Origin of the sequence: Amycolatopsis sp. WAC 04197 (genome assembly GCF_003947475.1) — a bacterium.
Lineage (GTDB): Bacteria > Actinomycetota > Actinomycetes > Mycobacteriales > Pseudonocardiaceae > Amycolatopsis > Amycolatopsis japonica.
On sequence record NZ_QHJK01000010.1, the window covers coordinates 56,388 to 170,418 of the forward strand.

At 69.3% G+C, this 114,031-nt stretch carries 107 protein-coding genes (2 of these 107 only partly in view); 43 read left to right on the top strand and 64 right to left on the bottom strand.

Features of this window, described 5'->3' with window-relative positions; translation table 11 throughout:
- The 9 genes from trmD to DMC64_RS32830 all read right to left on the bottom strand — a co-directional run.
- Positions 1–530, bottom strand: the 5' portion of a protein-coding gene (gene trmD, locus DMC64_RS32790) for a tRNA (guanosine(37)-N1)-methyltransferase TrmD (RefSeq protein ID WP_125736665.1). 235 nt of this gene lie to the left of the window's left edge; 530 of the gene's 765 nt are visible here — the first part of the coding sequence; its start codon is at positions 528–530; its stop codon lies beyond the left edge, outside the window.
- Positions 530–1,042 carry a ribosome maturation factor RimM gene (gene rimM / locus DMC64_RS32795; protein WP_037342315.1) on the bottom strand — a complete coding sequence of 171 codons (513 nt, stop codon included), beginning with the start codon at positions 1,040–1,042 and terminating at the stop codon, positions 530–532. The genes trmD and rimM overlap by 1 nt, the downstream gene beginning before the upstream one ends.
- Positions 1,043–1,058: 16 nt before the next feature.
- The gene (locus DMC64_RS32800) at positions 1,059–1,298 is read right to left on the bottom strand and encodes an RNA-binding protein (protein ID WP_003103110.1); all 240 of its coding nucleotides are present in this window, start codon (positions 1,296–1,298) and stop codon (positions 1,059–1,061) included.
- Positions 1,295–1,741: a 30S ribosomal protein S16 gene (gene rpsP / locus DMC64_RS32805; RefSeq protein ID WP_037342314.1), complete on the bottom strand. Its 447-nt coding sequence runs from the start codon at positions 1,739–1,741 to the stop codon at positions 1,295–1,297. The genes DMC64_RS32800 and rpsP overlap by 4 nt, the downstream gene beginning before the upstream one ends.
- A gap of 171 nt (positions 1,742–1,912) precedes the next feature.
- Positions 1,913–2,731, bottom strand: coding sequence for a CPBP family intramembrane glutamic endopeptidase (locus DMC64_RS32810; protein ID WP_038509862.1), 819 nt, complete (start codon positions 2,729–2,731; stop codon positions 1,913–1,915).
- 57 nt (positions 2,732–2,788) lie between these two features.
- On the bottom strand, positions 2,789–3,538 hold the full coding sequence (locus tag DMC64_RS32815) for a CPBP family intramembrane glutamic endopeptidase (RefSeq protein ID WP_081975901.1): 750 nt from the start codon (positions 3,536–3,538) through the stop codon (positions 2,789–2,791).
- 45 nt (positions 3,539–3,583) lie between these two features.
- Positions 3,584–4,657: an amidohydrolase family protein gene (locus tag DMC64_RS32820; protein WP_125736666.1), complete on the bottom strand. Its 1,074-nt coding sequence runs from the start codon at positions 4,655–4,657 to the stop codon at positions 3,584–3,586.
- A gap of 3 nt (positions 4,658–4,660) precedes the next feature.
- Positions 4,661–6,196 carry a signal recognition particle protein gene (gene ffh, locus DMC64_RS32825; RefSeq protein WP_007032900.1) on the bottom strand — a complete coding sequence of 512 codons (1,536 nt, stop codon included), beginning with the start codon at positions 6,194–6,196 and terminating at the stop codon, positions 4,661–4,663.
- 117 nt (positions 6,197–6,313) lie between these two features.
- Entirely contained in the window at positions 6,314–7,201 is an 888-nt protein-coding gene (locus DMC64_RS32830; protein WP_233629896.1) for a hypothetical protein, read from the bottom strand.
- A gap of 211 nt (positions 7,202–7,412) precedes the next feature.
- Between DMC64_RS32830 and DMC64_RS32835 the strand changes: the two genes are divergently transcribed.
- From DMC64_RS32835 to DMC64_RS32850, 4 genes are read left to right on the top strand one after another with little or no spacing between them, the layout of a single operon-like run.
- Positions 7,413–9,758: a HAMP domain-containing protein gene (locus tag DMC64_RS32835; RefSeq protein WP_125736667.1), complete on the top strand. Its 2,346-nt coding sequence runs from the start codon at positions 7,413–7,415 to the stop codon at positions 9,756–9,758.
- Positions 9,755–10,936 carry a poly-gamma-glutamate synthase PgsB gene (gene pgsB, locus DMC64_RS32840; RefSeq protein ID WP_037342309.1) on the top strand — a complete coding sequence of 394 codons (1,182 nt, stop codon included), beginning with the start codon at positions 9,755–9,757 and terminating at the stop codon, positions 10,934–10,936. Before DMC64_RS32835 ends, pgsB begins: the two co-directional genes overlap by 4 nt.
- On the top strand, positions 10,936–11,418 hold the full coding sequence (locus DMC64_RS32845) for a poly-gamma-glutamate biosynthesis protein PgsC/CapC (protein ID WP_037342308.1): 483 nt from the start codon (positions 10,936–10,938) through the stop codon (positions 11,416–11,418). Before pgsB ends, DMC64_RS32845 begins: the two co-directional genes overlap by 1 nt.
- An 8-nt stretch (positions 11,419–11,426) precedes the next feature.
- Positions 11,427–12,431 carry a C40 family peptidase gene (locus tag DMC64_RS32850; RefSeq protein WP_125736668.1) on the top strand — a complete coding sequence of 335 codons (1,005 nt, stop codon included), beginning with the start codon at positions 11,427–11,429 and terminating at the stop codon, positions 12,429–12,431.
- Between the two features lie 246 nt (positions 12,432–12,677).
- Here DMC64_RS32850 and DMC64_RS32855 read toward each other — a convergent pair whose 3' ends face one another.
- The 5 genes from DMC64_RS32855 to DMC64_RS32875 form a co-directional block, all read right to left on the bottom strand.
- Positions 12,678–13,517 (bottom strand): Ku protein, encoded by an 840-nt coding sequence (locus DMC64_RS32855; RefSeq protein ID WP_037342306.1) that lies wholly within the window; start codon positions 13,515–13,517, stop codon positions 12,678–12,680.
- 50 nt (positions 13,518–13,567) lie between these two features.
- A complete protein-coding gene (locus DMC64_RS32860) occupies positions 13,568–13,939 on the bottom strand; it encodes a hypothetical protein (RefSeq protein ID WP_037342305.1) in 372 nt (123 codons plus the stop codon).
- An 86-nt stretch (positions 13,940–14,025) separates the two neighbouring features.
- Complete coding sequence (locus tag DMC64_RS32865; protein WP_125736669.1) at positions 14,026–16,341, bottom strand: [protein-PII] uridylyltransferase; 2,316 nt, start codon at positions 16,339–16,341, stop codon at positions 14,026–14,028.
- A 9-nt stretch (positions 16,342–16,350) separates the two neighbouring features.
- Positions 16,351–16,689 carry a P-II family nitrogen regulator gene (locus DMC64_RS32870; protein WP_038509839.1) on the bottom strand — a complete coding sequence of 113 codons (339 nt, stop codon included), beginning with the start codon at positions 16,687–16,689 and terminating at the stop codon, positions 16,351–16,353.
- A complete protein-coding gene (locus DMC64_RS32875) occupies positions 16,686–18,080 on the bottom strand; it encodes an ammonium transporter (protein ID WP_199755175.1) in 1,395 nt (464 codons plus the stop codon). Before DMC64_RS32875 ends, DMC64_RS32870 begins: the two co-directional genes overlap by 4 nt.
- 175 nt (positions 18,081–18,255) lie before the next feature.
- Here DMC64_RS32875 and DMC64_RS32880 point away from each other — a divergent pair, with 175 nt between their 5' ends.
- Positions 18,256–19,116 carry a putative RNA methyltransferase gene (locus DMC64_RS32880; RefSeq protein WP_125736670.1) on the top strand — a complete coding sequence of 287 codons (861 nt, stop codon included), beginning with the start codon at positions 18,256–18,258 and terminating at the stop codon, positions 19,114–19,116.
- Positions 19,116–19,730, top strand: a complete 615-nt coding sequence (locus tag DMC64_RS32885) for a (2Fe-2S)-binding protein (protein ID WP_125736671.1) — start codon at positions 19,116–19,118, stop codon at positions 19,728–19,730. Before DMC64_RS32880 ends, DMC64_RS32885 begins: the two co-directional genes overlap by 1 nt.
- 195 nt (positions 19,731–19,925) lie before the next feature.
- Here DMC64_RS32885 and DMC64_RS32890 read toward each other — a convergent pair whose 3' ends face one another.
- Positions 19,926–20,225 (bottom strand): helix-turn-helix transcriptional regulator, encoded by a 300-nt coding sequence (locus tag DMC64_RS32890; protein ID WP_228694901.1) that lies wholly within the window; start codon positions 20,223–20,225, stop codon positions 19,926–19,928.
- Positions 20,226–20,573: 348 nt separating this feature from the next.
- On the opposite strand from DMC64_RS32890, the gene DMC64_RS42775 reads away from it, so the two are divergent.
- From DMC64_RS42775 to DMC64_RS43040, 8 genes are read left to right on the top strand one after another with little or no spacing between them, the layout of a single operon-like run.
- The gene (locus DMC64_RS42775) at positions 20,574–21,389 is read left to right on the top strand and encodes a hypothetical protein (RefSeq protein ID WP_158634275.1); all 816 of its coding nucleotides are present in this window, start codon (positions 20,574–20,576) and stop codon (positions 21,387–21,389) included.
- Positions 21,373–22,716: a hypothetical protein gene (locus DMC64_RS32905; RefSeq protein ID WP_125736674.1), complete on the top strand. Its 1,344-nt coding sequence runs from the start codon at positions 21,373–21,375 to the stop codon at positions 22,714–22,716. The genes DMC64_RS42775 and DMC64_RS32905 overlap by 17 nt, the downstream gene beginning before the upstream one ends.
- On the top strand, positions 22,713–23,177 hold the full coding sequence (locus DMC64_RS32910) for a hypothetical protein (protein ID WP_125736675.1): 465 nt from the start codon (positions 22,713–22,715) through the stop codon (positions 23,175–23,177). The genes DMC64_RS32905 and DMC64_RS32910 overlap by 4 nt, the downstream gene beginning before the upstream one ends.
- Complete coding sequence (locus tag DMC64_RS32915) at positions 23,174–24,544, top strand: hypothetical protein (protein WP_037342625.1); 1,371 nt, start codon at positions 23,174–23,176, stop codon at positions 24,542–24,544. Before DMC64_RS32910 ends, DMC64_RS32915 begins: the two co-directional genes overlap by 4 nt.
- A gap of 24 nt (positions 24,545–24,568) precedes the next feature.
- A complete protein-coding gene (locus DMC64_RS32920) occupies positions 24,569–25,750 on the top strand; it encodes a hypothetical protein (RefSeq protein ID WP_037342298.1) in 1,182 nt (393 codons plus the stop codon).
- Between the two features lie 54 nt (positions 25,751–25,804).
- Positions 25,805–27,094 (top strand): O-acetylhomoserine aminocarboxypropyltransferase/cysteine synthase family protein, encoded by a 1,290-nt coding sequence (locus DMC64_RS32925; RefSeq protein WP_125736676.1) that lies wholly within the window; start codon positions 25,805–25,807, stop codon positions 27,092–27,094.
- Positions 27,091–27,567, top strand: a complete 477-nt coding sequence (locus DMC64_RS32930; protein WP_125736677.1) for a CoA-binding protein — start codon at positions 27,091–27,093, stop codon at positions 27,565–27,567. Before DMC64_RS32925 ends, DMC64_RS32930 begins: the two co-directional genes overlap by 4 nt.
- Positions 27,568–27,601: 34 nt before the next feature.
- On the top strand, positions 27,602–27,778 hold the full coding sequence (locus DMC64_RS43040; RefSeq protein WP_162836896.1) for a hypothetical protein: 177 nt from the start codon (positions 27,602–27,604) through the stop codon (positions 27,776–27,778).
- A gap of 68 nt (positions 27,779–27,846) precedes the next feature.
- On the opposite strand, the gene alc is transcribed toward DMC64_RS43040, so the two are convergent.
- Complete coding sequence (gene alc / locus DMC64_RS32935; RefSeq protein WP_125736678.1) at positions 27,847–28,863, bottom strand: allantoicase; 1,017 nt, start codon at positions 28,861–28,863, stop codon at positions 27,847–27,849.
- 1 nt (position 28,864) lies between these two features.
- Positions 28,865–30,193: an allantoinase AllB gene (gene allB / locus DMC64_RS32940; protein WP_037342294.1), complete on the bottom strand. Its 1,329-nt coding sequence runs from the start codon at positions 30,191–30,193 to the stop codon at positions 28,865–28,867.
- Between the two features lie 105 nt (positions 30,194–30,298).
- On the opposite strand from allB, the gene DMC64_RS32945 reads away from it, so the two are divergent.
- Genes DMC64_RS32945 through pucL form a run of 4 tightly spaced genes read left to right on the top strand, consistent with a single transcriptional unit; the run spans position 30,299 to position 32,524 of the window.
- Positions 30,299–30,775, top strand: coding sequence for a helix-turn-helix domain-containing protein (locus DMC64_RS32945; RefSeq protein ID WP_125736679.1), 477 nt, complete (start codon positions 30,299–30,301; stop codon positions 30,773–30,775).
- Between the two features lie 58 nt (positions 30,776–30,833).
- Positions 30,834–31,325 carry a 2-oxo-4-hydroxy-4-carboxy-5-ureidoimidazoline decarboxylase gene (gene uraD / locus DMC64_RS32950; RefSeq protein ID WP_016336255.1) on the top strand — a complete coding sequence of 164 codons (492 nt, stop codon included), beginning with the start codon at positions 30,834–30,836 and terminating at the stop codon, positions 31,323–31,325.
- Positions 31,322–31,639: a hydroxyisourate hydrolase gene (uraH, locus tag DMC64_RS32955; protein WP_125736680.1), complete on the top strand. Its 318-nt coding sequence runs from the start codon at positions 31,322–31,324 to the stop codon at positions 31,637–31,639. Before uraD ends, uraH begins: the two co-directional genes overlap by 4 nt.
- 6 nt (positions 31,640–31,645) lie before the next feature.
- A complete protein-coding gene (gene pucL, locus DMC64_RS32960; protein ID WP_125736681.1) occupies positions 31,646–32,524 on the top strand; it encodes a factor-independent urate hydroxylase in 879 nt (292 codons plus the stop codon).
- Here pucL and DMC64_RS32965 read toward each other — a convergent pair.
- Positions 32,521–34,026 carry an alpha/beta hydrolase gene (locus DMC64_RS32965; RefSeq protein ID WP_125736682.1) on the bottom strand — a complete coding sequence of 502 codons (1,506 nt, stop codon included), beginning with the start codon at positions 34,024–34,026 and terminating at the stop codon, positions 32,521–32,523. The two genes, pucL and DMC64_RS32965, sit on opposite strands and share 4 nt — an antisense overlap.
- A 139-nt stretch (positions 34,027–34,165) precedes the next feature.
- Here DMC64_RS32965 and DMC64_RS32970 point away from each other — a divergent pair, with 139 nt between their 5' ends.
- Both DMC64_RS32970 and DMC64_RS32975 read left to right on the top strand, forming a co-directional pair.
- Positions 34,166–34,750 carry a TetR/AcrR family transcriptional regulator gene (locus tag DMC64_RS32970; protein WP_233629897.1) on the top strand — a complete coding sequence of 195 codons (585 nt, stop codon included), beginning with the start codon at positions 34,166–34,168 and terminating at the stop codon, positions 34,748–34,750.
- Between the two features lie 102 nt (positions 34,751–34,852).
- Positions 34,853–35,542 (top strand): hypothetical protein, encoded by a 690-nt coding sequence (locus tag DMC64_RS32975; protein ID WP_125736683.1) that lies wholly within the window; start codon positions 34,853–34,855, stop codon positions 35,540–35,542.
- A gap of 59 nt (positions 35,543–35,601) precedes the next feature.
- Here DMC64_RS32975 and DMC64_RS32980 read toward each other — a convergent pair whose 3' ends face one another.
- The 7 genes from DMC64_RS32980 to DMC64_RS33010 are packed head-to-tail and all read right to left on the bottom strand — an operon-like array spanning position 35,602 to position 42,920.
- Entirely contained in the window at positions 35,602–35,973 is a 372-nt protein-coding gene (locus DMC64_RS32980) for a gamma-glutamylcyclotransferase (RefSeq protein ID WP_125736684.1), read from the bottom strand.
- A complete protein-coding gene (locus DMC64_RS32985; RefSeq protein WP_016336262.1) occupies positions 35,964–37,406 on the bottom strand; it encodes an NCS2 family permease in 1,443 nt (480 codons plus the stop codon). The genes DMC64_RS32980 and DMC64_RS32985 overlap by 10 nt, the downstream gene beginning before the upstream one ends.
- Positions 37,407–37,439: 33 nt before the next feature.
- Positions 37,440–37,934 carry a nucleoside deaminase gene (locus tag DMC64_RS32990; RefSeq protein WP_016336263.1) on the bottom strand — a complete coding sequence of 165 codons (495 nt, stop codon included), beginning with the start codon at positions 37,932–37,934 and terminating at the stop codon, positions 37,440–37,442.
- Between the two features lie 33 nt (positions 37,935–37,967).
- A complete protein-coding gene (gene pucD, locus DMC64_RS32995; protein WP_125736685.1) occupies positions 37,968–40,247 on the bottom strand; it encodes a xanthine dehydrogenase subunit D in 2,280 nt (759 codons plus the stop codon).
- Positions 40,244–41,593, bottom strand: coding sequence for an 8-oxoguanine deaminase (locus DMC64_RS33000; protein ID WP_125736686.1), 1,350 nt, complete (start codon positions 41,591–41,593; stop codon positions 40,244–40,246). The genes pucD and DMC64_RS33000 overlap by 4 nt, the downstream gene beginning before the upstream one ends.
- Positions 41,590–42,060 carry a (2Fe-2S)-binding protein gene (locus tag DMC64_RS33005; protein WP_125736687.1) on the bottom strand — a complete coding sequence of 157 codons (471 nt, stop codon included), beginning with the start codon at positions 42,058–42,060 and terminating at the stop codon, positions 41,590–41,592. Before DMC64_RS33005 ends, DMC64_RS33000 begins: the two co-directional genes overlap by 4 nt.
- Complete coding sequence (locus DMC64_RS33010) at positions 42,051–42,920, bottom strand: xanthine dehydrogenase family protein subunit M (RefSeq protein WP_125736688.1); 870 nt, start codon at positions 42,918–42,920, stop codon at positions 42,051–42,053. The genes DMC64_RS33005 and DMC64_RS33010 overlap by 10 nt, the downstream gene beginning before the upstream one ends.
- A gap of 136 nt (positions 42,921–43,056) precedes the next feature.
- Here DMC64_RS33010 and DMC64_RS33015 point away from each other — a divergent pair, with 136 nt between their 5' ends.
- The 5 genes from DMC64_RS33015 (at position 43,057) to DMC64_RS33035 (ending at position 47,585) form a co-directional block, all read left to right on the top strand.
- Positions 43,057–44,478, top strand: coding sequence for a PucR family transcriptional regulator (locus DMC64_RS33015; protein WP_125736689.1), 1,422 nt, complete (start codon positions 43,057–43,059; stop codon positions 44,476–44,478).
- A gap of 1 nt (position 44,479) precedes the next feature.
- Positions 44,480–44,962 carry a MarR family winged helix-turn-helix transcriptional regulator gene (locus DMC64_RS33020; RefSeq protein ID WP_125736690.1) on the top strand — a complete coding sequence of 161 codons (483 nt, stop codon included), beginning with the start codon at positions 44,480–44,482 and terminating at the stop codon, positions 44,960–44,962.
- Between the two features lie 36 nt (positions 44,963–44,998).
- Entirely contained in the window at positions 44,999–45,601 is a 603-nt protein-coding gene (locus tag DMC64_RS33025; protein ID WP_125736691.1) for a DsbA family protein, read from the top strand.
- Positions 45,602–45,610: 9 nt separating this feature from the next.
- A complete protein-coding gene (locus DMC64_RS33030; protein WP_125736692.1) occupies positions 45,611–46,090 on the top strand; it encodes an N-acetyltransferase in 480 nt (159 codons plus the stop codon).
- 241 nt (positions 46,091–46,331) lie between these two features.
- Positions 46,332–47,585 carry an HNH endonuclease signature motif containing protein gene (locus DMC64_RS33035; protein ID WP_125736693.1) on the top strand — a complete coding sequence of 418 codons (1,254 nt, stop codon included), beginning with the start codon at positions 46,332–46,334 and terminating at the stop codon, positions 47,583–47,585.
- A 181-nt stretch (positions 47,586–47,766) separates the two neighbouring features.
- Here the strand turns inward: DMC64_RS33035 and DMC64_RS33040 are convergent, their stop codons facing one another.
- Entirely contained in the window at positions 47,767–48,390 is a 624-nt protein-coding gene (locus DMC64_RS33040) for a TetR/AcrR family transcriptional regulator (RefSeq protein ID WP_125736694.1), read from the bottom strand.
- Between the two features lie 69 nt (positions 48,391–48,459).
- Here DMC64_RS33040 and DMC64_RS33045 point away from each other — a divergent pair, with 69 nt between their 5' ends.
- Positions 48,460–49,206, top strand: coding sequence for an ABC transporter ATP-binding protein (locus tag DMC64_RS33045; protein WP_125736695.1), 747 nt, complete (start codon positions 48,460–48,462; stop codon positions 49,204–49,206).
- On the opposite strand, the gene DMC64_RS33050 is transcribed toward DMC64_RS33045, so the two are convergent.
- Together DMC64_RS33050 and aceB are read right to left on the bottom strand one after the other, a co-directional pair.
- A complete protein-coding gene (locus tag DMC64_RS33050; protein WP_125736696.1) occupies positions 49,185–50,381 on the bottom strand; it encodes an aldolase/citrate lyase family protein in 1,197 nt (398 codons plus the stop codon). The two genes, DMC64_RS33045 and DMC64_RS33050, sit on opposite strands and share 22 nt — an antisense overlap.
- 4 nt (positions 50,382–50,385) lie before the next feature.
- Positions 50,386–51,963, bottom strand: coding sequence for a malate synthase A (aceB, locus tag DMC64_RS33055; protein ID WP_125736697.1), 1,578 nt, complete (start codon positions 51,961–51,963; stop codon positions 50,386–50,388).
- Between the two features lie 103 nt (positions 51,964–52,066).
- Between aceB and DMC64_RS33060 the strand changes: the two genes are divergently transcribed.
- Complete coding sequence (locus DMC64_RS33060; protein ID WP_125736698.1) at positions 52,067–52,843, top strand: IclR family transcriptional regulator; 777 nt, start codon at positions 52,067–52,069, stop codon at positions 52,841–52,843.
- Here the strand turns inward: DMC64_RS33060 and DMC64_RS33065 are convergent.
- Positions 52,833–53,564: a TetR/AcrR family transcriptional regulator gene (locus DMC64_RS33065; protein WP_125736699.1), complete on the bottom strand. Its 732-nt coding sequence runs from the start codon at positions 53,562–53,564 to the stop codon at positions 52,833–52,835. The two genes, DMC64_RS33060 and DMC64_RS33065, sit on opposite strands and share 11 nt — an antisense overlap.
- 110 nt (positions 53,565–53,674) lie before the next feature.
- Between DMC64_RS33065 and DMC64_RS33070 the strand changes: the two genes are divergently transcribed.
- On the top strand, positions 53,675–55,165 hold the full coding sequence (locus DMC64_RS33070; RefSeq protein ID WP_125736700.1) for an MFS transporter: 1,491 nt from the start codon (positions 53,675–53,677) through the stop codon (positions 55,163–55,165).
- Between the two features lie 63 nt (positions 55,166–55,228).
- On the opposite strand, the gene ftsY is transcribed toward DMC64_RS33070, so the two are convergent.
- Entirely contained in the window at positions 55,229–56,533 is a 1,305-nt protein-coding gene (gene ftsY / locus DMC64_RS33075; RefSeq protein ID WP_125736701.1) for a signal recognition particle-docking protein FtsY, read from the bottom strand.
- Positions 56,534–56,685: 152 nt separating this feature from the next.
- Here ftsY and DMC64_RS33080 point away from each other — a divergent pair, with 152 nt between their 5' ends.
- The 3 genes from DMC64_RS33080 to DMC64_RS33090 all read left to right on the top strand — a co-directional run bounded on the left by DMC64_RS33080 (position 56,686) and on the right by DMC64_RS33090 (position 60,081).
- The gene (locus DMC64_RS33080) at positions 56,686–57,894 is read left to right on the top strand and encodes an anhydro-N-acetylmuramic acid kinase (protein WP_125736702.1); all 1,209 of its coding nucleotides are present in this window, start codon (positions 56,686–56,688) and stop codon (positions 57,892–57,894) included.
- 9 nt (positions 57,895–57,903) lie between these two features.
- Positions 57,904–59,487 (top strand): sodium:solute symporter, encoded by a 1,584-nt coding sequence (locus DMC64_RS33085; protein WP_037342249.1) that lies wholly within the window; start codon positions 57,904–57,906, stop codon positions 59,485–59,487.
- Between the two features lie 90 nt (positions 59,488–59,577).
- Positions 59,578–60,081, top strand: a complete 504-nt coding sequence (locus tag DMC64_RS33090) for a DUF3455 domain-containing protein (RefSeq protein WP_125736703.1) — start codon at positions 59,578–59,580, stop codon at positions 60,079–60,081.
- 3 nt (positions 60,082–60,084) lie between these two features.
- Here DMC64_RS33090 and smc read toward each other — a convergent pair whose 3' ends face one another.
- The 9 genes from smc to kdpF form a co-directional block, all read right to left on the bottom strand.
- A complete protein-coding gene (gene smc / locus DMC64_RS33095) occupies positions 60,085–63,684 on the bottom strand; it encodes a chromosome segregation protein SMC (RefSeq protein WP_125736704.1) in 3,600 nt (1,199 codons plus the stop codon).
- An 88-nt stretch (positions 63,685–63,772) separates the two neighbouring features.
- A complete protein-coding gene (locus tag DMC64_RS33100; protein WP_043848306.1) occupies positions 63,773–64,060 on the bottom strand; it encodes an acylphosphatase in 288 nt (95 codons plus the stop codon).
- Between the two features lie 253 nt (positions 64,061–64,313).
- Positions 64,314–64,829 carry a hypothetical protein gene (locus DMC64_RS33105; RefSeq protein WP_125736705.1) on the bottom strand — a complete coding sequence of 172 codons (516 nt, stop codon included), beginning with the start codon at positions 64,827–64,829 and terminating at the stop codon, positions 64,314–64,316.
- Positions 64,830–65,013: 184 nt separating this feature from the next.
- Positions 65,014–65,715, bottom strand: coding sequence for a response regulator (locus tag DMC64_RS33110; RefSeq protein ID WP_037342241.1), 702 nt, complete (start codon positions 65,713–65,715; stop codon positions 65,014–65,016).
- Positions 65,712–68,297 (bottom strand): sensor histidine kinase KdpD, encoded by a 2,586-nt coding sequence (locus DMC64_RS33115; RefSeq protein ID WP_052120825.1) that lies wholly within the window; start codon positions 68,295–68,297, stop codon positions 65,712–65,714. Before DMC64_RS33115 ends, DMC64_RS33110 begins: the two co-directional genes overlap by 4 nt.
- Before the next feature lie 5 nt (positions 68,298–68,302).
- Positions 68,303–68,914 carry a potassium-transporting ATPase subunit C gene (locus tag DMC64_RS33120; protein WP_125736706.1) on the bottom strand — a complete coding sequence of 204 codons (612 nt, stop codon included), beginning with the start codon at positions 68,912–68,914 and terminating at the stop codon, positions 68,303–68,305.
- 4 nt (positions 68,915–68,918) lie between these two features.
- Positions 68,919–71,012 (bottom strand): potassium-transporting ATPase subunit KdpB, encoded by a 2,094-nt coding sequence (gene kdpB, locus DMC64_RS33125; protein ID WP_125736707.1) that lies wholly within the window; start codon positions 71,010–71,012, stop codon positions 68,919–68,921.
- Positions 71,009–72,670: a potassium-transporting ATPase subunit KdpA gene (gene kdpA, locus DMC64_RS33130; protein WP_125736708.1), complete on the bottom strand. Its 1,662-nt coding sequence runs from the start codon at positions 72,668–72,670 to the stop codon at positions 71,009–71,011. Before kdpA ends, kdpB begins: the two co-directional genes overlap by 4 nt.
- Entirely contained in the window at positions 72,670–72,771 is a 102-nt protein-coding gene (gene kdpF / locus DMC64_RS33135; protein WP_020630647.1) for a K(+)-transporting ATPase subunit F, read from the bottom strand. The genes kdpA and kdpF overlap by 1 nt, the downstream gene beginning before the upstream one ends.
- A 344-nt stretch (positions 72,772–73,115) precedes the next feature.
- Here kdpF and asnB point away from each other — a divergent pair, with 344 nt between their 5' ends.
- Positions 73,116–74,948, top strand: a complete 1,833-nt coding sequence (gene asnB / locus DMC64_RS33140) for an asparagine synthase (glutamine-hydrolyzing) (RefSeq protein ID WP_125736709.1) — start codon at positions 73,116–73,118, stop codon at positions 74,946–74,948.
- Between the two features lie 20 nt (positions 74,949–74,968).
- Here the strand turns inward: asnB and DMC64_RS33145 are convergent, their stop codons facing one another.
- From DMC64_RS33145 to DMC64_RS33160, 4 genes are read right to left on the bottom strand one after another with little or no spacing between them, the layout of a single operon-like run.
- Entirely contained in the window at positions 74,969–75,889 is a 921-nt protein-coding gene (locus DMC64_RS33145; RefSeq protein ID WP_125736710.1) for an ABC transporter permease subunit, read from the bottom strand.
- 14 nt (positions 75,890–75,903) lie between these two features.
- Positions 75,904–76,692, bottom strand: a complete 789-nt coding sequence (locus DMC64_RS33150; protein WP_125736711.1) for an ABC transporter permease — start codon at positions 76,690–76,692, stop codon at positions 75,904–75,906.
- Between the two features lie 9 nt (positions 76,693–76,701).
- Positions 76,702–77,565, bottom strand: a complete 864-nt coding sequence (locus tag DMC64_RS33155; RefSeq protein ID WP_037342231.1) for an ABC transporter ATP-binding protein — start codon at positions 77,563–77,565, stop codon at positions 76,702–76,704.
- Entirely contained in the window at positions 77,562–77,957 is a 396-nt protein-coding gene (locus DMC64_RS33160; RefSeq protein ID WP_016336295.1) for a GntR family transcriptional regulator, read from the bottom strand. The genes DMC64_RS33155 and DMC64_RS33160 overlap by 4 nt, the downstream gene beginning before the upstream one ends.
- 416 nt (positions 77,958–78,373) lie before the next feature.
- Here DMC64_RS33160 and DMC64_RS33165 point away from each other — a divergent pair, with 416 nt between their 5' ends.
- On the top strand, positions 78,374–81,352 hold the full coding sequence (locus DMC64_RS33165; RefSeq protein WP_125736712.1) for a BTAD domain-containing putative transcriptional regulator: 2,979 nt from the start codon (positions 78,374–78,376) through the stop codon (positions 81,350–81,352).
- Here the strand turns inward: DMC64_RS33165 and DMC64_RS33170 are convergent.
- From DMC64_RS33170 to DMC64_RS33180, 3 genes are all read right to left on the bottom strand, one after another.
- Entirely contained in the window at positions 81,349–81,792 is a 444-nt protein-coding gene (locus DMC64_RS33170) for a hypothetical protein (protein WP_125736713.1), read from the bottom strand. The two genes, DMC64_RS33165 and DMC64_RS33170, sit on opposite strands and share 4 nt — an antisense overlap.
- A gap of 592 nt (positions 81,793–82,384) precedes the next feature.
- Complete coding sequence (locus DMC64_RS33175) at positions 82,385–83,386, bottom strand: Gfo/Idh/MocA family oxidoreductase (RefSeq protein ID WP_125736714.1); 1,002 nt, start codon at positions 83,384–83,386, stop codon at positions 82,385–82,387.
- Between the two features lie 4 nt (positions 83,387–83,390).
- Complete coding sequence (locus DMC64_RS33180) at positions 83,391–84,395, bottom strand: LacI family DNA-binding transcriptional regulator (protein WP_037342226.1); 1,005 nt, start codon at positions 84,393–84,395, stop codon at positions 83,391–83,393.
- A gap of 102 nt (positions 84,396–84,497) precedes the next feature.
- On the opposite strand from DMC64_RS33180, the gene DMC64_RS33185 reads away from it, so the two are divergent.
- The 7 genes from DMC64_RS33185 to iolD all read left to right on the top strand — a co-directional run bounded on the left by DMC64_RS33185 (position 84,498) and on the right by iolD (position 92,049).
- On the top strand, positions 84,498–85,397 hold the full coding sequence (locus DMC64_RS33185) for a sugar phosphate isomerase/epimerase (protein WP_125736715.1): 900 nt from the start codon (positions 84,498–84,500) through the stop codon (positions 85,395–85,397).
- Positions 85,398–85,550: 153 nt separating this feature from the next.
- Entirely contained in the window at positions 85,551–86,579 is a 1,029-nt protein-coding gene (locus DMC64_RS33190) for a sugar ABC transporter substrate-binding protein (protein ID WP_233629898.1), read from the top strand.
- Positions 86,576–87,610 (top strand): ABC transporter permease, encoded by a 1,035-nt coding sequence (locus DMC64_RS33195; protein ID WP_037342222.1) that lies wholly within the window; start codon positions 86,576–86,578, stop codon positions 87,608–87,610. The genes DMC64_RS33190 and DMC64_RS33195 overlap by 4 nt, the downstream gene beginning before the upstream one ends.
- Positions 87,607–88,392, top strand: a complete 786-nt coding sequence (locus tag DMC64_RS33200; RefSeq protein ID WP_125736716.1) for an ATP-binding cassette domain-containing protein — start codon at positions 87,607–87,609, stop codon at positions 88,390–88,392. Before DMC64_RS33195 ends, DMC64_RS33200 begins: the two co-directional genes overlap by 4 nt.
- Entirely contained in the window at positions 88,389–89,321 is a 933-nt protein-coding gene (gene iolC / locus DMC64_RS33205) for a 5-dehydro-2-deoxygluconokinase (protein WP_125736717.1), read from the top strand. The genes DMC64_RS33200 and iolC overlap by 4 nt, the downstream gene beginning before the upstream one ends.
- On the top strand, positions 89,318–90,208 hold the full coding sequence (iolB, locus tag DMC64_RS33210) for a 5-deoxy-glucuronate isomerase (RefSeq protein ID WP_125736718.1): 891 nt from the start codon (positions 89,318–89,320) through the stop codon (positions 90,206–90,208). The genes iolC and iolB overlap by 4 nt, the downstream gene beginning before the upstream one ends.
- Complete coding sequence (gene iolD, locus DMC64_RS33215; protein WP_125736719.1) at positions 90,205–92,049, top strand: 3D-(3,5/4)-trihydroxycyclohexane-1,2-dione acylhydrolase (decyclizing); 1,845 nt, start codon at positions 90,205–90,207, stop codon at positions 92,047–92,049. The genes iolB and iolD overlap by 4 nt, the downstream gene beginning before the upstream one ends.
- A 4-nt stretch (positions 92,050–92,053) precedes the next feature.
- Here the strand turns inward: iolD and DMC64_RS33220 are convergent, their stop codons facing one another.
- The 4 genes from DMC64_RS33220 to DMC64_RS33235 all read right to left on the bottom strand — a co-directional run bounded on the left by DMC64_RS33220 (position 92,054) and on the right by DMC64_RS33235 (position 98,171).
- On the bottom strand, positions 92,054–92,920 hold the full coding sequence (locus DMC64_RS33220; protein WP_125736720.1) for an NAD(P)-dependent oxidoreductase: 867 nt from the start codon (positions 92,918–92,920) through the stop codon (positions 92,054–92,056).
- A gap of 98 nt (positions 92,921–93,018) precedes the next feature.
- On the bottom strand, positions 93,019–93,591 hold the full coding sequence (locus tag DMC64_RS33225; protein ID WP_233629899.1) for a TetR/AcrR family transcriptional regulator: 573 nt from the start codon (positions 93,589–93,591) through the stop codon (positions 93,019–93,021).
- A 44-nt stretch (positions 93,592–93,635) separates the two neighbouring features.
- Positions 93,636–94,382, bottom strand: coding sequence for an arylmalonate decarboxylase (locus DMC64_RS33230; RefSeq protein ID WP_125736722.1), 747 nt, complete (start codon positions 94,380–94,382; stop codon positions 93,636–93,638).
- A 12-nt stretch (positions 94,383–94,394) separates the two neighbouring features.
- Positions 94,395–98,171 (bottom strand): amino acid adenylation domain-containing protein, encoded by a 3,777-nt coding sequence (locus tag DMC64_RS33235; RefSeq protein WP_233629900.1) that lies wholly within the window; start codon positions 98,169–98,171, stop codon positions 94,395–94,397.
- A gap of 167 nt (positions 98,172–98,338) precedes the next feature.
- Between DMC64_RS33235 and DMC64_RS33240 the strand changes: the two genes are divergently transcribed.
- Entirely contained in the window at positions 98,339–99,205 is an 867-nt protein-coding gene (locus tag DMC64_RS33240; protein ID WP_125736724.1) for an alpha/beta fold hydrolase, read from the top strand.
- Here DMC64_RS33240 and DMC64_RS33245 read toward each other — a convergent pair.
- The 6 genes from DMC64_RS33245 to DMC64_RS33270 all read right to left on the bottom strand — a co-directional run bounded on the left by DMC64_RS33245 (position 99,174) and on the right by DMC64_RS33270 (position 105,933).
- Positions 99,174–100,232, bottom strand: a complete 1,059-nt coding sequence (locus DMC64_RS33245; RefSeq protein WP_125736725.1) for an NAD(P)-binding domain-containing protein — start codon at positions 100,230–100,232, stop codon at positions 99,174–99,176. The genes DMC64_RS33240 and DMC64_RS33245 overlap by 32 nt on opposite strands.
- 27 nt (positions 100,233–100,259) lie before the next feature.
- Positions 100,260–100,895, bottom strand: coding sequence for an SRPBCC domain-containing protein (locus tag DMC64_RS33250; RefSeq protein ID WP_038509714.1), 636 nt, complete (start codon positions 100,893–100,895; stop codon positions 100,260–100,262).
- A 22-nt stretch (positions 100,896–100,917) separates the two neighbouring features.
- A complete protein-coding gene (locus tag DMC64_RS33255) occupies positions 100,918–101,772 on the bottom strand; it encodes a xanthine dehydrogenase family protein subunit M (protein WP_125736726.1) in 855 nt (284 codons plus the stop codon).
- Positions 101,769–104,207: a xanthine dehydrogenase family protein molybdopterin-binding subunit gene (locus DMC64_RS33260; RefSeq protein WP_125736727.1), complete on the bottom strand. Its 2,439-nt coding sequence runs from the start codon at positions 104,205–104,207 to the stop codon at positions 101,769–101,771. The genes DMC64_RS33255 and DMC64_RS33260 overlap by 4 nt, the downstream gene beginning before the upstream one ends.
- The gene (locus tag DMC64_RS33265) at positions 104,207–104,737 is read right to left on the bottom strand and encodes a (2Fe-2S)-binding protein (protein ID WP_037342203.1); all 531 of its coding nucleotides are present in this window, start codon (positions 104,735–104,737) and stop codon (positions 104,207–104,209) included. The genes DMC64_RS33260 and DMC64_RS33265 overlap by 1 nt, the downstream gene beginning before the upstream one ends.
- A gap of 278 nt (positions 104,738–105,015) precedes the next feature.
- Entirely contained in the window at positions 105,016–105,933 is a 918-nt protein-coding gene (locus DMC64_RS33270) for a threonine/serine dehydratase (RefSeq protein ID WP_125736728.1), read from the bottom strand.
- 70 nt (positions 105,934–106,003) lie between these two features.
- On the opposite strand from DMC64_RS33270, the gene DMC64_RS33275 reads away from it, so the two are divergent.
- The gene (locus DMC64_RS33275; RefSeq protein WP_125736729.1) at positions 106,004–106,483 is read left to right on the top strand and encodes an Lrp/AsnC family transcriptional regulator; all 480 of its coding nucleotides are present in this window, start codon (positions 106,004–106,006) and stop codon (positions 106,481–106,483) included.
- Here the strand turns inward: DMC64_RS33275 and DMC64_RS33280 are convergent.
- The 4 genes from DMC64_RS33280 to DMC64_RS33295 form a co-directional block, all read right to left on the bottom strand.
- Complete coding sequence (locus tag DMC64_RS33280; protein WP_125736730.1) at positions 106,461–107,573, bottom strand: XdhC/CoxI family protein; 1,113 nt, start codon at positions 107,571–107,573, stop codon at positions 106,461–106,463. The genes DMC64_RS33275 and DMC64_RS33280 overlap by 23 nt on opposite strands.
- A complete protein-coding gene (locus tag DMC64_RS33285; protein ID WP_125736731.1) occupies positions 107,566–108,666 on the bottom strand; it encodes a VWA domain-containing protein in 1,101 nt (366 codons plus the stop codon). The genes DMC64_RS33280 and DMC64_RS33285 overlap by 8 nt, the downstream gene beginning before the upstream one ends.
- A gap of 81 nt (positions 108,667–108,747) precedes the next feature.
- Positions 108,748–109,995 (bottom strand): FAD-dependent oxidoreductase, encoded by a 1,248-nt coding sequence (locus DMC64_RS33290; RefSeq protein ID WP_370325285.1) that lies wholly within the window; start codon positions 109,993–109,995, stop codon positions 108,748–108,750.
- A 21-nt stretch (positions 109,996–110,016) separates the two neighbouring features.
- Positions 110,017–110,583, bottom strand: a complete 567-nt coding sequence (locus tag DMC64_RS33295) for a TetR/AcrR family transcriptional regulator (protein WP_038509694.1) — start codon at positions 110,581–110,583, stop codon at positions 110,017–110,019.
- A gap of 96 nt (positions 110,584–110,679) precedes the next feature.
- On the opposite strand from DMC64_RS33295, the gene DMC64_RS33300 reads away from it, so the two are divergent.
- Positions 110,680–111,699 (top strand): aldo/keto reductase, encoded by a 1,020-nt coding sequence (locus tag DMC64_RS33300; protein WP_125736888.1) that lies wholly within the window; start codon positions 110,680–110,682, stop codon positions 111,697–111,699.
- Between the two features lie 3 nt (positions 111,700–111,702).
- On the opposite strand, the gene DMC64_RS33305 is transcribed toward DMC64_RS33300, so the two are convergent.
- The 4 genes in view from DMC64_RS33305 to pcaC are tightly spaced (at most 32 nt apart) and all read right to left on the bottom strand, a layout consistent with a single transcriptional unit that may run on beyond the window.
- A complete protein-coding gene (locus DMC64_RS33305) occupies positions 111,703–112,575 on the bottom strand; it encodes a MoxR family ATPase (protein WP_038509692.1) in 873 nt (290 codons plus the stop codon).
- A 32-nt stretch (positions 112,576–112,607) separates the two neighbouring features.
- A complete protein-coding gene (locus tag DMC64_RS33310; protein ID WP_125736733.1) occupies positions 112,608–113,177 on the bottom strand; it encodes an NTP transferase domain-containing protein in 570 nt (189 codons plus the stop codon).
- Positions 113,170–113,976, bottom strand: coding sequence for an IclR family transcriptional regulator C-terminal domain-containing protein (locus DMC64_RS33315; RefSeq protein WP_125736734.1), 807 nt, complete (start codon positions 113,974–113,976; stop codon positions 113,170–113,172). The genes DMC64_RS33310 and DMC64_RS33315 overlap by 8 nt, the downstream gene beginning before the upstream one ends.
- A 9-nt stretch (positions 113,977–113,985) precedes the next feature.
- On the bottom strand, positions 113,986–114,031 hold the final stretch of the coding sequence (gene pcaC, locus DMC64_RS33320) for a 4-carboxymuconolactone decarboxylase (protein WP_125736735.1). Its footprint extends 359 nt past the window's final position; only the last 46 of its 405 coding nucleotides appear in the window; the start codon falls outside the window, past its right edge — the gene reads right to left on this strand; the stop codon is at positions 113,986–113,988.

Here is a 114,031-nt window from a genome sequence, read left to right on the forward strand (position 1 = left end):
TCGAGCAGCCCGTCGGAGAACGAGTCCTCCTCGGCGGAGCGGGAGTTGCCGAGCACCCCGGGCAGCAGCCGGACGACGGCCTCGACCATCACCAGCACCGCCGCCTCGCCGCCGACCAGCACGTAGTCGCCGATGGAGACCTCGTCGACGGGCATCCGCCGCGCGGCGTCGTCGATCACCCGCTGGTCGATGCCCTCGTAGCGGCCGCAGGCGAACACCAGGTGTTCCTCGGCGGCGTACTGGTGGGCCATGGCCTGGGTGAAGGGCCGTCCGGCGGGGGTCGGGACCACGAGGCGGGTGTTCTCGCCGCAGACCTCGTCCAGGGCGGGACCCCAGACCTGCGGTTTCATCACCATGCCGGGCCCGCCGCCGTACGGGGCGTCGTCGACGGCGCGGTGGACGTCGTGCGTCCAGTTCCGCAGGTCGTGGACGCCGACCTCGATGAGGCCGCGGTCGATCGCGCGCCCGAGCAACGCGGCGCGGAGCGGGTCGAGGTATTCGGGGAAGATCGTGACGACGTCGAGGCGCATCAGGCGTCCAGCAGGCCTTCCGGCGGGTCGAGGACCACGCGGCCGCCCGCGACGTCGACGGCCGGGACGATCGCCTTCACGAACGGCACCAGCACCTCGCGTCCGTCGTGCTCGATCGACAGCAGTTCGCCGGCGGGCGAATGCACGATTTCGAGCACCTTGCCGACGACGGTGCCGTCGGCCAGTTCGGCCCGCAGGCCTTCGAGTTCGTGGTCGTAGAACTCGTCGGGGTCTTCGGTCGGCGGCAGCGTCGAGGTGTCGGCGATCAGCAGCGCGCCGCGGAGGGTTTCCGCGACGTCCCTGGTCAGCACCTCTTCGAAACGCACCAGCAGCCGCCCGCTGTGTTCGCGGGCGGCTGCGATGGTGAGGTCTCTGCTGCTGCCGTCACGCAGCTTCGTCGTGACGGCCGAACCGACCGCGAACCGCTGTTCCGGCGAGTCCGTGCGCACGTCCACCGCGAGTTCCCCGCGGATTCCGTGCGCCTTGGCGATCCGGCCGACTACGACGTCCATCCCGTTCAGTCCTTGGTCAGCGATCGGTGTCGACGACGTCCACGCGGACGCCGCGGCCACCGATACCGCCCATGACGGTGCGCAGGGCGGTCGCGGTACGACCGCCCCGGCCGATCACCTTGCCGAGATCGTCGGGGTGCACGTGCACCTCGAGCGTGCGGCCACGGCGAGTGGTCAGCAGCTCGACCCGGACCTCGTCCGGGTTGTCGACGATCCCGCGCACCAGGTGCTCGAGGGAGTCAGCGAGGAAGCTCACGCCTCGGCCTTGTCACCCTCGGCGGCTTCGGCCTTCTCGGCCTCGGCCTTCTTCGGGGCGGACTTCTTCTTCGGCGTGGTGGCTTCGGCGGAGGCCGAGTCACCGGCGGCCGCGAGCGCGGCGTTGAACAGGTCCTGCTTCGACGGCTTCGGCTCGGCGACCTTCAGGGTGCCCTCGGCGCCCGGCAGGCCCTTGAACTTCTGCCAGTCACCGGTGATCTCGAGGATGCGCTGGACCGGCTCGGTCGGCTGGGCGCCGACGGACAGCCAGTGCTGGGCCCGCTCGGTGTCGACCTCGATGAAGCTCGGCTCTTCCTTGGGGTGGTACTTGCCGATCGTCTCGATGGCCTTGCCATCACGGCGGGTGCGCGCGTCGGCGACGATGATGCGGTAGTACGGCGCACGGATCTTGCCGAGACGCTGCAGCTTGATCTTGACGGCCACGGGTGTGGGTACTCCTCAGTTCTCTCTGATGCATGTGGAAGGCGCACGCCAGCCGAGTGGGGACACGGCTGCGCACACCCGAAGGGTGAGCTCGGGCGCGGTGAGAGGGTCCGGCCAAAGCAGGCAAGCGTACATTCTGCCAGACACGCTTTTTCCGGCGCTAACTGGCTGTCAGAACGCGGCTATCCCGAGCGAGGCGAGCAGGATCGTCACGGCCGGGAGGAAATTGTTCACCTGGTGGGCGACCACGCTGCCGAGCAGCCGCCCGGTGAACACCCTGGCCAGCCCAATCGGGATCGCGATCACCAGCAGCAACGTCGTGCGCAGCGGTTCGAGGTGGCTCGCCGCGAAAACCGCCGTGGAGACCAGGAACGCCGCGATCCTCCCCCAGCGTTCGGTGCGCCAGGTCAGCCGCTCCACCGCACCCCAGAGCAGGCCGCGGTAGATGATCTCCTCGCAGATCGGCCCGACCAGCCACAGGTAGATGAACATGACGACGGCGGCCGAGACCGACATCCGCCGGTCCTCGACGAGCGCGCTGATCGCCGAGGTCGCGTTCTCGTTGCCCACGACCTGCGTCCAGGCCCAAGCGGCGAGGGAAGTGAACCCGAGCCCGAGCACCCCGAGTTTGAGGCCGACCTTGACGTCGGCCCAGCTCCAGCCGATCCGCAGGTCGATGAACGGGCCGTTGCCCCGCAGCCGGGTGATCAGCAGCGCCACGCCCGCCGCGATCATCGTCGGCAGCATGGTGCCCAGCAGCACCATGCGCATCGGCAGGGGCTGACCGGGCTGGACGTCGCCGAGCAGGACGCTGATGAACGCCGCCGACGCCAGCAGGACGGCCTCCACCAGAAGGAAGGCCCCGAATCCCCAGCGATGCGGCGGTGGCGTGTCGGGCGCGGCCACCTCACCTCCGGCAATGACTTCTTCTGGGAGTTCGTCCGGCGGCGCCGCCTCGGGGATCGGCTCCCTGGGCTGAGATACGGTCACGCCGATCCTCCGGTGATCGTTCGGTTACTCAAAGACTCTAACCGCCTGGACCGGCGATCACCTCGCCGCGAAGAGCAATACAGCCGGTGGGAGGTTGTTGGCCGCGTGCGCGATCACGGACGCGCTCACCCGGCCCGACAGATAACGGGCCAGGCCGATGGCGATCCCCTGGCCGAACAACGCGATCGTGCGCGCGGCCTCCCCGTGCAACTGGGCGAACACCAGCGCGGTGACCAGCAGGATCACCCAGGAAGGCAGGCGATGGAAGCCCATGGCGTTCCACAGCGTGCCGCGGAAGAGCAGTTCTTCGGTGACCGGAGCGGCGAGGACGACGATGACCGCGGCCAGCACCAGCCAGATCGTGTCGCCTTCGGTGGTTCCCGACAGTTCGGTGATCGGTCCGGGCGAGACGTCGGAGAAGGTCCTGTCGTCGCTGTCGGTCCCGTAGACGGCCAGCAGGAGCAGGTTGAGGAGGTAGCCGGCGGCGAGCGCGGCGGCTCCGCAGGCGAGCCCGATCCGGACGTCGCGCCACGTGGGTTTGAGCCCGAAGTCCGTGCGAAGCCCCTGCCCCCAGACGTGTGAACCGACCACAGGGCCGAGTCCGAGCACGAGGGTCGGCAGGAACGCGAGGATCAGCAGCGGGCCGACGTCACGGAGTTCGAGCGGGTCGTAGCCGCCGAAGCGGCCCGACATCAGGAAGCTCATGACGAGCGTGACGAGGTGGTATCCGGCGATGCCCGCGAAGAACGCTACGAAACCCCAGTGCGCTCCGAGCACCAGACGCTCGCGAGCCTGCCCGTCGTCCACCACGCCTCCACGCTAGGTACCGCTCCGGTCACACGTGGAGTCGGGTCAGGCGTAGATCTTGCCACGCAGCACGATGTGGCTCGGATGGCGGAGCACCGCGAGATCCTCACGCGGATCGGACGGGTAAACGAGCAGGTCGGCCGAGGCGCCGTCGACGATTCCCGGCACGCCGAGCCAGTCGCGAGCCGCCCATGAAGCCGAAGCCAGCGCCTGCTCCGCGGACATGCCCGCCTTGTGCAATGCCTCGATCTCGTCGACGAGCCTGCCGTGCTCGACCATGCCGCCCGCGTCGCTTCCCGCGTACACCCGGACACCCGCCTCGATCGCCGTCGACACCATCTCCCCCACGCCGGCGTGCAGCGCCCGCATGTGGTCCGCGTACACCGGGTACTTGCCCGCCTTGTCCGCGATGCCGGGGAAGTTCTCGATGTTGATCAGGGTCGGCACGAGCGCGATACCGCGCTCGGCGAGGACGCCCAACTGGTCGGACGAGAGCTCCGTGCCGTGTTCGAGGCAGTCGATCCCCGCGTCGATGAGACCGGGCAACGCGGCTTGGCCGAACACGTGCGCCGTCACCTTGGCGCCCTCGGCGTGCGCGGCGGCGATGGCCTCGGCGAGGACGTCGTCGGGCCAGAGCGGCGCGAGATCGCCGATCCCCCGGTCGATCCAGTCGCCGACGAGCTTGACCCAGCCGTCGCCGTCACGGGCCTGTTCGGCGACCGCCTTCGGCAGCTCCGAAGGGTCCTCGAGTTCGATACCCAGGCCGGGGATGTAGCGCTTGCGCAGGGCGAGATGCCGTCCGGCGCGGATGATCCGCGGCAGGTCGGCCCGCTCCTGCAGCGGCCGGACGTCGATCGGCAGCCCGCAGTCGCGGATCAGCAGCGTCCCGGCGTCGCGATCGGTGATCGCCTGCTCGGCGGCCTCTTCGAGGGTGGTCGCGCCACCGACCCCGATACCGGGATGGCAATGCGCGTCGACCAGTCCGGGAACGAGAAAGCCTTCCCGGACAACGGTTTCCGCCCCGGCCACCGGTTCGGTCGTGATCCGGCCGCCGGTGACCCACAGCTCACGGTGCTCGCCGTCCGGCAGGACGACACCCGCCAGGTGCAGCGCCTCCACGGGCTACTTGTCCTTCGGCAGCTTGAACTTCTTCGGGTCGAACCCGGGTACGTCGTTCATGCCGCCGAGCTGCGAAAGGTCGGGCATCCCACCGGGCATCCCGCCGCCAGGGGGCAGCATCGGCATGCCGCCGGGGAAACCACCGCGGACCTTGGGCTGCGTCGGGCCGCGCCCCTTGCCCTTCTTCCCCTTCTTGCCCTTGCGGTTCTTGCTGCCGCCGCCTCCGCCGCCGAAGCCGAAGCGGCCCGCCATCTGCGCCATCATCTTGCGCGCTTCGAAGAACCGGTTGACCAGGTCGTTGACGTCGCGGACGGCGACACCGGACCCCTTCGAGATCCGCACGCGACGCGAGGCGTTGATGATCTTCGGGTCGGCCCGCTCGGCGGGGGTCATCCCGCGGATGATCGCCTGCAGCTTGTCGAGCTGCTTGTCGTCGACCTGCGCGAGCTGGTCCTTCATCTGACCGGCGCCGGGCAGCATGCCGAGCAGGTTGCCGATCGGGCCCATCTTGCGGACCGCGAGCATCTGCTCGAGGAAGTCTTCGAGGGTGAGCTGGCCGCTGCCGAGTTTGGCCGCGGTCTGCTCGGCCTTCTCCTGGTCGAAGTGCTGCTCGGCCTGCTCGATGAGGCTGAGCACGTCACCCATGCCGAGGATCCGGCTGGCCATCCGGTCCGGGTGGAAGAGGTCGAAGTCTTCGAGCTTCTCGCCGTTGGAGGCGAACAGGATCGGCTGGCCGGTGACCTGGCGGACCGAAAGCGCGGCACCACCGCGGGCGTCACCGTCGAGCTTGGTGAGCACGACACCGGTGAAGCCGACGCCGTCGCGGAACGCCTCGGCCGTGGTGACCGCGTCCTGACCGATCATCGCGTCGACGACGAACAGCGTCTCGTCCGGCGAAACGGCGTCGCGGATGTCCGCGGCCTGCTTCATCAGCTCTTCGTCGACGCCGAGACGGCCGGCGGTGTCGACGAGGACGATGTCGTGCTGGGCGCGCTTGGCCTCGTCGATGGCGCGGCGGGCGACGTCGACCGGGTCGCCGACGCCGTTCCCGGGCTCGGGCGCGAAGACCGCGACCCCGGCCCGCTCGCCGACGACCTGCAGCTGCGTGACCGCGTTGGGGCGCTGGAGGTCACACGCGACCAGCATCGGCGCGTGGCCCTGCTTCTTCAGCCACATCGCGAGCTTGCCCGCGAGCGTCGTCTTACCGGCACCCTGCAGACCCGCGAGCATGATGACCGTCGGCGGGTTCTTCGCGAACGTGAGCCGCCTGGTCTCGCCGCCGAGGATGGTGACGAGTTCCTCGTTGACGATCTTGATGACCTGCTGCGCCGGGTTCAGCGCGCCGTGCACCTCGGCGCCCTTGGCGCGCTCCTTGATCCGGGCGATGAAGTCCTTGACCACAGACAGCGCGACATCCGCCTCGAGCAGCGCGATCCGGATCTCGCGCGCGGTGGCGTCGATGTCGGCGTCGGAGAGCCTGCCCTTGCGAGACAGGGTCTGCAGGGCGGACGTGAGCCGATCGGAGAGGGTGTCGAACACGGGTGTGCACGCTCCAGCGGGGTCGTTGTGGCTCGCCGGTACGAACCGGCGGCTTCCCAGGGTAGTCGGTGTTCGGGGCGGGCGTTGACACGGTCGAGAAGACCCGATCGCGCGGGCTCAGGGTTCGCGGAGGTCGGCTTCGGCCAGAGCCTGGATCACGTTCGCGGGGGCGGCACTGGATTCGCGGACCGTACGGCTCATCTCGACGTGCAGGAAGACCATGCCGCCCTTCGCCGCCGCCTTGCCTTGAACGTTCTTCATCCCCTCCAGCGCTCCGCAGGACGATTCCCAAGCCCGGCAGACGGCGAGCCCAGCGCTGGCGAGCCGATCGGCGGCGCGCCGGGCGGATGGGCCGGCCACCGTCGCGCCGGACGAGAGCACGATGTCGTCGTCGGGCATGTTCTGGTCGTCGAAGCCGTGCAGCTGGACCTGCGGCAGACCTCGTCCGGCCAGGGTGGTGGCCACCACGTGGAAGACGGAGTCCACCTCGTGCGCGACGTCGGCGCGGCCATCGTCGGCCTTCCGGTGCGCGCCCGCGATCAGCAGCACCGCACCCGGCACCCGGCGGAAGTAGTCGAGGCCGAACGACTCCGTGCGGAGATCGGACGCGGGGTGCGGGACCTCGACCACCAGCGACGGCGGAGCCGACCTGTCGATCAAGTACATCCCCCAGGAGCGCTCGGTACCGGATTCGTTCATCACCAGCGTGTAGGGCCGCCCGTTCTTGCGGTCCACCCCGTCGCGCACCGCGAAACCGAGCTTTCCGAGGTCCGCCGCACCGGCGGGCGCGGCGTCCAGCACCGCGGCGAATCCGGCGGCGGCCGTGCGACGTTCTCCCGCCTCGGGCGACCGGTAGTCCTGCTCAGCGGAAAGCGACGACGTGAATCCCGCGACCAGCGAACTCAGGTCGGCCTCCAGGTCGAGAGGGGGTCGCGGTGACTCGTCGTCACCGAGGACCAGCACGAGGGTCAGCACCAAGGCCAGCGCGACGGCTACGCCGGTCACACTGAGCAACATTCGAGTTCGGCTGATCACCACCCGACTCTACTGATTAACCCGAACGGGTAGTCTGATCCGCGCTTTGCCGACATTGAAGCGGACTGTAACGTCCTCGCCGACACTTTTGATACCTCGCTGTAACCCGATCGGGAACACGTTCCGCTATAGGCCGACGTGAGCCGCGAGTCAGCCGATTGAATCGAAGGGCCAAAGGCCAGTGAAGCGGCAGAAGGACCAGCCCGACCCCGCGGCGCGCCTGCGCGACCAGATCCCGGAAGCGGGCTTCCCCCGCGGTGTCGGGGTCGCCTCCGTGACGACCTTCGTCCTGCTCCTGGTGATCACCGCCTTCACCGCCCTCTACCTGTCGACGGCCGGGCCGCTCTCGCTGCTCCGCGCGGACACGGACGGGCAGGTCCCGGACGAGGTCACCGCGGGCAGGCAGCGAGCGACCACCGCGCTCGCCCAGACGCTGGCCACCTCGGCCACCTCGGCGGCGGGTGACCTGCGCGTCGCCCTCGACTCCGGCGTGTTCGACGAGACCTCCGACAACGCGGTTCTCGCCCGCCTCGGCGAGACGTACCCCGACTGGCGCGGAATCGCCGTCTTCGACCCCGCCGCGAAGAGGGTCGTGGCCACCCATGGTGAGCCGGTGGCGGTCGAGAACCTCCGTGACGTCGACGTCACGAACCTCGTCGTCCGTCCGATCGCCCGGCCCGGCGACAGTCCGCTCGTCCTCACCGCGCTGCCGCTCACCGGCGCCCGCGCCGGCAGGCTCCTCGTCGTGTCGACCCCGCTGCGCGGTGTCTCGGCCGAGCTCGACAACGGCACCGTGCGGCAGATCCGGCTGGTCACCCCGGACGGCGCGTTGCTCTCGTCGTCCGGCGCCGACGTACCCGAAACCGACAGCGTCGCCCAGAGCCTGCTCACCCGCGCGGCGGCGGCCGCCGCAACGGGGGAATCAGGTGTGCTCACCGGCGACGCCGCGACGGATCCGGCCAAACCGGGCGAGCGGATCGCACCGGTCGTGTCCTATGCCCCGATCGTGTCGGACGGCACCACGGGAAGTCTCGGAATGTCGGCCGTCACCCTCAGCCGGTTCCCGGTCGAGCCGGTGCCGGTCCGCTGGCCGGGCCTGATTCCGGCCGCCGTCCTGCTGGTACTCGCCATCGCCGGGTTCGTGCTGCTGCGGCGCACCGTCGTGCGACCGGTCCTCCGCCTTCGTGCCGACGCGCTCGCGGTCGCGGCGGGCGAGCTCGGCAAGCCGGTGCGGCAATCCAGGATCCGCGAGGTGAACCGGCTGACCCGCGCGGTGGAGCGCTACCGGTCGAAACTCGCCAGGCGACGGCCCGGTGCCAAGGTGAAGCCGATCCTCTCCGCGCAGCTCGCCGTCGCGATGGTCACGCTCGCGCTGCTCGGCTGGTCGGTCGCCGTCGCCGCGACCCTCGGCCGCCAGCACGCCGCGGTCTCCCCCGCCGTGCTCAGCGAGTACGGCGGCCGCGTCACGCATTCGGCGGAAACCCTGCGTCGCAGCCTCGCCCAGGGTCTCGGCGATCTGCGCTCCGTCGCCCGGCTCGGGTCCACGGTGCGGCCTGACCGGCTCGACGGCATGCTCGGGGAGCTCGCCGAGAACGAAAGCCGGTTCCGCAGCGTCTACGTCGCCGACGTGGAAGGCAAGGTGCTGCACAGCGAGGGGCGCGAGTCGCTTCGCGATACGGGGAAGCTGCCCGAGGGTTCGGGTATCCGCCAGCACAACACCAGCGGCCGGGTGCCCGTGGTGTACGCCTTCGCGCAGTTGCCGGACTCGAAGAACGTCTTGGTCGCCGAGTACGACATACCGAGGATGGCGTCGGTGCTCGGCTCGGCCGGTGGCCGCGTCCGGGTGGTCGACGAGGGCAAGCGGACCATCGCCGACACCCAGGGTTACCTCGCCTTCTCCGAACTCACCGACTCCGTGCTGGTGAAGAACGTCGTCACCGCACAATCCGGCAAGGAGGCCCGTGAGAGCACCGATTCGTCCCTGGTCGTCGCGAGCCGCCTCGCCGACGAGGGCAGTGTCGCCGAGCTGAACTGGGTCGTGGTCGCCGACCAGCCGATCGGCGACCTGGGCGTCGCCGACAACACCGTGCGCTCGGGTGCCAGGGTCGCCGCGCTCCTCACGGCCGTCGTCGCCCTGATGTCGTTCGCCTGGCACCTGCTGGTCGTCGTCCTGCCGTTGCGGCGGGTGGCCGAAAGCGCCGTGCCGATCGCCAAGGGCGTCGGCATGGGCGCGGTGGTCTACCCCCAGCGCCAGGACGAGATCGGCACCATCGCTTCCTGTGTCGAGATCTGCCGTCAAGCGCTGACCGACGGCAAGGCCCGCCTCGGCGAGGTCCGCCGTCCGGTCGGCGCGGCGACCGACGAGACCAAACTGCTCCAGCGGATCGAGCCCGATCGTGAGCGGCCACGGCAGGCCCGGAGGCGCGAACCACAGCCGGGGAAACCCCGCGCGCCGCGGCCGGCCGAGCCGCAGGCACGGCGGCACCGTGAGCCCGAATTGGCGGAACGAGGCCGGAGCCGGCGATGACGTTCCTCTATTTCGTGCTCCTCACGGCCTCGGTCGCGATGCTCGCGGCGGGCGTCGCCGAACAGCGTCGCCACTATCGCAATCTGCACAGCATCCCGACCCGGGTACTGGTCAACGGCATCCGCGGGAAATCGTCGATCACGCGCCTCTGCGCGGGCGCGCTGCGGGGCGGCGGCCTCGTGACGACCGCGAAGACGACCGGCACGGCGGCCCGGTTCATCCACCCCGACGGCAGTGAGGAGCCGGTCTACCGCAAGTTCGGCATCGCCAACGTCGTCGAGCAGATCGGCATCGTCCGCCGTGCCGCCGCGTACCGGCCCGACGCGCTGGTGATCGAGTGCATGGCGGTGATGCCGGATCTCCAGGAGATCAACCAGAGCAAGCTGATCCGCTCCACCATCGGCGTGCTGTGCAACGTCCGGGAGGACCATCTCGCGGAGATGGGCCCGACGCTGGACGACGTGGCACGCTCGCTGAGCCGTTCGATGCCGGTCGGCGGGATCTGTCTCACCGCGGAGAAGGACCGGCTCGCGATCCTCCAGGAGGAGGCGGACAAACGGAACTGCCGCCTGATCGCCGTCGATCCGGAGAGCGTCACCGACGAGGAGATGCGCGGATTCGGCTGGATCACGTTCAAGGAGAACGTGGCGATCGCGCTGGCCGTCGCCGACCTGCTCAAGGTCAACCGGCGCCTGGCGCTGGAAGGGATGTGGGACGCACCGCCCGACCCCGGGGTGCTCCAGGTCCACCGCTACCGCGCGGGACGGCGGCTCGTGCGCTTCGCGAACGTCTTCGCCGCCAACGATCCCGAATCGACCCTGATGAACATCGACCAGCTCCGTGCGCAGGGGGCGATCGCCGATCCGCTGCACGTGATCATCAACTGCCGCCCCGACCGGGTCGAACGCAACGGCCAGATGGGCGCGCTGATCCCGCGGGTCGCACCGGAACGGGTGGTGCTGATCGGTGAGCCGACGCGCAGCGCCCGGATCGCGATCCCCGACGAGTGGCAGGACCGCGTCGTCGACCTCGGCGGCTCACGGCCGTCCGAAGAGCTGCTGCGCAAGATCATCGGAGGTATCGACCGGCACGCTTCGCTGATCGCCATCGGCAACATCCACGGTCAGGGCGAACTGCTCATCGACGAACTCGCGAAACTGGAAACGGCCGCCTCCTGATGCTCACCACTTCGCTCTCCCCCGAGGTCGCCACCATCGGGCTCGCCATCGGACTGCTGCTTTCCCTGGTCTGCTACCTGACCACGAATCTGTCCCCCGGCGGCATGATCACGCCCGGCTGGATCGCGCTGACCATCGTCGAGGACTTCCGGCGCGCGGCGATCATCGTGCTCATGACCGCACTGACCTATGCGGGCACCAAGATCCTGCAGCGGGTGGTGATCCTCTACGGCAAACGCCTGTTCGCCGCGGTGGTCCTGCTGGGGGTCGTCCTGCAGACCACCCTGCTGCTGGTCCTGCAGGCCGACTTCCCGCTGCTGTTCGTGCACCAGACGCTGGGCTTCGTGGTCCCCGGGCTGGTGGCCTACCAGCTGGTCCGGCAACCGCCGGCCGCGACCGTCCTCGCCACCGGGGGCGTGAGCCTCGCCAGTTACGCGATCCTGATCAGCGGGGTGCTGGTCGGGCTGGTTCCCACGTTGTGAGGACGTCGATGCGCAAAGCGATCCGGATCGGTGTGCTGGCCGCGGTGATCGGGGTGTCGGGCACCGCGGCGGTGTACGTCGCGAAGCAGGAGAAGCAGGACATCACCGCGGTGTCGGCTTCGGCGGTCCCGGATCGCGACGCCGCGATCGGCGGATACACCTACGAACGGCTCGAAAACCCCGCCAGGACCGTCGTCCGGGATTCTCTCGGCACTCAACTGGCGGCCCTCACCGACGGATCCCGCTCGGCCATGCTGACCGGTAAGAGCCGGACGTTCGCCGAACCGAAGTTCACCACGGCCACCGTCACCTCGTCCGCCTGGATCCGGTTCGCTCCCGAGCCGTGGAAAGCGGGCGCGGAGAACGAAGCGTGGTTCCGCGACTGGCTGCCCAAGGCCCTCGGAGACACGTCGCCGGACCTGCTGGCGATAGCCCTGCAATACACCGACGGTTTCGCTCCCCAGACATCCAAGAAGCTCCGTATAGCGGGCGACGCGGCCTTCGGTCCCGACAGCGCGGAAGGCCGCCTCGAAAAGTCGGACTTCTACGACTACCTCGGCATCGACTGGGATTTCCCCGACAAGCACGAGAAGGCGGAGCGGGCGCGGTTCGGCTCGCTCGACTGCTCCGGCTTCGTGCGCATGGTCTACGGCTACCGCGCGGGTTACCCGCTGCTCGGCGGCAACACGAAAGGGCCGGGGTTGCCGCGGCGTGCCTGGGCGATGTCGGAGCTCGGGCCGGGCACCCCGTTGATCGAGGACGCCAAGACGCAGGCCGTGGACTATTCGGCCCTCCAGCCCGGCGATCTGCTGTTCTTCAACCTGGAGCCGGCGCTCGGGCCCCGGGTGTCGCATACGGGCATCTATCTCGGTCTCGACAGTGACGGCAGGCGGCGGGTCCTGTCGAGCCGGAAGGTCGCGAACGGCCCGACCTTCGGCGACGCCGGCGGCACGTCGCTGATCGACGGCGAAGGCACCTACGCGAAGGCGTTCCGTGCGGCGAAGCGGCTCTAGCACGCAAACAGGGCTCCGGGACCGATCGCCCCTCGCAGACCGGTACCGGAGCCCCTACGGAAGGCTCGCCTCCCCGCGAGCCGACCGTAAGCACACTTGGCGAGCTTCGCGGGACTCGGTATCGCCGGACCCCCAGTACCAGGCGATTCGCTGCCCGCGCTCTCTCCGCGCGATGGCATAACCTTGCCCGGTCACCCTGGGGTCACGGCAGCGTGAAGACCCCCAACTCCCCCTGAGTAGATCTACTCAACTGGTCTTGGCCGACGACGAAGCCCGCTTCGCCCGCGTCCGCGCCTGGCGTGCCTTCTCCGCCGCTTCGTTGGCCTTCTCGACCGGGCCCTGCTGCAAGGCGGCCAGCAGCCGCGTCACACCTTCGGCCTGTTCGGCCGCGGTCGGCTGGAGGACGTCGTCGCCGTCCAGTTTGGCTTGGATGAGCGCTTCGAGCGCCTCACGGTAGCGATCGGTGTACCGGCCGGGCTCGAAATCCCGCGTGAGGTCTTCGATCAGCGAGACCGCGTTCCGCAGTTCTCCGCGCCGCAGATCGACGTCCTCGTGCAGGAACGGGAAGTCGGGCCGTCGGATCTCGTCGGGCCACAGCATCGTCTCGAGCAGGATCACCTGGTCCCGCACGCGCAGCGCGCCCAGCGTCTCGCGTTGCCGCAAGGTCACCTTGACGATCGCGATCCGCCCGGACTGCTGCAGCGCCTCGCTCAACAGCACGTACGGCTTGGTGCCCGCCGGCTCCGGTTCCAGGTAGTAGCTGCGCGCGAAGTACATCGGGTCGACCTGGTCGGCCGGGGTGAAGCCGACGACGTCCATCGACTGGGTGGTCGGCGCGAGCAGCGACGCGAAATCGCCGGCGGTCAGCAGGACGACGTCGCCGTTGGGGACGGGGTACCCCTTCGCGATCTCGGCCGCGGGCACCTCGGCGCCGTCGACCTCGCAGACCCACTTCACCCGCACCCGGCCGCCGTCCGGCTCGTGCACCTGGTGGAGGGGGATGTTGTGCTCCTCGGTCGCGCTGTACGCCTTCACCGGAATGGCGTAGGTCCCGAATCCGATCGTGCCTTTCCACACCGCGCGCATGGCCCACCTCCGCCTGGTCAGCGTATCCACGCGCCGAAGCGGCGGGACAGCTACAAACGGGTGTCAGGGGCTACCGAATCGCTCACACATTCGAATGACGGACGCGATTCGGCGAGTGCCTCGGCCGAACAGTCGACAGCGGTGGCCGCCGCACGGAGCACTTCGGCGACCACCTCGACGTCGACCGTCGGGGCGGTGGCCAGCGCGCCTTCGCCGCCCCCTTCGACCCGGCCCGCCATACCTTCGAGCGCGATGGCCAGCGCCTGCTGGCCCGCGACGAGGTGCCGGACCACACTGAGAAGCTCGGGCACGGTCGCGGCGGGACCGGACGCGGTGAGGGAGACGGCGAGGTCGTCCGCGCACGCGCGGAGATGGGAGGCGACGACGGTCGGCGGCAGCGTGACACGTTGCGGACCGGGCACGCGCTCACCCCCTCCGGCTCCTTCAGGTCTCGACCGCGCACATCCTGCCACCGCCACCTTCCGTGACCCGCACGACACCCCGAACGTCAGGAAGCCGCCGCCAGCAGCGCCGCTTCGACCTTCGACCGCCACGCCTGGTCGACCCGGCCACTACGCGGCGCGACGGCGAACGAGTCGACGACGGCACCGCCGAGCGTGGCCACCTTCGCCCACCGCACCTCGGCCTCGCACCGGCGCAACGCGCCCGCGACCCGGTACAGCAGCCCGATCCGGTTCGCGGCCCGCAGTTCGACGACGACCGTGTCGCGCCCGCTGGTCTCGTCGTCGAACCAGATCACCTTCGCCCCGGCCGGCGGCGTCTCCCCTCCGCCGTAGTCCCGTTCCTTCGCCGCGAGCCGCTGCGTGAGCGGCAGCGTCCCCGCCACCGCCCGCGCGAACTGCTCCCGCAGCAGTGTGACGTCGGGCAGCGAGCCGAACTTCGGTGACGCCGTGAAGACTCCCGCCCGTCCTCCGTCGTGCCCGCGCAGCACCGCCGCGTGGACTTCGAGCGAGTTCAGCGCGAGCACCCCGGCCGCGGGAGCCAGCAGTTCCGCGCGAGCGGGGACCGCCAGCACCACCGTCACCACCTTGCCGGCGGCGGTGATGCGCACCTCGCCGCGGCCGGACGCGACGGCTTCGGCGACGAGCTCCCGTTGTTCGGCGCCCATCGGCTCCGGCGGCACGAACCCCTTGCCGTGCAACGCTTCTTCGCAACCGGAAACCAGTTCGGCGAGCAGGCGCGCCTTCCAGTCCGTCCACACGCCCGGCCCGGTGGCCAGCGAATCGGCCGTCGTCAGGGCGTGCAGCAGTTCCAGCAGCACGAGGTTCTCGTCGAGGGTCTTCGTGACCCGCTGGATCGTGGCGGGATCGCTGATGTCGCGCCGCGTCGCGGTATGCGGCAGCAACAGGTGATGCCGCACCATCGCCGACACCAGCGCCGAATCGGCCGTCGACAACCCGAGCCGGGCCGCCACCTGCGCGCTGATCTTCGCGCCGAGTTCGGAATGGTCCGCGTCGCGGCCCTTGCCGATGTCGTGCAGCAACGCGCCGATCAACAGCAGATCCGGCCGCGAGACGGTGGTCGTCAGTTTCGACGCCTCGACCGCGGCCCGCACGAGATGCCGGTCGACGGTCCACGAATGCACCGGCGACCTCGGCGGGAGATCCCGCACCGCGCCCCATTCGGGGAACAGCCGCGCCCAAAGGCCCGTACGGTCCAGCGCCTCCACGGCGTCGACGAGTCCCTCGCCCGCGCCGAGCAGTTCCACCAGCGCCTTGAGGGCGTCGGCGGGCCACGGCGCACGCAGTTCGGGCGCGGTGTCGGCGAGCGCTCGCAAGGTGCCGTGCGCGATGGGCTTGCGGATCCGGGCCGACGCCGCGGCGACCCGCAGCAGCAGGGCCGGATCCTTGGCGGGCAAGGCGTCCCGCGCCAGCGCGACCTCGTTGCCGTGCAGGACGACACCCTCGTCGAGCGGCGTCCGCACCGGACGGCGGCCGAACCGTGCCTTCGGTGGCTCCACAGTGGACCGGAGCGCGACGTCGACCGCGTACGCGATCGTCCGCCCGGCGCCGGAAAGCTTGCGCGCCAACGTGAACCGATCGCCGAAGCCGAGTTCGCCCGCGACCGTCTCGGCTTCCGGCGCGCTGAGGATGTCCCGCTCCCGGCGCAGTTCGCGACGCAGTTCCGTCCGGACGTCGAGCAGCAGGCTCTTGGCCGCCAACAGTTCCTCGCCGGGCCTCGCCGTCAGCTGTGCCGCCGCCAGCGCTTCGAGGACGGCGAAGTCGCGAAGCCCGCCTCGGCCGTGCTTGAGATCCGGCTCGGCGGACTGTGCGATCTCACCGCTGCGGGCCCAGCGCTGACGGACCGCGTCCGACAGTTCGTCCATCCGTTTCCGGGCGGTCCGCCGCCACTGGTCCCGTGCCGCGGCGGCCAGCCTGGCGGTGATCTCCGCGTCTCCGGAGATGTGGCGGATGTCGAGCAGCCCCATCGCGGTCCGCAGATCCTCCGACGCCACCTTCAGCGCCTCACCCGGTGTGCGGACCGAGTGATCGAGGCCGATCTTGGCGTCCCACAACGGGTACCAGATCGCGTCCGCGATCTCGCCGACCCGCGAGTTCCCGTTGTGCAGCAACAACAGATCGAGATCGGAGAAGGGCACCAGTTCGCTGCGCCCCAGGCCGCCGACGGCGGCCAGCGCGACACCGGGTTCAGCGGTGTCGACGCCGGCCGCCGAAGCGCCCTTGCCCAACCAGAATTCGTAGAGGTCGACGCATGCCGCGCGCAACGCGGCCGCGCCCAACCTCCCGTGCCTGCCTTCGAGCAAACGCTCGGTGGCCTTGACCAGTTCACCCCCGTCGGCCATCGTGGGCGCCTATAGGGCGTCCGAGCCGCGCTCGCCGGTGCGTACCCGGATGACCGTCTCCACCGGTGTCACCCAGATCTTCCCGTCACCGATCTTGCCGGTGTGGGCCGCCGTGGTGATCGCGTCGAGGACCTTCTCGACGTTGGAGTCGTCGGTGACGACCTCGACCCGCAGCTTCGCCACGAAGTCCACGGAGTACTCGGCACCCCGGTAGACCTCGGTGTGGCCCTTCTGCCTGCCGTAGCCCTGTACCTCACTGACCGTCATGCCGAGCACGCCCAGCTGCTCCAGCGAGGAGCGGACGTCGTCGAGCGTGAACGGCTTGACGATCGCGGTGATCAGCTTCATGCCTTGCTCTCCTCGAGTTTCGTGGCCGCGGTTCCGGTGGACGTCCTGACCGGGATGGAGCTCGGCTGGCCGAGGCCGCCGCCCGAACCGGTGAAGTCGTACGCGCTCTCCGCGTGCTGGGCCTCATCGATACCACTGACCTCGTCCTCCGCGCTGACGCGGAATCCGCCGAGCTTCTTGATCACCCAGCCGATGACGAAGGTCAGCACGAACGAGTAGCCGAGGACCACGGCCGCCGCGAGCGCCTGCTTGCCCAGCTGGCCGAGGCCGCCGCCGTAGAAGAGGCCGTCGACGCCGAGCGAGTTGACGCTGGTGGTGCCGAAGAAGCCGATGAGCAGCGTGCCGACGAGACCACCCACGAGGTGGACGCCGACGACGTCGAGGGAGTCGTCGAAACCGAAGCGGAACTTGAGGCTGATCGCCAGGGCGCACAGGGCACCGGCGATGAGACCGATGGCGATGGCGCCCAGCGGGCTGACGAAACCCGCCGCCGGGGTGATCGCGACGAGACCCGCGACGGCACCGGAAGCGGCGCCGAGGGTGGTCGGCTTGCCGACCTTGATCTGCTCGATGATCAGCCAGCCGAGCACGGCGGCCGCGGTCGCGACGGTGGTGTTGGTGAAGGCGACGGCGGCGAGGTCGTTGGCGGCCAGCGACGAGCCGGCGTTGAAGCCGTACCAGCCGAACCACAGCAGCGCGGCACCCAGGAGCACGAACGGCACGTTGTGCGGGCGTCCGGTGCCCTTCGGCCAGCCCTTGCGCTTGCCGAGCACGATCGCGAGCGCGAGACCCGCCGCACCGGCGTTGATGTGGACCGCGGTACCGCCGGCGAAGTCGAGCGCCTTGAGCTGGTTGGCGATCCAGCCGCCGACGGAATCGGCGCTGATGAAGCCGTTGAACGAGAACACCCAGTGCGCGACCGGGAAGTACACGATGGTCACCCACACCGCGACGAACAGCGTCCAGCCCCAGAACTTGGCGCGGTCGGCGATGGCACCGGAGATCAGCGCGGGCGTGATGATCGCGAACATCAGCTGGAACATCACGAAGGCGAACAGCGGCAGCGCGTCCGCGCCGGGCCAGGCGACCTCGGGCGTGGTGCTGGTCGCGGCGGTCGCGAATCCGGCGAGTTTGCCGGAGATGGTCGAGAGACCCGCGAAGTCGAAGTTCCCGAGCAACCCGCCGCCCACGTCGTTGCCGAACGCCATCGTGAAGCCGTACAGCGTCCAGAGGACACCGACTACGGCGAGCGCGATGAAGTTCATCATCAACATGTTCAGAACGCTCTTCGCGCGGACCATGCCGCCGTAGAAGAACGCCAATCCCGGTGTCATGAGCATGACCAGCGCGGCGCTGATCAACACCCATGCGGTGTCTCCTGCGTTCAGCACAATCTTCCTCCCGTGCCTGGGGTGTACTGCGCAGGAATCTTTGGACCGGGGTGTTTCCTCGGGCGGCGATTCAGGTTTCACCCGCGTGAACTGTCGGTGCGGCGTTGTTACGGCCAGGTTTCCGCTGACCTGGTGCGTTCTGTCCGGTTGCGAAACCTCGTGGTCGAATAGGGCCATGAACGCGCGTGTATCCGGCCATGACCCTCTGCCACCGGCGATCGTCCGGTCGTTGCGGTGTTCGGTCTGCGGTGACCCGGTCGGGGTAACCGAGCGCACGGTGCGTTGCGATCGGGGCCACTCGTTCGACGTGGCGAAGCAGGGTTACGTCAACCTTCTGCATGCCCGCATCCCGGCGGGTACCGCGGACACGGCGCCGATGGTCGCGGCCCGGGTCGACCTCCTCTCGTCGGGTGTCTACCGGCCCCTCGCCGACGCCCTCGCGAAGGTGGCTTCGGAACACATCGAGAACGGGATGGTCATCGACGCCGGCGCGGGCACGGGCTACTACCTCGCGCACGTGCTCGACGCCGTTCCCGCCGCGTACGGACTGGCGCTCGACGTCTCCGCCGTCGCCCTGCGCCGGGCCGCTCGCGCGCACACGCGCGCGGGCGCGGCCGTGTGGAATCTCTGGGAGCCCTGGCCGGTGGCGGATTCGAGCGCGTCGCTGATCCTCAACGTCTTCGCACCGCGCAACGCCCCGCAGTTCCACCGCGTCCTGACGAAGGACGGGCTGCTGGTCGTCGCGACGCCGAACCCCGGCCACCTCCGGGAGCTGGGCGACCTGGTGATCTCCGTCGACGGCAGCAAGGACGCGCGGCTGGAGGACACCCTCGGCGAACGCTTCACCCGGGTGGACCGGCACGAGGTCACCCAGCAGGTGACGTTGACGCCCGGCCAGATCCGTCAGGTGGTGGAGATGGGCCCGAGCGCGCATCACCTCCACCGCGACGGTCGGCGTGAACGCCTCGACGCGATCACCGGATCGGTGGACGTCACCACTTCGTTCAGTGTCACGCTGTACCGGCCGGTGTCCTGATGGAGGCACCCGCGACACTGCTCGCCGACGCCGCCTGGGTCAGCGCCCGCATCGGCGGCGCCGCGAAGCTCTACGGCTGCTCACGGCCCGAAGTCCTCGGCACGATCTGGTGGTACTCGCTCTCCTCCGTCCTCGTCGCTCCTTCGGTGGAATCCCTCGTCCGCGGCGAACCCTTGGACCCGTCACTCGACGCCGTCACGATCGACCTCGTGCCGGACGGCCGTTTCACCGGCGCCCGGTCTTCCCGGACCCTCGACGGCGGTCTTGCCGAACTCGGTGCCGCGTTCGCCGGAACGCTGAGCACCGCGATCGGCACGATTTCGGCTGTCACCAAAGCGAATCCGCGCGCGCTGGGCGCGATCGCGACGGATTCCATCGGCAACCGCCTGCTGTGGACCGGCGACACCGAACGGGCGATCGCGCTGGCGGCACCGCTTGTGGCCGCGATCGGGCTCGGGATGCCGGAGCCTCGGTTCTCCCGGGTCGGACGGAACACCGTGGTGCGCCGTGCTTCCTGTTGCCTGATCTACGAAGCCGGCAATCCGAAGTGCACCAGTTGCCCCCGGCAGACCCCGGAAGAACGGGACCGGCGGCTTCGCGCCGCTCTCGGTTAGTGCGCGGTTTCTTTACGGGACAAGGCGAATGTCCGTGAGCAAAGACGTGACTCGCGTGATCAGGGACGTGACTCGCGTGATTGGAGCCGCACTCGGAGTGTTCCGCCGCTGATCACGCGAGTTACGCCTTCGATCACGTGAGTTCCGCCCTCGATCACGCGAGTGCGGCCGATCGGTACAGGTGGGAATCCCGCCTCATCCGGCGGCGAGATTCTCACCGGTCAACGCGGCCACCATCGCCGCCCGGCTGCCGACCCCCAGTTTGGTGAAGATCCGGCGCATATGCGCGGAAACCGTGTTCAGGCTGATTTCCAGTACGCCGGCGATCTGCTTGTTCGTATAGCCGCGGCCGACCATGCGCGCCACCTCGTGCTCGCGCGGGCTGAGCAGGTCGTGCGGTTCCGGCGCCACCGGAACGAGCAGGCATCTGACGCCGTGTTCGGTGACGTCGAGCAGCGGTTTCCGCTGCACGGCGCCCCCGTCGTTCAGTTCCATGACACGTCTGACGAGTGATCTCGCCAGCTTTCGTACGGTTTCGTCCTCCGTGACGACCGTCGCCCGCTGCCGCGCGAGATCGTGTAGCGACGACGCAGGAAATCCCATCACCGGGCTCGTGGACATAGACCGGCCTCCCCCCTCTAGGTCTCCCTCCTTCTCCAGCAAACCCCTCCGACAGGAAAAGCGCATCGTCGGTTTGTGTGACAAGTACGAACTAGTCGATTCATGTCACGCAAGAACGTGTGACTACCGGTGCCCCCGGGTGCGCGGGCAGTGTCGGGTGAGTGCTCACCGACGCACCGCGCCGGCGATCGCGGATTTTCACCGGAGCAGAGGAGAACGGTTATGAGCCGTGGCTATGCGGCAGTGGACGGCGAGCTGGAAGACGAGCTGAGCCGTGAACTCGAGGCCGAGTTCGAAAACGAACTCGAGGACGAACTGGAAGGCGAATTCGAGGACGAGGACGAGTTCGAAGACGAGCTCGGCGGCCTGGCCCGGGAGCTCGAAGACGAGCTGGAGGACGAGGTCTACGGCGAGTACGAGTACGAGGACGAAGACGAATTCGAGTCCGAGTTCGAAGCCGTCGTCCGCGAACTCGAGGACGAGTTCGAACTGGAATCCGAGGACGAGGACTTCACGCATCCGGCGCGGCGGGTCTATCCCGACGCCGAGATGATGGCGCAACTGGCCTTCCAGGCCGAGAACGCCGAGACCGAGGACGAGGCGGAGGCCTTCCTCGGCGCGCTCGCGCCGCTGGCGTTCCAGGCGGCGAAATGGGCGGCGCCGAAGATCATCAAACACGGTCCGCAGCTGATCCGCGGCGCGGTCAACCTCGGGCGCAAGCTGTGGCGGAACCCGGCGACCCGCCGTGCCGTCCGGCACATCCCGAAGATCATCGGCCGCACCGCACGCGACGTCGGGCGCCGGTACGCCGACGGCCGCCCGATCAACGCCCGGTACATCACGCGCAGGCTGGTCGGCCACACCGTGAACAGCGCGCAGAACGCGCCCGCGAACCGCCGGAGCCAGCAGCGGCGCCGCGGCCGTCCCCAGCAGCGCCGTCGCCGTCCCGCCGCCCGTGGCGGGCGCCGGACGCAGTCCCGGGGCCGGGCGGGCGCCGCCCGTCGTGGCAAGGCGCGCGGCCGTGCGCGCCGCCGCTGAGGCGCTACCCGCGGCATCCGGTGAATCGGCCTCGTCCACCGGGTTCCGGCGGGCGAGGCCGTCCGGGGACGACGAACTGACGGCTTGGGTGCTGTCCCAGGCCACCAACGTGGAACGGCATCTGGAGGCGCTGCGGCCCTTCCGCTGGTCGGAGTTCGGTGACCCGGCCACCGGCCCGAGCCGGGCGCATCTCGCGGCGGTCAACCGGACGATGGCGACCTTGCGGAAGCCGTTGTACTCCGCGACCCGTGCGGTTCGCCGTGCCGCGGACGAGGCGGTGGAACGGCCGGAACGCGCCGAACTCGCCCGGCTGCTGCGGGCGAAATCCCGGGCACAACGCTGGGTCAAGACCACCGAAGGGGTCTGGGACTTCTACCTCGATCTGTTCAACCAGCGGCAAGGCGCGTTCGCCCCGTGGCTGGTGGCGTGCGACCGGGTGGCACTCGACTGCTACCAGTACGCCTACCTCGGGATCGGGCGCTGGCGGTCGATCCCGACCCCGCCACCGTTCTGCTACCTGCGCACCGGATCCGGCCCGGCCACCTCGCGCCGCGGGATTCCCTTGCGGCGGCTGGGGAACCGGCTCAATCCCTTTCCGCTGATCCAGCTTCCGTACCACCGGCTGGTGAACCCGTGGACGCTCGGCGCGGTCCTGCACGAGGTGAGTCACAACCTGCAGAACGACCTCGGCATCGCCAGGGCGATCCCGCTGCAGGTGGCGGCGAGGCTCGTCGAAGCGGGGGTGCCGCGGGAGGTGACCGGCATCTGGGTCAGGTGGAACCGGGAGACGTTCGCCGATCTGTCCGCGCTGCTGCTGGGTGGCCCGGCGGTCGTCGGTTCGCTGTTCGACGTCATCGGGCGCACCGAACTCGAAACGACGGGATTCACCCCGCGCGCGGTGCACCCGGTGCCGTACCTCCGCGCGAAGATCTCGGTGGAGCTGTTGCGCCGCATGGGTTTCACCCGGCACGCGGAGGCGTATGCGGAGATGTGGCACAAGTTGTACCCGCGGGCGAAGCTGGTGAACGCGCCACCGGCGCTGCTGAGGACGGCGGACAAGGCGATCCCCGTGGTGGTGGACGCGATGTGCTTCACGTCGTTCCCCTCGCTGGGGCACCGTCCCCTGGCGAAGGTGCTGCGGTTCGAAGCCAAGGAACAGGCGATGATCGAAGAAGCCGCCGGCAGGCTGGCCGACGGGGTCTCCCCCGGCGTCGTGCCGGAACGGTTCCTGATCGGCGCGGTCCGGTTCGCGCTCGACGAACGGATGGCCCCGCCGAAACGGCTTTTCGGCTTCTTCATGGAAGAGCTCGGCAGGAGGGCGAGATGACGCTCGACACCGAATTCTCCCGGCTGGGCAAGGAAGTGAACCAGGTGGCCGCGTGCTGGCGGGCCTTGGAGATCAGCGTCGCCGAAGACCGGCCCGCCGGCGTCGGGCTGGCCGCGGCGGATCATCTCGCCGAGGTCGTCCTCGACGGCACCGGAGAGGTCGAGGCTGCCACACGCGCGACACAGGGCCCGGTGAGCGCGGAGTCGTTGCACACCACGGCGTCGTCGCTGCTGAACCTGCGGCGGCGGGTGGACGGGCACTGCCGTTCGCACCACGCGGTCTCCGGGCTGCTGCGCGCGGTACACGGACGGGAACAGGAATGGCGGGGCTGGGCGAAGAGCTTCCATGCCGGGGTGGACCAATGCTCCACCGCCTTGTCCTCGGCGGAGGACGTGATGGTGCGGTGCTGGCGTGAAGCAGTGGAACTGGCCGAATTCAAGGGATGTGGGGCGACCCGATGACGATCAACGACGACCGCGGCGCGACGTTGCCGCGCGCACAGGACATCGACAGCGCGTATCCGCTGTCGACCGGGCAGTACCCACCGCAGGCGGCGGCCCCCGGCAAACTCGCCGAACAGACGATCAGCGACATGCTCGGCTGGAAGTGGCGCGAAGGCGACACCAAAGGATTCGTGGCCGCGCTGACCGGCAGTTTCGAACTGAACGAGGTCCAAGGCCGCACCGAGGCGAAATGGACTCCGCGCGGATACGCGATCCAGGCCGATCTCGGCGCCGTCACCGGCGGTCAGGCCTCGCTCGCGGCGAGGGCCAGGAGCGCGGTCAAGGACTCGCTGGCACTGCTCGATTCGCTCCGTCCACTGAGGACGGACTCGGACCCCGAGAACGCGGAGGGTTTCCGCGCGCTCGTCCGGCACGACCTCGAACAGATCCGGCAGGAGCTGGAGAGCCCGTTGATCCGCGTGGCGCGGGTCGATCAGCTCTTCCTGCTGCTGCTCGGCAACGGCGGGCTCGCGGTCGGGGCCGGAGACCGTACGCAAGGACATCTCGGCCAGCTGCGGGACGAGCTCGGCCTGGTCTCGGGCAAGGTCAACACGATCGAGGAGGAACGGATCCAGACCTCCTTCATCACGCTGACGGATTGGGTGGTCTCGTTGTTCAGGGGCTGGCAGGACGCACGCGACAAGATCGACCCGTTCTCGCAGCCGGCCGGCGGCCAGCCGTTCTTCGGTCCCGCCGTGGTCGCGCTCTCCCGGCTGCTGTCCGCGACCGCGTCGCAGGTCGACGAGGTCGTCGCGATGCTGCGGTCGGTGTTCGTCCAGCAGGAGGACCTCGAAGTGCTCCGCGTCCCCGATCCGCAGGGCGGGACGATGTCGCTCGGCGGGCTGCTTCGCTGGATCCGCGAGTTCGCCACCTTCGAGGGCGGCAAGCTGATCGAGTCGGCGGGCAAGGAAGGTGTCGGCACGTCGTTCCTGCAGATCGCGAAACGGCTGCAGCGGATCGTGGCGAACCTTCCCCGGCAGAGCACCGGCGGTCCCAACGGCGACGTGCCGGGCAACTTCCGCGCCTCGCTTCCCCCGGGATTCTTCAGCTCCCGTGTGCAGCGGGCCATCGACGAACTCGACGACCATCTCCAGGAGGTCGTCCGGATCGCCGAGCCGATCGGGCGGGACGGCTCGCCGTCGTCGTCCGATCCGAATCCGCCCGCACCGCCCACCCCGCAGCTCACGCCGCCGCCCGGCCGGACGCCGACGGTGCCTTCGGTCGCCGAGCTCCGTGAGGGGCACGGCGCCGGAGAAGGCCAGACACCACCCGAGGCGGAGGAACCGCCGAAACCCCGGACCACGCGCAAGCGGCCCGGGCAGTAGCCGGACCCGTACGGGAGGAAGACGATGGGCACGGAAAAGGAATACCGGGAACTCTTCGACCGGGTCGCGGCCTTGCGCGGCCAGGTCGCCGGGAAGCTCGCGAACGAACTGGGCAGCGATCCGAAACTCGGCGACGCGGTCCTCAAACAACTGGACGACATGCTCACCGCCGTCGAGGCGGAACAGCGGGGCAAGCCGGGGCCGGCGGACGGCGGGATCGCGCAGCTCGTCGGGCTCGGCGACGGTTCGGCCGCGGACCTCGGCGCGACGGCGATGCCGCCGGGTGTCGACGCCTACGACGAGACCGTCGCCTCGGAACGGGTCATCGCGGTCGGCGATCTGTACTACCTGTACCAGCACGAACGGATCGGCGTGTTCCGCGTGGTGCAGAAGCTGCAGGAGCTGTTCCAGGGCGGCGCCATCCGGCTTTCGGACGGCCCCGGCGCGTTCGGGCTGTACCGGTTCGACCGGCGTGACGTCCTGCGCTACACCAGGCGGGACCGCGTCAGCGCGTACCGGCGCGTCCTCGGCTACGGCAAGGGGCTCGGCTCGGCGAACTCGCGGCCGAACACCGATTTCCACCAGCTGTTCACCCAGTTCAGCAACCAGGTCGCCCTGTTCTGGCGGGACAAGCGGATCTCCGACGTCGTCCGCGAACGCGCGTACGACCCGAGTTTCGGCAGTGTGGCGGTCGTCCGGCGCAGCGGTCTCGACCTGCGGAACAACCTGAAGTTCACCTCGTACGGTCACCTGAACGTCCTGCGGGTCGAAGTCATGCAACTGCTGACCGAGGCGTTCAAGATCCTCGGTTCGGAGGACGTGCTGGACCTGTTCGGCGCGGCCAACGCGTGGGACACCGTGGACGAGGTGCTGATCCGCTACTTCGACCAGCGGCTGGTGTCCTCGCCACGGCAGCGGATGGCGGTCACCGGACGTCAGGTGCTGCGGTGGCTCGCGGCGCCGCACATCCTCGAGACCACCCGGTCGGAATTCGAGGCGCTGCTGCTCGAAATCGCGGAGCCCGCCGAGGAGTGGTTGACCTCGGCCCAGTCCCTGCGGCTGGCCGACCGGACCAACTCGCGAGAGGTACTACCGGTGGATCGGCACCGGCCGGCCGGGGTCGCGGTGTCGCGTGAACCGCGTCCAGTCACCCCGCGCCGGAACGGACACCGTCCCGGCACCGTGATCACCCTGGACCGCAAGTAGCCACGTGCTGGGATCGATGGTCACGGAGTGGGACGCGAGGTAGCGTCGGGCGCGATGAGTGAACGCACCTGGGGCTTCCGCACCCGCGCCCTGCACGCGGGCGGGACGCCCGACCCGGCGACCGGCGCCCGCGCCGTGCCCATCTACCAGACCACGAGCTTCGTCTTCGAGGACGCGGCCGACGCGGCGAACCTGTTCGCGCTGCAGAAGTACGGCAACATCTACAGCCGCATCGGCAACCCGACGGTCGCGGCCTTCGAGGAACGCTTGGCCAGCCTCGAAGGCGCGATCGGCGGCGTCGCGACCAGCAGTGGTCAGGCGGCGGAGTTCCTGACGTTCTCCGCCCTCACCGAGGCAGGCGACCACATCGTCTCGGCGGGCGGGCTCTACGGCGGCACGGTCACGCAACTCACCGGGACGCTGCGCCGCTTCGGGGTCGAGACCACCTTCGTCAGCGGAGACCGCATCGAGGACTACGCGGCCGCCATCACCGATCGGACGAAGCTGATCTTCACCGAGGTCATCGGCAATCCGGGCGGCGGGATCGCCGACATCACCGGGCTGGCGGAGCTCGCGCACGCGCACGACATCCCGCTGGTCGTCGACGCGACCTTGGCGACGCCGTACCTGTGCCGACCGATCGAGCACGGCGCGGACATCGTGCTGCATTCGGCGACGAAGTTCCTCGGCGGGCACGGGACCACCCTGGGCGGGGTGGTCGTCGAGTCCGGGAAGTTCGACTGGGGCAACGGGAAGTTCCCGAGGATGACCGAGACCGTCGAGAGCTACGGCGGCCTGAAGTACTGGGAGAACTTCGGCGAGTACGCCTTCTGCACCCGGCTCCGCGCCGAGCAGTTGCGCGACATCGGTGCAGTCCTCTCGCCGCACTCGGCCTTCCTCCTGCTGCAAGGCGTCGAGACGCTGCCGCAGCGGATGGACGCCCACGTCGCCAACGCGCGAGCCGTCGCGGAGTACCTCGCGAACGACAGCCGGGTGGCTTGGGTGAACTACGCCGGCCTGCCGGATCACCCGCACCACGACCGCGCGAAGAAGTACCTGCCCGCCGGGCCGGGTGCCGTGTTCTCCTTCGGCGTCGACGGCGGCCGCGCGGCCGGGGAGACGTTCGTGAACTCGGTCGAGCTGCTGTCGCATCTGGCGAACGTCGGGGACGCGCGGACGCTGGTCATCCATCCGGCGTCCACCACCCATCAGCAGCTCTCCGAGGACCAGTTGCGTTCGGCCGGGGTGGGCCCGGACCTGATCCGCCTGTCGGTCGGGCTGGAGGACGTCGACGACATCCTGTGGGATCTCGATCAGGCGCTCGGCAAGGCGGTGGCGGGATGACCTACGACGTCGGCGCGGTCGAGCGGCGCCGCATCCTCTCGCGGACGAGGTCGGTGACCATCGTCGGTGCTTCGAACAATCCCGCGCGGCCGAGCTACTTCGTCGCGACGTACCTGCTTTCCTCCAGCAAGTACGAGGTCAACTTCGTGAACCCGCGGCTGGACGAACTCCTCGGACGGCCGGTGTACCCGTCGCTGGCCGACGTGCCCGGTGAGGCCGACCTGGTCAGCGTGTTCCGCAAGCACGACGACCTCCCCGGCGTGGCCGAGGAGGTCGTCGAGGCCGGAGCGCGCACGCTCTGGCTTCAGCTGGGCCTGTGGCACGAGCCCGTCGCCGACCTCGCCAAACAGGCGGGGCTGGACGTGGTGATGAACCGCTGCGTGAAGATCGAACACGCCCGGTTCGCCGGCGGGCTCCACCTCGCCGGGTTCAACACCGGCGTGATCAGCTCACGTCGCCAGTCCGCCCCCTGACCAGGGCCTGCCCGGCCCGTGAGAGGGTGGCGGCATGGCCAAACCGACGCCGCTGCAGCTCAGGAACATCGTCATGGCACTGCTCATGGCGGGTGCCCTGGTGTGGAACCTGTCCATCGGCGGCGCTTGGTGGCTCACCGCGATCTTCTCGGTCGGCATCGTCCTTTCGCTGTTCTCCGCGTACCTGAACCGGCCCGGCGCCCGTCCCTGACCCCGCATTTCGTCCTCTAAACGCGGTAGTTCTCGATGCCAACTACCGCATTCAGAGGACGAAATGCGTCAGGAGCGGGCGGCCTCGAAACGCGAAGTGACCTCAGCGCGGCCACGCTCCGAGAGCGCGCCGAAGAGACGTAGGCGCGCCATCCCGCCGTCTGGATAGATGTCGAGCCGGACTTCGGTCACCTCAGGTCCCGCGGCGAGGGCGAACCGGTGTCGCGTGTCCGGCTGCAACCGCGTTTTGGGCAGCAGCTCGACCCACTCACCGTCGCCGTCCCGGCCGCTCAGCGCGGCCCAGCCCGGCGCGTTGCCCTTCAGATTGCTGTTGTCGAACTCGGCGAACCGGATGACGCCCGCGCCGGCGAGACGCACCGTGACCCAGTCGTTCCCGTCGTCCCGGCGTCGGGCGGTCTCCCAGCCCTCGGCCTGATGCGCGGCGAGCCCCGGCGAGAAGAGGTTGTTGGGCGAGGAATAGAACATGTTGCTGCACCCGGTGACCACCGCGCCGTTCTCCAGCGCGGCGAGGTCGAGCGCGCCGAGGTCGAGCAGGCGCGGGTCCGGGATCGGCGTGCCGTGCACGCGCAGCCTGGCCACGCCGCCGTCCGGATGCATGGTCAGCCGGACGTGCGTGTAGCGCTTGCTCCCGCCGATCTCGAAGAAGTTCTCCGTGTGCCCAGCCGCCGCGCCACGTTTCACCAGCACGTCCCAGTCCGCTTCGGCCACTTCGGCCGCGCTGGGATAGCCGTCGACGGCGCACGCCTCGACCGAGACGAACGGCGGGTAGTTGCCCTTGAAGAACGCGGTGTCCACGATGACGCCGGTGATCGCGCCCGCCAGGCCGAGCCGGATCACCGCCTGGTCGTCGCCGGGTTCGCGGTGCCGCCGGGTCTCCCAGCCGTCGTAGACCTGGCCCTTGGGGCCGAAGGTCTCCGTCTGGTGCGCGGGCACCCAGGGATTGACCAGGTTCTCCTTCTCGGCGAACAACTCGTCCGTCGCCCACATCACGGTCCCGCCGAACTTGCGCGAGGCCAGGTCGGGCAGGGCTGTCCACTCAGGACGGTCGTTCACGGCATCCTCCATCTCAGCAATCACCCCGGGTCAGCAGAACGCCTGCCGGGTCTTCACCGGTGATCTCCTCGCCCCGCAACCACGTGCTCCGGACGACACCGGCCAGCGGCCGTCCGTGGTAGGCGCTGACCGGGTTGCGGTGCTTCAATTTCGCGACGTCGACGACGAAAGCCTCGTCGGGTGCGAACACGCTGAAGTCGGCGTCGTAGCCCGGCGCGAGATGCCCCTTGCGGCGCATCCCCGCCTGCGCGGCCGGATGTTCGGCCATCCAGCGGACGACGTCGGTGAGGGCGAACCCGCGTTGCCGCGCCTGGGTCCAGACGGCGGGCAGGCCGAGCTGCAAGCCGGCGATCCCGCCCCAGGCGAGCCCGAAATCGCCGCTGTCGAAGCGTTTCAGCTCCGGCGTGCACGGCGAATGGTCGGTCACCACGCAGTCGATGACGCCGTCCGCGAGCCCCTTCCACAGCAGTTCGCGGTTCCCGGCCTCGCGGATCGGCGGGCAGCATTTGAACTGCGTGGCGCCGTCGCCGATCTCCTCCGCGGTGAAACTCAGGTAGTGCGGGCAGGTCTCGGCGGTCAGCCGGACGCCGTCGCGCCGCGCGCTCTCGACCATCGGCAGCGCGTCCGAGGACGACAGGTGCAGGATGTGCGCGCGGACGCCGGTCTTCCTCGCCAGCTCGATCACCTGCGCGATCGCCACGTTCTCCGCGCCACGCGGCCGCGAATGCAGGAAGTCTTCGTATTTCTCGCCGTGCGGGTCCGGCGCGTGATCGATCGCGTCGGAGTCCTCCGCGTGCACGATGATCATGCCGTCGAAGGTCCGCAGTTCGGTCATCGCCTCTTCGAGCCCGCGCGCGTCCAGCGGCGGGAACTCGTCGACGCCGGAATGCAGCAGGAAGGACTTGAACCCGAAGACGCCCGCCTCGTGCAGGCCGCGCAGCTCCGCGAGATTGCCGGGGATCGCGCCGCCCCAGAACCCGACGTCGACGTGCACCTTGCCCTCGGCGGTCTTGCGCTTCACCTCCAGCGACGCGACGTCGACCGTCGGCGGCAGGCTGTTCAACGGCATGTCCACGATCGTGGTGACCCCGCCCGCCGCGGCCGCGCGGGTCGCCGAAGCGAACCCCTCCCATTCGGTGCGGCCCGGGTCGTTGACGTGCACGTGGGTATCGACCAGACCCGGCAGCAGCACGACGTCATCATCGAGTTCGAGTACCCGATCGCCGTCCAGATCGGCTCCGGCGGGCTCCACCGCGACGATGCGGCCACCGTCGACACCGATGGTCGCGGGTACCTCCCCGGCGGCCGTCACGGCTCGGGCGGCCTTGATCACCAAGTCCATCTAAAAGCCTCCAACTTCCACTGAGTGGAATCGAGGTTTCGCACTCCGACATTAACTCCGGCCACCCTGCTCGTCAACGAGCCCAAGCGGCGCTACCTTCGCTTCGTGCAGTTAGAAGCCGAGTTCACCAGCGAACCGTTCCACGGCGAGGGTCCGCCACCCGAACACGCCGTCAAAGCCCGCGACACCGCGGAGAACGCGGGCCTGTCCGCCGACTTCGGCCCGCTCGGCACCCTCGTCCGCGGCGACGCCGACGCCCTCCTTGACGCGCTTCCCGCCATCGCCAGGGCGGCTTTGGACGGTGGCGCCACGCGCGTCACCCTCCAGCTCCGGCAGGTCGGCGACGACACGACCGAGCCCGCGGTCGAACTGCACAGCGCCCTCGCCCGCCTCATCGGCGACGTCGAACGCGAGCTCGGCGGGAAACTCGACACCCTCGACCGCGCCGCCAAGCAGCGCGCGGTGCGGCTGCTCAAGGAACGCGGCGCGTTCGGCCTCCGCAAGTCGGTGTCGACCGTCGCGGAGGCACTGGGGGTCACGAGGTTCACGGTCTACAACTACCTCAACCGCGACCAAGACTGAAGGGCTGTTTCAACAAAATGTTGACGGCGGCGGAATCGTCGCCGTACCGTCAGTTCCCGTGCCGCTCACCATTCGAGAGTTCAACGAGGCTCCCGCACAGGACGTCCGGCCGGCGCTGACCGCCTGCCTCGACGTTCCGCGCTGGGTGGAAACCCTGCTGGCCAGGCGCCCGTACGCCGACCTCGCCGCGCTGCTCGCCGCGTCCGAGGCGCTCACCCCGTTGCGCCCCGAAGAGGTCCGGCGCGCCATGGCGGCCCATCCCCGGATCGGGGAGAAAGCCGGCGGCCAGAGCACCGAAGCGGGCTGGTCGCGCTCCGAACAGTCCGGTGTGGACGGTGACGCGGCGCGCGAGTTCGCCGCGGCCAACGCCGAATACGAAGCGACGTTCGGACACGTCTTCCTGGTCTGCGCGAGCGGCCGGAGTGGCGCCGAACTGCTGGAAAACCTGCGTTCGAGGCTTTCGAACGACCCCGGCAAGGAACTCGAAGTGGCCGGTCAAGAGCTGGCCAAGATCGCCGCGCTGCGGCTGGAGAAGGCGGTGACGGCATGAGCCTCGTGACCACGCACATCCTCGACACCGCCGCGGGACGGCCCGCCGCGGACGTCGGCGTACGGCTCGAAACCGGCGCGGGCGATCCCGTCGCCGAAGGCCGGACCGACGCCGACGGCCGGATCCGCGACCTCGGCCCGGACACCCTCGACCCCGGGGTGTACCGGCTGGTCTTCGACACCGGCGCCTACCTCGGCCCGGACTCCTTCTTCCCCGAAGTCACCTTGACCTTCCGCATCGCTGACGGGACCGAGCACCACCACGTGCCGTTGCTGCTGAGCCCGTTCGCCTATTCCACCTATCGAGGGAGCTGATCGCCCGTGGCCATCACCCTGGGCCCCAACCAGTACGGCAAGGCCGAAGTCCGGCTCGTCACCGTTCAGCGCGAAGGCACCGTCCACCACCTCAAAGACCTCACCGTTTCGACGTCGCTTCGCGGCGACCTCGCGGCGACACACCTCACCGGTGACAACGCCGACGTCGTCGCGACCGACACCCAGAAGAACACCGTCTACGCCTTCGCCAAGGAAGCCCCGGTCGGCGAGATCGAGGACTTCGCGCTGCGGCTCGGACGCCATTTCGTCGGCTCGTTCGAGCACATCACCGGCGCCCGGATCCTGATCGACGAACACGGCTGGAACCGCATCTCGGGCCACGATCACGCGTTCTCCCAGGCGGGCAGCGAAAAGCGGACGACCGCCGTGACCGTCCAGGGTGACCAGGCCTCGGTGGTGTCCGGTTTGGACGATCTCGTGGTGCTCAAGTCGACCGGTTCGGAGTTCCACGGCTTCCCGCGCGACGAGTACACGACGCTGGCCGAGACGAACGACCGCATCCTCGCCACCGCCGTGACCGCGCGCTGGCGCTACCAGGGCGACGGCATCGACTGGGCCACGAGCCACGCGGAGGTCCGGCGGATCCTGCTGGAGACCTTCGCGGACAAACACAGCCTCTCCCTGCAGCAGACGCTGTACGCCATGGGAGAGGCTGTGCTCAAGGAACGCGAAGAGGTCGCCGAAGTCCGGCTCTCACTGCCGAACAAGCACCACTTCCTGGTGGACCTGTCACCCTTCGGGCTGAAGAACGACAACGAGGTCTTCTACGCCGCCGACCGCCCGTACGGCCTGATCGAGGGGGTCGTCCTCCGCGACGACGCCGAGGACGCCGGTCTGGCCTGGCACACCCTCGCCGCCTTCTAGGGCACCGGCAGCGGCATACCGGGGACGCTCTGGTCGGCGGGGACCACCCCGTCGACCAGGTAGGCGTCCACGATCTCGTCCACCTTGGGGTTCCCGTCCGCGTAGAGCCCGTGGTCGCCCTCACCGGCCACGGTCAGCATGCGCGAGTTCGCGAACCCCGCGTGCGCCTTCCGGGCGCCCTCGATCGCCGTGGCCGGGTCGTGCTCGGAGTGCACGATCAGCACCGGCGGGACGCCCTTGCCGTCCAGCTTCGGCAGCGGACGCGGTTCCTTGTCCCAGAACAGGCAGACCGAGGCGCTCAGCGTGCCACCGCCCGCCAGGAGCAGACCACGATCCAGGTTCCGCTGCGAAGCGCGGATCAGCGACTCGCGGGTGCCGATGAACCGTCCCTCACCACAAAGGGTGTTCCAGAAGGTGGCGTCCTGCGCGTCGGGCTGGTCACCCGCGGCCTCGACGGCGGCCTTGGCCTCGGCCTTCGCCCCCGGGTTCTCCATCGCGTCCCGGACCTTGACCAGCAGTTCGGCCAGCGCCGGGAACGTCGCCTTCTTGTAGAGCATGTAGACGATGGCGGTGTCGAACTCCATCGGCCCCTTCCCGTCCATCGGGTTGCGGGACAGGGCGTAGCGGACCCGCTCATAGGCCTGCCGGACCTCTTCGCCGTTGGTGCCGAAGTGGTACTTCGCGTCGTACCGCGCCATCCACGGCAGGAAGTCCTGCCGCCAGCGCCGTTCGAAACCGACCGGCTGCCGGTCGAACGTCTTCTGCCAGTCCGTGGTGAACTCCGTCGAAGAGTCCAGCACGAACCGCCCGGTCCGCTGCGGGAACTGCTGGGCGTAATGCGCGCCCAGCCAGGTGCCGCCCGAGTAGCCGACCCAGTTGATCTTCTCGCGGCCGAGCAGCGTCCGGAGCAGATCGAAATCCCTGATCGTCTGATGGGTGGTGATCAGCGGGCCGAGTTCGCCGCCTGCGCTCTGGCAGGACCTGGCCACGTGTTCGGCGTTGGCCAGGATCTGGTTCAGATTGCGCGGGTCACGGTCGCGCGGATCCAGCTGCCGGATGAGGTCGGCCGCGCCCCGGCAGGTGACGTTGGTGCTCTTGCCGGTCCCGCGCACGTCGATCCCGATGATGTCCTGGTGTTCGCGCAGTTTCTCCTGCCCGCGGAAGGTCACCGGGAACCAGCGCCCGGGACCGCCCGGCCCGCCCGGATTGGTGAGCAGCGAGGCCGTCGAAGTCCCGGTGGACTTCAGCCTGCTGACCGCGATGGTCAGGTCCTGCCGCTCGTCCGCGCGATCCCAGTCGCGAGGCGTGCGGAACGTCGCGCATTCGAGCCCGCCGATATCGGTGCCCGGCGGCAACGTGACCAGTTCCTCCGCCGCGCAGGGATGCCAATCCAGTTTCTGGCCGGTGTAGTGCGCCGGGACGCCCGCCGAAGCCGTGCCGGCCCCGGCGAGCAACCCGCTCACGATCACCGGGAGCAACCCGACGGCCAAGAGCCGTTTCATGTTCTTCCCCCTTCTTCCTTGGATTCCCAACGGCTCCAGACGCTAGGGCCGGGCACACCACGCGAACATCGACCGCAGGTAGCGCCGGGAGGTGAACCAAGGTCGAAGGGACCACCGGAACTTGATAGAACGCTCTATCATGGAGGGCGTGACTGGAACGCGGGAACGCATCGTGAACGCCGGCGCCGAGCTGCTCCGGCGGAACGGGTACACCGGCACCGGGGTGAAGCAGATCGTCGAGGCGGCGAACGCGCCCTTCGGCTCGCTGTACCACTTCTTCCCCGGCGGCAAGGAACAGCTCGGCGAGGAGGTCATCCGCACCTCGGGGATGATGTACCTCGCGCTGTTCGAGATCTTCTTCGCCGACGAGCCGGATCTGATCCACGGTATCGAGGCCTGCTTCGCCAGCGCCGCCGAGACGCTGAAGGCGACCGATTACGCCGACGCGTGCCCCATCGCCACTGTCGCGCTCGAGGTCGCGAGCACCAACGAGAAACTCCGGATCGCGACCGCCGACGTGTTCACCGCGTGGATCGAGACCGGGGCCAAGAAGTTCGGCAAGTACGGCCTCGGGCCGGAGTCCGCTCGGCGGCTCACGATCGCTTTGGTGAACAGCCTCGAAGGGGCGTTCGTACTGAGCCGATCACTGCGTAACACCGAAGCGCTGGAGGTCGCGGGGGCGTCATCCGTGGCCTTCGCGCGCACGCTGCTCCCTGATGCGTGAAGCACCGACGGCGGGCTTCTGAACACAGGGATTTCCCCGCAACGGACAACGGCTTCCGGCCGACCTAGCCGTCGCCAACACCGGAATCCGTTTGGGGAGCCCATGATCATCAGGAAGCTCGTACTCGGCACCATCGCCGTGGCCGCACTGCTCACCGCGGGCGCGATGCCCGCGGCCGCCGCCGAGGCGCAGCCGTCCACCCTGACCGCGACCACCAGCGCCACCAAGATCGACGCCGGGAAGACCGTCACGATCTCGGGAAAGCTCACCAAGGCCGACGCCACCCCGATCGCGGGCGCCGAGGTGGGCATCTCGTTCTGTTTCAACGGCTTCTGCGGTGAGGCGCAGGCCAAGCCGGTCACCGACGCCGCCGGTGCCTACAGCGCCACGCTGACCCCGATCCGCACCGGCAACTACCGCGCCGACTTCTTCTCCACCGATCCGTCGGTCGCGAACTCGGGCGCCGACACCGAAAAGATCGTCGTGCTCCACCCGGCGAAGATCACGTCGTTCGCGGCGGGCCGGGACGCGGCCAAGGCCGTGACCGGGTCCGGCACGATCGAGTTCCCCGGCCGGTACACCGCGAACCCGATCCCGGTCGAGCTCCAGTACTTCTCGTTCAGCACCTACCGTTGGACCACGGCGGCGACGGTCGACGCCACCTGGAACGGCACGACCTGGGCCTTCGCGGCTTCGGCCGAGCACCGCAAACCCGGCGTCTGGCGGGCCTTCTACGCGGGCTCGCCCGAGATGTTCCACGCGGCGGCGAGCGATCTCGTCTTCGTGCTCTGACGTTCCGTGAAGGCCTCCTTGAGGGACCCAGGGTCCCTCAAGGAGGCCTTCACGGACCACTAGCGGGACGCGAGATACGCCCGCCAGTCCCCCACCGCGGAGATGTCCGTCAGTTCGGACGAGTCCACATAGGACGAACGCAGGACGGTGGCGAGACAGGCCGCGCCATCCTCCAGTTCGACGACGCCCAGCTCCAGTTCCGGCGGTTCGGCCGGGACCAGGTGATCCCGCAGCACCGTGAGCGGCAGGTCGTAGACCTCGCCCACGACCGACGCGGAACCGCCCTCGTGCATCGCCGGGAACCGGTCGCCCACGGAGAAATAGTGATACTTGGGCGCCGAGCGGGCCACGCAGCACAACGGCGCGCCCTGCAACTGTTCGTGCAGCGGTCCGCCACGCATCCCGCCGCCGTTGAGGAACATCAGAACCACGACATGATCCCTTCGATCCCGAAGTACACCCCGAACACCGCGGCCAGGATCCCGAGGATCCAGCCGATCTCGCGGATCTTGCCCTTGCAGATCTTGATCAGCACGTAGGCGACCAGCCCGGCGCCGATCCCGTTGGTGATCGAGTAGGTGAACGGGATCAGCGCGATGGTCAGGAACACCGGGATCGCGAAATCCAGGTCCCGCCAAGGGATCCGCGCGCATTGCGCCATCATCATCCCGCCGATGACCACCAGCGCGGGCGCCGCGGCCTGCGCCGGGACGATGGCCGCGATCGGCGTCAGGAACAGGGTCGCGGTGAACAACCCGCCGGTGACGATGCTCGCCAGCCCGGTCCGCGCGCCTTCGCCGACGCCTGCCGCCGATTCGAGGAACACGGTGTTCGGCGCCGATCCGGTGACGCCGCCCGCCAGCGCGCCCGCACCGTCGACCAGCAGGATCCGGCCCATCCCCTCGACCTTGCCGTTCTTGACCAGGCCCGCCTCCTCCGAGACCGACGTGATCGTGCCCATCGCGTCGAAGAACCCGGAAAGCACCAGCGTGAACAGGAAGACCGCCGCGGTCACCGCGCCCGCCGAGCCGAATCCGCCGAAGAGATCGATGTCGCCCAGCAGGCTGAAATCGGGATGCGCCACGACCTGGTCGGGCACCTTGGGTTCGACCAGGCCCCAGCCTTCGACGTGGAAGACGCTGTTGACCAGCACGGCGAGCCCGGTCGCGACCGCGATGCTGATCAGCACCGCGCCCGGCACCCCGCGGCTCACCAGCACGATCATCAGGAGCAGCCCGAGGCAGAAGATCGCGATCGGCCAGCCTTCGAGGTGGCCTGCGATCCCCATCCGCACCGGCACCGTCGACTGCGCGGAATCCGGTGTCCTGGTCACGAATCCGGCGCTGACCAGGCCGACCAGCGCGATGTAGAGCCCGATCCCGACGGTGATCGCGACCTTGAGCGCCATCGGGATCGCGTTGATGATCCGTTCCCGTACCCCGGAAACGGCCATCAGCACGATGCAGAAGCCTTCGAGGACAACGAGCCCGAAGGCCTGCGCCCACGTCATGGCCGGAGCCATCTGGAAGGCGACGACACCGTTCACGCCGAGGCCCGCCGCGAGCGCCAGCGGCGCGTTGCCGACCAGTCCCATCAGGATCGTGGTGACGCCGGCCGCCAGCGCGGTCGCGGTGGTGATCGCCTCGGTGGTCAGCTTCGCGCCGGTGATGTCGGCCGACGCGCCGAGGATGAGCGGGTTGAGCAACACGATGTAACACATCGCGACGAACGTGGTGATCCCGCCGCGCACCTCGCGGCCGATCGTGCTGCCGCGATGGGAGATCTTGAACCAGCGGTCGAGCCCGGACAGCCGCCTCGGCTCGGACGAGGGCAGGTGGGGACGCTCAGTACCTAATTGGGTCATGCCTACTCCACAACGTTGTGGGGCGGGAAGAGACTAGTAAGCCTTCTTGTCGGGTTTCGACAGCCAGGCCTGGAAAGGCGCGAAGGAGTCCGGAAGGGACAGTTGGCCGACGGGTAGTGACCAGGTCTCGCGCGGGCGGGAAAAGAGGTCGTAGAACTCGCGGTCGTCGAAGCCCGCCTCGGCCGCGTCGTGGCGGTCCGCGGCGTAGACGACCTTGCCGACACGCGCCCAGAGCGCGGCGGAAAGGCAGAGCGGGCAAGGCTCGCAGGAGGTCACGAGGACGCAGCCGTCGAGTTTGTAGTCGCCGATCGCCTGGCAGGCCGCGCGGATCGCGACCACCTCGGCGTGCGCCGTCGGGTCCAGCGTCGGGGTCACCTGGTTGGTCCCGGTGGCCAGCACCGAACCGTCGCGGACGATCATCGCGCCGAACGGGCCGCCGCCGTTCTCGACGTTCGCGGTGGCCAGCTGGACGGCTTCGGCGAGCCATTTCTGCTCGTCGGACTCCGAAATGGACAGACGGGTACCCACGGATGTGCTCCTAGCTCGAAAAAGTACGGATTGTCAGGTGCCGGTGAGGTGTTCGGGACGCACCGGGACACGGGGCAGCGCGAGCCCGGTGGCCGCGCGGATGGCCGCGACGATCGCCGGGGTGGACGAGATCGTCGGCGGTTCGCCGACCCCGCGCAGACCATACGGGGCGTTGGGGTCTGGCCGTTCGAGGACGTCGATGTCCATCGGCGGCATGTCCAGCACGGTCGGGATCAGGTAGTCGGTGAACGACGGGTTGCGGATCTTCCCGCCGTCGGTCTGGATCTCCTCCATGACCGCGAGCCCGAGCCCCTGCGCGGAACCGCCCTGGATCTGGCCGAGTACCGCCTGCGGGTTCAGCGCCTTGCCGACGTCCTGCGCGCAGTCGAGCGCGACGACCTTGATCAGGCCGAGTTCGGTGTCGACGTCCACGACCGCGCGGTGTGCCGCGAAACCGTACTGGACGTGCGCGTTCCCTTGTCCTGTCTCGGGGTCGATGGGCACGGTCGGACGGTGCCGCCATTCGACGGTCTCGTCGAACACCTCGTCGCCGAGGACGTCGGCGAGATCCGCGAGCACACTGCCGTCGGCCGAGACGACCTTGTTCGCGACGACGTTCAGCTTCCCGTCCGCGTCGAGTTTGCCGGCCAAGTGCTTGTGCAGCCCGGAACGCACCGCGACGCACGCGGCCTGCACGGCGCCGCCGGTGACGTAGCTCTGCCGGGAGGCCGACGTCGAACCGCCGTTGCCGATGTTGGTGTCCATCGGCAGGATCGTCACCTGCTCGATGCCGAGTTCGGTCCGCACGATCTGCTGCATGATCGTCACCAGGCCCTGGCCGACCTCGCAGGCCGCGGTGTGCACGGTCGCCGCGGGTTCGCCGCCGACGAGCTGCAGCCGTACGCGGGCCGTCGAGTAGTCGTCGAAACCCTCGGAGAAGCAGATGTTCTTGATGCCGACCGCGTAGCCGACACCGCGGACGACACCTTCGCCGTGCGTGGTGTTGGAAACGCCGCCGGGCATCCTGCGCAGGTCCAGTTCCTCATGCGCGACCGGCAACGGCTTGGCGCGCAGGCGTTCCAGCAGTTCGGCGACCGGGGCGGCCGAGTCGACGATCTGGCCGGTGGGCATGACACTGCCTTCGGCCATCGCGTTGCGGATCCGGATGTCGACCGGGTCGAGGCCGCACGCCTCGGCGAGCTTGTCCATTTGGGACTCGTACGCGAAACCCGCCTGCACCGCACCGAAACCACGCATCGCACCACACGGCGGATTGTTGGTGTACACGCCCCAGCAATCGACCGACGCACTGTCCACATTGTACGGACCGACACCGAGGGTGGCCGCGTTCGCCACCACCGCGCCGGTCGACGACGCGTATGCGCCACCGTCCAGGTACAGCTTCGCCTTCACGTAGACGAGCCGGCCGTCCTTGTCCGCGCCGTGCTCGTAGTACATCTTGGCCGGGTGGCGGTGCACGTGACCGTAGAACGATTCCTCGCGGTTGTAGACCATCTTGACCGGCTTGCCGGTGTGCAGCGCCAGCAAACACGCGTGGACCTGGATCGAGAGGTCCTCACGGCCGCCGAACGCGCCGCCGACCCCGCCGAGTGTCAGCCGGACCTTGTCCTTGGGCAGACCCAGCGCGGCGACGATCTGCTGCTGGTCGACGTGGAGCCATTGCGTGGCGACGTACAGATCGACACCGCCTTCGGTGTCCGGGATCGCCATTCCCGATTCCGGCCCGAGGAAGGCCTGGTCCTGCATGCCGACCTCGTAGACGCCGGACACCACGATGTCGGCCTTCACCGACTGGTCGCCGTGGCGGATCTTGGCGTACCGCACGACGTTTCCGCCGGGGTGCAGCTCGGCGCCCTCACCGGCGGCGGCCTTCTCGGAATCCGTCACCGGTTCGAGGACCTCGTAGGAGACCTTGATCCGTTTCATCGCGCGGCGTGCGGTCTCGGGGTGGTCCGCGGCGACGAGCGCGACGGGCTCGCCCTGGTAGCGCACGACGTCGACGGCGAGCACCGGCTGATCCGCGTGCTCCAGGCCGTACTTGTTCACGCCGGGCACGTCTTCGTGCGTCAACACCGCGTACACCCCTTGCACGGCAAGGGCTTCGGTGATGTCGATGCCGGTGATCCGCGCGTACGGATGCGGGCTGCGCAGCGTCGCGCCCCACAGCATGTCCTCGTGCCAGAGGTCCGAGGAGTAGGCGAACTCGCCACGCACCTTGACCGTGCCGTCGGGCCGGCGCGGGCTCGACCCGACGCCGTTCTCAGTCTGCTTGGAGACTTCAGTGGTGGTCATACCGTCTCCCTCAGCCGGGCACTGGCCACGGCCAGCTCACAGGCGATCTCGTCTTCGGATTCCTCGCGCAGGGTTCCGCCGTCGACGACGGTGGCGCCGCCGACGTACAGCCGCTCGACCGGCGGGGTGGTGCCGAGCACCAAGGCGGCGACCGGGTCGGTGATCCCGGCGTAGTTCAGGCCGTTCAGATTCCAGACCGCGAGGTCGGCGAGCTTGCCGACCTCGATCGAGCCCAGGTCCTGCTGCCTGCCGAGGCAGCGCGCGCCGCCCATCGTGCCCATCCACAGCGCCTCGCGCGTGGTCAGCCCGCGCGGTCCACCGCGCTGCCGAGCCTGCAGAAGCGCCTGGTGCAGTTCCTCGCCGAGGCCACCGGATTCGTTGGACGCCGCGCCGTCGGCGCCGAGCCCGACCGGCACCCCGGCGTCGAGCAGCTGCCGCACCGGGGCGATCCCGGCGCCGATCCGCCCGTTGGACGTCGGGCAATGCGCCGCACCGGTGCCGGTGGCGCCCATCCGCCGGATCGCCTCCGGGGCGAGGTGGATCGAGTGCGCGAGCCAGACGTCGTCCGCGAGCCAGCCGAGTTTGTCGGCGTATTCCGCCGGGGTGCAGCCGACTTCGGCGAGGCACTGCTTCTCCTCGTCGACCGTCTCGGCGAGGTGCGTATGGAGCCGGACCCCCTTGCGGCGCGCCAATTCCGCCGCGCCGGTCATCAGCCGCTCGCTCACCGAGAACGGTGAACAGGGACCGGCCGCGATCTGCAGATGCGCGCCGACGGAGTCGTCGTGGAAGCGGTCGATCGCGGCTTCGGTGCCGAGCAGCGCGGCCTCGGTCTCTTCGACGAGGTTGTCCGGCGGGAGCCCGCCCTGGGACTCGCCCCGGTCCATCGAGCCGCGCACGACGTGCAACCGCACGCCGACGCGGATCCTGGCGGCGGCGAGGGCTTCGACCTGGTCGCCGCCGTCACGCGGGAAGACGTAGTGGTGGTCGGCGACCGTGGTGCAGCCGGTGGTCGCGAGCCGGGTGAGCCCGGCCGTGGCCGCCGCGTGCGTGATCTCGGCGTCGAGCCTGCCCCACACCGGGTAGAGCGCGACCAGCCATTCGAAGAGTGTGTGGTCGGCGGCGAGACCGCGCGTGGCCCACTGGTAGAGATGGTGGTGGGTGTTGATCAGACCGGGCGTGACCAGGCAGCCGGAGCCGTCGACGCGTTCGTCGTACTCGCCGTCGGGCGCCTTGCCCGCACCGACCGCCGCGATGCGGTCGTTCTCGATGACGACGTGGCCCGAGTCGTACTCGGTGCCCGCGCCGTCGACGGTGGCGATCGCGGCGTTCTCGATGACGGTCTTCACGCGGTCTCTCCCCTGGTCGCGGCCAACCGGACGGCGTCGAGGATCTTCTCGTATCCGGTACACCGGCAGAGGTTCCCCGCCAGCGCCTCGCGAATCTCCTCGTCAGCGGGGTTTTCGACCCGGTTGAGCAGATCGTGCGCGGCCACCACGAGGCCGGGGGTGCAGAAGCCACATTGGACGGCGCCCGCGTCCACAAAGGACTGCTGCACCCGGTCCAGCTTGTCGCTCTCGGCGAGCCCCTCGACCGTGCGGACCTCGCGGCCCTCGACCTGACCGGCCGCGACCAGGCACGAACACACCGGGACGTCGTCGAGGTACACCGTGCAGGAACCGCATTCGCCCTGTTCACAGGCGTTCTTGGAGCCCGGGAGGCCGAGCCGCTCGCGGAGCACGTACAGCAGGCTTTCGCCCTCCCAGACGTCGTCGGCCTGGCGGGACTCGCCGTTGATCGTCACGTTCACGCGCACTCGCGTTCACCCTTCTGGAAGTCGTTCCACGCCCAGGTCAGCGTCCGCCGCGCCAGGACGGACAACGCGTGTTTGCGGTAGTCGGCGCTGCCGCGGACGTCGTCGATCGGTGACGCCGCCTCCGCCACCAGCTCGCCGAACCGGCGTTTGACCGAACCCGTGAGCGACGCCTTGGTGGACCAGGGAAGTTCGGCGCCGAGGTACTCCTCCGCCGCGGTCGCGCGACGTGGGGTCGGCGCCGCCGAGCCGACCGCCGCCCGGATCTCGCGCGTGTCGAGGTGCAAGGCCAGCGCGAACGAGCAGACCGCGATGACCATCGCGTTACGCGTGCCGACCTTCGCGAACTGCTGCGGCCCGACCTCGGCGGGCAGGTGCACCGCGGTGATCAGCTCGTCGGGTTCGAGGGCGTTGCGCTTGACGCCGAGGTAGAACTCCTCGGCCGGGATCAGCCGGGTTCCACGTACCGACGCGGCCTCGACCTCGGCGCCGAGCACGAGCAGTACGGGATGCGTGTCTCCGGCGGGCGAGGCGGCGCCGAGGTTGCCGCCGACGGTGCCGCGGTTGCGGATCTGGGGCGAGCCGACGGTGCGGGAAGCCATCGCCAGCGCGGGCAGAACTTCACCCAGCTCAGCGATCACCCGGACGTAGGGCACCGAGGCGCCGAGGCGGATCTTGCCGTCGGTCTCGGTCCACTCGGCGAGTTCGGTGACACGGTTGAGGTCGAGCAGCGCGCCGGGGCGGCGGTGGTCGAAGTTGAGCTCCACCATGACGTCCGTACCGCCCGCGATGGGCACCGCGTCGGGTCGCTCGGCCTTGACGGCGAGCGCCTCGGTCAGCGAGCTGGGGCGCAGGAAATCCACTCTCGGGCTCCTCGGTTCGGCGGCGATGTGTGACGGCTGACTCAGTAGACGCCCTGCGCCCGTATGGCGGCAACGGTGCCGAAGCATGAAATGTCCCCTGCACACGCCGGTCGTTTTGTGCTTTCCTACAAACCTGATGACGACCGTGAAAACTCTCCTGGCACTGCCCGGCTTGCGCTTGCGCGTGCGCGCCGGGACGGCTCTGCTCGACCGTCCGGTGTCCCGGATCTACGTCACGGAACTACCCGATCCCGGGCGGTACGTGTCGGCGGGCGAACTCGTCCTGAGCGGGTTGCTGTGGTGGCGCGGGCCCGGTGATTCGGAAGCCTTCGTCGCCGCGCTGGCGAAGGCCGGGGCGGCGGCGCTCGCGGCGTCCGGTGCGGATTCCGACGGCATTCCCGACGATCTCGTCGAAGCCTGTACGCGACACGGGATCCCGTTGCTGGAAGTGCCGGCGGACCTGTCATTCTCGGTCGTCACCGAACGGGTCGTCCTGGCGCTCGCCTCGGCCGCGGAAGGCGCTCGCAAACGTTTGCTTTCAGCGGCGACGGAAGACGCGTCGGTGGAGACACTGCTGGAGCGGGCGCGCGCCGAGATCGGTCTCCCCTGCTGGGTGGAACCCGTCGGCACGGGGTCGGATCTGGTGCGGCGGTTCGTCGCCGCGGGCGGCCGTTCCCTGGAGGCGGACGACGTCTCGGTCCGGCCGGTCGGAGGCAGGCACGCGCTGCCGTGGCTGCTCGCGATCGGCGGCGCGCTGACCGCCGCCCAGGCGGAGATCGCCGAGGAGCTCGCCGGGCTGATCGGGCTCGCGCGCACGCGGGCGGACGAGGTGCGCGCCGTCACCGACAGGGTGCTCGAACCGTTGCTCGCCGCGCTCGACGAAGGAAGTGATCCGCACGCGGCGCTGACCGCGACCGGACTGCGCGGCGATCTACGATTCGTCGTCGCGCGCACCGAAGGATCCGAGGCGGCACGCGGCATCCTGACGGAACTCCTGCCATCGGGCGCACTGGTCGGCCCCGCCGGCGAAACCACATGGGCGGTGGCCGAGGACGACGGCGAGTGGCCGGACGAATGGCCCGCCACGGTGACCGCCACACTGTCCACAGTGGAGTCGTTGCTGCCCTGTCGCCGGGTGCTGATCGGGATCAGCGACCGTTCCCCGGTCTCCGTGCTGCGGGGCGCGAAGGAGGTCGCGCGCCACGCGCTGGCCGTGGCGGCGGAACGGCCCGGCACGATCGAGATCGTCCCCGGCGGCGAGATCGGCATGCACCGGCTGCTGCTGGCGGGGACCCCCGACGACCTGCGGGCGGCGTTGCGGCGCCGGGTGCTGGGCCCGTTGCTGAGCTACGACGCCGAACAGGGCACCGATCTGGTGCACACCCTGCTCGTCTTCCTCGAATGCTCCGGCTCGCCGACGCGGGCCGCGCGGGCGCTGCACGTCCACGTCAACACGTTGCGGTACCGGATCGGGCGCGCGAGCGAACTGCTCGGCACGGACCTGACCGAGTTCACCGAACAGCTCGACGTCTATTTGGCCTTGTCGGCAGGGAGCTGAAATGGGCATCACCACGGCGAAAGAAGCCGCCTACGACCCGCGCGTGCTCGCCTTCGGCCGGATGATGGGCGCGGCGAACCGGCTCGAATACCTGCTCGGCCGCGCGCTGGAGGCCGAATGCGGGATCTCGCACCTGATGTTCGAAGTCCTCCTGATCGTCGGCAGGTCGGGCGCGGCCGGGATGAGCATGCGCGCGATCGCGCAGGAGCAGGTGCTGACCACCGGCGGTGCGACGCGGCTGGTCGACCGGATGACCACGCTCGGCCTGGTCGTGCGTTCCTCGGATCCCCAGGACCGCCGCGTGCAACTCGTCCGGCTGACCGCGCAAGGTGAGGAGACGACGGTGCGGGCCGCGCGGGTGCACGTCGAGAACATCCAGCGGCTCTTCCTCGACCCGCTGCCCGCCGACCACCGCGACCGGTTCGCCCAGGACCTGCGGACGCTGAGCCACTCGGCACGTGACGCACTCCCCAAGCTCCGTTAGGAATACCTGACGAGTCAGACATTGTTGAGTCCCGACATGAAGCTCATCTATGTCTTCGACGCGTACTGCGGCTGGTCGTACGGGTTCGCCCGCACCATGGCCGACGTCGCGCACCGGCATCCGGATCTGCCGGTCGAAGTGGTTTCCGGCGGCCTGTTCCTCGGCGGACGCCGGGTGCCGATCCGGCAGTTCGGCTACGTCCAGGGAGCCAACGCCGAGATCACCCGCCGCACCGGCGCGCCGTTCGGGGAAAGCTACGAACGGCTGATCGCGGACGGCGAGTTCGTCATGGACTCCGAGGCCGCCGCCTGCGGGATGGCGGCGTTGCGCGAGGTCGCGCCGGACCGCGCGGTGCGGCTCGCGGCGCTGCTGCAGGAGGCCTTCTACCTCGACGGCTTGAGCCTCTCCGAGGTCTCGACCTATCGCGTGGTCGCGCAGCGAGCGGGCCTGGACGGCGACGCCGTCGAGGCCGCGCTGGACCGGGTTTCCGCGGCGGACGACTTCCGGCGGGCGCGGGAACTGGGCGTCACGGGCTATCCGACCCTGCTGGCCTCCATCGGGGACCAGGTCGTGACCCTCGTCGCCGGGAACGCGAGCGCGGACGAAGTGGAACGGCGGATCGGCGCGCTGGTTTCCTAAACTCCGGGCATGCCTTTGACGATTCGACCGGCCACCGCCGCGGACGCCGACGCCGTCGCGAAGATCTGGTACCACGGCTGGCAGGACGGCCATCTCGGCAACGTGCCGGACGCGCTCGTCCGGCTCCGGACCCGCGATTCGTTCTGGACCCGGGCCGCGGACCGCGTCGGCGACACGACCGTCGCCGTACTGGGCGACGCGGTGGCGGGTTTCGTGATGGTCGTCGGGGACGAGGTCGAACAGGTCTACGTTTCCTCGGACCATCGTGGGAGTGGAGTCGCGGGGGCTCTGCTCGCCGAAGCCGAACGGCTGGTGCGCGCGGGCGGGCATTCCCGTGCCTGGCTTGCGGTGGTGCCTGGGAATGCGCGGGCTCGGCGGTTTTACGAACGGTGCGGATGGGTCGACGAGGGCGAATTCGACAATCGGGTCTTCGGCCCCGATGGAGTGGTTTCGGTTCCCCGCCTCCGCTACGCGAAGCCTGTCGCTTGAGTTCCGCATTTAGTCGACTAACTGCGAGGGGTTCTTCGCATTTAGTCGACTAACTGCGAGGGTTACCTTCCCGCAGTGGCTCTATGCGGGGCACGACTTCGCCATTTAGTCGACTGAATGCGTGGTTGCCCAGGGTGATTCAGCGTTGGCGACTGTTTCACCCTTCAGTGTTGTCGACGCGAGTTGGCTTGTTGCTTAAAATTACGAACACGTGTTCGATAGATTGCGCTATTATTGAGGGGTGTCCGAGACCTTTCTCCCCGAACTGCCGCAGGAGCTGTGGCGCGCTGGCAAGCTGGAGCTTGCCCATGGCGTGCAGCACGCTTTACAGGTGATCCGGATCGCGACCGCTTGTCTGGGGCAGTTCCTGGCGGAGATCGAGTCTCGTGGCGTCAAAGACTTGTACGGGCATGGCAGTACGGCCAGCTGGTTCGCGGAGATGGCGGGGCTGTCGCGTGGCGAAGCGGGTGCGGTGGTGAAGCGGGCGCTCGCCCTGAACCCGACCCGGGCTTTGGGTGGCGCGGAGGTTCCGCCTGTTGCACCGGCGACTGCCGCGGTGGCGGCTCAGGGGCTGGTCGGGGATGAGCGGATCGATCAGATCCTGGAGATCTTGAAACGGCTCCCCGCCGATACTTCTGCCGAGGATCGGGAGAGTGCGGAGAAGATCCTCGCCGAGCTTGCTCCGAACGCCGGGCCCCGCCAACTCGCCGGCGCCGAAGCGAAACTGCAGGACTGGCTCAACCCCGACGGCAACGAACCCAAAGACCCCGAACCCAAAGAGCCACGCCGCGAGATCACCCTGGAACGCCGGAAGGACGGCTTCTGGAAGCTGACCGGCCTCCTCGATGACGAGACCGGGGCCCGCACCGCCGCAGCGCTGGAAGCGCACGCCCAGCCACGGCCGGTCGACGAGTTCGGCCAAGCGGATCTGCGGATGAAATGCGAGCGCATGGGAGACGCCTGGGCCGAGTTGCTCGATCTGGCGATCGCCTGCCCGGACCAGCCCGGCACCAGCGGCTACCGCACCCTCGTCCACGTCACCATCGGACTCGAAGAACTCAAATCCGGCCTCGGCACCGCATGCCTCGACTTCGTCGGAACCATGACCGCCCGCGAAGCCCGGCTCGCCGCTTGCGACTGCCTCATGTTGCCAGTGGTCATGGGTGCCTCAGGTGAACCCTTGGATATGGGACGCCTGAGACGGTTCGTCACCCCAGGCCAACGACGCGCACTCAACATCCGCGACGGCGGCTGCGCCTTCCCCGGCTGCCACCGTAAACCCAAGAACTGCCACGCCCACCACATTCACCACTGGGCAGACGGCGGCCCCACCGACCTCCGGAACCTCGTGTTGCTCTGCGGGTTCCATCATCGGCTGATTCACCACGGTGATTGGGAAGTACGGATGGCGGCCGATGGGTTACCGGAGTTCATCCCACCCCAGTATCGAGATCCGCTTCGAAAACCTAGGCGCAACACCCTGCACCACGTCTGAACCCGAAGAGCCCGTCGGCCACGCCGGCGACGGGCCCTTCGGCATGCCCGCAGTCGGTAACCGTGTGGATTTCAGGACTTCTGACGTCCCAAAATCCACACAGTCCATCACCACCGGACCAGTCACGACCGACTAGAGATCCTCACGACTCGTCCTCCGCGACGAACCGCAAGCACAAGACTCAAGCCGACTCCAGATAAGCCAGAGCCATCTCGGTCGTCTCACGCGCCCAAACGTCCCAGCTCAGCCCATCCGACCAGAATCGGCCACTGGCGGCACGGTGCACACAGGATCCGATGATGGTCCGGCTCGTCATCCGGATCGCCTCTTCCTGATCCGCCCGGCGGATCTCCTCAAGGCAAGGCTGAGCCGCCTCCACGAAATCGCGCTGGATCGCAGCCAGCGCCTGGAGGCCACGATCCCGCCCCTCGGCTCGCTGGCTGTCGAGCAACTCGGAGAAGATCCGGTCGTGGCGGGCGAATGTCCCTGCCAAAGCACGGGTGAACGCGCCGACGACCCCGCGCAGCCCGGGCTCAGCGGAGCCGAGCGCTTCGCCGACACCGGATTCCAGCTGTCCGAGCAGCTGGTCTTTCACGGCGTACAGCAGTTGGTTCTTGCCGGAGAACCGGCGATAGATCGCCCCCACCGACATTCCCGCCTGCTCGGCGACCGCCGCGACGGTGAACTCCTCGAAGCCCTGGCTCGCTAGAACGTGCTCGGCGGCGGCCAGCACCTTCTGCAAGGACTCCCGGCTGCGGGCTTGCTGCGGCGGCCGGAAGCCCTGATCGGCGGATGACTGACTCACCGGCCGGACGTTATCACAAACGCGAATAATAACTTCCGTTCGCATCTGCCGTCGCAAGGAGGACTGCCCGTGGTGAGCATCGAAGTACAGGACGCCTTCGTCGATTTCCCGATCTTCGACGCCAAGACCCGGTCGCTCAAGAAACGGGTGCTCGGCAAGGTCGGCGGCAAGATCGGCACCGGCGCGAAAGTCCCGATCATCGAGGCCTTGCGGGACATCTCCCTGTCACTGGGCGAGGGCGATCGCGTCGGCCTGGTCGGGCACAACGGCGCCGGGAAGTCCACTCTCCTGCGCCTGCTGTCCGGCATCTACGAACCGACGAGGGGCAGCGCGCGGGTCGTCGGGCGGATCGCGCCGGTGTTCGACCTCGGGGTGGGGCTGGATCCCGAGGTCTCGGGCCACGAGAACATCCTGATCCGCGGCCTGTTCCTCGGCATGAGCCGCAAGAAGATGGAGAAACGGGTCGACGACATCGCCGAGTTCACCGAGCTGGGCGACTACTTGCACCTGCCCTTACGCACCTACTCCGCCGGCATGCGGGTGCGGCTCGCGCTCGGCGTGGTCACCACCATCGATCCCGAGATCCTCATTCTCGACGAGGGTCTCGGCGCGATCGACGCGGCATTCCTCACCAAGGCACGCGAACGGCTGGTCGACCTCGCCCGCCGCTCGGGCGTGCTGGTGTTCGCCTCGCACTCCGACGAGCTGCTGCGCGCACTGTGCACCACCGCCCTCTGGATGGAGGAAGGCCGGATCCGCGCCCGCGGCTCACTGGACGAGATTCTCGCCGAGTATCACGCGGTCCTTCGCGCGTAGCCGTCCAGCTCCGCCCGGGAGAACGAAAGCTCCCCCGCATCCACGGCCCCGCAATCCAGCCCCCGCAACAAGAAGCTGGCCAGAGCCTGCGCCGTCGCCGGTTCGTCCAGCACGCCGCGGCCGGTCTGGTCCGCATAATCCCGCAGCCGGCCCAGCGCCGCCGGGAAACCTTCGCGGAAGAACGCGTACGTGGCGGCGAACCGGGTCGGCAGCTGATGCGGATGCAGATCCCAGCCCTGATAGAAGCCCCGCTCCAGCGAGCGCCGCACCAAGCGCAGATGTTCGCGCCAGGCCGGGAGGATCGCGTCGCCGACGGGCAGTTTGTTCGTCGAGCCGTCCGAAAGCCGGACGCCGGTGCCCGCGGCGGAAACCTGCATGAGCTGCTTGGCGAAATCGGCGGCCGGGTGTTCCATGCTCTGGTACTCGGCGCTGATCCCGAGCCCGGCACTGTAGTCGTAGGTGCCGTAGTGCAGACCGGAACAGCGGCCGCGCGCGGCTTCGATGATCCGCGGGACCGCCACCGTTCCATCGATGTCCACAATGGACTGCGCGGTTTCGATCTGGACCTCGAATCGCAAGGCGCCCTCTGCCAGGCCGTACGCGGATTCGAGACGCTCCATGACGTCCGCCGCCACCTCGACCTGTTCGACGGCGGTCACCTTCGGCAGCGTGACGACGAAACCGTCCGGCAGCGGTCCGCTTTCCAGCAATCCGGCCAGGAAGAGATCGAGCGTGCGGATGCCGCGACGGCGGGTCGCGGCTTCGAAGCTCTTGAACCGGATGCCGACGAACGGCGTGCCGCCCGTGACGGCGAGGGTCCGCCCCGCGGCGAGCGCGATGGCGTCCTCTTCCTCGTCGCCGGGCCTGCCGAGGCCGTCCTCGAAGTCGATCCGCAGGTCTTCGATCGGCTCGGTCAGCAGTTTGGTCCGGACCCGGTCGGCGATGTCGGCGTCCAGGCCCAGCCGGTCCGCGTGTTCGCCGAAGACCCGCAGGGCCTGCTTGCCCCAATCCGCCACGAGCCGCGTCTTGTACTGCGACGCGGGCACGTACACGGTGTGCACGGGCTGGCGGCCGGGCGGCTCGCCGGGGTACTTGGCCGTGACGCGCGCGTCGGCCTCGGCGAGGCGCGCGTCAGCGGCGGTGTAGACGTCCTCGATGAGCCGCCCGTTCCCCATTTGTCTACTTGATCCGTTCGTAGGCGGGCAGGGTCAGGAAGTCCGGGAACTCGTCGGCGAGCGCGACCTGCTCGAACAGCTCGACGGCGGGCTCCAGCAGTTCCGGCTTGATCTCCGCCGCGAGTTCGCCGCGGACCTCGGCCAGCACGCCGCGCACCAGTTCGGCGGTGACCTTGTCGCCGGTGTCGAGCTGCGTGCCGTTGCGCACCCACTGCCACACCTGCGAACGCGAGATCTCCGCGGTCGCCGCGTCCTCCATCAGGTTGTGGATGGCCGCCGCGCCGTTCCCGCTCAGCCAGGAGGCGATGTAGCGGATGCCGACGTCGACGGCGGCACGCAGACCGGCCGCGGTCGCGCCACCCGGCGTCGAAGCCGCGTCGAGCAGCTGGTCGGCGGTGACGGACACCTCGTCGCGGGTGCGGTCGAGCTGGTTCGGCTTGTCGCCGAGGACCTTGTCGAACTCCTCGCGGCAGATGTCCACCATGCCGGGGTGCGCGACCCACGAACCGTCGAAGCCGTCGCCCGCCTCACGGCTCTTGTCGGCGCGGACCTTGTCGAGCGCCGCGGCGGTGACTTCCGGGTCCTTGCGGTTCGGGATGAACGCGGCCATGCCGCCGATCGCGAACGCGCCGCGCTTGTGGCAGGTGCGCACCAGCAGTTCGGTGTACGCGCGCATGAACGGCGCGGTCATGGTGACCGAGTTGCGGTCCGGCAGCACGAACTTCTCGCCCGCGTCACGGAAGTACTTGATGACGCTGAACAGGTAGTCCCAGCGGCCGGCGTTGAGGCCGGAGGCGTGCTCGCGCAGTTCGTAGAGGATCTCTTCCATCTCGAACGCGGCCGGGATGGTCTCGATCAGCACGGTCGCGCGGACGGTGCCGTGCTCGATACCGAGCGTCTTCTCCGCGTGGGTGAAGACGTCGTTCCAGAGCCGGGCTTCGAGGTGGCTCTCCATCTTCGGCAGGTAGAAGTACGGGCCCTTGCCGCGGTTGAGCAGCTCCTGCGCGTTGTGGAAGAAGTGCAGGCCGAAGTCGACCAGCGCGCCGACCGCCTGGCGTCCGCCGAAGGAAAGGCCGCGCTCGTCGAGGTGCCAGCCGCGCGGACGGACGACGATGGTCGCGTGCTCGACGTCGTCCTTCAGCGCGTAGCTCTTGCCGCCGCTCTCCAGCGTGATGGTCTCGCGGACCGCGTCGTACAGGTTGACCTGGCCGGAGACGACGTTCGCCCAGTGCGGCGTGTTGGCGTCTTCGAGGTCGGCGAGCCAGACCTTGGCGCCGGAGTTCAGCGCGTTGATGGTCATCTTGCGGTCGGTCGGACCGGTGATCTCGACGCGGCGGTCGCGCAGGGCGGGCGGGGCCTCGGCCACCTTCCAGTCACCCTCGCGGATCTCCTTGGTCTCGGGCAGGAAGTCCAGTTTGCCGGTGGTCCTGGCCTCCTCGCGGCGCTTGCTCCTGGCCTGCAGCAGCTCGTCGCGGCGGGCGGCGAAGGCCTCGTGCAGGCCGGCGAGGAAGGCGAGCGCCTCCGGCGTGAGGATTTCGTCCCCGCGCTCGACCGGATCGCCGAGCACCTGAGCTTCAGACATGAGTAACACCCCGAGTTCGGATAAATAACGTCCCTACGGTTTTACATGACGGACTATAGTTTCTGCATAGCGGAACATCAACGCCGACGTAAGGAGTACCACGGTGGCAGCGGAGAAGAACGGGCGCGATGGCGGCGTCCAGTCACTTCAGCGGGCCTTCGAGCTCCTCGAGCATCTCGCGGACACGGGCGGGGAGGCCAGTCTTTCGGAACTGGCGACCCTGTCCGGGCTGCCGATGCCGACCATCCACCGGCTGATCAGAACCTTGGTGGATCTGGGCTACGTCCGGCAGAACACCAACCGCCGGTACGCGCTGGGCGCCCGGCTCATCCGGCTGGGCGAGAACGCCAGCATGCAGTTCGGCTCGTGGGCGCGCCCTCTGCTCGCGGAGCTGGTCGACGAGGTGGGCGAGACCGCGAACCTCGCCGTCCTGGAGCGCGACGAGGTCGTATACGTCGCCCAGGTGCCGTCGAAGCACTCGATGCGGATGTTCACCGAGGTAGGGCGGCGGCTCCTGCCGCACGGCACCGGCGTGGGCAAGGCGATGCTCGCGCATCTGCCGCCCGAAGACGTCACGGCGCTGCTCGCCCGGACGGGGATGCCCTCCTACACCGAGCACACCTTCACCGACCAGGACGCGCTCCTGCTGGAACTGGCGAAGATCGCCCAACAGGGTTACGCGCTCGACGAAGCGGAGCAGGAACTGGGCGTCCGTTGCGTGGCCGTCGCGGTCCCGGGCGCGCCGGTGCCGGCGGCGGTCTCGGTGTCCGGGCCTTCGGGGCGGCTCACGATGGAGGCCGTCGAGCGGATCGCACCGGTCGTCCAGCGGATCGCGACCTCGCTCGGCTCGACCCTTTCGAAGGACGGCGTCACCGTTTGAGCCTGGTCTCCAAACCGTCGAGCATCCTGTCCAGCCCGTAGCGGAACTTCTCGTCGCGAAGCCGGACAGGATCGGCTTCGTCCTCTCCCCTGGCCAGCATTTCCCGCTGGTGCGGGTGTTCGCGCGCGGCCTCCTCGACGGCGGGACGCAGACGTTCCGCCCACTCGCGCTCGCTCTGACCACTCTTGGCGACGGTGGTGAGCCACGCCGCCTCAGTCGTCCCCATGCCGATGACGTAGGAGATGACCGCGCTGATCGCCTGATTCGCCTCGTCGCCGGGGAAACCCGCGCCCACGAAGACACCCAGCAACCGCTCGTTGAGCCGCATGACGTTCGGCCCGAGGTACGACAGGCCGACCGAACCGAGCAGTGAAGCCACCCACGGGTGCCGCAGGATCATCGCGCGGACGCTTTCCGCCCCCACGACGGCCGCTTCCCGCCACCGCGCCGGATCGTCGCCGTCCGGCACGGTGATCTCGCCGTAGACCTCGTCGACGACCAGTTCGATCAGCTCGTCGCGGTTGGCCACGTGCCGGTACAGCGAGGTCGCGCCCGCGTTCAGCGCGGTGCCCAGCCTGCGCATGCTCAGCGCGTCGACACCTTCGACGTCCAGGAGCCGGACGGCCTCGGCCACGATCTGCGCCTGACTCAACGCGGGCTGATCCCGCTTCCGGCGAGGGCGGGTCCACACCGACTGGATCGGCTGTTCATCGACTGACATACCGCCCACTTTAGCGCACGGAGTACCCCCTTGCGTACGCCGTTTCGTTCTGCGTACAGTGTGCGCATCAGTCGAACAACGTACGCAAACACTTCTCTGGGGGTTTCCCGATGAACGTGCCCATCCGCGATCCACGCCGCTGGTGGATCCTGATCGTCCTTTGCCTGAGCACGCTCGTGCTGGTCGTCGACAACATGGTGCTGACCGTCGCCGTGCCGCCGCTGGCCGAAGATCTCGGCGCGAGCGCCCAGGACACGCAGTGGATCCTGGACTCCTACATCCTGGTGTTCGCCGGTCTGCTGCTCACGTCGGGAAGCCTCGGCGACCGGTTCGGGCGCCGGAAGGTGATGCTCATCGGCCTCCTCCTGTTCGGGGTGGCCTCACTCGTCGCGGCGTTCGCCACGAACCCGCTCGAACTGATCGCCTCCCGCGCGGTGATGGGGGTCGGCGGCGCGCTGATCATGCCGAGCACCCTGTCGATCCTGATCACCGTCTTCGACGACGAGGAGCGCCGCAAGGCGATGGCGGCGTGGAGCGCGGTCGCGATGATCGGCCTGATCGGCGGCCCGGTGCTGGGTGGCGTGCTGATCGCGTGGTTCTGGTGGGGCGCGGTGTTCCTGATCAACGTGCCGATCGTCGTCATCGCGGTGATCGCCGCGCTCACGCTGATGCCCGAATCCAAGGGCCCGTGGCAGAAGCCGGATCCGCTCGGCGCCGTCCTTTCCGCGGCGGGCATGGTCTCGCTGGTCTGGACGATCATCGAGCTGCCCAAGCACGGCCTCGCCGAAGCCGGAACCCTGATCCCGCTGGCGGTCGCGATCGTGTGCTTGACCGGCTTCGTGTTCTGGGAGCGGCACACGCCGTCGCCGATGGTCCCGCTGAAGCTGTTCCGCAAGCGCAACTTCAGCGGTGGCAGCCTGTCGCTCACGCTGGTGCAGATCGGCAACGGCGGTCTGCTGCTGCTCCTGACCCAGTACCTGCAGTTCGTGCTCGGCTACACCCCGACCGAGGCGGGTCTCGCGTTCATCCCGATGGCCCTCGCGTCACTGCTGTTCAACACCCTCGGCGCCACGCTGGGCCAGAAGATCGGCAACCGGGCGCTGACCACGGCCGGGATGATCGTGATGGCGGGCGGCTTCGGCCTGCTCGCGACGATGTCGGCGAACGAGGGCTTCCTGTTGCCCGCGGCCGCACTATTCCTGCTCGGCGCGGGCGGCGGGGTGGCGATGCCGTCGGCGATCGCGGCGCTGATGGGCGAGGTCCCGGAGGAGCAGGCAGGCGTCGGTTCCGCGCTCAACGACACCATCCAGCAGCTGGGCGCCGCGCTCGGCATCGCGATCCTGGGCAGCATCGTGTCGAGCCTGTTCACCTCGCACATGCCCGCCAACGCCCCGGCGCAGGCGCGGCTTTCGATCGGCGACGCCTTCGCGACCGGTGACGACGGCCTCATCGCCGCGGCCCGTGAGTCGTTCACCTCGGCGATGTCGACGACGTTCCTGGTGAGCACGGTCGGCGTGCTGGCGGCGGCGGTGGTCGCGTTCCTGGTGATGCGGGACAAGAAGACCGCGCCGGTTCCGGCCGACGCTCCGGTCTCCGTCTGACCAGTGTCATGAAAGGGGCGTTCAGGACGAAAGATGTCCTGAACGCCCCTTTCATGACATCCGCTAGCTGCTGAGCAGGGCCTCGACGAACGCGCCCGGCTCGAACGGCGCCAGATCGTCCGGCCCCTCACCGAGGCCGACCAGCTTCACCGGCACCCCGAGTTCACGCTGCACCTGGAAGACGATGCCGCCCTTCGCGGTGCCGTCCAGTTTGGTCAGCACGATGCCGGTGACGTCGATGACCTCCGAGAACACGCGGGCCTGCATCAGCCCGTTCTGCCCGGTGGTGGCGTCGAGCACCAGCAGCACCTCGTCGACCTTCGCCTGCTTCTCGACGACTCGCTTGACCTTGCCCAGCTCGTCCATCAGGCCGGTCTTGGTGTGCAGGCGGCCGGCGGTGTCGACCAGGACCGCGTCCACGCCCGCCTCGGTGCCGCGTTTGACGGCGTCGAAGGCGACCGCCGCCGGGTCCGCGCCTTCCTTGCCGCGCACGACCTCGGCGCCCACGCGTTCGGCCCACGTCTGGAGCTGGTCCGCCGCGGCGGCGCGGAAGGTGTCGGCCGCGCCGAGCACCACGGTGCTCCCCTGCGCGACGAGCACGCGGGCGAGTTTGCCGGTGGTGGTGGTCTTGCCGGTGCCGTTGACCCCGGCGACCAGCACGACGGCGGGCTGCTTCTTCCCGTCGACGGTGTGCGGCAGCGCGCGGACGGCCCGTACCGCGTCGGTCGACAGGGCGGCGGTCAGCACCTCCTGCAAGACCGCGCGCGCCTCCTCCGAGGTCCGCACGGCGCGGCGCTTCAGCTCGTCACGAAGACGCTCGACGATCTCGGTGGTCGTCGCGGCGCCCAGGTCCGCCATGAGCAGCGTGTCCTCGACGTCCTGCCACGAGTCCTCGTCCAGGTCGCCGGCGCCCAGCAGGCCGAGCAGGCTCTGCCCGAACACCGAACGGGATTTGCCCAGCCTGCCGCGCAGCCGCTCCAGGCGTCCGGTGGCCGGAGCGATCTCTTCGACGGGAGCGGGCTCGGGGGCCACTTCCTCGGCCGGTTCGGGGAGTTCGACGTCGCGCACCGTGCGCTGCGCGGAATCCCTCGGCACCGACGCGTCGTCCCCGACGGCGGGCTGGCCCTCGGTCTCGGGACGGTCCTCGACCGGGTGTTCGGGTTCGTCGGTCGTCTCTCCACCAGGGGCGAGCGCGATCCCGCCGGTGGCGGTATAACCGCCGCCCTTCGGCTTCTCGACGACGTCGGCAGCCTTGGACTCGTCCAGGCTGATCCGGCGGCGGCGCGCGATGAGCAGCCCGGCCACCAGGACGGCGACCAGGACCACGACGGCAACGACAACGATCCAGAACCAGGGGGTACTCGACACGGCGCCATCCTCGCATCCGCATCGCGTCGCGCTCAGACGCCCCACGGGAAGGAAGCCGATCTTGTCAAGCACCCACTGGATAGGACTCATTTCGGACAAGAAGAAACGACCCCGCTTGCGCGCTCTCCGCCACGACGGATAAACCACTCCGAATGACGGTTCACTCCGGCACTGGGGTCCGGGTCATCGGGCTCATCTCCGGCACCTCGATCGACGGGATCGACGTGGCGGCCGCCGAACTGCGCGCCGACGGGGACACGGTGGTGCTCTCGCCGCTCGGCCAGCTCGAAGTCCCTTATCCCGAAACGCTCCGCGATGCCCTGCTCGCCGCGCTCCCGCCGAATCCCTGCGACGCCGAGCAGCTCACGAAACTCGACACCCTCGTGGGCCAGGCCTTCGCCGAGGCGGCCGCGCGCGGCGTCGAGGAACTGGCAGGCGGCGAAGCGGACGTCGTCGCCTCCCTGGGCCAGACGGTGTTCCACTGGGTCGAGGACGGCACCGCGCGCGGCACCCTGCAACTGGGGAATCCGGCGTGGATCGCCGAACGCACCGGACTGCCGGTGGTGGCCGACCTCCGCGTGCGTGACGTCGCCGCCGGCGGGCACGGCGCACCGCTCGCCAGCACGATGGACGCGTTGTGGCTCCGGGAAATGGCCGCGCTCGGCCCGGTCGCGGCGCTGAACATCGGCGGGATCGCGAACATCACCGTGGTCCCCGCCGACGGTGCCGTTCTGGCCTACGACACCGGCCCCGGCAACGCCCTCATGGACATCGCCGCGCACCGCGCCACCGGCCGTCGTGCCGACATCGACGGCGCGCTCGCCCTGCGCGGCACCGTGCGGCCCGATCTGCTGGCGAAGCTCCTGCTCGACCCGTACTACGCGGCGGCGCCACCGAAATCCACCGGCAAGGAACTGTTCCACGGCGCGTACCTCGACGCGGCGCTGGACGGACTCCCGCCGGTCGGCGCGGAAGACCTCCTGGCGACGCTGACCGAACTGACCGCGGTGACGATCGCCGCGGAATGCCGTCGCCACGACATCGCCACGCTGATCGTCTCCGGCGGCGGCGCCGACAACCCGGCGCTGATGGCCGCGCTCACCAGGAACCTGCCGGGTACGGCGCTGAAGACCAGCGACGACCACGGGCTGCCGCGCGCGGGCAAAGAGGCATACCTGACCATTCTGCTCGGCTGGCTGACGTGGTCGGGCGTCCCGGGGAACCTCCCGTCGGCGACCGGCGCCCGCGGCCACCGGTTGCTCGGCAGCATCACCCCGGGCGCGGGCCCCCTGCGGCTCCCCGCCCCGCACACCTCAACCGTGACCCGGCTACGGGTAGCGGCGAAGACCGGCGAGCGATAGGAGATATGGATGCGCGCACTTGACCTCGCGATCATCGGGCTTTTCCTGGTCGGCATGCCCCTGCTGGGCGTCTGGATCGGCGGCAAACAGAAATCCGGCTCCGACTACTTCGTCGGTGAAGGCAAGATCTCCTGGTGGGTGGCCTGCCTTTCGGTGGTCTCCGCGGAGACGTCCACCCTCACCGTGCTTTCCGTGCCGACGGTGGCCTACATCGCCACCCCCGGCGACGGCGGGATGACCTACCTCGCACTGGCCATCGGGTACATCGCGGGCCGGATCGTGGTGTCGATGGTGCTGTTGCCGCGTTACGTGGCGGGCAACCTGGTCACCGCGTACGCCTTCCTCGGCAAGCGTTTCGGCAGCGGGCTGCAGGGCACCGCGTCGGTGACCTTCCTGCTCACCCGCACGCTGGCCGACGGCATCCGGCTGTTCGCCACCGCGATCCCGATCAAGGTGGTGATGGCGGCCTACGGCCTGAACGTCTCGTACTGGACCATCGTGGTCGGGCTCGGCATCGCGATGGTGCTCTACAGCTTCTTCGGCGGGGTCCGCGCGGTCGTCTGGGTCGACGCGATCCAGATGCTCTGGTACATCCTCGGCGCGGTTGTGGTGATCTGGGCGATCTCCGGCAGGCTGCCGGACGGCTGGTTCGGCAAGGCCGTCGACGCGAACAAGTTCCAGATCTTCGACTTCTCCTCGAACATGCTCACCGGGCAGTACGCGTTCTTCACCGCGCTGATCGGCGGCGCGGTGCTTTCGATGGCCTCGCACGGCTCCGATCAGCTGATCGTGCAACGCCTGCAGTCCACCAACGATCTGCGTGCCGCCCGGAAGGCGTTGGTGGCCAGCGGTTTCGTGGTGTTCCTGCAATTCGCGCTGTTCCTGTTCATCGGCGTGCTGCTGTGGGCGCTCTACAACGGCCTCGCCCCGACCAAGCCGAAGCCGGAAGGCCTCGGGCTGGCCAACAAGGACGAGCTGTTCGCGAACTTCATCGTGAACGACCTGCCGAGCGGCCTGTCCGGGTTCGTGATCGCCGGGATCCTCGCCGCCGCACTGAGTTCGTCGCTCGGCGCGCTGGCGTCGTCGACGGTGACCGACGTCTACGAACGGGTGATCGGCCGGGAACTCCCGGAAGCCGAACGACTGAAGCACGGCCGGATCTGGACGATCGTCTGGGCGGGCGCGCTGATCCTGTGCGCGGGTTTCTTCGCCTCCTCCAACAAGACCTCGGCCGATCCGATCGTGGTGCAGGCGCTCGGCATCACCGGATACACCTACGGCGCACTGCTCGGCGCGTTCCTGCTGGGCCTGCTGTTCAAGCGGGCGAGGCAGGCGGACGCGATCGTGGCGTTCGTGTCGACGGTGATCGTGATGGCGTTCATCATCCTGGGCGTCAAGTTCAACAAACCGGACGGCAGCCTGATCGGCGTCGACTTCGGCAAGGCGTCGGGGAACACGGTGGCGCTGGCGTGGCCCTGGTACACGCTGTGCGGTGTGGTGATCACGCTCGTCGTGGGCGGGCTGCTTTCGCTGCGGCACGGGAGCGTGGACCCGCTGGCCGAACCGGACGTGAAGGAACCCTCGCAAGTGTGACCTAAGTCACAGTTCTGAACCGTCTCTCCCTTTCCTCCGTGTCGGCTTCGGGACCCGCCCGAAGACGGCGGGCGAGGAGAGGGAGAGACGATGAAACGAGCAACCTTGGCCATCGCCGTCGGCGCATTGCTGATCGGCGGTGGCACGACCGCGTACGCCGCGACGAGCACCGGCGTGCCGGACGCGATCAAAGTGCCGGAGGGGAACAAGCGCATCGCCACCTACCGGGGCGAAGGCGTCCAGATCTACGGCTGCGCCAACGGGACCTGGGCGCTGATCCAGCCCGCCGCGACGCTGAGCCACCGCGGGCGGACGATCGCACTGCACAGCAAGGGTCCGGTGTGGACGTCCACTGTGGACGGAAGCACGGTCGGGGCCGCGGCCGTTCCCGGCGCGTCCAACCCGAGACCGAACGCGGTGCCGGAACTGCTGCTCAAGGCGAACCTGAACAGCGGTGACGGGATCTTCGGCAAGGTCACCTACGTCCAGCGGCTCCGCACCCACGGCGGGCTGGCTCCGGCGGGCACATGCGCGAGTGGCGCACAGACGGCCGTCCGGTACTCGGCCGACTACGCCTTCTGGGTCGCGAAGTAACCGCTAGGCGGGAACCGGGTCCTCTTCGGACGTTCGTAGCCGCTGCGAGATCACCTTGGTGATGCCGTCGCCCTGCATCGAAACGCCGTACAGGGCGTCAGCGATCTCCATGGTCGGCTTCTGGTGGGTGATGATGATCAGCTGCGAAGAGTCCCGCAGCTGTTCCAGCAGCCCGATCAGCCGTCGCATGTTGGTGTCGTCGAGCGCGGCCTCGACCTCGTCCATGACGTAGAAGGGCGAAGGCCGGGCGCGGAAGATCGCCACCAGCATGCCGACGGCGACGAGCGACTTCTCGCCACCGGAGAGCAGCGAGAGCCGCTTGACCTTCTTGCCCGGCGGGCGCGCTTCGACGTCGACACCGGTGGAGAGCAGGTCGTTGGGCTGCGTGAGCACCATGCGCCCCTCGCCACCCGGGAACAGCACGCCGAACACGGTCTCGAACTCGCGCGCGACGTCCTCGTACGCCGACGCGAACACCTCGAGGATCTTTTCGTCGACCTGCTTGATGACGGCTTCGAGGTCCTTGCGGGTGTCCTTGAGGTCTTCGAGCTGGGTCGAGAGGAACTTGTAGCGCTCCTCCAGCGCCGCGAATTCCTCCAGCGCCAGCGGGTTGACCTTGCCCAGGAGGCTCAGGTCCTTCTCCGCGCGCTTCGCCCGGCGGGCCTGGGTGTCGCGGTCGAACGGCATGGGCGGCGGCGGGGTGACGTCCTCGCCGCGTTCCTTGGCGGCCTCGTACTCGGCCATCTCCCCCGCGCTCGGCGGCACGGGGACGTCCGGACCGTACTCGGAGACGAGGTCCTCGAGGCCGATGCCGAAATCTTCGGCGATCTTGGTTTCGAGCTGTTCGAGCCGCAGCCGCTGCTCGGCGCGCAGCACCTCGTCGCGGTGGACGGCGTCGGTGAGCTTCTCCAACTCGCCGGTCAGCTCGCGGACCTTGCTGCGGACCTGGGTCAGCGCGGTCTCCCGCGACTGCCGCTGCGCCTGCGCCTCGTCCCGTTCGTGGGCGGCGCGCTGCACGGAGACCTCGATGCGCTCCAACGCGATCTCGCCGCCATTGACCACAGCGTTGGCGATCTCGGCGCCGCGTTTCCGCGCGGCCCTGGACTTTTCGGCCCGTTCGCGGGCCTGCCGCTCGGCGTGCGCGGCCCGGCGGAGCGATTCGGCCTTGCCCTGGATGCTCCGCGCGCGCTCCTCGGCGGTGCGCAGCGCGAGCCGGGACTCCATCTCCTCCTGGCGGACCGTGCCGAGGTCTTCGGCGGCCTGGTCGCGCTCGGCGGTGTCCGGATCCTCGTCGACTTCCTGTTCGGCGACGGCGGCCAGCCGCTCTTCGAGTTCGGCGAGTTGTTGCAGCGCCTGCTCGCGGCTCTGCTCGACCTTGGCACGCTGGTTGCTCAGCCGGTCCATTTCGGCCTGTGCGGCACGCGCGGCCTGCTGCAGCCGGTTCAGCCGCTCGGAAGAGCGGGCCTTGCGGACCTTCGCGTCGCCGAGCGCTTCCTTGGCCCTGCCGACCTCTTCGCGCCGGGCGGCCTGCCCTGCGCGGGCGCCTTCGAGCTCCGCGGCGGTGCGTTCCAGCGCGCGCTCGGCGGCGTTCAGCCGGTCGCCCGCCTCGTCGACCGCGGCCTGCACCTCGATGACACTCTCGCTGCGAGCCGAACCGCCGACCGCCCAGCGCGCGCCGAAGACATCGCCCTCGGGCGTGACCGTGCTGACCTCGGGGTACACCTCGACGAGACGGCGCGCGGATTCCAGACCGTCCACAATGGCCACCCGGTCGAGCGCGTGCTCGACGGCGGAACGCAACGCGGGCGGCGCCGTGACCACTTCACGCGCCCAGCGCGCGCCCTCGGGCAGCGACGGCCAGGTACTGGTGTCCACAGTGGATTCCGGGCCGCCGAGCAGAATGCCCGCCCGGCCGGAATCGTTGTCCTTCAAGAACTTCAGCGCGGCGAGCGCGTCGGCGCCGCCGTTGACCGCGACCGCGTCGGCGACCGGGCCGAGCGCGGCGGCCAGCGCGACCTCGTGTCCGGCTTCGACGGTGAGCAGCGCCGCGACCGAGCCGAGCAGGCCCGGCAGTTCGTGCTGCGCGCCGAGCAGTGCGCCGGCGCCGTCCTTGCGCCGCAAGCCCATCGACAGCGCCTCGACGCGCGCCTTCTCCGACGCGATCTCGCGTTCGGCGGCCCGCTCGGCCTTGACCAGCTCTTCGACGCGGGCCTTGGCGGCGTTGTTGGCTTCCACGGCGCGATCGTGGTGGGCCTGCAGGTCGAGGTCGTCGGACTCCTCGACACCGCCTTCGGCCTTGGCCTCTTCGAGTTCCTCGACGGCGATCTCCGCGCGCTCGGCGGCCTCTTCGAGCGACACGGTGAGCCGGTCGATCTCGTCGGAGGTCGCGCCGTTCTTGCTGCGCAGCGCCTCGACCTGCCCGGTGAGCTTCGCGAGCCCTTCGCGGCGGTCGGCGATCGCGCGGACGGCGGCCATATGCGCGCGCTCGGCGGCCTGGACGAGGTGTTCAAGCTGCTCACGCCGCTGGACGGTCTCCGAAAGCACCAGGCGTGCCTCGGCGACGGCTTCGTTGAGCTCCTGCTCCCGCTCGGCGACCTGCTCGGCCTCGGCCAGCAGCTCGTCGGGGTCGCGGCCGGTGCTCGCCTGCTGCACGTCGGACGACAGGTGTCGCTGGCGCTCCAGCGCGAGGCGAACCGTGCCGCGCAGCCGCTCCGTCAGCGCGGACAGCTTGTACCAAGTCTCCTGGGCCGCGGCCAGCTTCGGCGCGTCCTCGGCGAGCGACGCTTCGAGCTCGGCCTCCTCGGCGGCGACGATCTCCAGCGCCTGCTCGACCTCGGCGCGGCGCTGACGGGCGACGCGTTCGTCGGCCTCTTCCTTGGCGATGCCCGCACGCTGGGTGACGAGGTCGTGGGCGAACAGCCGCAGCCGGGCGTCACGCAGTTCGGACTGCACCCACTGCGCCTTGCGGGCGATCTCGGCCTGCTTGCCCAGCGGTTTGAGCTGGCGGCGCAGCTCGGTGGTGAGGTCGCCGAGCCGGTCGAGGTTGCCCTGCATGTTCGCGAGCTTGCGCAGGGTCTGTTCCTTGCGCTTGCGGTGTTTGAGGACACCGGCGGCCTCTTCGATGAAGGCGCGGCGCTCCTCGGGCTTGGATTCGAGGATCGCCGAAAGCTGCCCCTGGCCGACGATGACGTGCATCTCGCGGCCGATACCGGAGTCCGACAGCAGTTCCTGCACGTCCATCAGGCGGCAGCGGTCGCCGTTGATCTCGTATTCGCTCGCGCCGTCACGGAACATCCGGCGGGTGATGGAGACCTCGGAGTACTCGATCGGCAGCGCGCCGTCGGCGTTGTCGATCGTCAGGGTGACCTCGGCGCGCCCGAGCGGGGCACGGCCGGCGGTCCCGGCGAAGATGACGTCTTCCATCTTGCCGCCGCGAAGGTCCTTCGCACCCTGGGTGCCCATGACCCAGCGAAGCGCGTCGAGGACGTTGGACTTGCCGGACCCGTTCGGTCCGACCACGCAGGTGATGCCCGGCTCGAAACGCAACGTCGTCGCCGAGGCGAAGGACTTGAAGCCCTTGAGCGTCAGGCTCTTCAGGTGCACGTCGTGCTGACCCCTCTGGCTGCGGGAACCGGTCGTTCAATCGGCCCAGGCTACCTGTGTGCTCACGGTGATCGTGGGACGCGGGGCCTCAGCGCTCCACGAACCCGCGGAGCCCGCCCTTCGCGGGCGACCAGCGTTCGACGACGTGGTCCACACTTCCGGGTGATTCCCCGGAGCGCAAAGCCGCCAAAAGCCGCTCACAGTGTTCACGATCACCCTCCGCCACCACCTCGACACGCCCGTCGGCCAGATTGCCCGCGCTGCCGACCAACCCCAGCTCAAGCGCCCTGCTGCGGGTCCACCAGCGGAAACCGACACCCTGCACCCGTCCGTGCACCCACGCGGTCAACCTGATGTGTGTTACTTCTTCACTCACGACCCCTATCGTGCACCATGTGGATGAACGCGGAGGGTGAACACGACGCTCGCTGTAGTTCGCAGACGGTGAAGCGGCGGTGATAATCTCCGCGCCGGGTCCCCACTTCGGGCTACCTCGCCCGGGTAGCCGAACTCCCCGAAGCCCCCCATCCGAGGAGCCAGCACATGCCCCGTCCCGACGGGTCTGATTCGAGCGCACGCGTGTCCGTGGCGCCCCCGCACGGCGCCACCGGCAAGCTCAACCGCGCAGGCTACGCCGTACTCGGCGTCAGCGGCCTCGTGGTGGCGACGGCCTTCGCCGCGATCGCCGAACTCGCCGGTCCCGGCGTGTCCGCCACCGCGGGCGGCACCGGAATCCCCGGCGGCGGGCAGGGCGTCGCCCCCGCCGGCGTCCAGCTGGTGCCGGGCAACGCCGTCCCCGGCGGCCCGATGACCGTCAGCGGCTCGCCGACCCCCGGCGCGCCGTCCAGCTCGACGGCGCCGCCGACCACGGTGACGTCGGTCGGCCCGGACGGCAAGGAGACGACGAGCGTCGTCGCCCCGCCCCCGCCGCCTGCGACGACCCCGGGCGGAGGTGAGCCGACGCGTACGGTGCTGCCGCCGACGACGCCGACCAAGCCGAGCTCGTCGAAGCCGACGACTACTCCGCCGAGCACTCCGCCGGAAACCTCGACAGGGAGCCCGACGACCACCACCACAGGTGGCGGCTCCAGCTCCAGTGGCGCCCCCAGCGAGTCGACTCCGGGGCGGTCCAGCACCTCCGGCACCGACACCTCGACGAGCAGCGCCCAGTAAGCCTCCCGCGTGCCATGAACGGGACGTTCCTTGCCAAATTTGCAAGGAACGTCCCGTTCATAGCGTTCGGGGGTGCCGTCCGCGTGTCATGAAAGGGCCGTTCAGGACGAAAAACGTCCTGAACGGCCCTTTCATGACATCCGGGACCCCGAGGGATCACATTTCGAAGCGGTACCCCATCCCCGGTTCCGTCAGCAGGTGCCGCGGCCGCGAGGGTTCCGGCTCCAGTTTTCGCCGCAACTGCGCCAGATACACCCGCAGGTAGTGCGACTCCGTCTCGTACGTCGGCCCCCACACCTCGTGCAGCAGCTGCTTCTGCGCCACCAGACGGCCGCGGTTGCGCACCAGCAGCTCCAGCACACCCCATTCGGTTTTGGTGAGATGCACTTCCTTGCCGTCCCGGCGCACCTTCTTTGCCGCGAGGTCGATGCGGAAGGATCCCGTGTCCACCACCGCGTCCGCACCGTCCACACTGGACGTGGCCGACCGACGGACGGCGGCGCGGAGCCGCGCGAGCAGTTCGTCCATGCCGAAGGGTTTGGTGACGTAGTCGTCGGCGCCGGCGTCGAGGGCCTGCACCTTGTCGGCCGAGTCGCCGCGGGCGGACAGCACGATGATCGGCACCGTCGTCCAGCCGCGGAGCCCGGCGATGACCTCGGTGCCGTCGAGATCGGGCAGGCCGAGGTCGAGCACGACGACGTCGGGTTTGGTCTCGGCGACGGCCTTCAGCGCGGCCGTCCCGTCGTGCGCGGTGATCACCTTGTAGCCGCGGGCGGACAGGTTGATCCGCAGGGCTCGCACGATCTGCGGTTCGTCGTCGACGACCAGCACGGTCGCCGACGCGTTGTCTGCGCTCATCGCACTCGCTCCTCCTCTTCGTTCTCGAGGCCCTCGTCGTCGAAAGCGAGGAGGCTCTTTTCCGGATCCTGACCAACATATGCGGGCAGCGAGATGACGACGGTGAGCCCGCCGCCGGGCGTGTCCTCCGCCCGGATCCGCCCGCCCATCGCCTCGGTGAACCCCTTGGCGACCGACAGCCCCAGTCCCACGCCGGGCACGCTGTCCCGGTCTCCCCCGAGCCGTTGGAACGGCGCGAAAGCCGAATCCGCGGTGCCCTTCTTGAGCCCGCGCCCGTGGTCGACGATACGCAGTTCGACGTGTTCGGAATGCGTGCTGGCCCGCGCCGAGACCGGTTCGCCGGACGCGCCGTGGCGCAGGGCGTTGTCGATCACGTTCGCCACCACCCGTTCCAGCAGGCCGGGGTCGGCGCACACCGACGGCAGCCGCGAGTCGATCGCGACCACGACCGAATCCGAGTTGTCCACATTGGACAAAGCGTGCGAGACGACCTCGTCGTAGCCCACGGGGCGCAGGTGCGGGCGTACGGCACCGGTGGCCAGCCGCGAGGAGTCGAGCAGGTTGTCGATCAGCCCGGCGAGCCGGTCCGCCGATTCCTCGATCGCTTCGAGCAGCTCGTCGGTGTCCTCTTCGGACAGTGAGATGTCGGTCGCGCGCAGGCTGCCGATGGACGCCTTGATGGACGTCAGCGGGGTGCGGAGATCGTGTCCCACGGCCGACAGCAACGCCGTGCGGAGTTCGGTCGCCTCGGCCTTGCGTTCGGCCCGGATGGCCGCCTTCGCCGTCCGCTGCTGCCGCAACGCCAGCAACGCCTGGCCTGCCACGGCTTCCAGCACTCCCCGGTCCGACGCGGGCAGCGCGCGGCCCCGCAGCGTCAGGTGGACGTCGGCGGTGACGGCGATGTCGGCGTCGGCCTGATCCGGGTCGGCGCAGGGATCCGTGCCGGCGTTCGCCACGCGCTTCCACTTCCCGTCCCGTTTTTCCAGCAGGGTCACCGAAGTCATCCCGAAGTTCTCGCGGACCTTCTCCAGCAGCCGCTCGATCGGGTTGGTGTGCGTGAGCACGGTCCGCGCGTACGACGCCAGCAGCGCCGCCTCGGTCCGCGCCCGCGCGGCCTGCGTCGCGCGCCGGGCGGCGGTGTCGACGACCGCCGCGACGAGGATCGCCACCAGCACCATCGCGACCAGCGTGATCACGTTGCGCGGTTCGTGGACGGTCAGGGTGTACAGCGGCGGGGTGAAGAAGAAGTTCAGCAGCCCGGCCGAGACCACCGCCGCGAGCAGCGCGGGCCCGAGCCCGCCCGCGAGCGCGACCAGCACCGTCGCGAGGACGTAGTCGACCACGTCGGTGGAGAAGTCGAGGTGATCCCGCAGCAGGACACCGACCAGCGTCGCCAACGCGGGCAGCACCAGCGATAGCACCCAGCCGGTCAGCCGCCGCGAAGGGGTGAGCGGGCTGCGGTTGAACCGGGCGCGCAGCCGTCCGCCCGCTTGGGCGTGCGTGACCATGTGGACGTCGATCGGGCCGGACCGCTGGACCACGGCGGCGCCGATGCCTTCGTCGAACAGCCGCGCCACGCGTGACCGGCGTGAGGTCCCGACGACCAGCTGGGTCGCGTTCACGCCCTGCGCGAAGTCGAGCAGCGCGGTCGGCACGTCGTCGCCGACGACGGTGTGGAAGGTCGCACCGACCTCTTCGGCCAGTTTCCGGTACTTGCCGACCGCCGTCGGCCCCATCCCGGCGAGCCCGTCGCCGCGCAGGATGTGCAGCACCTGCAGTTCGGCGCCCGCGCGGTTCGCGATACGGCTCGCGCGGCGGATCAGCGTCTCGCTCTCCGGGCCGCCGGTGATGGACACGACCACCCGTTCGCGTGCTTCCCACGTGTCGGTGATCTTCTGCTCGGCCCGGTACCGCTGCAGCGCGACGTCGACCTGGTCGGCGACCCACAGCAGCGCGAGCTCACGCAGCGCGGTGAGGTTGCCGGGCCGGAAGTAGTTGCCCAGCGCCGCGTCGATCCGCTCGGCCGGGTACACGTTGCCGTGCGCCAGGCGCCGCCGCAACGCCTCGGGCGTGATGTCGACCAGCTCCAGCTGCTCGGCCCGCCGCACGACCTCGTCGGGCACCGTCTCCTGCTGGGTGACGCCGGTGATCCGCTCGACGACGTCGTTGAGGCTCTGCAGATGCTGCACGTTGACCGTGGAGAGGACGTCGATCCCGGCGGCGAGCAGTTCGTCGATGTCCTGCCAGCGCTTCTCGTTGCGCGAACCGGGCACGTTGGTGTGCGCGAGTTCGTCGACCACCGCGACCTCGGGGGCGCGGGCGAGCAGCGCGTCGAGATCCATCTCCTCGAACTCGCGGTCCCGGTGCGCGGACCGGCGGCGTGGCACGATCTCCAGTCCTTCGACGAGCTCCGCGGTCTTCTTCCGGCCGTGCGTCTCGACCAGGCCGATGACCACGTCGGTGCCCCGGTCGAGGCGGCGTCGCGCCTCGCCGAGCATCGCGTAGGTCTTGCCGACGCCCGGGGCCGCGCCGAGGTAGATCCTCAGCTCACCCCGGCGCGGCTTGGTCGTGTTCTCGTCCACGTCTGTCAGTGTGCTCCTCCGGCCGCGTCGCGCACGGCCAAGTTGACCTTCAGCACATTGACGCCCGGCACACCGATCCCGGCGCCGCTCGTGTTCTCCGCGACGAGCTGCCGGACCTTCTCCTCGGACAGGCCCGTGTTCCTGGCCACTCGCGGGATCTGGAGGTCGGCGTAGGCGACGCTGATCGCCGGGTCCATCCCCGATCCCGACGCCGTCACCGCGTCGGGCGGCACCTGCGACTCCTGGACACCTTCGCGGGCGGCGATGAGCTTCTTGCGTTCGCCGATCGCGGCGACCAGGTCCTCGTTGTACGGGCCCTTGTTCGACGGACCGGACGACGACGGGTCGCCGGGGCCGAGGACGTCCTTCGAGCCCGCGGACGGGCGGTTGTGGAACCACGGGTCCTTGGCGGGGTCCGCCGCGACCGGGTCGACGCCGATCAGCGACGAGCCGACGGCCTGCCCGTCCTGGCTGATGACCGAGCCCTCGGCGTTGCCTTCGAGACCGGGGATGCGGGAGACCGCCCACACGCCGAGCGGGTAGACGACACCCAGGAGGACGGTGAAGACGAGCAGGACCCGCAGCCCGGCGAGGGTCTGTTTGAACAACGGTTTCACTAGGTCACCCGATTCCAGGGATGAGACGGACGAGCAGATCGATCAGCCAGATCCCGAGGAACGGGCTGACGATGCCGCCAAGGCCGTAGACCAGCAGGTTCCGGCGCAGCAGCGCCGAGGCCGAGGACGGTTTGTACCGGACGCCGCGCAGGGCGAGCGGGATCAGCCCGACGATGATCAGGGCGTTGAAGATGACCGCCGACAGGATCGCCGACTTCGGCGTCGCGAGCTGCATGACGTTGAGCGCGCCGAGCTGGGCGAAGATGCCGGTGAACATCGCGGGCAGGATCGCGAAGTACTTCGCGAGGTCGTTGGCGACGCTGAAAGTGGTCAGCGCGCCGCGGGTGATCAGCAACTGCTTGCCGATCTCCACGATCTCGATCAGTTTCGTCGGATCGGAGTCGAGGTCCACCATGTTCCCCGCCTCCTTGGCGGCGGAGGTCCCGGTGTTCATCGCGACGCCGACGTCGGACTGCGCGAGCGCGGGGGCGTCGTTGGTGCCGTCGCCGGTCATCGCGACCAGCCGCCCGCCCTCCTGCTCCTTCTTGATCAGCGCCATCTTGTCTTCGGGTTTGGCCTCGGCGAGGTAGTCGTCGACGCCCGCGTCCCGCGCGATGGCCTTGGCGGTGAGCGGGTTGTCCCCGGTGATCATGACGGTCTTGATCCCCATCGAGCGGAGCTGGACGAACCGCTCCTTCATCCCGGGTTTGACCACATCGGACAGCCGGATCACGCCGCGCACGAACGCTTTCGCGCCGTCGTACTCCGCGACCACCAGCGGGGTCCCGCCCTGCTGGCTGATCTCGTCGACGACGCTTTCGGTCTCGTCCGGCATGTCGCCGCCGCGTTCGCGGACCCATTCCCGGACGGCCGCGGTGGCACCCTTGCGGACCTGCCGTCCGCCGATGTCGATACCGCTCATCCGGGTCTGCGCGGTGAACTCGACGAAGTCCGCGAGCTTCTCGTCGGCGGACGCGGTCTCCGCGAGCCCGTGCTCCCTCGCGACGAGCTCGACGATGCTGCGGCCCTCCGGCGTGCCGTCGGCGAGGCTGGAGAGGCGCGCCGCCTTGGCGATTTCGTCCACAGTGGACTCGCCGACCGGGATCAGCTCGGTGGCCTTGCGGTTGCCGAAGGTGATCGTGCCGGTCTTGTCCAGCAGCAGCGTCGAGACGTCGCCCGCGGCCTCCACCGCGCGACCGCTCGTGGCGAGGACGTTGCGCTGCACCAGCCGGTCCATGCCCGCGATGCCGATCGCGGACAGCAGCGCGCCGATCGTCGTCGGGATCAGGCAGACCAGCAACGCGGTCAGCACGATCACCGACTGCTGACTGCCCGAGTAGCCCGCCATCGGCTGCAGCGCCACGACGGCGAGCAGGAAGATGATCGTGAGCGTCGAGAGCAGGATCGTCAGCGCGATCTCGTTCGGCGTCTTCTGCCGGGAAGCGCCCTCCACCAAGGCGATCATGCGGTCCACAAAGGACTCGCCGGGTTTGGTGGTGATCTTCACGACGACGCGGTCGGAAAGCACCGTGGTGCCGCCGGTGACCGCGCACCGGTCGCCGCCCGATTCGCGGATGACCGGGGCCGACTCGCCGGTGATGGCCGATTCGTCGACGGTCGCGATGCCCTCGACGACGTCGCCGTCACCCGGGATGACCTGTCCGGCCTCGACGACCACCAGGTCACCGACGCGCAGGTCGGCGCCCGGCACGGTCTCCTCGTCGCCGTCCTCGGTCAGGCGGCGCGCGACGGTCTCCTTCTTGCTGCGCCGCAGGGTTTCCGCCTGCGCCTTGCCACGGCCCTCAGCGACGGCCTCGGCGAGGTTCGCGAACAGGACGGTGAACCACAGCCAGATCGTGATGAGGATGGTGAACACACTCGGGTCGGTGATCGCGAAGACCGTGGTCAGCGCCGAGCCGATCCACACCACGAACATGACCGGGTTGCCGAGCTGGTGCTTGGGGTTGAGCTTGCGCAGCGCCTCCGGGAGCGAGGTCAGCAGCTGACGCGGGCTGAAGATCCCCGCGCCGACCCGGCCGGTGTTCTCCACGTGGTGCTGGGAGATCTCCTCCGGGGTGCGTTCTTGAGTCATGGTCATGCGAGTGCCTCTGCGATGGGCCCGAGCGCGAGCGCCGGGATGAAGGTGAGGGCCGCGACGAGCACGATCGTGCCCGCGAGCATCGTGCCGAAGAGCGGCCCGGTGGTGGGCAGCGTGCCGGCGGTCTCCGGAACCTTCCGCTGGGAGGCGAGGGATCCGGCGAGACACAGCACGGCGAGGATCGGGACGAACCGGCCGAGCAGCATCGCCACCGACAGCGAGGACTGGAACCAGTCGTTCGTCACGGTGAGTCCGCCGAACGCGCTGCCGTTGTTGTTGCCCGCCGAGGCGTAGGCGTACAGGACTTCGGAAAGGCCGTGCGCGCCCGAGTTCGTCATGGCGGCCGGGGTGTCGGCCAGCATCAGCGCGACACCGGAGCCGAGCAGGACCACGGTCGGCATCGCCAGCATGGAGACGGCCGCGCAGGTGACCTCGCGTTTGCCGAGCTTCTTCCCCAGGTACTCCGGCGTCCGGCCGACCATCAGCCCGGCGAGGAACATCGCGATCACCGCCATCACGAGGATGCCGTACAGACCGGTGCCCACCCCGCCCGGCGAGATCTCGCCCAGCAGCATGTTGAGCAGCGCGCCTCCGCCGCCGAGCCCGCTGTAGCTGTCGTGCGCGCCGTTGACCGCGCCGGTCGACGTGCCGGTGGTGGCGTTGGCGAACAGCGAACTCAGGCCGATGCCGAACCGCTGTTCCTTGCCCTCCAGGTTCGCCCCGGCGGCCAGCGAGGCGGGCCCGCTCGCGTTGGCCTCGGACAGCCAGGTGACCGCGAGCATCGCGGTGAACAGCCCGGCCATCACCGAAAGCAGGACGTAACCCTGCCGCGTGTTGCCGACGAGTTTGCCGAAGGTGCGGGTCAGCGAGACCGGGATGACCAGGATCAGGAAGATCTCGATCAGGTTGGTCCAGGCGTTCGGGTTCTCGAACGGGTGCGCGGAGTTGGCGTTGAAGATGCCGCCGCCGTTGGTGCCGAGTTCCTTGATCGCCTCCTGGCTCGCGGCGGGCGCGAGCGCGATCTTGCTCGTGCTGCCGTCCGGGTTCAGGACGTCGACGCCGCTCTTGAGGCTCTGCACGACGCCGAGCGCGATCAGCGCGATCGCCGCCACGAACGCGATCGGGAGCAGGATCCGGATCGTGCCGCGCGTCAGGTCCACCCAGAAGTTGCCGAGGCGGTCGGTCTTCGAGCGGACGAAACCGCGGACGACCGCGATGGCGACCGAAAGGCCGACGGCGGCGGACAGGAAGTTCTGCACGGTCAGGCCGGCCATCTGCACGAAGTGACCCATGGTCGCTTCGGGACTGTAGGACTGCCAGTTCGTGTTGGTCACGAAGCTGACGGCGGTGTTGAAGGCGACCGCCGGCGAGACCGGTTCCTTGCCGAGGCTCCACGGCAGGATCGCTTGGAGCCGTTGAAGCAGGTACAGGAAGACGACGGAGACGAACGAGAAGCCGATCACGGCGGACGCGTAGGTCTTCCAGTGCTGTTCCGATCCGGGGTTCACCCGGAACAAGCGGTATAGGCCGCGTTCGGCCTTGGTGTGCTTCTCCGTCGAGAAGACGCGCGCCATGTAATCGCCCAGTGGCCGGTAGACCACGGCGAGCGCGACGAGGAGGAGGCCGGCCTGCAGGAGGCCGGCCATCGTGTCTGACATCAGAATTTCTCCGGCCTGACCAGTGCGATGAACAAATAGACGATCAGCCCCAGCGCCAGCAGTCCGCCGACGACGTTGGCCACGGTCCCCGTGCCGGTCACAGCTTTTCCAGACCGCGAAGGGTCAGGGCGAGAACCACGAATACGCCGATCAGGAGCACGGCGTAGAGCAAGTCGGCCACTAGGCACCTCTCAGGACAGGTCACCCCATCGGCGACCAGGACCTCGCAACACTGCGCCAGGTCACGGCGCTTCCGGCGACGGACTGACGGCCTCTTGATGCCCCGATCGGGTGCCTTTACGACTTCTTGATGCCCGGTGACGTGCCCCACAGACCGTGACGCACTGCGGACGGAGCGTGCAATTCGGGCAGACAAGCCGCGCGAACCGTGTTACACCAGTGTTACGGATAGTTGTATGCGCTAACTAATCACCAGGAGGTAGCGATGTGCGGAATCGCAGGGTGGGTCTCCTATGACACGGATCTGACACGACGTCGCGAGGTCGTCGACGCGATGACCGAGACGATGGTGTGCCGCGGACCGGACGACTCGGGCACCTGGGTCCGGCCGAACGTCGCACTGGGCCACCGGCGGCTGGCGATCATCGACCTGCCGGGCGGCAGGCAGCCGATGGCCGAGGCCGGGCTGGCCGCGATGGTCTACAGCGGTGAGGCGTACAACTTCACCGAGCTGCGCGAGGAACTTCTCAAGCGGGGCCACAAGTTCGAGACCGACAGCGACACCGAGGTCGTGCTCCACGGCTATCTGGAGTGGGGCGACGAGGTCGTCGACCACCTCAACGGCATGTACGCCTTCGCGATCTGGGACGAGCGCGACGAGAAGCTCGTGATGATCCGCGATCGCATGGGCATCAAGCCGTTCTACTACTACCCGACCCGCGACGGCGTCCTCTTCGGTTCCGAGCCGAAGGCGATCCTCGCGAATCCCTTGGCGCGCAAGGTGGTCGACACCGACGGCCTGCGCGAGCTGATGGCCATGACCAAAACCCCGGGCTGGTCGCTGTGGAAGGGCATGCACGAGGTCGGCCCGGGCACGATCGTCACCGTCGACCGCTCCGGGATCCGCACGCGGACGTACTGGAAGCTCGACGCGAAGCAGCACACGGACGACCAGGAGACCACGGTCGAGCGGGTCCGCGAGCTGATGACGGACATCGTGCACCGTCAGCTGATCGCCGACGTGCCCCGCTGCGTCCTGCTCTCGGGCGGGCTCGACTCCAGCGCCGTCACCGGTCTCGCCGCGGCGCGGCTGGCCGAACAGGGCGAGCGGCTGCGCACGTTCTCCGTCGATTTCCAGGGCCAGGAGGAGAACTTCAAACCGGACGAGGTGCGCGACACCCCGGACTCGCCCTTCATCCGCGACGTCGCGCAGCTGGTCGGCTCCGACCACAAGGACGTCGTGCTGAACCCGGCCGAGCTCAGCGACCCGGAGGTCCGCCGCAAGGTGCTGACCGCGCGGGACATCCCGGCCGGGCTCGGCGACATGGACACGTCGCTGTACCTGCTGTTCAAGGCGATCCGCGCGGAGTCGACCGTGGCGCTGTCCGGCGAATCCGCCGACGAGGTCTTCGGCGGGTACCGCTGGTTCCACGACGAGGCCGCGGTGAACTCGGGGACGTTCCCCTGGCTCGCCTTCCGGATGGGGCTCACCAGCGAGCGGGGCGCCCTCCTGCGCGGCGAGGTCCAGAAGAAGCTGGACCTGCCCGGCTACATCGCCGACCAGTACGCCACCGCCGTCGCCCAGGTCGAGCACCTCGACGGCGAAAGCGAGCAGGACCGCAAGATGCGCACGGTCTGCAACCTGCACCTGAGCCGGTTCGTGCGGATGCTGCTGGACCGCAAGGACCGGGCGTCGATGGCGGTCGGGCTCGAAGTGCGCGTGCCGTTCTGCGACCACCGTCTCGTCGAGTACGTCTACAACACGCCTTGGTCGCTGAAGACGTTCGACGGCAGGGAGAAGAGCCTGCTGCGGCACGCGACCGAACACGTGCTCCCCGCCTCGGTGCGGGACCGGGTCAAGAGCCCGTATCCGTCCACTCAGGACCCCGGCTACGCGGCCGCGTTGCAGCAGCAGGCCAAGGAGGCCCTGACCGAACGGGACAACCCGGTGTTCGAGCTGGTCGACCGCGACTGGCTGCACCGGGTGTCCGAAGTGGCCCCGGTGACGATGTCCTCGGCCCAGCGCTCCGGCATCGATCGGGCGCTGGACCTCTACCACTGGTTCGACCTGTACCGGCCCGAACTGCAGCTGGACTGAGGTCTCGGTCCGCCGCCGTCTCAGCGACGGCGGCGGACCGTGCCCCCTACCGCGACACCCCCGAGCACCGCGGTCGCGGCGAGCAGGATGCCCGCCTCGGTCCACTGGAACCGCCAGAACCGGCCGGCGGGCTGGTAGACGGTGAAGTCCCGGTAGCCCGCCGCCTCGACACAGGCGTTCATTCCCTTGCCGCGCGGGCATTCGGGCACCTCGTCGAGCAGGCGCAGCTCCCTGCCGTCCGGCGCGACCCGGCCCGCCCGCACGATCAATCCGTCCTTTGTGGAGGGATCGACGCCGACCGTCCGGACCGGCTCGGCGTAGTGCGGCCGCAGGAGCATCAGGGTGATCGAGGCCGCGACGAACACCGCGGCCGTGATCGCGATGGCGGGTACGGTCTTGCGCACCAGCACCCCGGCCGCGGCACCGAGGACGAACGCGAACAACCACCACGCAGCGGGCGCGACGCCGACGGCACCGAAGTACGACGTCTCGTTCAACGTCTCCGCCTTACCGGGGAAGATCTCCAGCCACCGGCCGAACATCTGTCCCGAAGCCAGCCCGGCGAGCGCCGCGGCCACCGCGAGGACGCCGAACTTGGCGGCCAGCCAGCGCCCGCGGCTCACCGACTGCGTCCAGACGAGCTGATACGTGCCACGTTCGTATTCCTTGGCGAGCAATGGCGCGCCCCAGAAGACACCCGCCAGCAACGGGACGAACGGCAGGATCACGATCAGCGGGTAGATCTTCTGGTAGAGGTCTTCCAGCCCCGCGTCGTACTCGCGGCAGGGCACTCCGCCGCCGTAGCAGTACGAGGCGATCTTGCCGCTCGCCGAACCGAGCGCGGCTTGTCCGGACAGGAGCAGGATCCCGCCGATCACGGCGAGGAACCCGAGGGTGACGAACAGCTGGGTGCGGTGCTGCCGCCAGGTGAGCCAAAGCAACGAGAGGTGCCTTTCTAGGAGCGGCGACGGACGGCGAAGGTCGCGGCGACGGCGAGCAGCAGCGAGAACCCCGTCAGGATCGCGGCTTCGGTCCACTGGAAACGCCAGTACCAGTCCTGCGGCAGGACCTTGAGCGCGGTGATCTCCCCGGCGGCGTCCCTGATCATCTCCACGACCCGGCCGACGGGCTCCTTGCCGAGCGGGACGAGTTCGGGTTCCGCGTAGCCGTCACGGACGTTGCTCAGCCCGATCATCAGGCCGACGGCCACCGCGATGGTGACGGCGATGGCGGGCAGGGTCTTGCGGATGAGCGCGCCCGCGGCGGTGCCGAGCACGAACCCGAAGAGCCACCACGCGCCTGGCGCGACGCCGGTCATCGTGAACAGGACCGGGTTGTCGAAGCGGCTGGTGAAGGCGATGTCGCCGCGATCGGTGGGGAAGGCCTCCACCCAGCGCTGCATCATCGCGCCGAACGCGAGCCCGCCGAGGGTGGCGAGGACGGCGAGGAACCCCAGCTTCACGCCGAGCCAGCGGAACCGCGAGATCGACTGGGTCCAGGCGAGTTTCGTCGTACCGCGTTCGTATTCGGCCGCGACCAGCGGGGCACCCCAGAAGACACCGATCGCCACCGGGACTACCTGGAGCCAGGAGAGATAGGTGTACAGATCCTTGAACAGCTTCGCCGGATCCGGGCTGTCCGCGGCGGCGTTCCCGTTGACCAGCAACAGGATCCCGACGGCGACGAGCAGCCCCGCCGTGATCAGCAGCTGCATCCGGTGCTGGCGGTAGGTGAGCCAGAACATCGTTCCCCCTTACGCCGAAGCCAGTGTCGGGCGAGGCAGGCTCGCGGATTCGGGTCGCCGCAGGTACGCGAGCACCAGTTCTTCGAGGTTCGCCGGCCGCTCGCTCCACTGTGGACCGAGCGGAACCGGTTCGGTGCGGGCGAACACGGTCGCCTGCCTCCCCGCGCGGGCTTCGTCGACCACCGTGACCCGCTTGGCCAGCGCGTCGGCCTCCTCCACCGGTCCGGTGAGCGTGCGGTGCCCGGCGACGAGTTCGTCGATGTCGCCGCTGACCTGGACGCGGCCGCCGTTGAGGACGATCAGCCAGTCACACGTGTTCTCCAGGTCGGAGACGACGTGGGACGACAGCAGCACGGTCATGCCGGTTTCGGCGACCGCCTCCATCAGCCCGCGCATGACCTCGTGACGGGCCAGCGGATCGAGGTTCGCGAGCGGCTCGTCGAGTACCAGCAGGTCCGGGCGTTTCGCGAGCGCGAGGGTGAGCGCGACCTGCGCGCGCTGCCCGCCGGACAGCTTGCCGACCTTGTGATTCAAGGCGAGTCCGAGCGAATCGATGCGCTTGAGCGCGAACTCGTCGTCCCAGCCGGGGTTGAGGCGCCTGCCGAACTTGAGCATCTCCGCGATGCTGAAGCCCGGGTACAACGGCTTGTCCTGCGCGAGGAAGGCGGCGGTTCCCTGGATCGAGACCGAGCCGAGGGTCGCGTCGAGCAGCCCGACGGCCAGGTGGAGGAAGGTCGTCTTGCCGGCGCCGTTGGGCCCGACCAGTGCGACGACCCGTCCTTTCGGGACGGAGAGGGAGCAGTCGCGCAAAGCCCACTTGCGGCGATAGCGCTTGGCGAGGCCGGTCGCCTCGAGGACGGGTTTCTCAGTCACGCGGTCCGCTCCCCTCGAAAGCCGTCGACCACCACGGAGGTGAACAGTGCCTCGACGTCTTCCTGATCCAGTCCCGATTCCCGCGCGTCGCGGACCCAAGCCCCCAGGCTTTTCCGCAACCGCGTGCGCTCCGCGAACGAAGCACCTCCGAGCGTCTTCTGAACGAAGGTGCCGAGGCCCGGCTTCCCTTCGACAAGCCCTTCGCGCTCCAGTTCGCGATAGGCCTTGAGGACGGTGTTGGGGTTGATCGCCAGCTCGGCGACCACCTCCTTCGCCGTCGGCAGCCGGTCCCCCGGCTCCAGCAACCCCAGCCGCAGGGCGTTCTTGACCTGCTGGACGAGCTGGACGTACGTCGCGACGCCCGAGCCCTTGTCCAGGTGGAAGGTGACCACTGGCAACACCCTTTCACTAATTAAGTAGTGAAAGGGTGCAGGTAGAAGTCGGCGCCTGTCAAGTGATCACCTGGAAAAGACGTGAAGGCCCCCTTGAGGGACTCTGGATCCCTCAAGGGGGCCTTCACGGAAAACCCCAGCCCCAGTCAAGAAGAAGCGCCAGTTCGACGACACGGGGGAAGACGTCGAGCTGGCACTACCCCCAACCCCCACCGCCGTCAGATGGCGGTGCCTGTGCAAGTTGAAGGTGCCCACCGTCGTACCGGAACCGAATGGGGGGTCCTGCCCGTCTGGTTGGTTGGGCACGGTTCCGGCGACGGGTCCTCGGTGGACACCTGGCAAGGATCACGCCGTCCGGATGCAGGGCGCTTGCACTACGCTTGCAGGCTCTGACGAGGGTGAGCGGAGGTGGCCGGGTGGAGTTCCGCGTCCTCGGCGCCGTCGAGGCGTGGGCCGGTGGCGTTCCGGTCGATCTCGGCTCGCCCAAACAACGGCTCGTGCTGGCGGTCCTGCTGCTGGAAGCGGGCAAGCCGGTGCCGCGCGACCGGATCATCGACCTGCTCTGGCCCGAAGAACCGCCCGCCAGTGCGCGGAACACCGTGCAAGCGCTGGTATCCAGGCTGCGGGCGGTGTTCCGCGGCGCGGGCGGGCCGGAGATCGTCTCCGAGGGGACCCGATACCTGCTCAAGGTCGACGCGCGCCAGGTCGACCTGCACCGCTTCACCGAGCTGACGGCGCAAGCCCGCGACGCCGACGACGAGACGGCCGTGGAACTCCTGGACGAGGCCCTCGGGCTGTGGCGCGGCGACGCGTTGTCCGACGTGGTGAGCGGCGAGGTCGCGCAACGACTCCGCGGCGGCCTGCACGAGGCACGCTGGACGGCGCTGGAGGACCGGGCCGAAGCGCAGCTGCGGCTCGGACGCGGCAGGCAGGTCCTCGCGGAGCTGACCGAACTGGTCGCCGCGCATCCCCTGCGGCAGCGGTTCGTCGGGCAGCTCATGCTCGCCCTGCACCGCGAAGGCCGCACCGACGACGCCCTCGAAGCCTTCCGCGCCTTGCGGGACCGGCTCGGCTCCGAGCTGGGTCTCGACCCGTCCCCGGAGCTGCGGCGACTGGAAACCGCCATCCTCGGCGCCGATCCCGCGCTGGAACCGGCGACCAGGCCCGAGCCGGTCCGCCCCGCCCAGCTGCCGCACGACGTCCGCGGGTTCGCCGGGCGCGCGGCCGAACTGGAGCGGCTCGACGAGGCGACCCGGCACGCGGGCGAGGGCACCGACATCTGGGTCATCAGCGGGACCGCCGGGGTCGGCAAGACCGCGCTCGCGGTCCGGTGGGCCCACCACGTCCGCGACGCTTTCCCCGACGGCCAGCTCTATCTCGACCTGCGCGGTTTCGATCCCGACCACGAACCGCTCACCCCGGCCGTCGCGCTCACCCAGCTCCTGCAGGCGCTCGGCACCTCGCCCAAGGCGATCCCGCCGGACGTCGACACGCGGGCCGCGTTGCTCCGTTCCCTCCTCGCCGACCGGCGGGTGCTCCTCGTGCTGGACAACGTGCGCGACAGCGGGCAGGTGCTGCCGCTGCTTCCGCCGTCGGGCACCGTCCTGGTCACCAGCCGCCAACGGCTCGGCGACCTCATCGCCCGCACCGGCGCCCGCGCGCTCCCGCTGTCCGTGCTGCCCGCCGAGGACGCGCGGCACCTGCTGGAGGCCGTGCTCGGCAGCGAGACCGTCGCCGCCGAGGAGGGCGCGGCCGCGGAACTGGCCCGGCTGTGCGGGCATCTCCCACTCGCCCTCCGGATCGCGGCGGCGAACCTCGGCGCGAGCGGCGAACCCGAGATCGCCGAACTCGCCCGTGAGCTGGCCGGCGGCGACCCGCTGGCGGAACTGACCGTCGACGGCGCCGAGGAAAGTGCCGTGACCACGGCGTTCGGCGTTTCCTACCGGGCGCTTCCCGAAGAGCATCGCGAGCTGTTCCGCCGTCTCGCGCTCGTCCCCGGACAGACGTTCACCGCCCCCGCCGCCCAGGCGCTGACCGGCGTCCCGCATTCGAAGGCGAACCAGCAGCTCAAGGCGCTCGCGGCGGCGCACCTGGTCGAGCGCTACACGCCGGGGCGCTACCGGTTCCACGATCTTCTCCGCAGTTTCGCGGCGGGCCGCACCCTGTCGGAGGACACGAAGGCCGAACGGGAGGCCGCGGAAAGGCGGCTCTTCGAGAGCTACCTGACCACGGCCGACGCCGCGGGCCGCGCCCTCATCCCACATTTCCTGCGGCTGCCGCGTGAAGAACCGGCGGACGCACCCTTCGCCGACACCGAAGAGGCGCTGGCGTGGCTCGACGCCGAGTGGCCGAACCTCGCCGCCGCCGTCGAGCACAGCGCCGAACACGGCCCGCCCGAGTTCTCGTGGCATCTCGCCGACGCGCTCCGCGCTTTCTTCCATCAGCGCGGTCATCACGCGGAATGGATCGACACGGCCTCGACGGCGCTCAAAGCCGCCCGCCGCAGCGAAGCCGGGCAGGCACAAGCGGCGATGCACCTGAGCATCGCGCTCGCCTGCGTCAACAGCGGCCGCTACGACGAAGCGCGCGAGCACCTCACCAGCGCTCTGCGCGGCGACCTCCTCGACGGCTGGGACGCCGGCCGCGCGGCCGTGCTCAACAACCTGAGCGCCGTGCACCAGCGGCTCGGCGACCCGCAGGAGGCCATCCGCTGCGGACTGGAATCCCTGCGGCTGTGCGAAGAACTGAACATGCCCGCCGTCTCGATGGCGCTGGCGAACCTCGGTTTCCCGTATTGGCAGACGGGTCAGCTCGACGAGGCGCTCGCCAACTTCACCCGCGCGCTGGCGGTCTCCGAACGGGACGGCGCGCGGTTCAGCGTCGCGGTGCTGCTGGTCGACCTCGGCAACGTGCACCGTGACCTCGGCCTTCCCGACGACGCCTATGACTTCTACACCCGCGCGCTCGCGGCCAACCGCGAACTGGGCTACACCTACGGCGAGGCGACCGCGCTGTCCGGCAGGGCCGTCCTCGAAAGCAGGCGCGACCCGAGCGAGCAGAACCGCACGGACGCGCTCGAAGCCGTCGAACTCACCCGCAAGATCGGCGACCGGGGCACCGAGGCCTGGACGCTGGTCGGGCTCGGTGAGGTCTGCCTACGGCTCGGCCTGCCCGAGGAAGCAGCCGAGCACTACCGGCTCGCGTTGTCCATCGCGCGGACGACCAGTTTCTTCTGGTGTGAGGCCGCCGCACGGACCGGGCTCGCGGAAACCCTGCTGGAACTGGGAAAGCTCACGGAAGCCCGGACACACGGTGAGCTGGCCCTCGAACTCGCCGCGCGCTCCGGCTACCGGCTCGTCGAAGAACGCGCGAAGCTGATCCTGGACGAGCTTTAGCTTTTCGCCCCGGATGACTTCACGCTTCCGGCGATCGCCGCCGCGACCGCCGCGAGGACACTGAAGACGATCATCAGCGCCATCGCGGTGCTGTCGCCGTCGTCGAAGCTGAAGAGCCACTTGACCTGGCTGCTCAAGGGCGTGCCCCAGACGAGCGGCATCCCCACGAACACGGCCACCACGTAGAACACGCAGAGCCCGAACAGGGTCCACGCGCCGGGAATCCGCCGGGCGAACGTGAACACCGCCGCGATCACCAGGAAGACCGCGGAGATGACGCCGCTGACCATGTTCTGCACCGTGACACCCGACAAGCCGCCGTTCGCCTCCGTGGCGACGAAGATGTTGTAGAGCGCGAACCAGACGAGCATGGCGGCGGCGAGCAGCGCCAGGACACCGGCGATCACCGCGGCCGGGGCGTTGGCCCGCGGTTTGGGCATCGGCGGCTGACCGTACTGAGGAAAGCCGGGCCCCGGTGGATTCGGCTGCATCCGCTCTCGCTCTCCGCGCGTTCGTCCCTGTCGTTCGCGACCACCCTAGCGATCGGGACGCTTTGGTGGTGGCCGGTGGCAGGAAGCTGTCGCGGGTTCGGATGACAGGACGTTCACCCTGTTTCCGTCCACAAAGGACGACGACGGTCGAGTAAAAGTCCGTTTAATTCTCATTTGTACGGTTTCCGAGTGGGGTCGTGAGTGGCGATTGTCGTTAGAACGACCAAAAACACTCACGACCACCCCGAAAAACGCCCAAACCGGACAAGGCTACCTTGGCGGTGTCCCCTGTGGACGGTCGAGCGATGCGGAAGGATCAGCGTGACGAGCCCCCTGGTCGCCGCTTGACCAGCGCTTATGCGACTTTGCCGGGACCCTGGCGCTAGGCGCCACGAAGGGGGCCTTTGTACTCCAAGAGGCACCGGCCCAAACCCTGGTGAAGATTCCGGGCCGTTGAAGGGACCTGCGCAACCGGCGGTTTCGCGTGACTGGATGGACGACACGCGTGTCTGGGCGGACGACTCGCGGCGGCGAGCGTGCCTCAGACGCGGACCTCCTCAACCCGCACCGGGCGGCGTTCGTGGCGCGAGACCTCGCACGCTTCGGCGATGTAGAACGCCTCCAGCGCGTCCGCGGCGCCGCACGGGCTCGGCGCGCGACCGGCGGCGACGTCGAGGAACGTCTTCAACTCGCTGACGTACGCGGGGCGGAAGCGTTCCATGAACCCGGGATACGCCGGGCCGGGCAACGGCTGGACACCGGGTTCCACCGAGGTCAGCGGCGCTCGGTCGTCCAGGCCCACGACGACGTTGCCCGCCGAGCCGAGCACTTCCAACCGGACGTCGTAGCCCGCGCCGTTGTAGCGCGTCAGCGAGACCACCGCGAGCGTTCCGTCGTCCAGCGTCAGGGTCGCGGCCGCGGTGTCGACGTCGCCGGCGTCGACGAAGAAGCGCTCGCCCTTGTTCGTTCCCACGGCGTAGACCTCGACGACCTCGCGGCCGCTCACGAACCGGACGACGTCGAAGTCGTGCACGCCGCAGTCGCGGAACAGGCCACCGGAGTGCGCGACGTACTCGGCGGGCGGGGGTGCCGGGTCGAGCGTGGTCGCGCGCAAGGTGTGCAGCCAGCCGAGGTCACCCGAAGCGACCGCCGCGCGTGCGGCCGCGTAGCCCGCGTCGAACCGGCGCTGGAAACCGATCTGCACCGGGACGTCGGCACCGGAGATCTTGTCGATCACCGCGAGTGTTCCCGGGATGTCGGCGGCGACCGGTTTCTCGCAGAACACGGGGATCCCCGCGTCCACGGCCTTGAGGATCAGCTCCGGATGCGCGTCCGTCGCCGCGGCGATCACCAGACCGTCCAAAGAGGACGCGAACAGCGAAGGGATGTCCGCCGCCGCTTCGACGCCGAGTTTCGCCGCGGCGGCCTGGGCGCGGGCGGCGTCGACGTCGGCGACGACCACGGACGAAACCTCGTCGAAGCTCTTCAAGGTCTCGGCGTGCGAAGTGCCGATCCGGCCGGTGCCGGCGAGTCCCAACCTCATGTGGTTACCTTTCTGGAGCGGCGGTGGTCGATCGGACCACCAGCGACGGGTGCAGCAGATGGCGGACCGGTTCGGCGCGTTCACCCCGGATCCGTTCGAGCAGTGCTTCGACGGCCAGCCTGCCCATCTCCGTACGCGGCTGGTCCACAGTGGTCAGTGACAGATGGCGCAGCGCGGCGAGCGAGGTGTTGTCGTAGCCGACCACGGAGACGTCTTCCGGCACGCGCAAGCCCGCCTCTTCCAACGCGGATATCGCACCCACGGCGTTGAAGTCGTTGCCCGCCACCAGCGCGGTCGGCATTCCGCCTTCCGGTGGATCGCCGAGCAGTTCGTGCACGGCCTTCTCGCCCGCGGTGTCGGTGTGCTCGCTGCGCACGATGACCGGATGCAGCCGATGCCGGCGCATGGCCTGCAGATATCCCCGGCGCCGGGCAGCCGCACCGGCGGCGAGCCCACCGTCCAGATGGGCGATCCTTTTATGCCCCAAGGAAACCAAGTGATCAACGGCTAGGGCGGAACCGGCCTCTCCGTCGTCGTTCACCGTGTCCACACCCGCCGCCCGCGATGTCCGTGACACCAGGACGACCGGACTTTGCGCGGCCGCTTCCTCGATCGCCGACGCGGGGACCACCGGCGACAGCAGGATCACCCCGGCGGGCCGGAAGGACAGCAGGCTCTTCAGCGCGGCACGCTCCCGCGCGGGACTCCGGCCGCCGGTGTTGAGGATCAAATGGAACCCGGCCGCTTCGGCCGCCGCGTCGAGCCCCTCGACGACGTCGGCGAAGAACGCGTTGCGGAGATCGGAGACCATCACGCCGAGGACGGTCGACGTCCGGCTCGCCAGCGACCTGGCCATCGCGTGCGGCTCATAACCCAGTTCGTGCGCCGCGCAGAGCACGCGCGTGCGCCGCTCGTCCGAGACGTTCGGCGCGTTCCGCATCACCAGCGACACGAGCGCACGGGAAACCCCCGCTTTCGCGGCGACGTCCTCCATCGTCGGTCGCGCCATTTCCACCCTCTCCGTGCCCTTGACTTTACTGTGACGGACGCTACATGATTAGAGCGCTCTAATCAATAGAGCGCTCTAACCCCGATCCCCCGGAGGCCGCCGATGACCGTCACGACACCCCGGATCCGCGTCGCCGCCGCCCCGATCTCTTGGGGCGTCTGCGAAGTCCCCGGCTGGGGCCGCGTGCTCGACGCGGGGACCGTACTGGGCGAAATGGCGGAGCTGGGAGTGCGCGCCACCGAACTCGGCCCGCCCGGATACCTGCCGCGAGACCCGGCCGAGCTGCGCGAACGACTGAACGGTCACCGGCTCGAACTGGTCGGCGGCTTCCTCGCCGTCGTCCTGCACGAGAATCCCGAAGCCGCGCTGGCGGAGGCCGAAGAATCCGCCGCGTTGTTCGCCGCCTGCGGTGGCGGCATGCTCGTCCTCGCCGCCGCGACCGGCCTCGACGGTTACGACGATCGGCCGGAGCTGAGCGACGCCGAATGGGCGACCCTCGTCGAAACCTCCGGCGAGATCAAGGAAATCGCCGCGCGGCACGGCCTCCGCACCGTGCTGCACCCGCATGTGGGGACGCATGTGGAGACAGAGCGGGAGGTCGAGCGTTTCCTCGCCGATTCCGATCTCCCGCTGTGCCTGGACACCGGGCACCTCCTGATCGGCGGGACCGATCCGGTCGCGCTGGCGAAACGCCATCCCGGACGGGTCGGGCACCTGCACCTCAAGGACGTGCGCGGCGAACTCGCCGAAGAGGTCCGCGCCGGAAGGCTTCCCTACGCCGAAGCGGTGGGCAAAGGTCTGTATGTCCCCCTGGGCGACGGGGACGTCGACATCGAAACGATGGTCAGGTCCGTCCACGAGGTGGGCTACGACGGGTGGTACGTGCTCGAACAGGACACCGCGCTGAGCGAGGGGAGCCCGGAGGATCTGCCGAAGCGGGACGTCGCCAGGAGCCTGGCGCATCTCGACGGAATCGTCAGCCGGCTCACGGCTGCCAGGTAACGGAAGAAGCGAGGAGAGACGACGATGTCCCATCGCTTGAGGAAATGGCGGAGCAGCGGTGCTTGCGGAACGAACCCCAAGCGGGAACCCGCCATGGCCGCCAGGCCCCGAAATCGTGGCGGCAGGGCGCCATCCCTCGCACGGCGAGGAGCGATGCCAAGGAGCGCCCTGGCGACTCGATTCCGGTCGCGGGTTCCCAAGACGACACTGAAGAAGGTTTTGGTGGTCGTGGCGGGGCTGCTGCTCCTGTCCGCGTGCACCGGGCCGAAGGCCGAGGAGAAACCCGCCGCCGGCGCGGGCCCGGCGACGACCCAGCCCAGCGGGCCGCTGCGGGTGGCGGTCATCTCGCACGGCACGGCCGGTGACGCGTTCTGGAACGTGGTCAAGAACGGCGCCGAAGAGGCGGGCAGGCAGCTCGACGTCCAGGTCGAGTACAACTCGGACGGAGACCCCGGCAACCAGGCCAAGCTGATCGACAACGCGGTCGCCCAGCGGGTCGGCGGGCTCGTGGTGTCGATGGCGAACCCGGAGGCGCTCAAAACCTCGATCGAGAACGCGGTCCGCGCCGGGATCCCGGTCATCACCATCAACTCCGGTGAGGACAAGAGCGCGGCGTACGGCGCGCTCACCCATGTCGGGCAGAACGAGACCATCGCGGGTGAAGAGGCGGGGAAGAAGTTCCGGGAGCTCGGCAAGAAGAAGCTGCTCTGCGTGGTCCACGAAGCGGGCAACGTCGGGCAGGCGCAACGCTGCGACGGCGCCAAGACCGGCTTCGCGGGCGACGTGCAGACCCTGCAGGTCGACATCAGCAACCCCACCGACGCCGAGTCCCGGATCAGGGGCGCGGTGCAGACCGACTCCTCCCTCGACGCCGTCCTGACGCTGAACTCGCAGGTCGCCGCCCGTGCGGTGAGCGCGATCAAGGCGGTCGGTTCGAAGGCCCAGGTCGGTACGTTCGACCTCAACACCGACGTGGTCGGCGCGATCAAGGCGGGCGACGTGGTCTTCGCGGTCGATCAGCAGCAGTACGAGCAGGGCTATCTGCCGGTGCAGTTCCTCAAGCTCTACCGGGACAACGCGAACGTCGTCGGCGGCGGGAAGCCGGTGCTCACCGGGCCCGACCTGGTCGACAAATCCACTGTGGACACCGTCGGCCAGTACGTGCAAAGGGGCACGCGATGACAACCACCACCCTCGACGAACGGATCGCGAAACCGCGGCTGATGGACCGGCTGGTCGTCCGGCCCGAGATCGGCGCGCTGCTCGGCGCCGTGGTCGTCTTCCTGTTCTTCACCGTCGTCACCGACCAGTTCTTCAGCGGCAGCGGCGTGGCGACCTGGCTGGACGACGCCTCGACGCTCGGCATCATGGCGGTCGCGGTGTCCCTGCTGATGATCGGCGGCGAGTTCGACCTCTCCGCCGGGGTCATGACGGCGTCCACCGCGCTCGTCACCGCGACACTGGCGACGCAGGCCGGCTGGAACGTCTGGCTCGCGCTGTTCGCGTCGCTGGTCTTCGCCCTCGCGGTCGGCGCGTTCAACGGCTGGCTGGTGATGCGTACCGGGTTGCCCAGCTTCATCGTCACCCTGGGCACCTTCCTGGCCCTGCAAGGTCTCAACCTCGGCGTCACCCGGCTGGTCACCGGCACCGTCCAGGTGTCCGGGATGCGCTCCACCGACGGCTACGAGTCCGCCGGCTTCGTCTTCGCGTCCACTGTGGACATCGGCGGTACGGCGTTCCAGATCTCGATCCTCTGGTGGATCGGGTTCGCCGTGCTGGCGGCCTGGCTGCTGGTGAGGACCCGCTTCGGCAACTGGATCTTCGCCGTCGGCGGCTCCGCGCAGAGTTCGCGCGCGGTCGGGGTGCCAGTGGTGCGCACCAAGATCCTGCTGTTCATGACCACCGCGCTCGCCGCGTGGCTGGTCGGCTCGATCAACATCCTGCGGTTCGCGAGTGTCCAGGCGAACCAGGGCATCGGGCTGGAGTTCCAGTACATCATCGCGGCCGTGATCGGCGGCTGCCTGCTGACCGGCGGGTTCGGTTCGGCGATCGGCGCCGCGATCGGCGCGCTGATCTTCGGTATGGCGCGGCAGGGAATCGTGTTCGCCCGCTGGGACAGCGACTGGTTCATGCTGTTCCTCGGGGTGATGCTGCTGTCCGCGGTCCTGGTCAACAACGCCTTCCGGCGGCGAGCGGAAAGGGTCCGGCGATGAGTCGTCTCCTCGAGGTGAAGGACGTCGGCAAGACCTACGGCAGCGTGATCGCGCTGCGCGACGTCTCCACCGTGGTCAACGCGGGCGAGGTCACCTGCGTGCTCGGCGACAACGGCGCCGGGAAGTCCACGTTGATCAAGATCCTGGCCGGAGTCCATCAGCACGACCGGGGCGAGTTCCTGGTCGAGGGCGAGCCGGTCAAGTTCGCCTCGCCGCGTGAAGCGCTCGATCGCGGGATCGCGACGGTGTACCAGGATCTCGCGGTCGTCCCGCTGATGAGCGTGTGGCGGAACTTCTTCCTCGGCTCGGAGCCGACGGTGGGTTTCGGCCCGTTCCGCGCGCTGGACCGGAAGAAGGGCCGCGAGACGACCAAGAAGGCGTTGTCCGACATGGGCATCGACCTGCGCGACGTCGAGCAGCCGGTCGGCACGCTCTCCGGTGGCGAGCGGCAGTGCGTCGCCATCGCGCGGGCCGTGTACTTCGGCGCGAAGGTGCTGATCCTCGACGAGCCGACGGCCGCGCTGGGCGTCAAACAGGCGGGGGTCGTGCTCAAGTACGTCGCGCAGGCCCGTGACCGCGGGCTCGGCGTCGTGCTGATCACGCACAACCCGCATCACGCGTATCCGGTGGCCGATCGTTTCCTGCTGCTCAAACGAGGCGCGTCACTCGGCGCCTACGAGAAGTCCGAGATCGACCTGGCCGAACTGACCAGGCAGATGGCGGGCGGCGCGGAACTGGAAGCCCTCGAACACGAATTGCGAGCCGCGGAGTCCTCTTCATGACCGTTCTCGAAGCACTGACCGTCGGCCGGGTCGGGGTGGACCTCTACCCCGAGCAGAGCGGCGTGCCGTTGGCCGGGGTCAGCACCTTCGCCAAATCGCTCGGCGGCACCGCGACCAACGTCGCGGTCGCCGCCGCGCGGCTCGGCCGCTCGACGTCGGTGCTGACGAAGGTCGGCCCGGACGGCTTCGGCGAGTACGTGCGGCAGGCGCTGCGGGAGTTCGGCGTCTCCCCCGAGCACGTCGGGACGTCGGACGGGTTGCAGACGCCGGTGGTGTTCTGCTCGCTGGACCCACCGGCGGATCCGCCGTTGCTGTTCTACCGGTCGCCGATCGCCCCGGATCTGACCATCGGCGAACACGATGTGCCCTGGGACGTCGTGGAATCCGTTCCCCTGCTGTGGGTCACCGGGACCGGTGTCTCGGTCGAACCGGCGCGCTCCACCCAGCGCCGGATGCTCGAGCGGCGCGGACGCCGGTCGCATACCGTGCTGGACCTCGACTTCCGGCCGATGTTCTGGCCGGACACCGGGACGGCACGCGCGGAGATCGGCTGGATGCTCGACCACGTCACGGTCGCGGTCGGCAACCGCGCCGAGGCGGAGGTCGCCGTCGGCACGGCGGATCCCGACGAGGCCGCGTCCCGGATGCTGGCCAGGGGCGTCGAACTGGCGGTGATCAAGAAGGGCGCGGAGGGCGTGCTGGTGGCGACCGCCGAAGGCCGCTGGACCGTGCCGCCCCAGCGGGTCGAGGTCGTCTGCGGGCTCGGCGCCGGGGACGGTTTCGGCGGCGCGCTGATCCACGGTCTGCTCTCCGGCTGGGATCCGGTGCGCATCGCCACCTACGCCAACGCGGCGGGCGCGCTCGTCGCCTCCCGGCTCGCCTGCGCCGACGCCATGCCCACCGCCGACGAGATCGAGGAGTTGCTGTGAGCAAGCTGCACCGTCCACTCGGGACGCTTTCGGACGAGCGGGATCCGGTCCGGCTCACCCCGGACTCGGCGGGCTGGACCTACAGCGGGCTGCGGGTGCTCTCGCTGGCCGCCGGCGAGACCCGGCTGGTGCGCACCGGCGAATACGAAGCGTTCGTCCTGCCGCTGGCGGGAGCGTGCACGGTCCGGGTCGACGGGCAGGTCTTCGAGCTGGCGGGGCGGGATTCGGTGTTCACCCGCGTCACGGATTTCGCCTATGTTCCGCGCGACGCCGAAGTCGAGTTGTCGACAGCGGCGGGGATCGAGGTCGCGCTGCCGATGGCCCGCTGCGGCCGCCGTCTCGAAGCGCGCTACGGACCGGCCGAAAACGTACCGGTGGAGGTACGCGGAGCGGGCCAGGCGACCAGGCAGGTCACCAACTTCGGTGTGCCGGGTGTCTGGGACCACGCGGACAAGCTGAACGCGTGCGAGCTGATCACGCCGGGCGGAAACTGGTCGTCGTACCCGCCGCACAAGCACGACGAGGTGTCCGAATGCGAGGTCGTCAACGAGGAGATCTACTACTTCCGCATCGCCGGCCGCGACGGGGTGACCCCTTCCCGCGAAGGGTTCGGCCTGCACCGGACGTACACCGCCGACGGTGAGCTGGACGAGGACGTCGCGGTCCGGGACGGGGACGTCTTCCTGATCCCGCGCGGCTATCACGGTCCTTGCGTCGCCGCGCCGGGCTACCCGATGTACTACCTGAACGTCCTGGCCGGGCCCGCCGACGAGCGGTCGATGGCGTTCTGTGACGACCCCGCGCACGGCTGGGTCCGCGACACCTGGAACGACCAGGAGCTCGACCCGCGCTGCCCGGTCACGAGCCACGAAGGGCGGGTCTCATGAAGCTGACCACGGCACAGGCCCTGGTGCGCTGGCTGCTCGCGCAGCGGTCGGAAACCCTGGACGGGCGGGAAGTCCCGTTGTTCCCCGGCGTGTTCGCGATCTTCGGGCACGGCAACGTCCTCGGTCTCGGCACCGCGCTGGAAGAGCACCGTGACGAGCTCCCCGTATGGCGCGGGCAGACCGAGCAGGGCATGGCGCTCGCGGCGGTCGGCTACGCCAAGGCGACGCATCGGCGCCAGGTGGGCGTGGTGACGTCGTCGATCGGGCCCGGCGCGCTGAACATGGTCACCGCGGCCGGGGTCGCGCACGCGAACCGGCTGCCGGTCCTGCTGCTCCCCGGCGACACCTTCACCAGCCGCGCCCCGGATCCCGTGCTCCAGCAGGTGGAACATTTCGGCGATCCGACGGCCACGGTCAACGACGCCTTCCGCGCGGTGAGCCGGTACTTCGACCGGATCACCCGGCCGGAGCAGCTGCTCTCGACGTTGCCACAGGTCGCCAGGGTGCTGACCGATCCGGCGGACGCGGGGCCGGTGACGCTGGCACTCCCCCAGGACGTCCAGGCCGAGACCTACGACTTCCCGGAAGCGTTGTTCGCGCCGGTGACCCATCGCCCGCAGCGGCCGCGGCCGGATCGCCGGGCGCTCACCGAAGCGGCGGGCGTGCTGCGGGCCGCGCGGAAACCGTTGCTGGTACTCGGCGGCGGTGTCCGGTACTCCGGCGCGGGTGAGCGTGCGCTGGCCTTCGCCGGGCGGCACGGTATCCCGGTCACCGAAACCACGGCGGGACGCACGCTCGTCCCGCACGGCCATCCCCTGCACGCCGGTCCGCTCGGCGTCACGGGCTCGACCTCGGCGAACGTGCTGGCCGCGGAGGCCGACGTCGTGCTGGCCGTCGGCACACGGTTGCAGGACTTCACCACGGCGTCCTGGACGGTGTTCTCCCCGGATGTCCGGCTGATCACCTTGAACGCCGCCCGGTTCGACGCGGTCAAACACGGCGCGCTGGCCGTCGTGGGCGACGCCGACGCGGGTCTCGTGGATCTGTCGGCCCAGCTCGAAAACTGGCGCGTCGATCCACCGTGGACAGAGCGGGCCGCCGCGGAGCGAGGCCGCTGGGACACGCATATCGACAATCTGCGCGCCGTTTCCGGCGAAGTGCCGACGTATGCCCAGGTCGTCGGCGCGGTCAACGATCTCTCCGAGCCGCACGACTACGTGATGACCGCTTCCGGCGGGATGCCGGGCGAGCTCATCGGCGGCTGGCGCGGATCGGGCTCGATCAGCATGGACGTCGAGTACGGGTTCTCCTGTATGGGTTACGAGCTCGCGGGCGCCTGGGGTGCGGCGATGGCGCACACCGACGGCCTGGTCACCACGATGCTCGGCGATGGTTCGTACCTGATGCTGAACTCGGAACTGTTCTCGGCCGCCTTCGCCGGGCATCCTTTCGTGGCGGTGGTCTGCGACAACGACGGTTACGCGGTCATCGCGCGGCTGCAGGAGGGGCAGGGCGGCAAACCGTTCAACAACCTCCTCGGCGACTGCCGGAGCGCGCACACCACTCCCCCTCGGGTCGACTTCGCGCGGCACGCGGAGTCGCTGGGGTGCGCGGTGTTCCCGGCGTCCACTGTGGACGACGTGCGCGCGGCCTACGCGAAGGCGCGGGAAGCCGCGGTGGCCGACAAGCGACCGTCGGTGGTCGTGGTGCGGACCCGGCCGGACTCATGGACCGAGGCCGGCGCCTGGTGGGAGGTCGGCGTTCCGGAACACCTCTCGGGAAGGGAGGGAATCGAGCGCGGGAAGGCCGCCCAGGTCCGGTACCTGTCCGACCGCATTTAGAGGACTAAACGCGGTCGGTGAAGCTGGCGAAGTAGCCGGCCGCCATGTCCTCGTCGCCGTGTCCGGCCTCGGACGCGCGGGCGAAACGGGCTCGCCCGGCTTCGACGGCGTCCATCCGGACCCCCGCGCGGGCCGCGGCGGCCAGCACCAGCCGGGCGTCCTTCTCGGCGTTGTCGACCGAGAAGGCGGTGGTGTAGTCGTCGTTGAGGATCGCGGCGGATTTGGCCTGGAAGTAGCCGTTGTCCATCGGGCCGCCGGTGACGACGTCGACGAAGTGCCGCGGGTCGACACCGAGCCCTTCGGCCAGCGCGAGCGCCTCGCCGACGCCGTGGGTCAGCGCGATCACCCAGGTGTTCAGCACGAGCTTGAGCCTGCTCGCCGCGCCGGTGCGGCCGTCTTCGCCGACCCACAGCGTGCGCTTGCCGATCGCGTCGAACAGCGGCTGGACGGTCTCGCGAACCTCGGCCGCGCCCGCCGCCAGCACGATCAACTGGCCCTGTTCGGCGGGCTGGCGGGTGCCCTGCACCGGCGCGTCGACGAAGACGAGACCCTGCTCGTCGGCGTACTCGACCAGTTCCTCGACCGCGTCGCCGACGGTGCTGAGCTGCACCCAGATCGTGCCCGCGGCGGGGGCGGCCGCACGGATCGACTCCAGCACCGCCTGGCCGTCCGTGAGGACCGTGATCACGACACGCGCGCCTTCGACGGCTTCCGCGGCGCTCCCAGCGACCTCGACACCATGCTCGGCGAGGGATTCGGCCTTAGCCGCGGTGCGGTTCCAGGCGCGGACCGCGAACCCGGCCTTGCTCAGGTTGCGCGCGACCGGGGCGCCGATGATTCCGGTGCCGAGCACCGCGACGGTCTCCGTCATGAGTCTGTCTGCTCCTTGCCGATAGTGGAATGCTCGTTAAAGAACTCGAACACAAGAAATCCGTGTGAGGGCGGGGTTCTGTCACGAAACCTGGAACATCACAACGCCTGGATGGTGGTTTCGACTACTTGGGTGAGGGCCTGCCGGTCCGCGGTCTTGCCGAGAACCCGCAGTCCGTACATCGCGGCGAGGGTGAACCGCGCCATTGCCCGCGGATCGCCGGCGATCTCACCCTGCTCCCGCGCGGCGGCGAACTCGGCATGGAACGCGTTCTCCACCCGCTCGAAGTTGTGGCGGACGCGGGCGGTGACCTCGTCGTCGATGCCGCCGAGTTCGAGGGCGGCGTTGACCGCCAGGCAGCCGCGATGCGCGTCGGACGGGTCCAGTTCGTCGTCGACGACGTCCATCAGGACACGTCTGATCCGCGCCCGGATGGTCCCCGGCGCGGCCAGCATCTCCTCGACCCTGGTCGCGGACGTCTCCTCGTAGCGCCGAAGCGCCTGACTGAACAGCTGTTGCTTGCCGGAAAACGTGTTGTACAGGCTGCCCCGCCCGAGCCCGGTGCCGTCGACCAGGTCCTGGGCCGACGTGGCGGCGTATCCCTTACGCCAGAACGTGCCGACCGCGGCGTCGAGCACCTCGGTGGGATCGAAACCCTTGGGGCGGGGCATACCGCCCAGCATCCCACGTTCTGTAACGATCAGTCAAATACCGGTCATTGCTCCGCCAGCAGGGAGCCGAAGCCGCGCACGCGATCGGCGACGCCGTTCTGCCGGAGGGTGTGCCAGTACAGGACGACGTTGTTCGAGAGCACCGGTTTGCCGAGCCAGAACTCGGCGGTCGCCGCGAGCCGCGCCATGGCGACGTTCGTGCCGACCTGCACGATGGCCTCGACGTCGGCGTGGTCGACCTCCTTGACCGCGTCGCGGAGCGCGGTCTCGGAAATGTGCGCGATCTTGGCCGGGCTGGGCATGCCGAGACCGTGGACGCGCAGCAGGTCGTAGCCGTTGTCTCCGAAGAAGCGCCGCACCGGATCGTCGCCGACCGGCAGGTACGGCGTGATGACCGCGATCCGGCGGGCACCGTACGTGGCGAGCGCGGCGTCGATCGCGTCCGGGCTCATCGTCACCGGACGCCCGCCCGCGGCCTCCCGCATCACGCCGAGGACGCGGCCGTGCGCCTCCGGCCCCTCCCAATGGCTTTCCGGGGAGACCCCGATGATCACGCAGTCGGGGTCGCAGCCGACGACACCGCGGATCGCCTGCCCCGTCGACCGCCGGATCCCGTGCATGACGTGGTCGAACCCGGGTTCGTCGACCATCGGGTCGTCGGCGATCACCATCCGGCCGGTGTGGTTGGTGACGCCGTCAGGGCGCAGCGCGTCCAGTTCCGGCTGCGCCGAGGTGTTGGTGGACGGGACGACGACGCCGACCTTGAGGCGGGGACCGAGGGAGTCGGGCACTGGCGCTTCTCCTTAGCTCAGCCGGGCACGGATCGCCGAAACCAGTTCGGCGACCCCGTTCTCCTTGAGGACGCTGTAGTGATCGCCTTCGAGCGTCACCACTTCCGGTGGCGTGGCCGAGTACCCGGAGCTGTTCTCGACGAACGAGTAGTCGTCGCCGTCGGCCTTGAACAGCGTCACCCGGGCCGCGATCCGCCGCCGCGCGAGTTCACGGAAGGTGTAGTCGAACTCGTAGGTCTCCTCCACGATCCGGACGATCCGCCGGATCAGCTGCTCGCCAAGCGCGGGAAGCAGCTTCGCCACGAAGGCCACGAAGCCGTCTTCGTCGCGGACCGTTTCCCGGCAGGCCACCGTTTCGGGCCCGGAGATCGAGCCGAGGAAGACCGACAGCAGGATCGTCAGGTACGCCGGGTTCGCGTAGCTCGCCACCCGCTCGCCGCCGACCTCGGGATTGCCCGGGCAGATCAGCAGCAGATCCGCCACCCGCTGCCCCTGCTGTTCCAGCTGCCACGCCGTTTCGAAGGCCACCCGCGCGCCGAACGAGTAGCCCCACAGCGTGTACGGCCCCTCCGGCTGGACGCGCCGGATCTCGGCGACGTCGGCCTTCGCCATCTCCTCTACCGTGGCGTACGGCGTCTCGCCCGCGTTGATCCCGTGGGCCTGCACGCCGTAGAACGGCCGCCCCAGGCCGCTTTCCGTAGCCAGCGAACGCAGGTTCATCGGGTAGCCGCCTAGGCCGGGCCAGCAGAACACCGAGTGACCTTCGCCGGTCGCCAGCGGGACCAACCTTGACGACGGCCCGGCGGAGTCCTCGCCGATGCGGGCGGCCAGGTCGGCCAGCTTCGGGCATTCGAAGACCACCTGCAGCGGCAACCGGGTGCCGTACTCGCGATTGATCCGGTTCACCAAGGAGACCGCGGTCAGCGAGTTGCCTCCCGCGGCGAAGAAGTCGTCGCGCGCCGAGACGTCGTCGTAGTTCAGCGCCTTGCCCCATACCCCGGCCAGCCACCGTTCGTGGCTCGTCGCAGGCGCGACATAGGGCGCGCCCGTACTCGCCGAGCGGACGGCGTCGGTCTCCGCCAGCGCGTGCGCGTCGACCTTTCCGTTGGCGGTCAACGGCAACGCGTCCAGCACCAGCACCCGGTTCGGGATCATGTAGTCGGGCAGGGTGGTCGCGAGTTCGTCGCGGATGATCTCCGCCGGGCCCTTCATGTGCACGGCGTCTTCGCGCATTCCCTCGCTGAGCGCCTGCTCCGGGCTCACCTTGCCGCCGACGAAGAAGTACGACGGCCCCGGAGCGATCCCCTGCCCGGCGAGGATGTCGTCGATCCGCCGGGCGGCGGGCAACGGGTTGCCGCTCTTCGAGCTGTAGCCCGATGACATGAAACCGAAACCCGAACCGTTGCGCTGCAGGTGATGCAGCTTCGCGCCGAGACCGATGTACGCCAGCCGCTCGTCGGCGGTGCGGCTCACCGCGGTGATCCCGAAGGCCGCGCGTCCGTACACCTGCTGGTTGATCGCGATCACGTGCTTGGCCTCGATGAGCTTGCCGGAGATCCGTTCGAAGTCACCGCCGCGCCAGCGGTAGGTGCCGGCGGGCAGCCCGTCGACGCGGCCCGGATGCGTTTGGACGAACAGCTCGACGTCGTCCCGCCGACGCTCGCCATCGTTGGCGTGCAAGGAGAACGTGCCGAGGTAGTGGTCTTCGGCGGCGGCACCGGCCCGCGCGGAGACCGTGGGATCGGACGCCGCCGGACTGATCGCGAGGCCGTATCCGGGCAGGATCTCCTCGAACACCCCGGCCATGTGTCCGGTCTCGAACTCGAGGACCTCGCGGATGTTGTTCTTGTAGACCGGTTCGATGGCGCCGGTACGCCCGATGAAGTGCACCGAGTGCCCGGTGCCCGTGCTCCCGCCGATCCGGACCAAGGTGTGGTCGATGGGGTGGTAGTAGTACAGCCCGGCGCCGAGACCGTCGAGACCGCTGGTCTCCAGATACAGCTGCGTCGCGTACAGCGCGCCCGGTGAGGCGTACGCGTACTTCGGCAGCAGCCGCTCGTCGCTGTGGAACCGGCCGAACCACCGCAACAGCTCACCCAGTTCGGTGAACGCGAGCTCGCCGGGTTCGCGCGAATGCGTGCGGACCGGCTCCGGTGCCAGGAGCGCGGCGAGGTCGTCGCGGGTGACCGCGCCGCCCTCGTAAAAGCGATACGTCTTGCGGGCGAAGACTTCCCGCCGCTGAAGACCGGTCTCCCGCTTGCCCGGCAACGTGACGGCGGGGCGGTCCGTGAGGTCGCGAACACCGGGATTCGACAGCTGCGCCTTGACCTGCAGCTTACTGGCCTTCGACTGGTGGTGCCCGCCGTGGTTGCCCTGATCCATCACCGCGGCTTCGCGCGGATTCAGCTCCACGCAGGCGACGAGCGCCTTCGAGCCGGTCCGCGCGTCGTCGGTCACCACCGCCGCGGCCCGGCGCACCCAGGTGTGCTCCTCGATCGCCACCGCGATCTCGTCCAGCTCGACGCGGTAGCCGCGCAGTTTGACCTGGTTGTCGGCACGGCCGACGAACTGGAGGGTGCCGTCGGGGTTCCACTGGACGAGGTCACCCGTGCGGTACAGCCGTCCGGTCGGCACGAACGGATTCGGCACGAACTTCTCGGCCGTCTGCTCCGGCCGGTTCAGGTAGCCCCGCGCGAGCTGCACGCCGCCGATGTACAGCTCGCCCGTCTCCCCGATGTCGACCGGGGAGAGGGCGTCGTCGAGCACGAAGCACTCGGTGTCGTCGACCGGCACGCCGATCGGGACCGTTCCGGCGCTCTCGTCGATCGTGTCCGGGTCGACGACGTGGGCGGTCGCGTTGATCGTGCATTCGGTCGGCCCGTAGAGGTTGATCAGCCGGGCCGACGGCAGCTCACCGGCGAGGTCCTTGGCCAGCCGCCGCGAAAGCGCCTCGCCTCCGGAGAACAGTTTTCGCAGCGTGGTGCAGGTCGCGAGACGTTCGGTGTCGAGCAACGCCTGCAGCAGCGTCGGAACACACTGCAAGGTCGTGACGCCGTGCTTCACCACCGTGTCGATCAGGGCTTCGGGATCCCGGAAACTCCCCGGCGCGCTCATCACCACGCGGGCGCCGGCGGCGGGCGCGAGGATCTCCCATTGCGCGGCGTCGAAGCTCATCGGCGTCTTCTGCAGCACCGTGACGTCCGTGTCCAGGTGACCGCAGGCCCGCAGCCAGCGCAGCTGCGACACGACACTGCGGTGCTCGATCATCACGCCCTTCGGTTTGCCGGTGCTGCCGGAGGTGTAGATGACGTACGCGAGCGACTCCGGGCGGGGACCGCGCGGTACGGCGGTCGTTCCGGAGTCGGTCACCGAGACGAGCCGCGTCCCGGCGGGCACCAGCCCGGCCAGGCGCCCGGCGAGATGCGGCTGCGTGACGACGACGCCGGTCGCGCTGTCTTCGAGCATGTACCGCAGCCGGTCTTCCGGATATTCCGGGGACAACGGCAGATAAGCCGCGCCGGAGGCGAGAATTCCCCACGCGCCGATCATCAGGTCCGCGGAGGGCTCGACGTGCAGGCCGACGGTGTCGTCCACCCCGATTCCCAGCTCGGCGAGATATGCGGCGAGTCCCGTGCTCGCTTCTTCGAGTCCGCGGAAGGTGAGTTCCCGGTCGCCGTCGACGACGGCGACCGCCTCCGGCCGCGTCCGGGACCACTGCCCGAGCAGATCCGTGAGGCAGGTTCCGGAACGGACGCGATGCGGCGGTGCGAGGTGGTCGATCGGTGGCATGGTCATCCCCCAGTGCGAATTCCGTGGTTTTCGTTTCCACTGCCAAAGGAGTGATGCGGTCTTCGCGAGATACCGGCCGATAAACGAGAACGCCCGGCCGTCCCTTCTTTGCCACCCTTTGGGGCGACCGCCGGTTTCGAGCGTTCGATTCCGCCACAATCGAACGCATGATTCCCACTTTCGTCTTCGTGCACGGTTCGGGAAGTTCGGCACACGCCTGGACGGCCACTCAGCGGGAAATGGCGCTGCGCGGGCATCGGACGCTCGCGATCGACCTCCCCGGCAGGGGCGCGGGATTCACCAGGGCCTATCACGAACAGGACCTCGAAACTTTCGCGGCCGAGCCGTCGGTGATGAGCGACGTGACCGCGGCCGACTTCGTCCGGCCGGTCGTCGAGGCGGTCCAGCAGGTGCGCCACCACGGCCCCGTCGTCCTCGTCGCGCACAGTTTCGGCGGGCTCCCGGTGACCGCCGCCGCCAACGCGATCCCCGAGCTGATCGACCGCGTCGTCTACGTCGCCGCGCAGTGCCCGGTGGACCGCCATCCCGGCGAGTACGCGATGTCGCCCGAATGGGCTTCCGGCGACTTCTTCTCCGCGATGGCGCCCCTTTTCGTCGGTGATCCGGCGCGCCAGGGATTCGTCCGGATCAACTGGCGTGGCGCCGACCAAGCACAACGCGAGGCGCTGCGGATGGCCATCGCCGCCGAACTCACCGAGGAGCAGTTCCTCCAGGTCGTCGTCACGAGCCAGCCGGACGAGGTGTCCTGGCTGACCGGTCAGGAGTGGGACCACCGCGCCGACAAGGATTCCTGGGGCCGGATCCCGCATACGTTCGTACGACTGATCGACGACCGGTCGATGCCGCTCGCCGTGCAGGACCGCTACATCGCCGAGGGCGACGCGCTCACTCCGGACAACCCGTTCGACGTCCACGACCTCGCGAGCAGCCACGCCGGGTTCTTCCGGCGGCCCGCCGAACTGGCCGCGATCCTCGACCGGCTCAGCGTCCGAGCAGGCGCCGGATCTCGGTGACGGCCGCGCGGCCCGCCCGGTTCGCGCCGACGGTGCTGGCGGACGGGCCGTAGCCGACCAGGTGCAGCCGCGGTTCGGCGACGACGCGGGTGCCGTCCATCCGGATCCCGCCCCCGGCGGCGCGCAGGTGCAGCGGCGCCAGATGGTCGATCGCGGCACGGAACCCGGTGGCCCACAGGATGACGTCGGCGGGCTCGAAGGTGCCGTCCGACCACTCCACACCGTCCGGCGTGATCCGGTGGAACATCGGGCGACGATCGAGGACGCCCGCGTCCAGCCCCGCGCGTACTTCGGGGGTCACGGCCAGATCGGTCACGCTGACGACGCTTTCCGGCGGGAGGCCCTCGCGGACGCGACGGTCGACCTTCGCGACGGCCTCACGGCCCCAGTCCTCGCTGAACGGCTCTTCGCGCCACACCGGCGGGCGCCGGGTCACCCAGCGCGTCGAACGCGCGAACGGCGCGATCTCCAGCAGCAGCTGGACGGCCGACGAACCGCCACCGACCACGACGACCCGCTTCCCGCGGAAAGCCTCGACGCCGGTGTAGTCGGCGGTGTGCAGCTGGCGGCCCCGGAAGGTCTCCTGTCCGGGATAGTGCGGCCAGAACGGCCGGTCCCAGGTGCCGGTCGCGCTGACCACCGCCCGCGCGGCCCACGTTTCCGTCGCGCTCGCCACCATCAGCCGATCTTCCCCCGCGCTCACCGACAGGACATCGACCGGACGATGGACAGGGAGGTCGTACGTGCGCTCGAAGCGGCCGAAGTACTCGGAGACGACGTCGGCGGCGGGCAGCTTCGGATCCGGGGTGCCGAAGGCCATCCCGGGGAGGTCGTAGATGCCGTGGACCTTCTCGACGATCAGCGAAGGCCACCGGTACTGCCACGCGCCACCGGGCCGTTTGCCGTGGTCGAGCACGACGAAACCCGCCTCGTTGGCGAATCCCGCGCGGCGCAGGTGATACGCCGCCGACAGACCGGCCTGGCCCGCCCCGATCACCGCCACGTCGACTTCGTGATCCGCCTTCATACCGGGTTCAACGGTGGCGGCCCCCGACTATTTCGTCCGCTGCGTCACAGCCCTGACGATGGCGACGATCAGCAGCACCCCGGCGACGGCCACCAGCACCGGAGCCACCCGTTTGACCACGGATTCGCCCGCGTACTCCATCAGATCGATGGCTTCGCCCTCCGACACCGGCTTCACCGCTTTCAACGGCGGGCGTTCCTCGGTCTTCTCGGGCTCGGGCGTGGTGGCGAGTTTGCCGGACAGGCACTCCGCGAACGAGTCGAGGATCTTCCCCCCGACCTCGGAGATCATCCCTCGCCCGAACTGCGCCGGCTTCCCGGTGACGGCCAGCTCCGTGGCGACGGCGCCGTGCGTGACGCCGTCCTTCTCGGTCAGGGTGAGCGTCACGGTCGCCGACGCCGTGCCCGCCCCTCGGGCGTCTTTGCCCGCGGCCTTGATCACCACTTTCTTCGCGTCGGCGTCCTTCTCGACGAAATGGCCGGTTCCCTTGTAGAGCAGGGAGATCGGCCCGAGCTTGACCTTCACCGTGCCTTTGAAGGCGTCCCCGTCGACCTCGGTGACGGTGGCGCCCGGCATGCACGGCGCCACCCGTTCCGGGTCGACGACGGCCTTCCAGACCTCGCCGACCGGGGCGGGAACGGTGAATTCGTGGTCGAGCCGCACGGGCCGACCTCCCTTCTGTGTCTTAGCTACCCGCGGCCGCGAGGACCGCCCGGCCGGTCAGCACCCGCGCGAGGTGCTGCCGGTACTCGACGTCGGAGTTTCCGTCGGCCGTGGGGTTCGTGCCCTCGGCCGCGCGTTCGGCCGCGCCGCGGATCGCCTCGGCGGTGGCCGCGCAGCCGACCAGCGCCTCCTCGACCCCGGCCGCCCGTACCGGCGTCGAGCCCATGTTGGTGAGCGCGACCCGCGCCTCCTCGATGGTGCCCGCCTCGGTGCGGACGCAGGCCGCGACGGCGACCATCGACCACGCCTGCGCGACCCGGTTGAACTTCTCGTAGTGGGCGTGCCAGCCGGTGTGCTTCGGCACCCGGACCTCGACCAGGAGTTCGTCCGCGGCGAGCGCGGTGGTGAACATGTCCTGGAAGAAGTCCGCCGCGGCCACCGTCCGCCGCCCGCCCGGCCCGGCGACGACGAGTTCGCAGCCGAGCGCCAGCACCGGCGCCAGCAGGTCACCGGCGGGATCGGCGTGTGCGATGGCGCCGCCGAACGTGCCGCGATGGCGGATCTGCGGATCGGCCACCGTGTCGGTGGCGGCCTTGAGCAGCGCGGCGTGCTCGGCGACCAACGCGTCCCGCTGGACGTCGTAATGCGTGGTCATCGAGCCGATCACCAGCGCGTCGCCGTCCTCACGGACACCGCGCAGTTCGGCGACCTTCCCGAGGTCGACCAGCGTGGTCGGCGTGGCGAGCCGCATCCGCAGCACCGGCAGCAGGCTTTGCCCGCCCGCCAGCACCTTGGCGTCCTCACCGGCTTCGGCGAGCGCGGCGATCGCCTCGTCCACTGTGGACGGAGCGACGTAGTCGAACGGGGCCGGGATCACTGGGCACCTCCGGTGGCGTCGATCGAACCGAGACCGCCACCGGCTTCCGAGCCCAGCCCGCCCGCGGCGGCCGACCCGTGCTGGATGGCGTGCCAGACCCGCATCGGGGTCAACGGCATTTCGATGTCGTTCACCCCGAAGTGCCGGACGGCGTCGACCACGGCGTTGACCACCGCCGGGGTCGAGGCGATCGTGCCCGCCTCCCCGACTCCCTTGGCGCCCAACGGGTTCGTCGTCGACGGGGTTTCGGTGCGGTCGGTGGTGAAGCTGGGCAGATCCGCCGCCGACGGGAGCAGGTAGTCGGCGAAAGTCCCGGTGGTCAGCGTGCCGCCTTCGTCGTGGACGGCCTCCTCGAACAGCGCCTGCGCGATGCCCTGCGCGAGCCCGCCGTGCACCTGGCCTTCGACGATCAGCGGATTGACCGCGACACCGACGTCGTCGACGCAGACGTAGGAGCGCAACCGCACGCGCCCGGTCTCCGTGTCGACCTCGGCCGCGCAGAGATGCGTGCCGTGCGGGAAGGAGAAGTTCTCCGGATCGAACGTGTCCGACGAGTCCAGCGAAGGCTCGACGCCGTCCGGCAGGTTGTGCGCCGAGAACACGGCCCACGCGATGTCCTGGATGGACGTCGAGGAATCCGTGCCCTTGACCGAGAACTTGCCCGCCGAGAATTCGAGATCGTCCTCGGCGCATTCCATCAGATGCGCCGCGATCGGCTTGGCCTTGGCGAGCACCTTGTCCGCCGCCTTGACCACCGCGATCCCGCCGACCACCAGCGACCGGGAGCCGTAGGTGTCCATGCCCTTGTGCGAGGACTGGGTGTCGCCGTGGATGACCTCGATGTCCTCGAACGGGACGCCGAGTTTGTCGGCGACGATCTGGCTCCACGCCGTCTCGTGGCCCTGTCCGTGCGCGGAGGCACCGGTGATGACCTCGATCTTGCCGGTGGGCAGCACCCGGATCTCCGCGTGCTCCCAGCCGCCCGCCGCGTAGTCCAGCGAGCCGAGCACCCGCGACGGCGCGAGACCGCACATCTCGGTGAACGTCGAGATACCGATACCGAGCTGGACCGGGTCGCCCGATTCCCGCCGTTCCTTCTGCTCGCGGCGGAGGCCGTCGTAGTCGAAGAGCTGCTTGGCCTTCTCGGTGGCGGCCTCGTAGTTGCCCGAGTCGTAGGTCAGCCCGGCCACCGTGGTGAACGGGAACTCCTCGTGCTTGATCCAGTTCTTCTCGCGGATCTCCATCGGGTCCATGCCCAGCTCGACGGCGAGTTCGTCCATCATCCGCTCGATCCCGAACGTGGCCTCCGGCCGCCCGGCGCCGCGATAGGCGTCGGTGAGCGTGGTGTTGGTGAACACGTTGGTGCAGGCGAAGTGGTACGCCGGGAACTTGTAGATCGCGTTGAACATGAACGCGCCGAGGATCGGCACGCCGGGTCCGACCAGCCCGAGATACGCGCCCATGTCGGCGAGCAGCTCGACCTTGAGGCCGGTCACCGTGCCGTCGCGGTTCGCGGTGATGGTGAGGTCCTGGATCTGGTCGCGGCCGTGGTGCGCGGCGACCATGGTCTCCGAACGGGACTCGTTCCACTTCACCGGTTTGCCGAGCCGCTGCGCGATGAGCGTCGCCATCATCTCTTCGGGCAGCACGGCGATCTTGCCGCCGAACCCGCCGCCGACGTCCGGCGCGATCACCCGCACCTTGTGCTCGGGCAGGCCGAGCGTGGCCGCGGTCATCGTCTTGAGGATGTGCGGGACCTGCGTGGCCGACCACATGACCAGCTGGTTGCCCGTCGGGTCCACGACGCACGCCCGCGGTTCCATGAACGCCGGCACCAGGCGCTGCTGACGGAACCGCCGTTTGAGCACGACCTCGGAGCTCGAGATCGCGTCTTCGACGCTGGAACCCGTTCCCGCGTCGGCGGAATCGAAGACCCACACCGCGTTCTGGTTGGTGCCGAGCTCCTCGTGCACCAGCGGCGCGCCCTCGGCGAGCGCGTTCTCCAGGCCGAGGACGACCGGCAGCTCGTCGTAGTCGACGTCGATCGCTTCGAGCGCGTCGTGCGCTTCGGCCGACGTGCGGGCGACGACCACCGCGACACCCTCACCGGCGAAGTTCACCGTGTCCGAGGCGAGGATGGGCCGCCTGGGCGATTTCATGTCCGGCGTGATCGGCCACGCGCACGGCATGCCGATGGCGCCCTCGGGGTCGAGGTCCTTCCCGGTGAAGACCGCGACCACGCCGGGCGCGGATTTCGCCTCGGTCACGTCGATCGAGACGATCTTGGCGTGCGCGAACGGGCTGCGGAGCACGGCGAGGTGCAGCATGCCGGGCAGGGTCAGGTTGTCGGTCCAGCGGGTCCGGCCGGTGATGAGGCGCTCGTCCTCCTTGCGGCGGCGGGACTTGCCGACCTCCGGTTCGATCGTGGAGGTCATCACTCACCACCCGCGCCGACACGGGAGGCGGTGTCCGAGGCGAGCCGCTCGGCTTCGGGACCGGCGCCGGGCCGCATCTCGTGAGCGGCGTCGCGGACCGCGCGGACGATGTTCTGGTAGCCCGTGCACCGGCACAGGTTGCCTTCGAGTCCTTCGCGGACGGCCTGCTCGTCCGGGTCGGGATTGTCGGCGAGCAGGTCGATCGACTGCATGATCATGCCGGGCGTGCAGAAACCGCACTGGAGCGCGTGGTTCTCGTGGAAGGCCTTCTGCACCGGGTGGAGTTCGCCGTCGCGGGCGAGCCCCTCGATCGTGGTGACCTCGCAGCCGTCGGCCTGGACCGCGAGCACCGAACAGGATTTCACGCTGTGCCCGTCGAGGTGGACGGTGCAGGCGCCGCAGTTGCTGGTGTCGCAACCGACCACGGTGCCTACCTTCCCGAGCCGTTCGCGCAGATGATGCACGAGGAGGGTGCGGGGCTCGACGTCGTCTGTGTAGCTGGTGCCGTCGACGGTGACGGTGATGCGCATCAGGCCTCCAAAAGCAAGAGAAACCCCGCGCTGGTCCGGGGTCGTTCGGGAGCGGCCGGTCATTCGGTTGTCACGGACCGACCCCGGAACGACCGTGATCGGACTCACAGTCGAGCGTGCTACGTCGCTCCTGCCAGGGCAACCCCCACCAGGGGGTGACTCGCGAACGGGTCCGCAGGTGCGTTGCTGGGGCGGGCGAAAGGGCGCAGATGCGGAGAAAGCGCGAGTGTCCATTCGGTACAGGTGGTCGTGAGTGGTAAGTGCCGTTAGAACGGCACTTACCACTCACGAGGCCAGGGGGCGTTCGCACCGGTGATCACGGTGGCGACCCGGTCCCCCGGGATGTCGTGCACGGCCAGCGCGGCCAGGCCCGCGGCGCCCGCGGGTTCCGGGAGGACGCCGAGGGTTTCCGCGCCCAGCCGCATGGCCGCCCGCAGATCGTCGTTCCCGACCAGCACGAAATCGTCCACGAGCGACCGCAGCCGCCGGATGGATTCGGGTTCCGGCGTACGGATCGAGATACCGCCGGCGAACGAGTCGGCCCGGTCGACGGTGATCGGCTCGCCCGCCAGCCAGCTCTTCGCCATCGCGGGCGCCGACGTGGTCCCGACGCCGACGATCCGGATGTCCGGCGTATGCGCCTTGAGCCACAGCGCGACCCCGGCGATCAGCGCGCCGTCGCCGACCGGGAGCACGACCGTGTCGATCCCGTCCTCCCGCGCGAGTTCCAGCCCGATCGTGCCCGCGCCTTCGGAGATCGCGGGCTCTCGGCCGTCGACCACGAAGACACGATCGGGGGCTTCGGCGGCGAAGGCGGCCGCGGCGACCTTCGCCTCGCCCTCGACCCGGCGCACCCGCGCGCCCAGCGTCTTCATCCGCCGCAGTTTGACCGGGGAGATGTCGGCGGGGACGAACACCTCGGCCCGCAGACCGTGCTTCCGGGCGGCGAACGCGACGGCCTGCCCGAAGTTGCCGCTGGTCCCGCACACCATCGTGGCCCCCGGTTCCAGCCCGGCGGCGAAGTAGTCCGCGCCGCGGCCTTTGAAGCTGCGCAACGGGTTCAGCGTTTCGATCTTCACCAGCACGGGCCGGCCGAGCCGTCCGTTCAGCTGTTCGTCGCTGTACTGCGGGGAGTCGAGGAAGAGGGGGTCGATCACCTTCGCCGCCTCGGCGACGTTGTCCAGCTTCAGGTCCATGTCACTCAAGTTAGGCGGGAGGACGAGCACGCCGATTGTAAATTTTCCCGCCCACGTGCAAGATTCTTGCGTGCCTCTCGACGAACTCGACCACCTCCTGCTCGACCTCGTCCAGGCCGACGCGGCCCGTCCCCTCCACGACTTGGGCGACGCCGTCGGCCTCTCCCCCAGCGCGGTCCAGCGACGGCTGACGAGGCTGCGCGCCGAGGGCGTGATCCGGGCCGAGGTCGCCGTACTCGACCCGGAGGCGCTCGGCGCGGGGATGACGTCGGTCATCCTGGTCGCGCTGACCGACGACGACGAGAAAAGCCACGCGGCCTTCCGCGAGCGCATGCTGGCCGAGCCCCGCGTGCAGCACTGCTACAGCATCGTCGGGCAGTGGGACTACGTCGTCGTGCTGCTCACGCCGGATCTCAAGGCGAGCCGGTACCTGTCGAGAAAACTGTTCGACGAGCGCGTCAAACGGTTCGAAACCCTGCCCGCCTTCGAGGTGGTCAAGTCGAGCCAGGCGGTCCCGCTGCCCGGCGTCAGCCGTGGATCCGGCCGCTGAGTTCGGCGAGCCGCGATCCCGAACCGCTCCAGCGCAGCGCGATGATCTCCGCCGCGATCGACACCGCGGTCTCCTCCGGGGTCCGCGCGCCGAGGTCGAGCCCGATCGGCGAAGACAGCCGTTCGAGTTCCGCTTCGGTGACTCCAGCTTCGCGAAGCCGCGCGAACCGGTCGTCGTGGGTCTTGCGTGAACCCATCGCGCCGACGTAGCCGACGTCGAGACGCAACGCGACCTCCAGCAGCGGCACATCGAACTTCGGGTCGTGGGTGAGCACGGCGATCGCGGTGCGGCCGTCGACCCGGCCCGCTTCGGCTTCCGCCTCGAGATAGCGATGCGGCCAGTCGACGACGACCTCGTGCGCGTCCGGGAAGCGGGTCTTCGTCGCGAAGACGGGACGCGCGTCGCAGACCGTGACCTGGTAGCCGAGGTACGCGCCCATTTTCGCCATCGCGGCCGCGAAGTCGATCGCGCCGAAGACCAGCAGGCGCGCGGGCGGCTCGAAGGAGTTGACGAAGACCGTCATGCCCTCGCCGCGCCGCTGCCCGTCCGGCCCGTAGTGCAGGGTGCCGGTGCGGCCGCCGGCGAGCATGCCACGCGCGTCGTCGACGACCGCGTCGTCCATCCGCGACGAGCCGAGCGAACCGGCGACGCGATCCGGCCAGACGATCAGGTGCTCCCCGACCATGCCCTCGCGTTCGTGCTCGATCACCGTGACCACGGCGACCGGCTGTCCACTGTGGACCGATTCGACGACGTCGCCGAGCTCGGGCATCGAATCGCGGTCGATGTGCTGGACGTAGATGTCGATGATCCCGCCGCAGGTCAGCCCGACGGCGAACGCGTCGTCGTCGGAAACGCCGTAGCGCTGCAACACGGGCGAGCGTTCGGCGACCACCTGCTGCGCGAGTTCGTAGACGGCGCCCTCGACGCAGCCGCCGGAGACGCTGCCGGTGACCGTGTCGTCCGGGGCGACGAGCATCGCCGCGCCGGGGCTCCGTGGCGCCGACGAGAACGTCGCCACCACCGTCCCGACCCCCACCGTCTCGCCTGCCGCCCAGCGGCGGTGCAGTTCGTCCAGTACGTCACGCATCGGCGATCTCCACGAGAAGTCGTTCCAAGGTGGCCATGCTGTGCCCGGCGAGCAGCCGATCGAGGTACGGGAGCGCGGCCACGATGCCGGATTGCACGGGAGCGTAACCCGCCCGCCCCGCGTGCGGATTCACCCAGAATACGACGTGCGCGAGCCGCCGCAGCCTGGCGAGCTGTTCGCCGAGCAGGGCGGTGTCGCCCCGTTCCCAGCCGTCGGAGAACACGGTGACCACGGATCGCCTGGCCACGCCGCGTTGTCCCCACCGGTCGAGGAACGTCCGCAGGGTCTCGCCGAGCCGGGTCCCGCCCGCGAAATCGGGGACCGCGGCGGCCGCGGCGAGCATCGCGTGCTCGGGATCGCGCAGCCGGAGCTGGCGCGAGACCCTGGTGAGCCGGGTGCCCAGCGTGAACACCTCGACCCGGCCGGGAGCGCGCCGGGCGACGACGTGCGCGAACCGCAACAGCGCGTCGGCGTACGGCCCCATCGAGCCGGAAACATCGATCAGGAGGACGAGGCGGCGCGGTTTGGTGCTCCGTCGCCGATACGCCAGGCGGACGGGCTCGCCGCCGCCTGCCAGCATCGCCCGGAGCGTGCGTGACGGGTCGAGAGCACCCCGCCGGGCGGCGCGACGGCGCGGTGAGGATCGCGGCGGGAGCGCCGGACGCAGTTTCGCGAGCAGTTCCCGCAGGTGAGCGCGTTCGGCGACACTCAACTCGGCGAGGTCACGGTGGCGCAGGAGTTCTTCGTCGCTCGCCGCCACGCGGAGTTCGTCGGGTTCCGCGCCGGATTCGCCCTGGCCCGCGTGCGCGAGCGTCGCGATCCTGGCGCGCTTCGGCGCCGCTTCCCGGCTTCGGCGTCGTGGTGCGGCTTCCTTTTCGGTGAACCAGCCGTCGAACGCGGCGTCGTAGCGCGGGATGTCGTCGGGATCCGCGCACAGCGTCAGCCGTCCGGCCCAGTACAGCTGTTCGGGATCGGCGAGGTCGATCGCGCTGACGGCTTCGAGATACGCCTGGGTTCGGTGCGCGTCGCACGGCAAACCGGCTTCGCGCAATGTCTCCGCGAAGCCGACGAAGCCGGCCAGTGGATCGCTCACGCCTCCATTGTGCGCGCGTTTCGTCCTCTGGATGCGGTACTTGCGCGTGCAAGTACCGCATCCAGAGGACGAAACGCGAGGTCAGCGGCGGGCGAAGGCCGGGGTCTTCTCGCGGAGGGGGCCGATGCCGCCCATGACCGCCGCCAGGGCGGTGAGCTGCGGAAACCGGTCCGAGATGCGGAGCGGAAGCGGCACCGTCCGCTCGGTCAAGGTCCCGTCCAGCGCGGGTTCGATGAGCATCTTGTGCTCCTCCAGTTGCTGCTTTTGGGCGAGTGTGACGGCCACGGCCCGCCGACGCTGCACGCGGGCGAGGTCCCGGGCGGTCAGCGTCCCGCGCAGCAGCGGGGCGGCGAGGATCCGCGCGGCCGCCACGGCGTCCTGCACCGCGATGTTGACGCCCATCCCGCCGACCGGTGACATCGCGTGCGCGGCGTCGCCGATGCAGAGCACGCGGTCCGAGTACCAGTGCGGCAGCTTGGACATCCGCACGTTCAGCAGTTTGACGTCGTCCCAGCCGCGGATCTCGCTCAGCTGCTCGTCGTTCCAGCCGAACAGGCCGCCGATCCGCTCCCGGAACTTCTCGATGCCTTCGGCCCGCTGCGCGGCGTCCTGCCCCTTCCGGATCAGGTACGAGGTCTGGAAGTAGTCGCCGCGATCCATGGTCACGCCGGCGAGGCCGCCTTCGAAGCGGCCGAACACCTGCGCCTCCTTACCGGTGTCCTCGAGTTTCGGCACCCGGACCCACCAGACGTCCATCGGCACCTCGTACTCCTTCGGCACGAGCCCCGCCTCAGCGCGGATCAGCGAATCGCGGCCGTCGCAGCCGACCACGAGCGACGCCGCCAGTTCCCGCTCCTCACCGTCGGCATCGCGATAGCGCACGCCGCCGCCCTCGCGCAGACCGAGTACCTCGGCGCCCATCTCCAGGGTGAACGTGGGCTCCTCGGCCGCGGCTTCGGCGAGCAGATTCAGGAAATCCCATTGCGGGACCATCGAAATGTACTTGTGCGGCCCGGGGATCCGGCTGAAATCGGCGGCGACGATGGTCGCGTCGCCGATCAGCATCCGCATCTTCTCCAGCCGCCGCGACGGCAGTTCCGCGAAGCGTTCGCCGAGCCCGAGTTCGTCGAGCAACATCAACGTCGGCGGATGCACCGTGTCACCGCGGAAATCACGGAAGAAGTCCTTGTGCTTTTCGAGAACGGTGACCTCGACCCCGGCCCGCGCCAACAGGAGTCCGAGCACCATCCCCGCCGGACCGCCCCCCACCACACAACACCGTGTACGTCCCATAACCGAGTTGTAGCGCGAGGAATGGGCCGTCGCCATGGATTCGGGTGAGAAGGGGACCTAGGTCCTGAGGCCCGCGATGAGGACCTCGACCATCTTGCGCGCGTTGTAGCGCGGATCGTTTTCGGCGCCGATACAGAGGTTCCCGACGCCGCGCATGACTTCGAGCGCCTGCAGATCGGAGCGGATCTCGCCCGCCTCCGCCGCCGCGTCGAGCAAGCGGGCGCACACCGGCAGGAGGGTGTCGAGGAAGTAGGCGTGCAGCGTCTCGAACCCGGCGTTGTCCGATTGCAGTACCGCCGCCAGACCGTGTTTGGTGACCAGGAAATCGACGAAGAGGTCGATCCAGCGCCGCAACGCCTCGTACGGGGAATCGCTCGACGCCAGCAGTTCCGGTCCGGCTTCGGCGCACGCGTCGACCTGATGCCGGTAGACGGCGATGATGAGGTCGGCCCTGGTCGGGAAATGGCGGTAGATCGTGCCCATCCCGACGCCCGCCTTGGCCGCGATGTCGCGAACGGGCGCCTCGACGCCTGACGTGACGAAGACGGCCGCGGCGGCGTCGAGCAGGGTCTTCTCGTTGCGCCGGGCGTCGGCGCGTTTGGCCTTGGTGCCCTCGTCACTCATCACGCACTCCTCCACGAGCTTGCCAAACGGAACAGTGCTCCGTATCGTTAGCGGAGCAACGTTCCGCTTGCTCATCTTGCCATGGAGGACCTCGTCATGCAGTACCGCACCTTGGGCAGGACCGGTGTGCAGGTCAGCACGCTCGCGCTGGGCGCGATGAACTTCGGCGCGATCGGGCGCACCACCCAGGACGAGGCCACGGCCATCGTCGACGCCGCGCTGGCCGGCGGCGTCAATCTCATCGACACCGCCGACATGTACAGCGCCGGCGAGTCGGAGACGATGGTCGGGAAGGCCATCGCCGGCCGCCGCGAAGACATCGTGCTGGCCACGAAGGCGAGCATGCCGATGGGCGAAGAGCGCAATCACCAGGGCGCTTCTCGTCGCTGGCTGGTCACCGAGCTGGACAACAGTCTGCGCCGCCTCGGGGTCGACCACGTCGACCTCTACCAGATCCATCGCTGGGACCCGAAGACCAGCGACGAGGAAACCCTTTCCGCGCTCACGGATCTTCAGCGCGCGGGGAAGATCCGCTACTTCGGTTCGTCGACGTTCCCCGCGTATCGCATCGTGCAGGCCCAGTGGGCCGCTCGCGAGCACCGGCTGAGCCGGTACGTCACCGAGCAGCCCGGCTATTCGATCCTGCAGCGCGGCATCGAAACGCATGTGCTGCCGGTGACCGAGGAATACGGGATGGGCGTGCTGGCGTGGAGCCCGCTGGCGTCCGGCTGGCTTTCGGGCGCGGTCCGGGAAGGCCGCGAGATCAGCACGAACCGTTCGGCCGTGCTGCCGCAGCGTTTCGACCTGACGCGGCAGGTCAACCGGGCCCGGCTGGAGGCCGTCGAACGGCTGGCCAAGGTCGCCGACCAGGCGGGGCTGAGCCTGATCCAGCTCGCGCTCGGCTTCGTCGTCGCGCATCCGGGAGTGACGAGCGCGATCATCGGGCCCCGCACGCTGGAACACCTCGAGTCGCAACTCGCGGCCGCGGACACGGTGCTGCCGTCCGACGTCCTCGACGCGATCGACGAGATCGTCGCCCCGGGCACCGACCTCGCCCCCGAGGAGAAACACGACACCCCGCCCGCGCTGCTCGACGCGTCGCTGCGGCGCCGCTGAACCTCAGGCGAGCAGCTTGTCCAGTTTGGCCCGGACCCTGTCCAGGTCTTCGCTGTACTTGAGCACCGAGCCGAGCGTCCGGGCGGCGGCCGCGGCGTCCAATTCGGACATCCCGAGCGCGAGGAGCGCCTGAGCCCAGTCCAGGGATTCCGCCACTCCGGGCGGTTTCAGCAACTCCATCGCGCGGAGCCGGTGCACCGCCGTCGCGACCTGGGCCGCGAGCGTCTCGCCGAGACGCGGGATCTTGCGGCGCAGGATCTCGACCTCTCGGCCGAGGTCCGGATGTTCCAGCCAGTGATAGAGACAGCGGCGTTTCAGCGCGTCGTGCACCTCCCGCGTCCGGTTGGAGGTGAGCACCACGAGCGGCGGGTGCTCGGCACGCACCTCGCCGAACTCGGGGATCGTCACCGCGTTCTCGTCGAGGAGTTGCAGCAGGAAGGCTTCGAACTCGTCGTCGGCGCGGTCGATCTCGTCGACCAGGAGGACACACGGTGCGGTCTGCAACGCCTTCAGCAGCGGCCGGGAAAGCAGGAACCGTTCGGTGTAGAGGGATTGTTCGGCGGCCTCGACGTCGAGGCCGCCGTCACCCGCGGCTTCCAGCGCCCGCAGATGCAGCAGCTGGCGGGGGAAGTCCCATTCGTACAGTGCCTGCGCCGCGTCGATCCCTTCGTGACATTGGAGCCGGATGAGCGGCATGCCGAGCGCTTCGGCCAGTCCCAGCGCGAGCGAGGTCTTGCCGGTACCCGGTTCGCCCTCGCAGAACAACGGGCGGCCGAGCGCCACGGCGAGGAACCCGGCCGTGGCGATGCCGTCGTCGGCGAGATAGCCGACCGCTTCGAGGGCTTCGGCCAGTTTCTCGGGCGATTCGACGGTCACGGTCTCGATCGTAAGCCCCGGTGAGCCGGAGATCAGCCTGGAAGATCCTCGCGGCGGTCCACGTCGTGCCCGGTGCCGAGGTCACCGCATTCGACGAGCCTCAGGTCCTGGCGCGCGCGGAGCCAGTCGCGGGCACCCTTGTCCCCGGACGCGCCCGCGACGATCTCCGGCCACCAGCGACGGCCGAGAACCACGGGATGACCGGGAACGCCGTCGTAAGCGGCACGCGCGACGGTGTTCTCGTCGGCCCCGTCGGCGACCCGGCGGACCACCTCGGCACCGACCCCGGGCAGATCCACGAGATGGACGACGGCGGCTTCGGCATCGGTTTCGGCGAGCGCGCCCAGACCCGCGCTCAGTGACGCACCCATGCCGGACTCCCAGTCCTCGGCCACGACGGCGGCCTCGGGGTCGGCCAGCAGCGCACGGGCTTGCGCGGCCGAGGCGCCCAGTACCACCCGGACCGGGACGCAGCCCGCTTCTGCGAGCACCCGCAGCGACCGGACGACGAACGGTTCGCCGTCGAGGACCACCAGTGCCTTCGGTCCGCCGAACCGGCGCCCGGCCCCGGCCGCGAGGAGCAGCCCCGCGACCTCAGCCATGCCTCGCCCTGGTCGGCGGCGCCGAGGCCAGATCGGCCTCGATGGCCCGCGCCGCCGCGAGCAGCGACGGCAGCAGTTCCTTTTCGACCGACTCGGGCGTGGTGCGGCTGGCGTGGGTGGAGAGGTTGACCGCGGCCACGACCTTCCCCCGTCGGTCCCGGATCGGCGCGGCGATCGAGCGGAGGCCCTCTTCGAGTTCCTGGTCGACCATCGCGTAGCCCTGCCGGTACACCTTCTCCAGCTCGGCGAGCAGGTCCTTTTGCCTGGTCAGCGTATGCGCGGTCAGCTTTTCGAGTTTGGCCGCGTCGAGGTAGCCGTGCAGGTCGTCGTCCTCCAGGCCCGCCAGCAGGACATGCCCCATCGACGTCGCGTGGGCCGGGAAACGGGTCCCGACGTTGATGCTGACGGTCATGATCCGCGAGACGGCCACGCGCGCGACGTAGACGATGTCCGGGCCTTCGAGCACGGAGATCGAACTCGACTCGTGCACCTCGGCGGAGAGCCGTTCGAGATGAGGCTGGGCGACCTCCGGCAGCGACAGGCTCGACAGGTACGAGTAGCCGAGTTCGAGGACCCGCGCGGTGAGCGAGAAGTACTTGCCGTCCGTGCGCACGTAGCCCAGGTCGACGAGGGTGAGCAGGAACCGGCGGGCGGCCGCCCTGGTCAGCCCGGTCGCCCGGGCGACGTCGCTCAGCGTGAGTTCGGCCGCGTCCTCGTTGAACGCCTTGATCACGGCCAGCCCGCGCTCCAGCGACTGGACATGATGCGCCCCGCGCTCGGTCACCTCGCCTTCGTCCATGGGAGAACCCTAACCGCCACCCTCTTTCTGGGCCGCAGGCTCACCGAGTTCGGCC

Bases quoted from the DNA above. Each gene is read 5' to 3' on its own strand.
- rimM (WP_037342315.1), bottom strand. From the start codon at position 1,042: ATGGACGTCGTAGTCGGCCGGATCGCCAAGGCGCACGGAATCCGCGGG.
- pgsB (WP_037342309.1), top strand. From the start codon at position 9,755: ATGACGTTCCTCTATTTCGTGCTCCTCACGGCCTCGGTCGCGATGCTC.
- DMC64_RS32845 (WP_037342308.1), top strand. From the start codon at position 10,936: ATGCTCACCACTTCGCTCTCCCCCGAGGTCGCCACCATCGGGCTCGCC.
- DMC64_RS32850 (WP_125736668.1), top strand. From the start codon at position 11,427: ATGCGCAAAGCGATCCGGATCGGTGTGCTGGCCGCGGTGATCGGGGTG.
- DMC64_RS32855 (WP_037342306.1), bottom strand. From the start codon at position 13,517: ATGCGCGCGGTGTGGAAAGGCACGATCGGATTCGGGACCTACGCCATT.
- DMC64_RS32865 (WP_125736669.1), bottom strand. From the start codon at position 16,341: ATGGCCGACGGGGGTGAACTGGTCAAGGCCACCGAGCGTTTGCTCGAA.
- DMC64_RS32870 (WP_038509839.1), bottom strand. From the start codon at position 16,689: ATGAAGCTGATCACCGCGATCGTCAAGCCGTTCACGCTCGACGACGTC.
- DMC64_RS32880 (WP_125736670.1), top strand. From the start codon at position 18,256: ATGAACGCGCGTGTATCCGGCCATGACCCTCTGCCACCGGCGATCGTC.
- DMC64_RS32885 (WP_125736671.1), top strand. From the start codon at position 19,116: ATGGAGGCACCCGCGACACTGCTCGCCGACGCCGCCTGGGTCAGCGCC.
- DMC64_RS32890 (WP_228694901.1), bottom strand. From the start codon at position 20,225: ATGGAACTGAACGACGGGGGCGCCGTGCAGCGGAAACCGCTGCTCGAC.
- DMC64_RS42775 (WP_158634275.1), top strand. From the start codon at position 20,574: ATGAGCCGTGGCTATGCGGCAGTGGACGGCGAGCTGGAAGACGAGCTG.
- DMC64_RS32910 (WP_125736675.1), top strand. From the start codon at position 22,713: ATGACGCTCGACACCGAATTCTCCCGGCTGGGCAAGGAAGTGAACCAG.
- DMC64_RS32915 (WP_037342625.1), top strand. From the start codon at position 23,174: ATGACGATCAACGACGACCGCGGCGCGACGTTGCCGCGCGCACAGGAC.
- DMC64_RS32920 (WP_037342298.1), top strand. From the start codon at position 24,569: ATGGGCACGGAAAAGGAATACCGGGAACTCTTCGACCGGGTCGCGGCC.
- DMC64_RS32925 (WP_125736676.1), top strand. From the start codon at position 25,805: ATGAGTGAACGCACCTGGGGCTTCCGCACCCGCGCCCTGCACGCGGGC.
- DMC64_RS32930 (WP_125736677.1), top strand. From the start codon at position 27,091: ATGACCTACGACGTCGGCGCGGTCGAGCGGCGCCGCATCCTCTCGCGG.
- DMC64_RS43040 (WP_162836896.1), top strand. From the start codon at position 27,602: ATGGCCAAACCGACGCCGCTGCAGCTCAGGAACATCGTCATGGCACTG.
- alc (WP_125736678.1), bottom strand. From the start codon at position 28,863: ATGGAGGATGCCGTGAACGACCGTCCTGAGTGGACAGCCCTGCCCGAC.
- allB (WP_037342294.1), bottom strand. From the start codon at position 30,193: ATGGACTTGGTGATCAAGGCCGCCCGAGCCGTGACGGCCGCCGGGGAG.
- uraH (WP_125736680.1), top strand. From the start codon at position 31,322: ATGAGCCTCGTGACCACGCACATCCTCGACACCGCCGCGGGACGGCCC.
- DMC64_RS32965 (WP_125736682.1), bottom strand. From the start codon at position 34,026: ATGAAACGGCTCTTGGCCGTCGGGTTGCTCCCGGTGATCGTGAGCGGG.
- DMC64_RS32970 (WP_233629897.1), top strand. From the start codon at position 34,166: ATGGAGGGCGTGACTGGAACGCGGGAACGCATCGTGAACGCCGGCGCC.
- DMC64_RS32975 (WP_125736683.1), top strand. From the start codon at position 34,853: ATGATCATCAGGAAGCTCGTACTCGGCACCATCGCCGTGGCCGCACTG.
- DMC64_RS32985 (WP_016336262.1), bottom strand. From the start codon at position 37,406: ATGACCCAATTAGGTACTGAGCGTCCCCACCTGCCCTCGTCCGAGCCG.
- pucD (WP_125736685.1), bottom strand. From the start codon at position 40,247: ATGACCACCACTGAAGTCTCCAAGCAGACTGAGAACGGCGTCGGGTCG.
- DMC64_RS33015 (WP_125736689.1), top strand. From the start codon at position 43,057: ATGACGACCGTGAAAACTCTCCTGGCACTGCCCGGCTTGCGCTTGCGC.
- DMC64_RS33020 (WP_125736690.1), top strand. From the start codon at position 44,480: ATGGGCATCACCACGGCGAAAGAAGCCGCCTACGACCCGCGCGTGCTC.
- DMC64_RS33025 (WP_125736691.1), top strand. From the start codon at position 44,999: ATGAAGCTCATCTATGTCTTCGACGCGTACTGCGGCTGGTCGTACGGG.
- DMC64_RS33030 (WP_125736692.1), top strand. From the start codon at position 45,611: ATGCCTTTGACGATTCGACCGGCCACCGCCGCGGACGCCGACGCCGTC.
- DMC64_RS33050 (WP_125736696.1), bottom strand. From the start codon at position 50,381: ATGGGGAACGGGCGGCTCATCGAGGACGTCTACACCGCCGCTGACGCG.
- aceB (WP_125736697.1), bottom strand. From the start codon at position 51,963: ATGTCTGAAGCTCAGGTGCTCGGCGATCCGGTCGAGCGCGGGGACGAA.
- DMC64_RS33065 (WP_125736699.1), bottom strand. From the start codon at position 53,564: ATGTCAGTCGATGAACAGCCGATCCAGTCGGTGTGGACCCGCCCTCGC.
- DMC64_RS33070 (WP_125736700.1), top strand. From the start codon at position 53,675: ATGAACGTGCCCATCCGCGATCCACGCCGCTGGTGGATCCTGATCGTC.
- DMC64_RS33080 (WP_125736702.1), top strand. From the start codon at position 56,686: ATGACGGTTCACTCCGGCACTGGGGTCCGGGTCATCGGGCTCATCTCC.
- DMC64_RS33085 (WP_037342249.1), top strand. From the start codon at position 57,904: ATGCGCGCACTTGACCTCGCGATCATCGGGCTTTTCCTGGTCGGCATG.
- DMC64_RS33090 (WP_125736703.1), top strand. From the start codon at position 59,578: ATGAAACGAGCAACCTTGGCCATCGCCGTCGGCGCATTGCTGATCGGC.
- DMC64_RS33110 (WP_037342241.1), bottom strand. From the start codon at position 65,715: ATGAGCGCAGACAACGCGTCGGCGACCGTGCTGGTCGTCGACGACGAA.
- kdpB (WP_125736707.1), bottom strand. From the start codon at position 71,012: ATGACCATGACTCAAGAACGCACCCCGGAGGAGATCTCCCAGCACCAC.
- kdpA (WP_125736708.1), bottom strand. From the start codon at position 72,670: ATGTCAGACACGATGGCCGGCCTCCTGCAGGCCGGCCTCCTCCTCGTC.
- asnB (WP_125736709.1), top strand. From the start codon at position 73,116: ATGTGCGGAATCGCAGGGTGGGTCTCCTATGACACGGATCTGACACGA.
- DMC64_RS33150 (WP_125736711.1), bottom strand. From the start codon at position 76,692: ATGTTCTGGCTCACCTACCGCCAGCACCGGATGCAGCTGCTGATCACG.
- DMC64_RS33170 (WP_125736713.1), bottom strand. From the start codon at position 81,792: ATGCCCAAACCGCGGGCCAACGCCCCGGCCGCGGTGATCGCCGGTGTC.
- DMC64_RS33175 (WP_125736714.1), bottom strand. From the start codon at position 83,386: ATGAGGTTGGGACTCGCCGGCACCGGCCGGATCGGCACTTCGCACGCC.
- DMC64_RS33180 (WP_037342226.1), bottom strand. From the start codon at position 84,395: ATGGCGCGACCGACGATGGAGGACGTCGCCGCGAAAGCGGGGGTTTCC.
- DMC64_RS33185 (WP_125736715.1), top strand. From the start codon at position 84,498: ATGACCGTCACGACACCCCGGATCCGCGTCGCCGCCGCCCCGATCTCT.
- DMC64_RS33190 (WP_233629898.1), top strand. From the start codon at position 85,551: ATGCCAAGGAGCGCCCTGGCGACTCGATTCCGGTCGCGGGTTCCCAAG.
- DMC64_RS33195 (WP_037342222.1), top strand. From the start codon at position 86,576: ATGACAACCACCACCCTCGACGAACGGATCGCGAAACCGCGGCTGATG.
- DMC64_RS33200 (WP_125736716.1), top strand. From the start codon at position 87,607: ATGAGTCGTCTCCTCGAGGTGAAGGACGTCGGCAAGACCTACGGCAGC.
- iolC (WP_125736717.1), top strand. From the start codon at position 88,389: ATGACCGTTCTCGAAGCACTGACCGTCGGCCGGGTCGGGGTGGACCTC.
- iolD (WP_125736719.1), top strand. From the start codon at position 90,205: ATGAAGCTGACCACGGCACAGGCCCTGGTGCGCTGGCTGCTCGCGCAG.
- DMC64_RS33220 (WP_125736720.1), bottom strand. From the start codon at position 92,920: ATGACGGAGACCGTCGCGGTGCTCGGCACCGGAATCATCGGCGCCCCG.
- DMC64_RS33225 (WP_233629899.1), bottom strand. From the start codon at position 93,591: ATGCCCCGCCCCAAGGGTTTCGATCCCACCGAGGTGCTCGACGCCGCG.
- DMC64_RS33235 (WP_233629900.1), bottom strand. From the start codon at position 98,171: ATGCCACCGATCGACCACCTCGCACCGCCGCATCGCGTCCGTTCCGGA.
- DMC64_RS33240 (WP_125736724.1), top strand. From the start codon at position 98,339: ATGATTCCCACTTTCGTCTTCGTGCACGGTTCGGGAAGTTCGGCACAC.
- DMC64_RS33245 (WP_125736725.1), bottom strand. From the start codon at position 100,232: ATGAAGGCGGATCACGAAGTCGACGTGGCGGTGATCGGGGCGGGCCAG.
- DMC64_RS33260 (WP_125736727.1), bottom strand. From the start codon at position 104,207: ATGACCTCCACGATCGAACCGGAGGTCGGCAAGTCCCGCCGCCGCAAG.
- DMC64_RS33265 (WP_037342203.1), bottom strand. From the start codon at position 104,737: ATGCGCATCACCGTCACCGTCGACGGCACCAGCTACACAGACGACGTC.
- DMC64_RS33270 (WP_125736728.1), bottom strand. From the start codon at position 105,933: ATGGACCTGAAGCTGGACAACGTCGCCGAGGCGGCGAAGGTGATCGAC.
- DMC64_RS33280 (WP_125736730.1), bottom strand. From the start codon at position 107,573: ATGCGTGACGTACTGGACGAACTGCACCGCCGCTGGGCGGCAGGCGAG.
- DMC64_RS33290 (WP_370325285.1), bottom strand. From the start codon at position 109,995: ATGGCGACGGCCCATTCCTCGCGCTACAACTCGGTTATGGGACGTACA.
- DMC64_RS33295 (WP_038509694.1), bottom strand. From the start codon at position 110,583: ATGAGTGACGAGGGCACCAAGGCCAAACGCGCCGACGCCCGGCGCAAC.
- DMC64_RS33300 (WP_125736888.1), top strand. From the start codon at position 110,680: ATGCAGTACCGCACCTTGGGCAGGACCGGTGTGCAGGTCAGCACGCTC.
- DMC64_RS33310 (WP_125736733.1), bottom strand. From the start codon at position 113,177: ATGGCTGAGGTCGCGGGGCTGCTCCTCGCGGCCGGGGCCGGGCGCCGG.
- DMC64_RS33315 (WP_125736734.1), bottom strand. From the start codon at position 113,976: ATGGACGAAGGCGAGGTGACCGAGCGCGGGGCGCATCATGTCCAGTCG.